This window comes from Roseomonas sp. BN140053 (genome assembly GCF_047690175.1).
In the GTDB taxonomy this organism is placed as follows: Bacteria; Pseudomonadota; Alphaproteobacteria; order Acetobacterales; family Acetobacteraceae; genus Roseomonas.
Window position 1 is genome coordinate 1 of record NZ_JBLLEB010000018.1, and the last position, 94,117, is coordinate 94,117.

General features: G+C 71.3%; 90 protein-coding genes, 1 tRNA gene, 1 rRNA gene, 1 other RNA gene and 2 pseudogenes. 38 read left to right on the forward strand and 57 right to left on the reverse strand.

Annotation, left to right across the window (positions count from 1 at the left end; genetic code table 11):
• Positions 1–247: 247 nt before the first annotated feature.
• Positions 248–628 (forward strand): annotated as a pseudogene (locus ACLIBK_RS16005) (YkvA family protein); the annotation flags it as partial.
• Positions 629–871: 243 nt separating this feature from the next.
• Here the strand turns inward: ACLIBK_RS16005 and ACLIBK_RS16010 are convergent.
• From ACLIBK_RS16010 to ACLIBK_RS16050, 9 genes are all read right to left on the reverse strand, one after another.
• Positions 872–1,450, reverse strand: coding sequence for a YqaA family protein (locus tag ACLIBK_RS16010; RefSeq protein ID WP_415388284.1), 579 nt, complete (start codon positions 1,448–1,450; stop codon positions 872–874).
• Between the two features lie 410 nt (positions 1,451–1,860).
• A complete protein-coding gene (locus ACLIBK_RS16015) occupies positions 1,861–2,307 on the reverse strand; it encodes a hypothetical protein (RefSeq protein ID WP_415388285.1) in 447 nt (148 codons plus the stop codon).
• Position 2,308: 1 nt separating this feature from the next.
• Positions 2,309–3,571: a site-specific DNA-methyltransferase gene (locus tag ACLIBK_RS16020; RefSeq protein WP_415388286.1), complete on the reverse strand. Its 1,263-nt coding sequence runs from the start codon at positions 3,569–3,571 to the stop codon at positions 2,309–2,311.
• Positions 3,568–3,981, reverse strand: a complete 414-nt coding sequence (locus ACLIBK_RS16025; RefSeq protein ID WP_415388287.1) for a hypothetical protein — start codon at positions 3,979–3,981, stop codon at positions 3,568–3,570. Before ACLIBK_RS16025 ends, ACLIBK_RS16020 begins: the two co-directional genes overlap by 4 nt.
• A 513-nt stretch (positions 3,982–4,494) precedes the next feature.
• On the reverse strand, positions 4,495–5,640 hold the full coding sequence (locus ACLIBK_RS16030) for an AAA family ATPase (RefSeq protein WP_415388288.1): 1,146 nt from the start codon (positions 5,638–5,640) through the stop codon (positions 4,495–4,497).
• Positions 5,640–6,578, reverse strand: coding sequence for a toprim domain-containing protein (locus tag ACLIBK_RS16035; protein WP_415388289.1), 939 nt, complete (start codon positions 6,576–6,578; stop codon positions 5,640–5,642). Before ACLIBK_RS16035 ends, ACLIBK_RS16030 begins: the two co-directional genes overlap by 1 nt.
• Before the next feature lie 78 nt (positions 6,579–6,656).
• A complete protein-coding gene (locus ACLIBK_RS16040) occupies positions 6,657–6,896 on the reverse strand; it encodes a helix-turn-helix transcriptional regulator (protein WP_415388290.1) in 240 nt (79 codons plus the stop codon).
• Positions 6,897–6,999: 103 nt separating this feature from the next.
• Entirely contained in the window at positions 7,000–7,929 is a 930-nt protein-coding gene (locus tag ACLIBK_RS16045) for a hypothetical protein (protein ID WP_415388291.1), read from the reverse strand.
• 1 nt (position 7,930) lies between these two features.
• Complete coding sequence (locus ACLIBK_RS16050) at positions 7,931–8,947, reverse strand: hypothetical protein (protein WP_415388292.1); 1,017 nt, start codon at positions 8,945–8,947, stop codon at positions 7,931–7,933.
• Positions 8,948–9,465: 518 nt separating this feature from the next.
• Here ACLIBK_RS16050 and ACLIBK_RS16055 point away from each other — a divergent pair.
• The 6 genes from ACLIBK_RS16055 to ACLIBK_RS16080 all read left to right on the forward strand — a co-directional run bounded on the left by ACLIBK_RS16055 (position 9,466) and on the right by ACLIBK_RS16080 (position 14,995).
• Positions 9,466–9,984 (forward strand): DUF2924 domain-containing protein, encoded by a 519-nt coding sequence (locus ACLIBK_RS16055; protein ID WP_415388293.1) that lies wholly within the window; start codon positions 9,466–9,468, stop codon positions 9,982–9,984.
• Positions 9,981–11,360 carry a recombinase family protein gene (locus ACLIBK_RS16060; protein ID WP_415388294.1) on the forward strand — a complete coding sequence of 460 codons (1,380 nt, stop codon included), beginning with the start codon at positions 9,981–9,983 and terminating at the stop codon, positions 11,358–11,360. The genes ACLIBK_RS16055 and ACLIBK_RS16060 overlap by 4 nt, the downstream gene beginning before the upstream one ends.
• Positions 11,357–11,824, forward strand: a complete 468-nt coding sequence (locus tag ACLIBK_RS16065; protein WP_415388295.1) for a hypothetical protein — start codon at positions 11,357–11,359, stop codon at positions 11,822–11,824. The genes ACLIBK_RS16060 and ACLIBK_RS16065 overlap by 4 nt, the downstream gene beginning before the upstream one ends.
• The gene (locus ACLIBK_RS16070; protein ID WP_415388296.1) at positions 11,821–12,048 is read left to right on the forward strand and encodes a hypothetical protein; all 228 of its coding nucleotides are present in this window, start codon (positions 11,821–11,823) and stop codon (positions 12,046–12,048) included. Before ACLIBK_RS16065 ends, ACLIBK_RS16070 begins: the two co-directional genes overlap by 4 nt.
• A 494-nt stretch (positions 12,049–12,542) precedes the next feature.
• On the forward strand, positions 12,543–13,718 hold the full coding sequence (locus tag ACLIBK_RS16075; protein ID WP_415388297.1) for a hypothetical protein: 1,176 nt from the start codon (positions 12,543–12,545) through the stop codon (positions 13,716–13,718).
• Positions 13,719–14,071: 353 nt separating this feature from the next.
• Positions 14,072–14,995, forward strand: a complete 924-nt coding sequence (locus ACLIBK_RS16080) for a winged helix-turn-helix domain-containing protein (RefSeq protein ID WP_415388298.1) — start codon at positions 14,072–14,074, stop codon at positions 14,993–14,995.
• Here ACLIBK_RS16080 and ACLIBK_RS16085 read toward each other — a convergent pair whose 3' ends face one another.
• From ACLIBK_RS16085 to ACLIBK_RS16095, 3 genes are all read right to left on the reverse strand, one after another.
• Positions 14,996–16,681 carry a hypothetical protein gene (locus ACLIBK_RS16085; protein WP_415388299.1) on the reverse strand — a complete coding sequence of 562 codons (1,686 nt, stop codon included), beginning with the start codon at positions 16,679–16,681 and terminating at the stop codon, positions 14,996–14,998.
• Between the two features lie 187 nt (positions 16,682–16,868).
• On the reverse strand, positions 16,869–17,204 hold the full coding sequence (locus ACLIBK_RS16090; RefSeq protein ID WP_415388300.1) for a hypothetical protein: 336 nt from the start codon (positions 17,202–17,204) through the stop codon (positions 16,869–16,871).
• A gap of 164 nt (positions 17,205–17,368) precedes the next feature.
• Complete coding sequence (locus ACLIBK_RS16095; RefSeq protein WP_415388301.1) at positions 17,369–18,166, reverse strand: HD domain-containing protein; 798 nt, start codon at positions 18,164–18,166, stop codon at positions 17,369–17,371.
• Positions 18,167–18,416: 250 nt separating this feature from the next.
• Between ACLIBK_RS16095 and ACLIBK_RS16100 the strand changes: the two genes are divergently transcribed.
• Positions 18,417–18,584 (forward strand): NYN domain-containing protein, encoded by a 168-nt coding sequence (locus tag ACLIBK_RS16100; protein WP_415388302.1) that lies wholly within the window; start codon positions 18,417–18,419, stop codon positions 18,582–18,584.
• Between the two features lie 379 nt (positions 18,585–18,963).
• Here the strand turns inward: ACLIBK_RS16100 and ACLIBK_RS16105 are convergent.
• The 6 genes from ACLIBK_RS16105 to ACLIBK_RS16130 all read right to left on the reverse strand — a co-directional run bounded on the left by ACLIBK_RS16105 (position 18,964) and on the right by ACLIBK_RS16130 (position 23,939).
• Positions 18,964–19,038 (reverse strand) — tRNA-Gly (locus ACLIBK_RS16105).
• A gap of 163 nt (positions 19,039–19,201) precedes the next feature.
• Positions 19,202–20,359 (reverse strand): LLM class flavin-dependent oxidoreductase, encoded by a 1,158-nt coding sequence (locus ACLIBK_RS16110; protein WP_415388303.1) that lies wholly within the window; start codon positions 20,357–20,359, stop codon positions 19,202–19,204.
• A gap of 20 nt (positions 20,360–20,379) precedes the next feature.
• Positions 20,380–21,276 carry an ABC transporter substrate-binding protein gene (locus ACLIBK_RS16115; RefSeq protein WP_415388304.1) on the reverse strand — a complete coding sequence of 299 codons (897 nt, stop codon included), beginning with the start codon at positions 21,274–21,276 and terminating at the stop codon, positions 20,380–20,382.
• Positions 21,277–21,317: 41 nt separating this feature from the next.
• Entirely contained in the window at positions 21,318–22,124 is an 807-nt protein-coding gene (locus ACLIBK_RS16120) for an ABC transporter ATP-binding protein (protein WP_415388305.1), read from the reverse strand.
• The gene (locus tag ACLIBK_RS16125) at positions 22,124–22,942 is read right to left on the reverse strand and encodes an ABC transporter permease (protein WP_415388306.1); all 819 of its coding nucleotides are present in this window, start codon (positions 22,940–22,942) and stop codon (positions 22,124–22,126) included. Before ACLIBK_RS16125 ends, ACLIBK_RS16120 begins: the two co-directional genes overlap by 1 nt.
• Before the next feature lie 34 nt (positions 22,943–22,976).
• Complete coding sequence (locus ACLIBK_RS16130) at positions 22,977–23,939, reverse strand: ABC transporter substrate-binding protein (RefSeq protein WP_415388307.1); 963 nt, start codon at positions 23,937–23,939, stop codon at positions 22,977–22,979.
• 171 nt (positions 23,940–24,110) lie between these two features.
• On the opposite strand from ACLIBK_RS16130, the gene ACLIBK_RS16135 reads away from it, so the two are divergent.
• A complete protein-coding gene (locus tag ACLIBK_RS16135; RefSeq protein WP_415388308.1) occupies positions 24,111–25,568 on the forward strand; it encodes an amidase in 1,458 nt (485 codons plus the stop codon).
• Positions 25,569–25,695: 127 nt separating this feature from the next.
• Here the strand turns inward: ACLIBK_RS16135 and ACLIBK_RS16140 are convergent, their stop codons facing one another.
• Complete coding sequence (locus ACLIBK_RS16140; RefSeq protein ID WP_415388309.1) at positions 25,696–26,691, reverse strand: DUF2891 domain-containing protein; 996 nt, start codon at positions 26,689–26,691, stop codon at positions 25,696–25,698.
• 338 nt (positions 26,692–27,029) lie between these two features.
• Between ACLIBK_RS16140 and ACLIBK_RS16145 the strand changes: the two genes are divergently transcribed.
• Positions 27,030–28,214, forward strand: coding sequence for an FAD-dependent monooxygenase (locus ACLIBK_RS16145; protein WP_415388310.1), 1,185 nt, complete (start codon positions 27,030–27,032; stop codon positions 28,212–28,214).
• Between the two features lie 48 nt (positions 28,215–28,262).
• Entirely contained in the window at positions 28,263–29,345 is a 1,083-nt protein-coding gene (locus ACLIBK_RS16150; RefSeq protein ID WP_415388311.1) for an enoyl-CoA hydratase/isomerase family protein, read from the forward strand.
• A 189-nt stretch (positions 29,346–29,534) separates the two neighbouring features.
• Here ACLIBK_RS16150 and ACLIBK_RS16155 read toward each other — a convergent pair whose 3' ends face one another.
• A complete protein-coding gene (locus tag ACLIBK_RS16155) occupies positions 29,535–30,392 on the reverse strand; it encodes a LysR substrate-binding domain-containing protein (protein WP_415388312.1) in 858 nt (285 codons plus the stop codon).
• Positions 30,393–30,499: 107 nt separating this feature from the next.
• Between ACLIBK_RS16155 and ACLIBK_RS16160 the strand changes: the two genes are divergently transcribed.
• On the forward strand, positions 30,500–31,546 hold the full coding sequence (locus ACLIBK_RS16160; protein ID WP_415388313.1) for a bile acid:sodium symporter family protein: 1,047 nt from the start codon (positions 30,500–30,502) through the stop codon (positions 31,544–31,546).
• Positions 31,547–31,841: 295 nt separating this feature from the next.
• On the opposite strand, the gene recR is transcribed toward ACLIBK_RS16160, so the two are convergent.
• The 4 genes from recR to ffs all read right to left on the reverse strand — a co-directional run bounded on the left by recR (position 31,842) and on the right by ffs (position 35,290).
• Positions 31,842–32,444 carry a recombination mediator RecR gene (recR, locus tag ACLIBK_RS16165; protein WP_415388314.1) on the reverse strand — a complete coding sequence of 201 codons (603 nt, stop codon included), beginning with the start codon at positions 32,442–32,444 and terminating at the stop codon, positions 31,842–31,844.
• A 194-nt stretch (positions 32,445–32,638) separates the two neighbouring features.
• Complete coding sequence (locus tag ACLIBK_RS16170; RefSeq protein WP_415388315.1) at positions 32,639–32,983, reverse strand: YbaB/EbfC family nucleoid-associated protein; 345 nt, start codon at positions 32,981–32,983, stop codon at positions 32,639–32,641.
• Between the two features lie 205 nt (positions 32,984–33,188).
• Positions 33,189–35,147, reverse strand: a complete 1,959-nt coding sequence (locus tag ACLIBK_RS16175; protein ID WP_415388316.1) for a DNA polymerase III subunit gamma/tau — start codon at positions 35,145–35,147, stop codon at positions 33,189–33,191.
• Between the two features lie 46 nt (positions 35,148–35,193).
• Positions 35,194–35,290, reverse strand: an RNA gene (gene ffs, locus ACLIBK_RS16180) — signal recognition particle sRNA small type.
• A gap of 258 nt (positions 35,291–35,548) precedes the next feature.
• Here ffs and nudC point away from each other — a divergent pair.
• Positions 35,549–36,478, forward strand: coding sequence for an NAD(+) diphosphatase (gene nudC / locus ACLIBK_RS16185; RefSeq protein WP_415388372.1), 930 nt, complete (start codon positions 35,549–35,551; stop codon positions 36,476–36,478).
• Positions 36,478–36,822: a phosphoribosylamine--glycine ligase gene (locus ACLIBK_RS16190; RefSeq protein WP_415388317.1), complete on the forward strand. Its 345-nt coding sequence runs from the start codon at positions 36,478–36,480 to the stop codon at positions 36,820–36,822. The genes nudC and ACLIBK_RS16190 overlap by 1 nt, the downstream gene beginning before the upstream one ends.
• A gap of 147 nt (positions 36,823–36,969) precedes the next feature.
• Here ACLIBK_RS16190 and ACLIBK_RS16195 read toward each other — a convergent pair whose 3' ends face one another.
• The 4 genes from ACLIBK_RS16195 to ACLIBK_RS16210 all read right to left on the reverse strand — a co-directional run bounded on the left by ACLIBK_RS16195 (position 36,970) and on the right by ACLIBK_RS16210 (position 40,194).
• Complete coding sequence (locus tag ACLIBK_RS16195; RefSeq protein ID WP_415388318.1) at positions 36,970–37,773, reverse strand: EcsC family protein; 804 nt, start codon at positions 37,771–37,773, stop codon at positions 36,970–36,972.
• A 123-nt stretch (positions 37,774–37,896) separates the two neighbouring features.
• Entirely contained in the window at positions 37,897–39,240 is a 1,344-nt protein-coding gene (gene hslU, locus ACLIBK_RS16200; protein ID WP_415388319.1) for an ATP-dependent protease ATPase subunit HslU, read from the reverse strand.
• The gene (gene hslV / locus ACLIBK_RS16205) at positions 39,240–39,800 is read right to left on the reverse strand and encodes an ATP-dependent protease subunit HslV (protein WP_415388320.1); all 561 of its coding nucleotides are present in this window, start codon (positions 39,798–39,800) and stop codon (positions 39,240–39,242) included. The genes hslU and hslV overlap by 1 nt, the downstream gene beginning before the upstream one ends.
• Before the next feature lie 199 nt (positions 39,801–39,999).
• The gene (locus ACLIBK_RS16210) at positions 40,000–40,194 is read right to left on the reverse strand and encodes a DUF2283 domain-containing protein (RefSeq protein WP_415388321.1); all 195 of its coding nucleotides are present in this window, start codon (positions 40,192–40,194) and stop codon (positions 40,000–40,002) included.
• 454 nt (positions 40,195–40,648) lie between these two features.
• Here ACLIBK_RS16210 and hisB point away from each other — a divergent pair, with 454 nt between their 5' ends.
• Genes hisB through hisA form a run of 5 tightly spaced genes read left to right on the forward strand, consistent with a single transcriptional unit; the run spans position 40,649 to position 43,758 of the window.
• Entirely contained in the window at positions 40,649–41,263 is a 615-nt protein-coding gene (hisB, locus tag ACLIBK_RS16215) for an imidazoleglycerol-phosphate dehydratase HisB (RefSeq protein ID WP_415388322.1), read from the forward strand.
• Positions 41,263–41,826: a DUF2628 domain-containing protein gene (locus ACLIBK_RS16220; protein ID WP_415388323.1), complete on the forward strand. Its 564-nt coding sequence runs from the start codon at positions 41,263–41,265 to the stop codon at positions 41,824–41,826. The genes hisB and ACLIBK_RS16220 overlap by 1 nt, the downstream gene beginning before the upstream one ends.
• Complete coding sequence (gene hisH / locus ACLIBK_RS16225) at positions 41,823–42,476, forward strand: imidazole glycerol phosphate synthase subunit HisH (RefSeq protein WP_415388324.1); 654 nt, start codon at positions 41,823–41,825, stop codon at positions 42,474–42,476. The genes ACLIBK_RS16220 and hisH overlap by 4 nt, the downstream gene beginning before the upstream one ends.
• Positions 42,473–43,039, forward strand: a complete 567-nt coding sequence (locus ACLIBK_RS16230) for a GNAT family N-acetyltransferase (protein WP_415388325.1) — start codon at positions 42,473–42,475, stop codon at positions 43,037–43,039. Before hisH ends, ACLIBK_RS16230 begins: the two co-directional genes overlap by 4 nt.
• The gene (hisA, locus tag ACLIBK_RS16235) at positions 43,036–43,758 is read left to right on the forward strand and encodes a 1-(5-phosphoribosyl)-5-[(5-phosphoribosylamino)methylideneamino]imidazole-4-carboxamide isomerase (protein ID WP_415388326.1); all 723 of its coding nucleotides are present in this window, start codon (positions 43,036–43,038) and stop codon (positions 43,756–43,758) included. Before ACLIBK_RS16230 ends, hisA begins: the two co-directional genes overlap by 4 nt.
• Before the next feature lie 13 nt (positions 43,759–43,771).
• On the opposite strand, the gene ACLIBK_RS16240 is transcribed toward hisA, so the two are convergent.
• Positions 43,772–44,470, reverse strand: coding sequence for a DJ-1/PfpI family protein (locus ACLIBK_RS16240; RefSeq protein WP_415388327.1), 699 nt, complete (start codon positions 44,468–44,470; stop codon positions 43,772–43,774).
• A gap of 144 nt (positions 44,471–44,614) precedes the next feature.
• Between ACLIBK_RS16240 and ACLIBK_RS16245 the strand changes: the two genes are divergently transcribed.
• The gene (locus tag ACLIBK_RS16245; protein ID WP_415388328.1) at positions 44,615–45,265 is read left to right on the forward strand and encodes a YjbF family lipoprotein; all 651 of its coding nucleotides are present in this window, start codon (positions 44,615–44,617) and stop codon (positions 45,263–45,265) included.
• Here the strand turns inward: ACLIBK_RS16245 and ACLIBK_RS16250 are convergent.
• The 7 genes from ACLIBK_RS16250 to ACLIBK_RS16280 form a co-directional block, all read right to left on the reverse strand.
• The gene (locus ACLIBK_RS16250) at positions 45,243–46,304 is read right to left on the reverse strand and encodes a glycosyltransferase family 4 protein (protein ID WP_415388329.1); all 1,062 of its coding nucleotides are present in this window, start codon (positions 46,302–46,304) and stop codon (positions 45,243–45,245) included. The genes ACLIBK_RS16245 and ACLIBK_RS16250 overlap by 23 nt on opposite strands.
• A 103-nt stretch (positions 46,305–46,407) precedes the next feature.
• On the reverse strand, positions 46,408–47,274 hold the full coding sequence (locus ACLIBK_RS16255; RefSeq protein ID WP_415388330.1) for an FkbM family methyltransferase: 867 nt from the start codon (positions 47,272–47,274) through the stop codon (positions 46,408–46,410).
• Positions 47,271–48,197, reverse strand: coding sequence for a VOC family protein (locus ACLIBK_RS16260; RefSeq protein ID WP_415388331.1), 927 nt, complete (start codon positions 48,195–48,197; stop codon positions 47,271–47,273). Before ACLIBK_RS16260 ends, ACLIBK_RS16255 begins: the two co-directional genes overlap by 4 nt.
• Positions 48,194–48,847 (reverse strand): glutathione S-transferase family protein, encoded by a 654-nt coding sequence (locus ACLIBK_RS16265; RefSeq protein WP_415388332.1) that lies wholly within the window; start codon positions 48,845–48,847, stop codon positions 48,194–48,196. The genes ACLIBK_RS16260 and ACLIBK_RS16265 overlap by 4 nt, the downstream gene beginning before the upstream one ends.
• 135 nt (positions 48,848–48,982) lie before the next feature.
• Positions 48,983–49,999: an NAD(P)/FAD-dependent oxidoreductase gene (locus ACLIBK_RS16270; protein WP_415388333.1), complete on the reverse strand. Its 1,017-nt coding sequence runs from the start codon at positions 49,997–49,999 to the stop codon at positions 48,983–48,985.
• A gap of 184 nt (positions 50,000–50,183) precedes the next feature.
• The gene (locus ACLIBK_RS16275; RefSeq protein WP_415388334.1) at positions 50,184–51,440 is read right to left on the reverse strand and encodes a PHB depolymerase family esterase; all 1,257 of its coding nucleotides are present in this window, start codon (positions 51,438–51,440) and stop codon (positions 50,184–50,186) included.
• A 310-nt stretch (positions 51,441–51,750) separates the two neighbouring features.
• Positions 51,751–52,368, reverse strand: coding sequence for a TetR/AcrR family transcriptional regulator (locus tag ACLIBK_RS16280; RefSeq protein ID WP_415388335.1), 618 nt, complete (start codon positions 52,366–52,368; stop codon positions 51,751–51,753).
• Positions 52,369–52,528: 160 nt separating this feature from the next.
• Between ACLIBK_RS16280 and ACLIBK_RS16285 the strand changes: the two genes are divergently transcribed.
• Positions 52,529–53,290 (forward strand): SDR family NAD(P)-dependent oxidoreductase, encoded by a 762-nt coding sequence (locus tag ACLIBK_RS16285; RefSeq protein ID WP_415388336.1) that lies wholly within the window; start codon positions 52,529–52,531, stop codon positions 53,288–53,290.
• Between the two features lie 96 nt (positions 53,291–53,386).
• Here ACLIBK_RS16285 and ACLIBK_RS16290 read toward each other — a convergent pair whose 3' ends face one another.
• The 5 genes from ACLIBK_RS16290 to ACLIBK_RS16310 form a co-directional block, all read right to left on the reverse strand.
• The gene (locus ACLIBK_RS16290; RefSeq protein ID WP_415388337.1) at positions 53,387–53,536 is read right to left on the reverse strand and encodes a hypothetical protein; all 150 of its coding nucleotides are present in this window, start codon (positions 53,534–53,536) and stop codon (positions 53,387–53,389) included.
• A 282-nt stretch (positions 53,537–53,818) separates the two neighbouring features.
• Positions 53,819–54,025 carry a cold-shock protein gene (locus tag ACLIBK_RS16295; protein WP_415388338.1) on the reverse strand — a complete coding sequence of 69 codons (207 nt, stop codon included), beginning with the start codon at positions 54,023–54,025 and terminating at the stop codon, positions 53,819–53,821.
• A 209-nt stretch (positions 54,026–54,234) separates the two neighbouring features.
• Positions 54,235–54,849, reverse strand: a complete 615-nt coding sequence (locus tag ACLIBK_RS16300) for a 2-hydroxychromene-2-carboxylate isomerase (protein ID WP_415388339.1) — start codon at positions 54,847–54,849, stop codon at positions 54,235–54,237.
• Positions 54,846–56,717, reverse strand: coding sequence for an AMP-binding protein (locus ACLIBK_RS16305; protein WP_415388340.1), 1,872 nt, complete (start codon positions 56,715–56,717; stop codon positions 54,846–54,848). Before ACLIBK_RS16305 ends, ACLIBK_RS16300 begins: the two co-directional genes overlap by 4 nt.
• Positions 56,718–56,720: 3 nt before the next feature.
• The gene (locus tag ACLIBK_RS16310; protein WP_415388341.1) at positions 56,721–57,719 is read right to left on the reverse strand and encodes a Bug family tripartite tricarboxylate transporter substrate binding protein; all 999 of its coding nucleotides are present in this window, start codon (positions 57,717–57,719) and stop codon (positions 56,721–56,723) included.
• Positions 57,720–57,866: 147 nt separating this feature from the next.
• Here ACLIBK_RS16310 and tsaE point away from each other — a divergent pair, with 147 nt between their 5' ends.
• From tsaE to ACLIBK_RS16325, 3 genes are all read left to right on the forward strand, one after another.
• Positions 57,867–58,343: a tRNA (adenosine(37)-N6)-threonylcarbamoyltransferase complex ATPase subunit type 1 TsaE gene (gene tsaE, locus ACLIBK_RS16315; RefSeq protein WP_415388342.1), complete on the forward strand. Its 477-nt coding sequence runs from the start codon at positions 57,867–57,869 to the stop codon at positions 58,341–58,343.
• An 84-nt stretch (positions 58,344–58,427) separates the two neighbouring features.
• On the forward strand, positions 58,428–59,492 hold the full coding sequence (locus tag ACLIBK_RS16320) for an aminoglycoside phosphotransferase family protein (RefSeq protein ID WP_415388343.1): 1,065 nt from the start codon (positions 58,428–58,430) through the stop codon (positions 59,490–59,492).
• Positions 59,489–60,214 (forward strand): nucleotidyltransferase family protein, encoded by a 726-nt coding sequence (locus ACLIBK_RS16325; protein ID WP_415388344.1) that lies wholly within the window; start codon positions 59,489–59,491, stop codon positions 60,212–60,214. The genes ACLIBK_RS16320 and ACLIBK_RS16325 overlap by 4 nt, the downstream gene beginning before the upstream one ends.
• 100 nt (positions 60,215–60,314) lie before the next feature.
• Here ACLIBK_RS16325 and ACLIBK_RS16330 read toward each other — a convergent pair whose 3' ends face one another.
• Positions 60,315–61,394 carry an acyltransferase family protein gene (locus ACLIBK_RS16330; protein ID WP_415388345.1) on the reverse strand — a complete coding sequence of 360 codons (1,080 nt, stop codon included), beginning with the start codon at positions 61,392–61,394 and terminating at the stop codon, positions 60,315–60,317.
• Between the two features lie 320 nt (positions 61,395–61,714).
• Here ACLIBK_RS16330 and addB point away from each other — a divergent pair, with 320 nt between their 5' ends.
• Both addB and addA read left to right on the forward strand, forming a co-directional pair.
• Positions 61,715–64,768, forward strand: a complete 3,054-nt coding sequence (gene addB, locus ACLIBK_RS16335; protein WP_415388346.1) for a double-strand break repair protein AddB — start codon at positions 61,715–61,717, stop codon at positions 64,766–64,768.
• On the forward strand, positions 64,765–68,211 hold the full coding sequence (gene addA, locus ACLIBK_RS16340; protein WP_415388347.1) for a double-strand break repair helicase AddA: 3,447 nt from the start codon (positions 64,765–64,767) through the stop codon (positions 68,209–68,211). The genes addB and addA overlap by 4 nt, the downstream gene beginning before the upstream one ends.
• A 471-nt stretch (positions 68,212–68,682) precedes the next feature.
• Here the strand turns inward: addA and ACLIBK_RS16345 are convergent, their stop codons facing one another.
• From ACLIBK_RS16345 to ACLIBK_RS16355, 3 genes are all read right to left on the reverse strand, one after another.
• Positions 68,683–69,390 carry a class I SAM-dependent methyltransferase gene (locus ACLIBK_RS16345; protein WP_415388348.1) on the reverse strand — a complete coding sequence of 236 codons (708 nt, stop codon included), beginning with the start codon at positions 69,388–69,390 and terminating at the stop codon, positions 68,683–68,685.
• Positions 69,391–69,611: 221 nt separating this feature from the next.
• Complete coding sequence (locus ACLIBK_RS16350; RefSeq protein ID WP_415388349.1) at positions 69,612–70,487, reverse strand: DMT family transporter; 876 nt, start codon at positions 70,485–70,487, stop codon at positions 69,612–69,614.
• 97 nt (positions 70,488–70,584) lie between these two features.
• Positions 70,585–70,878 carry a hypothetical protein gene (locus ACLIBK_RS16355; RefSeq protein ID WP_415388350.1) on the reverse strand — a complete coding sequence of 98 codons (294 nt, stop codon included), beginning with the start codon at positions 70,876–70,878 and terminating at the stop codon, positions 70,585–70,587.
• A 396-nt stretch (positions 70,879–71,274) separates the two neighbouring features.
• On the opposite strand from ACLIBK_RS16355, the gene ACLIBK_RS16360 reads away from it, so the two are divergent.
• From ACLIBK_RS16360 to ACLIBK_RS16375, 4 genes are all read left to right on the forward strand, one after another.
• Positions 71,275–71,907, forward strand: coding sequence for a NeuD/PglB/VioB family sugar acetyltransferase (locus ACLIBK_RS16360; RefSeq protein ID WP_415388351.1), 633 nt, complete (start codon positions 71,275–71,277; stop codon positions 71,905–71,907).
• Between the two features lie 88 nt (positions 71,908–71,995).
• Positions 71,996–72,787: a DUF3750 domain-containing protein gene (locus ACLIBK_RS16365; RefSeq protein ID WP_415388352.1), complete on the forward strand. Its 792-nt coding sequence runs from the start codon at positions 71,996–71,998 to the stop codon at positions 72,785–72,787.
• A 115-nt stretch (positions 72,788–72,902) separates the two neighbouring features.
• Entirely contained in the window at positions 72,903–73,256 is a 354-nt protein-coding gene (locus ACLIBK_RS16370) for a hypothetical protein (protein WP_415388353.1), read from the forward strand.
• A 192-nt stretch (positions 73,257–73,448) separates the two neighbouring features.
• Positions 73,449–73,772, forward strand: a complete 324-nt coding sequence (locus tag ACLIBK_RS16375; protein ID WP_415388354.1) for a hypothetical protein — start codon at positions 73,449–73,451, stop codon at positions 73,770–73,772.
• Positions 73,773–73,791: 19 nt separating this feature from the next.
• On the opposite strand, the gene ACLIBK_RS16380 is transcribed toward ACLIBK_RS16375, so the two are convergent.
• From ACLIBK_RS16380 to ACLIBK_RS16390, 3 genes are all read right to left on the reverse strand, one after another.
• Positions 73,792–74,082, reverse strand: a complete 291-nt coding sequence (locus tag ACLIBK_RS16380; protein ID WP_415388355.1) for a hypothetical protein — start codon at positions 74,080–74,082, stop codon at positions 73,792–73,794.
• Between the two features lie 148 nt (positions 74,083–74,230).
• Positions 74,231–75,148, reverse strand: a complete 918-nt coding sequence (locus ACLIBK_RS16385; RefSeq protein WP_415388356.1) for a bifunctional riboflavin kinase/FAD synthetase — start codon at positions 75,146–75,148, stop codon at positions 74,231–74,233.
• A gap of 149 nt (positions 75,149–75,297) precedes the next feature.
• Positions 75,298–75,888 (reverse strand): TIGR00730 family Rossman fold protein, encoded by a 591-nt coding sequence (locus ACLIBK_RS16390; protein ID WP_415388357.1) that lies wholly within the window; start codon positions 75,886–75,888, stop codon positions 75,298–75,300.
• Between the two features lie 230 nt (positions 75,889–76,118).
• Between ACLIBK_RS16390 and ACLIBK_RS16395 the strand changes: the two genes are divergently transcribed.
• From ACLIBK_RS16395 to ACLIBK_RS16410, 4 genes and pseudogenes are all read left to right on the forward strand, one after another.
• On the forward strand, positions 76,119–77,240 hold the full coding sequence (locus ACLIBK_RS16395; RefSeq protein WP_415388358.1) for a M20 family metallopeptidase: 1,122 nt from the start codon (positions 76,119–76,121) through the stop codon (positions 77,238–77,240).
• A 252-nt stretch (positions 77,241–77,492) separates the two neighbouring features.
• Positions 77,493–77,711: pseudogene (locus ACLIBK_RS16400) on the forward strand (diguanylate cyclase); the annotation flags it as partial.
• A 45-nt stretch (positions 77,712–77,756) separates the two neighbouring features.
• On the forward strand, positions 77,757–78,653 hold the full coding sequence (locus ACLIBK_RS16405; RefSeq protein ID WP_415388359.1) for a hypothetical protein: 897 nt from the start codon (positions 77,757–77,759) through the stop codon (positions 78,651–78,653).
• A gap of 181 nt (positions 78,654–78,834) precedes the next feature.
• Positions 78,835–80,262: a M20 family metallopeptidase gene (locus tag ACLIBK_RS16410; protein ID WP_415388360.1), complete on the forward strand. Its 1,428-nt coding sequence runs from the start codon at positions 78,835–78,837 to the stop codon at positions 80,260–80,262.
• A gap of 210 nt (positions 80,263–80,472) precedes the next feature.
• On the opposite strand, the gene ACLIBK_RS16415 is transcribed toward ACLIBK_RS16410, so the two are convergent.
• The gene (locus ACLIBK_RS16415; RefSeq protein ID WP_415388361.1) at positions 80,473–80,922 is read right to left on the reverse strand and encodes a DMT family transporter; all 450 of its coding nucleotides are present in this window, start codon (positions 80,920–80,922) and stop codon (positions 80,473–80,475) included.
• 269 nt (positions 80,923–81,191) lie between these two features.
• Between ACLIBK_RS16415 and ACLIBK_RS16420 the strand changes: the two genes are divergently transcribed.
• Together ACLIBK_RS16420 and ACLIBK_RS16425 are read left to right on the forward strand one after the other, a co-directional pair.
• Entirely contained in the window at positions 81,192–82,328 is a 1,137-nt protein-coding gene (locus tag ACLIBK_RS16420; protein WP_415388362.1) for a threonine synthase, read from the forward strand.
• Positions 82,329–82,484: 156 nt separating this feature from the next.
• Positions 82,485–83,819 (forward strand): dicarboxylate/amino acid:cation symporter, encoded by a 1,335-nt coding sequence (locus ACLIBK_RS16425; RefSeq protein WP_415388363.1) that lies wholly within the window; start codon positions 82,485–82,487, stop codon positions 83,817–83,819.
• Between the two features lie 152 nt (positions 83,820–83,971).
• Here the strand turns inward: ACLIBK_RS16425 and ACLIBK_RS16430 are convergent, their stop codons facing one another.
• From ACLIBK_RS16430 to ACLIBK_RS16460, 7 genes are all read right to left on the reverse strand, one after another.
• On the reverse strand, positions 83,972–84,313 hold the full coding sequence (locus tag ACLIBK_RS16430) for a DUF6883 domain-containing protein (RefSeq protein WP_415388364.1): 342 nt from the start codon (positions 84,311–84,313) through the stop codon (positions 83,972–83,974).
• Between the two features lie 7 nt (positions 84,314–84,320).
• Positions 84,321–84,557 (reverse strand): hypothetical protein, encoded by a 237-nt coding sequence (locus tag ACLIBK_RS16435; RefSeq protein ID WP_415388365.1) that lies wholly within the window; start codon positions 84,555–84,557, stop codon positions 84,321–84,323.
• 163 nt (positions 84,558–84,720) lie between these two features.
• Entirely contained in the window at positions 84,721–86,007 is a 1,287-nt protein-coding gene (locus tag ACLIBK_RS16440) for an MFS transporter (RefSeq protein ID WP_415388366.1), read from the reverse strand.
• A 284-nt stretch (positions 86,008–86,291) separates the two neighbouring features.
• Positions 86,292–87,104 carry a DUF2076 domain-containing protein gene (locus tag ACLIBK_RS16445; protein ID WP_415388367.1) on the reverse strand — a complete coding sequence of 271 codons (813 nt, stop codon included), beginning with the start codon at positions 87,102–87,104 and terminating at the stop codon, positions 86,292–86,294.
• 144 nt (positions 87,105–87,248) lie between these two features.
• Positions 87,249–88,037 (reverse strand): TIGR04282 family arsenosugar biosynthesis glycosyltransferase, encoded by a 789-nt coding sequence (locus tag ACLIBK_RS16450; RefSeq protein WP_415388368.1) that lies wholly within the window; start codon positions 88,035–88,037, stop codon positions 87,249–87,251.
• Between the two features lie 447 nt (positions 88,038–88,484).
• On the reverse strand, positions 88,485–89,594 hold the full coding sequence (locus ACLIBK_RS16455) for a glycosyltransferase (RefSeq protein WP_415388369.1): 1,110 nt from the start codon (positions 89,592–89,594) through the stop codon (positions 88,485–88,487).
• A gap of 79 nt (positions 89,595–89,673) precedes the next feature.
• On the reverse strand, positions 89,674–90,126 hold the full coding sequence (locus tag ACLIBK_RS16460; RefSeq protein ID WP_415388373.1) for a CoA-binding protein: 453 nt from the start codon (positions 90,124–90,126) through the stop codon (positions 89,674–89,676).
• A gap of 52 nt (positions 90,127–90,178) precedes the next feature.
• Between ACLIBK_RS16460 and ACLIBK_RS16465 the strand changes: the two genes are divergently transcribed.
• Positions 90,179–91,837, forward strand: coding sequence for a glycoside hydrolase (locus tag ACLIBK_RS16465; protein WP_415388370.1), 1,659 nt, complete (start codon positions 90,179–90,181; stop codon positions 91,835–91,837).
• Here ACLIBK_RS16465 and ACLIBK_RS16470 read toward each other — a convergent pair.
• Complete coding sequence (locus tag ACLIBK_RS16470; RefSeq protein WP_415388371.1) at positions 91,834–93,318, reverse strand: mannitol dehydrogenase family protein; 1,485 nt, start codon at positions 93,316–93,318, stop codon at positions 91,834–91,836. The genes ACLIBK_RS16465 and ACLIBK_RS16470 overlap by 4 nt on opposite strands.
• A gap of 679 nt (positions 93,319–93,997) precedes the next feature.
• On the opposite strand from ACLIBK_RS16470, the gene ACLIBK_RS16475 reads away from it, so the two are divergent.
• Positions 93,998–94,117, forward strand: a 16S ribosomal RNA gene (locus tag ACLIBK_RS16475); the annotation flags it as partial.

Sequence of the window (94,117 nt, forward strand, 5' to 3'; positions counted from 1 at the left end):
AATGTCCAGCTCCGAGAGAAGTCCTCGTGCGGCCTAAAGATCGATCAAAGTATAGCCGGCGTAACCCCCGCGGGCTATCTCCTGCTCCGCCTCGCAGGGGTGTTCACGACCGATCAACGGTCGATGCTGGGTGGTGAACATGGACTGCAGGCTGAAGCATGGCTGCAAGAAAGGGCCGCTTCGGATGGGAGCGGACACGCCATGGAAGCCCGTCTTATGATAGGGCGGTCAGCGATGAGCGAAGTTGGTGTTGAAGCGGCTGAAGGATTGGGCACGGGCTCTCAAGCTTGACGTTCACGCGCTCTACCTCGCAGCCCGTGACCCCCGAACGCCGTGGTATGCTAAAGCGTTCGCGCTGGCGGTTGCTGCCTACGCTCTCTCGCCCATCGATCTCATCCCGGACTTCATCCCGGTGCTCGGCTACCTCGACGAGGTAATCCTCTTGCCACTGGCTGTCGCGCTAGCCATTCGGCTGGTGCCGCCTGATGTTATGGCCGAGCACCGCGCGGCAGCGATCAAGGCTGAAGGGCGGCCTGTTAGCCGTGTGAGTGCCGCCCTCATTGTAGCGGTGTGGGTGTTGGCGGCGCTGGCGCTGCTCTGGTGGCTGTGGCCGGATGTCTTGCATTAGCCCTGCTGACGGTCTGCGTGCGCCGGGAGGATTAAGGAACGTGCTGTTGGTACGCTCGACTGTTCCTGTGAGGCGCCATCTTCGGTTGGTCGCTGTAACCTGGAGCGTGCTCGATCGCACCTCGCGGGCACGCAGCCTCGGCCTGCTCCTTGGACGTCCCCAGCCCTACGAGCGTGGCCAGCGCTGATGAGGTCGCCCGCGGAGAACCTGGCCTAATTGGAGCTCATCCTTAGGCAGGGCGGCTCAGACCAGGCGCAGCGCGAGGAAGCCCAGCACGATCCCGGCCGCGGTCAGCCCGGCGATCAGGTTCAGCCGTCCCTCGATGAAGCTGCGGGCGGCAGGGCCGTAGCGGCGCAGCAGCCAGGCGAGCAGGAAGAACCGCGCCCCGCGCGTCAGCACGGAGCAGACGAAGAACACCGGCAGGGAGAAATGCGCCGCCCCCGCCGCGATGGTGACGATCTTGTAGGGGATGGGCGTCAGGCCCTTGATCAGGATCACCGCGGCGCCCCAGCGCTCGAACCAGTCGGAGAAGGTTTGCAGCGCGTCGGCATGGCCGTAGGCGGCGAGCACGGGCAGCGCCACCGCCTCGAACAGGAAGGCACCGATCGCGTAGCCCAGCAGCCCGCCCAGCACGGAGGCCACGGTGCACCACAGCGCGTAGTGGTAGGCGCGCTCCGGCCGCGCCAGGCACATCGGGATCAGCAGTGCGTCGGGGGGGATGGGAAAGACGCTGCTTTCCGCGAAGGAGACCGCGGCCAGCGCCGCCCCCGCACGGGGATGGCCGGACAAAGCGAGGGTACGGTCGTACAGGGCGCGCAGCATCGCCGCGGCGCTTCCCATGCTTGGCGGCGCGGCACAAGCCTGAACTGTTCCGGCTCGGCAGGCGGCATAGCGTGAGGCTACAGGTGGCGCTATGGACGGCGATGCGGCGGCAGAGGGGGACCTGTATGCATCCCAATGCGATCATCCACGGGACGCGCGTCTTTGTTGCGCTCCGGAAGGCAGGTCGTGTCCAGCACGACCGCCCACCCGTCTACCACGCTGTCACGCCGTTCTGCCGCATGTCGCTGTGTGCTGACGAACCCGGGGCAGGGTCACACTGGGCCGAACCTCCCGCCGAGGCAGTGACCTGCCCAGCCTGCCTTCGTCGCCTCACGCGATTAGGAGCTGGTTCCCCCGGTTCTTGAAAGCTTGCTGGCTACGTTATCGCAGTAGTGGCCAGTAGCTGATGCTCAGCTCGCGTGCGGGTCGTGCTCAATGGCACCCCGCTGCCGTGCAGCCTCGACCTGCTCCTCGGCCGCGGCCTCCTCCTGCTCAGCGATGGCGTCACGCGTGTGCTGGATGATGGCCAGCAGCTCGGCGTCCGACATCTCCTCGATGCTCTGCCGCGGCGTGACTTCGACTACCTGCTTCTCCCGCCAGCCCGCCCGCGCTTTCATCCAGAAGATCGCTGCCGCCACCGACCCGCCCTCGGTGGCCATGCGGAAGAGTGACTGCCCCACCTTGGCGGTCGCCTCGATCGAGCCGCGGTCCAATTCGCGCCGGAAGTGCCGACGCAAGGTCTTCGGGTCGATCTCCAACAGGGTGGCGATGTCGTCCTGCGGCACGCCGTATCCGGACATGGCGCGGACCGTCTTGCGCTGCTCCTCGGTGGGCTGAAACGCCGCGCCCTGGACCATCTCAGGCCTCCCCCGCGCGCTGGGTGGACACGGTGGCGAAGGTGGCCCCGCTGCCTTCCAGCACCGCCTCCTGGCCGGTGAAGGCCTGCCAGCGTAGCACGGCTACGTCGACGTAGGCCGGCGAGAGCTCGACCGCGTGGCAGGCGCGCCCGCTCATCTCCGCCGCGATCAGCGTGGTGCCGGAGCCGGAGAACGGCTCGTAGACCGCCTGCCCAGCCGAGGAGTTGTTCTCCATCGGCCGGCGCATGCATTCCACCGGCTTCTGCGTGCCGTGGACGGTGTCGGTGTCCTGAGCGCGGCTCGGGATGGACCAGAGGGTGGTCTGCTTGCGATTGCCGGACCAGTGACCCTTGCCGCTGTCGCGCACCGCGTACCAGCAGGGCTCGTGCTGCCAGTGATAGTGCCCGCGTCCCAGCACCAGGCGCTCCTTGGCCCAGATGATCTGGGCGCGGATGCCGAAGCCTGTGGCGGTCAGGCTGTCTGCGACCGTGCCGGCGTGGAGCGCGCCGTGCCAGACGTAGGCGACCTCGCCCGGGAAAAGGGCCCAGGCTTCGCGCCAGTCTGCCCGGTGGTCGTTGAGCACCTTGCCGGTACGGGCCGTCTTGCTGCCCTCCAGCGCCTCGTTACGCCAGGCCGGGTGGTAATCGACCCCGTAGGGTGGGTCGGTGACCATCAGGTGCGGCCTGACACCTCCCAGGGCTGCCTCAACGACGGCCGGGTCCGTGCTATCGCCACAGACCAGGCGGTGGCGCCCCAGGAGCCACGTATCACCCACGGCTGATACGGGCTGCTCCGGCGGGGCAGGGACCTCGTCGGGGTCGGTCAGCCCGGCGCTGGGCTCGGCCAGGAAGCCCGCGATCTCCAGCGGCTCGAAGCCGGTCAGCGCCAGGTCGAAGCTCTCGGCCGAGAGCTCGCCCAGCTCGACCCGGAGCAGTTCCTCATCCCACCCGGCCGAGAGCGCCAGGCGGTTGTCGGCCAGCACGTAGGCCCGGCGCTGGGCAGGCGTGAGGTGGGCCAGCTCCAGCGTGGGCACCTCGGTCATGCCCAGCTGGCGGGCGGCGAGCAGGCGGCCGTGGCCGGCGATCACCCCGCGCTGGCCATCGATGAGGATAGGGTTGGTGAAGCCGAACTCGCGGATGGAGGCGGCGATCTGCGCCACCTGCGCCGGCGAGTGAGTGCGGGCATTGCGGGCGTAGGGCACCAGCTCGGCCACGGGTGCCAGGTTGTAGGGGGGAAACAAGGGGGACGCGGTCAGGGTGCTCATGCGCGCTGTCCCTCGATCAGCCGGGGCCCGGGCTTGCCCTCCACCGGGTCGTTGTCCTCAGCCCCGCCGAACTCGCGGATGACCACCACGACTTTCTGCGGCTCGGGGGGCGCGCCGTTGGGGCCGGACACCTCGACCAGTTGCTTCTCGCGCCAGCCGGCACGCGCCTTGAGCCAGAAGATCGTGGCCGCGATGTTCCCCGGCGTGGTGGCCTGCTGGAACAGGCACTGCGCGACGCGGGCGTTGGCTTCGGTCACCGCGGTGTCGAGCTCGAAGCGGTAGGCCCGGCGCAGGGTGGGCTCGGAGCAGCGGACCACGCGGGCGATGGCGTCCTGCGGGATGCCGTAGGCGGCCATGGTGCGCACGGTGCGGCGCTGTTCTTCGGTCGGCGTGTAGCGCGGCGGGGCCATCAGACGCGGTGCCGCTTGTAGGGCGGGAACGACGAGGCGGCAGTCTCGGGCATCACGGGCGTCCTGCGCAGCGTGTGCCTAGGATACCGGAGGGACGACGTGCAGCGCGATGCGACAGGTTTTCGCGGTGCTTCCTTTGTTTGCTTGTGCAGGGCGGACTTCAGCGATCCGTGCGCCACTCAGCCGCACGGAACTTGGTGCTCGGACGCGGTGATCAGTGCTCCCGCGCGGGGTGAGTGAGCAAGCTCTGCAGGAGCGCCTGCCTCACCAGCGTGACGCCTAGCGGCTGCGGCTCGGCTCCCGCTTCAACGCACACGCGGCGCCCCGTAAGGGCGCGCGAAGGGCGTAGGGGGTATGGGGGATACACCTTCGCCGAACCTTCGCCAGACATTCTGTGTGAGTTCAGCGCATTAGCGGCTACCTTCGCCAACCTTCGCCGGATACTCTCGCCGAACCTTCGCCAAACAAAAACAATGACTTGCAAGTGAACCTTCGCCACCGTGCGGCACGTCGTTAGCCGGTCTGATCCGCCGCCGGCGGCGCTTCCGCCCCGTTCGGCCCGAGCCAGCGCAGCACGCGCAGGCCGCGAGCGTGGGTCTTCGCGTCCGCCAGATCGACGGACAGATAGCGGTTGATGATCCAGTCCTCGGCCAGCTGCGCGGCCTGCTTTTCGGGCACCTGGTGCAGCTTGCGCGCGATGGTGGGGAAGTAGCGGCCGCTGCTCCGCGTCTGCTTCACCAGCGACATCGGCTTGCCGGCATTCCAGGCCTCATCGATCGCGCGGAAGAGGGCACGGATCGTATCCCAGGACGCGCCATCCTCGCGCGCCTCCGACCCCTCCGATCGCAGCACGCCCTCGTGCCACCGCAGCCGTACCTCACCGCCGCGGGCGGCGTAGTTGGCTTTCATGCGCCGCAGCAGGCGGGCGTCCTGGTCCTCGGCATCCGGGCGGTCCAGGTACAGGCGGGAGCGGACCGTGTTGTTCCAAGCGGTGCTGCCGCCGGTACCCTGGCCCGTGGCCAGCCCGGACTGCGACGGATGCGCCAGCAGCAGGACGCCGCAGCGGTGCTGCAGGGCGAGCTTGGCCAGCGACCCGATGAACCACCGGACCTTGCTGCGGTCGTTCTCATTGTCGGGGTACAGGTCGGCTGCCGTGTCCAGCGCCAGGAGGGCCGGCCGGAAGTCCTCGCAAGCGGCCGAGACCTGTTCCGCGAACTCGGTCAGGCTCCGCTGTTCCTTGTCGAAGGACACCATGGCGTTGTCCTCACCCAGCCTGGAGAGCAAGCGCAGATCGGCCAGGTCCGCCATCCGCACCCCGAGCTGGTTGTTGATGGCCTCCTGCCGCCGTTGCAGCTCCTCCTCGGAGTCCTCGCAGAAGATCCCCAGCGCCCGGCCGCCGGACACGTCGATGCCGCACCACGGCAGGTGCAGTGCCATGGAGGTGAGGAGCTGCTGCGCCAGCAGGCTTTTGCCGATCCCGCCATCGCCGTAGAGCGCGGTGACGGCGTTGGCGGGCAGCCAGTCCTGCACCACCCAGCGCCGCGGCGGCGCGAAGCCCTTCCAGTTGCGCGGGTCGATCAGTACGAGCTGCGGTACAGGGCCCTTCTGGGTCCGCGCGCCGTGATCGCGCAGACGCTCCTCTGGGGAGGCGGCGCGCATCACCCTGCCTGCTCCAGCAGATCGGCAAAGTCGTGCTCCGGCGGCGCCGCGACGATGCGGGCGTCGAAGCCGGCGGCGCTCCAGCGCCGGACGCAGGCGGTGGCAGCCTTCAGGCCCACACCGCCATCGTCAGCATCAGCGAAGACGGTGAGGGCGTCGAGGCCGCGCAGCACCGGAAAGGCGGCGATGGCTCCGGCGCTGGTGGCCGCCCAGACAGGGCGCCAGTCGAAGCCCTGCATCACCGCGAGACTGGTCTCGATGCCCTCGGCGATGCCGAGCCCCAGTTCGACCTGCTCATCCGGCACGAGGCGGATCACCCCGGCCCGACCCAGCATCATCTTGGCTTGGCCCGGCGCCTTACCGGTGCCGTCGGCGGCCAGGAAGGTCCGGTGCACGCCGCAGGGAGCGCCCGTCTCTGCCTGGGTCATCAAGGCTACCATGGCGGGCAGCCGCTCCGCACCGCGCGGGCAGGCCGGATGGAAGCGAATGGGCGCACCGGGCGGGATGCTCAGACCCCGTCCCGCGAGGTAGCGCTGCACGGGCGTGTCCAGCGCGTCCTGAGCCTCACTCCACACCCGCCAAGCCAGTGCGCCACTGTCCCGCTCAGGCCGCAGCACAGGTGCCTTCGTGGGTATCAGCGGAGCGGCCTCGGTTGGAACCGTCTCCGACACCACCGGCTGGTGCAGGCGCGCGATGCCGAGCCAGTTGAGAGCCCAGCTGTAGGCGTCGCGCATCGAGGTGCGGCGGAGGTGCGCCACGAGCGCCAGCGCATCTCCATACTCGCCCGCCTCGTGGTCTTTCCACTTTCCGCGCTTCTCGCCGGACACCCAGACCTGCAGGCTGCCGCGAGAGCGGAAGCGCCAAACCAGATCGGAGCGGTGGCTCGGCTCCTCGCCCACCAGCGCGTCCGTCAAATCACGGATGCGGTCCGCCAGCATGGCGGCGAGCGCAGTAGCGCTGGGCAGGGGCGGCCTATCCATCGGTGCGCTCCGCAGCGATACAGCCATCGGCGCGGCTCACTTCGGGAGCCCGCGGGCGAAGCGCTCGGCCGGGCTCAGTGCCTGCTCAGCCTGGGCCTGGGTGGTGCGACGCTGCTCCGCCTCGTAGGACTCGACGTCCTCCAACCGGTAGGCGACGCTGCCGCCGAGCTTAAGGTAGGCGGGACCCTGGTTCAGCCACCGCCAGCGTTCGAGCGTGCGCGGGCTGATGCACCAGCGGCGGGCCAGATCGGTCTGGTTCAAGTGCTTGATGGTCATCGCGTTTCTCCTCGCGTCCTGTCGCAGGACCGCGGCGAAGATCGCGGCGAGGGCTCCAGAAATGCGCCCCGCAAACCGCCAGAAAAACCGACAGAAATTCGGCTTAGGGCTCGAAGCCCCAGCCTCCATCGCGGGTCTTGAGGTAGGGCGACAACTCCTTCCAACGCTTCGCGCCGAACAGCCGGTCGAGGCCGCGAAGGTCCGTCAGGTCGCTCGCCCGTAGCCGGCGGCCCGCGTGGTAGGCCGCGACCAGCTTACCGATGGCCGCGATGTGCTGCGGCGAGCGAAAGACCATCGGCTCGCCACCGTTGATCACCAGGACGCGCCCGTCGGGCGAGAGGTCGACGGGGCTGATGCTGGTCGGTGTCGTCACACCTCCCAGTCGCGCTTCCAGAATGCCGGGGGAGATGGCGAGCGCGTCGGAGTTGGCGAGCACGTCGCGCACCGAGACGATCTGTGTGCCAGGAAAGGCGACCTCCTCCAGTCCCTCACGTCTGGTGCTGGTCAGGAGGATACACAGGTGCGGATGGGGCCGAGCGGCGATGGCTGTCTCAACTCGCCGGCGCACCTCGCGGCCGCCGAGCCGCCGCACGAACCAGATCGGCTGCTTGTGCGCTCGTCGGCCGAGGCGAGCCTCACCCAGCTCCCACGCGAGCCCCTCGACCTGCACGGTCGGTTGCCAGCGCGCGGGGAGGTCGAGTTCGGCAGCGATCGCGGCGAGGGCGACGGCCACGTCGACGCGGCGGCGCAGCAGCCTCTCCGGTGGCACCAACACCGGCCCTGACGTCGGGCTGAAGCTAGCGAGGCCGCCCAGCGTGTCCGACCAGAACAGCGACACGGGAACGTCGTCATCGTCGCCCGGCACCGCCGCGACATCCTCGTGGCCGTCCGGCACCAGCAACCCCGCGCTGACCAGCAGCGGCACCTCGTCCGGGTGCATCTCGGCTGCGGCACCCGAGATGAAGAGCTCGCGCTGCTCCAGGAGCGTGAGCAGGAGTGCGACCGCGCCCGATGTCAGGGTGGCCGCTGGCATCTCAGAGGTCCCGCAGCAATCCCCAGCGACGTAGGTACTTCTCGCCCACCAGCCGTTCCCGCTCGGTCCGGTCCTTGAGGTCGCAACCCTTCGGCATGGAAATCCGCACCGGCAGCGTCCGCCGGCCACGCCGCCCCGGTGTGCCGCGGAAGGTGATGGTGAACTGCGCCTGAACGAGCAGGTAGTTCTCGAACCGCTGCCCCTGGTCGCGCAGTCGCTCCTCGGCCATCTGCCAGATGCTGCGGTCCGAACCGCGGCGGCACTCCAGCGTGATGCGCTCGCCCTGGCTGCCGTAGGGCATCAGGCGTAGCTGGCCGACCCGCACCGCCTCGATGCCGTCCTCGGGGTCGCTAGGAAAGGCGAAGGGCTCGCGTAGCCGCTCCAGGCTGTACTGCCGCACCCGCAACCGGTCGCCGACGAAGAGGCTGCCGAGCAGGTGAGTGGCAAACAGCCGCACCAGCTCCTCCCGCGTCTCCGCGACGGGCGCTACCACCTCGACGGTGCCGTTCTCCGGCTCGTAGGTGAGTGCCGCCTCGATCACCGGTCGCCAGGGCCGCCGATCGAGCCTGCCGTCCACGAACTCGCGGATGTCGCCGGCCCGGCCCTCGCGGTAGATGGCGACCTGCACCAGTGCGGTGTCGTCACCGCCGAGGACCGGGCGGGCCCGGTCGCAGATCTCGACGTGGACGTTGCGGCTGTCGAAGCGCGCGGCGATGGCCTGCTGGAAGGCCTGCAGTGCCGCTCCCTCGCGCGCCACGCTGCAGTCGCGCTGCAGCACGAAGCCCTCCCACAGCCGCCCGAACCGCTTGTCGTCGGCGTAGCGGACCTCCTCGGCATGGCTGAAACCTGCCGGGTCGTACTGGAACATCCAGAGGGCGCGGGCATGGGCGTTCTCGAGGTCGTCCAGGACGGCACCCGCGGTAGTCACCGAATACAGCGCGGCCTCGCCGGCCTCATCCGCCATCACTCCGACCCGGTCGGCGTCGGTGAGGAGCTTGTTCCTGACATCGTCATCCAACGCGTCCACGGCCTGCAGGAGCGGCGTGACGACGGCGTTAGCCGGCCCATCCCACGGCAGCTCGGGGAAAGGCGTCCCGAGCGAAGCGAAGTAGCTGCGGAGCGCGGCGGGCGGGGTACTACGCAGGAACTGGGCAACAGTCGGCATGGCGCTGGGGGCTCCGACACGGGGTGGCGAATCGGGCCCGGGGGGAAGGCCCACACCATCTGAGCGGATCGGGGTTCACGTTTCTACTTTGTTCTACTCTCCCTTTCGCTAGATGATTGTTTTTGCTATTATCGCTTCTCAGTGAGCCCGATCATGCCTGCGAACATGACGAGCTTGACCCCCAACCCCCACCTCGCCCCGCACCTGCGCGAGGTCAGCGCCATCCTGGCCACCGGGCTCCTGCGGCTCCGTGCCCACACTGCCGAGGAACTCGCCCGCGACGCGGCCCAGGCCCGGGAGCGGGGAGAGAGTTCGCTACACATCTCCGCCGAACAGAGCGGTGGTGCAGCTGTCCAAACCCGGAGAGCCGCATGACCCGACGCCGTTCCACCCCAGCCCCGGAGGTGGTTCCCGTGCCGCCCCAGCCGGTGCTGCCCACCATCCCGCCGGCGGACGTGCTGGGCCGCCTGGCAGCGCTGCGGACCGCCTCCACGCCGGCCCTGAAGCAGCAGTGGCGCGAGCTGTTCGGCGAGGCACCGCCCCGGTTCCACCCGCGCACCTACCTGCAGAGCCGGCTGGCCTACCGCATCCAGGAGCTCGCCTACGGTGGCCTGAAGCAGGAAACCATCGACCGCCTGGTTGCGCTCGGCGAGCAGCTGGACGGCGGCAACGTGGTGCTGCGGCGCATCCGGGCCGACCATCGCCCGCTACCCGGCACTCGGCTGCTGCGGGAGTGGGCTGGCGTGGAGCACGCAGTCACGGTGCTGGCCGACGGCTTCGAGTGGGAGGGCAGGCCCTACCAGTCGCTCTCGGCCATCGCGCGGGCCATCACGGGGACGCGCTGGAACGGCTGGACCTTCTTCGGGCTGAAGGGGAGGGCAGGGGCATGAGCCGGCGAGCTAAGGGTGGCGCTGCCCTCACCACCGCCTCCGCGGCGCCCGCCCCGGTGCGCCGGCTGCGCTGCGCCGTCTACACTCGCAAGAGCACCGAGGAGGGGCTGGAGCAGGCCTTTAACAGCCTCGATGCCCAGCGCGACAGCTGCGAGGCCTATGTCGCCAGCCAGCGTGCCGAGGGCTGGACGCTGGTGCCGGACCGCTACGACGACGGCGGTGTCTCCGGTGCCACCCTGGAGCGCCCGGCCCTGCGGCGCCTGCTGGCCGACATCGAGCGCGGCTTGGTGGACGTGGTGGTGGTGTACAAGATCGACCGCCTCAGCCGGGCGCTGATGGACTTCGCCAGGCTGGTGGAGCTGTTCGACGCCCACCGGGTCACCTTCGTGTCCGTCACCCAGAGCTTCAACACCACGACCTCCATGGGGCGGCTGACGCTCAACATCCTGCTCTCGTTCGCGCAGTTCGAGCGCGAGGTGATCGGGGAGCGGATCCGGGACAAGTTCGCCGCCTCGCGCGCCCGGGGCATCTGGATGGGTGGCAAGGTGCCGCTGGGCTACGACGTGCGCGAGCGCAAGCTGGTGGTGAACGAGGTCGAGGCGGCCACGGTCCGGCGGGTGTTCGAGGGTTTCGCGGAGGTGCAGTCCGCGACCACCCTGGCCCGGCAGCTGCGGGCAGAGGGGCTGACCAGCAAGTCGGGTCGGCTGCTGGACAAGGGCGACATCTACAAGCTGCTGCAGAACCGGACCTACCTGGGTGAGGCGACGCACAAGGGGCAGAGCTTCCCGGGCGAGCACCGGGGCATCATCCCGCGCGAGCTGTGGGACCGGGTGCATGCGGTGCTGGCGACTAGCCCACGGGCACGGGGCAACAGCAACCGCCACCAGAGCCCCGCCCTCCTCAAGGGCCTGATCTACGGGGCGGATGGGCGTGCGATGTCGCCCACGCACACGTGGCGGCGCGGGCGGCTGTACCGCTACTACGTCAGCCAAGGCGCGCTGAAGGGCACGCAGGCCGGCCAGGGACCCGACGCTACCCTGGTGCGGCGCATCTCGGCCGCGGAGATCGAGGCGGCGGTGGTCACCCAGGTGCGGGCGCTGCTGTGCCAGCCGGAGGTGATCGTGGGCACCTGGGCGGCGGCGCGGGCGAGCGACCCCGGGCTGACCGAGGGTGAGGTGCGGGGTGCACTGGGCAGCCTGGAGCCGCTGTGGGGCGAGCTGTTCCCGGCGGAGCAGGCGCGGATCATCGGGCTGCTGGTGGAGCGGGTGACGGTGTCAGCGAGCGGGGCGGACATCCGGCTACGGGTGGCGGGACTGGCCAGCCTGGTGCGGGACCTGAGGGCGGGTAGGGTGGCGGTGCTGGAGGAGGCGGCATGAGCGGCGCCGAGCACGGCAGCGCCGCCAGCCCCACCCCGGGCAGCATCACGGTGCAGGTGCCGCTGGCGGTGCGGCGCCGGCCGGGGCGCAAGACGATCGTCACGCCGGCGGGCGTCAGCACCTCCGCAGCCGGCGCCACGCCCACTGTCGTCCGCACTCAGGCAGACCCGGCGCTGGTGAAGGCGCTGGCGCGTGCGCACCGCTGGAAGCGGCTACTGGATGAGGGGCGGTACGCCTCACTCACCGAGCTTGCCGCGGCGGAGAAGCTGGAGCGCGGGTTCCTGGGGCGGCTGCTGCAGCTGACGCTGCTCGCGCCGGATGTCGTGGAGGCGATCCTGGACGGGCGGCAGGCGGCTGGTGTGGGACTGCCCAGGCTGATGGAGCCGTTCCCGACCAACTGGGCCGAGCAGCACTACGCGCTCGGCCTCAGCACACCACCAGCAACGGAAGGACACCAAGGATGAACCGGATCACCTTCACCGTCGACGAGAATGGCCATTTTGTGCGTATCTGTGCCGATGAAGAGGTCGATGCCTTCATCGTGGACCCGAACGTACCACGGGATCGCGTGTACCAGTGGAGCTCTCTGAGGGTGCGACGAGATGCTGTGGAGCAGGAGATCGGTGGCTGGCCGATCAGCGACAGGTACAGTCAGCCATTCAGTCATGAGAAAGCGAAAGTTGGTTGAGTGGCTCCGGGCTCCGTGGACAGAACGGTAACCCTCAGCACTGAATGCCCTCAGGCCGACTGCCGGCCCGGCACTGGTGAAGGCGCCGGCGAGAGCGCACCACTGGAAGCGGCTGCTGGAGGAGGTGCGGTACGCGTCACTGATGGAGCTGGTTAAGGCGGAGAGGCTGGAACGCAGCTTCCTCGGGCGGCTGCCGCAGCTGACGCTGATCGCGCCGGACGTCGTGGACGGCATTCTCGATGGCTGTCAGACGCCGGGAATAGGGCTGCCACGGGTCATGGACCCACTTCCGACTAGTTGGACCGAGCAGCACGAAGCGCTTGGCCTCAGCACACCATCGGCAACGGAGTACATTGGGAATGAACCGGATCACCCGCACCATCTAGGAGAACGCGAGTCCCGTGCGAACCTGCGCTCGCTGAGAGTAGGATTTCTGCTATGGCCTCGATAGGCGTGCGAGAGCGGGCGTACTTGTCGCATTGGAGAGTGGCTGCGTGATTCAACATGTGCACGCTGATTATGCTCCTCCTCGATCTTGGGAACAATTTGAGGAGCTGTGTGCCGACATTTTTCAAGCGGCATGGTGTGATCCGGCGCTGGTACGTCATGGTCGTGCGGGTCAACGCCAGAGTGGGGTGGATATAGTTGGCCGTAATGGCGCGCTCTATCCAATTGGCCTGCAATGCAAGCGGCGCTCAGTATGGCCGGTGAGTAAAATAACTACCAAGCAGATTGACAAAGAAGTCGAAGACGCTCTGAGCTTCGATCCCTCTCTCAAAGCATTTTATATCCTGACAACTGCGCCCGACGACGCAAGCTTGCTCAAACATGTCCGGACGATCAATCGGCGGCACGCTCAGAGTGGGCTGTTCGAGGTGGTATTGCTCGGCTGGAATGAAATTGTTCGTCGAGCGACACTCGATCGGAATGTAGCGGAGAAGCACTTCGGCCTTGCAGGGGGTGACACACCCCGCTCGCCTTTGATCGCGACTTGGATGATGTCAAACGGGACGCTGGAGAAGACTGGTGATGAGCTTGCGCTTAGCGTTCGCGAATTGGTTCAGGACCTACATGATTGGCCTACTGGCCGCATTGTTATTCGACAACGGGAAAGCGACAGTCTTCTTCAAAAAATACGGGCCTTTGATGGTAGATTGCTCTCAACCCATGATCGAAAAAGACGGGTCACCCTTCGGGAACAACTTCGGGCGCTGACCGACGCTGAAGAGATGGCTGCACGAGCCGTGAAATTGATGCTTGCGGATCCTGATGTGTCAGTTTGGCTGCTAAAAGTTTGGAAGGACGATGCGACAACCGCGATCGAGTCCTTTATCAATAACCACCTCGGGCAATCGGTTCGTAAAACGCCTGCCGACACCGTTTACCTTCGAATGTCACCGCCCAACGCTCCTGATCGACGCTGTGCAGATATTTTGTCCGCGCAAGACGTGTCGTCTCTGCAGGAAATCATGGAACGTCGGACAACTATGTTCGGTAAGCCGCTTACCGAAACGGTCGACGAATTGCCGCCTGAGACACGAGCTCGGGTCGCAATACCCAGAATAGTCCGTGGAATCTTCGAATTCATGAACGAGGATCGTCTCAGTTGGGAGCAGATCCGATTGATGGGAGCCTTAGATCTCGGGCGATGGAGTATAACGATTGCTTAGTGATCAGCGCTAAGCGCACCGGTCGTTACAGCTGTTCGGGCAGTGTACATGTTCGCAGCTGCCCTGGAGCTGGGAACATGGCATAAGATGCGCTGAGAGCGGTGAGGCCTTGGTCAGGCAAGCAGTGCCAGGGGTCGGGCGCCGCTCACGGCGCACCAGGGGACCGCCTCGGAAGCACGTCTGAACAGACCGTGTTGTCACACCAACCACCATCCCGTGTGATAGCTACGCGAGCAACACCTGAACTGCTGACGAGGGAAGTTTGCATCCTCCTCTCGTATCGCTTGCTGGACGGGGAACGCGGGAACCCCTACGCTCTCTCCAGATTAGGAGCGAGTTGGGCAGCTTGCTGCATGGATAGTTACCTGGAAATTGCTAGAAAGGTTCTCCACTCAGCTCGTCAACCTTTGAGTGCGCGCCAGATCCTAAAGTCTGCCTACCAACTCCAAATCGTTCCACGTGACCTCTACGGGCGAACCCAGCACAAGACGCTTCAAGCGCGGCTTTCATCGGACATACTTGAGTTGCGGTTTAAGAGCGAGTTCTGTCGCACTGGACCAGGGCGTTTCTTTCTTCGCGAACTTCTTGCGAATTATGCTGCCCCAACGGGTTCGCAACGAGAGTACATTGCGCCTCTGCGTGCTGCACAGTTGGGCCGTTTTGACGTGCTCGCTTTTCCGCGCACCGACATAGCCAGCTTAGTTTTACGTGATGCGGCCCGATTCTCTGTCGCCGCCCTGATGACAGTACCTCGGCACTACACCCGCATGGAAGCTGTTCGTCGCAAGGGACAGCTTCTTCCCTTCCGCTTTCTCATTGTCCTTGTAAATGATGGCCGCGTGGCGCTGAACCAGAAGTCATCGGCGGCAGATGGCGATCTTCGAAAAGAGGGGGTGCTCGGCGTCGAGGGAGTAGTGCGACGCGATGATCATTCTTTGTTTTCTGTTGACGAGATAGGACTGTCAGATGCGGCAGTGCGCACGTTAATTCAGTATTTGGGCCTACCACGGACCCTGCTCGCGGAGCTTGAAAAAGCTTCCCGCTGGTCGACTCCGATCGTGCTCTACGAAACTAACGAAGCACAGGCGTCCGACGATCTTATTACTCTTCTCTGCTTTCGCTGCTCGGGGATTCCTGAGATCATTGCGGCAATCGACGAACTGGCGAGTTCCGAATGGTTGGATCTTCCTGTTAGAGCGAATGATCTAAGCCGGTTTGGCCGATGGTCAGCGCGATTGATCAGCGACGCTTCGCTCCAACTTGCTGTGTGCACTTGATTATACGAGTTCAAGAACTTCCCTGAATGGCAATCGTTCGAGAAGGCTAGCAAGCGTTCTCATGCCAAGTGGACGCCAGTTGTCATCTGCCTTAGAGGGGTCAGCCTTGTCTGAGATGGCGCGTAGCATGGAAATCGGAATACGCAGCCGCTCAGCAGCAGCGCAAACGCCTCCAGCTTCCATTTCCACGCCGAGCAGTTTCCGATCACCTCCCTGACCCTCGATCATAAGATTCCGCCATTCCTTACTGGAAACGACCTCATCAGAGCTTGCCATCGGCCCTGAGTGAACTGATGGCCTTCGATCTTTAGGCCATCCCAGCTGTACCGCCTCATTCGACCAAGCATCAATGTCGAAAAGATGTGAATGCATAACCCGCGTAAGCCCGTCGTGCATCCGAGTGTCCTCCCGCCGGAAATTCGGCGAGGCGCCCTCTTTTTCATCCACAACTTTTCGGAGTGCTAAGTCTACGACCTTAGTGGCACACACAATATGTCCTACAGTACTGCCGTTTTCCTCAAAGCCCCCAGCTATGCCCACAATAAGAATAAGCTTCGGGGGGCTATTACGTTTTGATAGGTAAACAGACATCGCGACTGCCGCCGCGACGCGCCCCATGTTTCGAGGGCACACTACGTCGACTGCAACATCCCCTAAAATTCCACTCGCCTCTGGTGTTGAGGGCCTTTTAGTTAGCTTCAGATGACGCGCTAGGACATCTAACTCTTCCTCGAGAGCAACAAACAAAACGAGCTTGGGTTCGTCTGTCATGACAGGATTGACCTTTTTCATCCTTGCGCGTTGTGGAGAGATTTGGCCTCTTACCGATAGACCATGCTCGCGATTGAGCTTATCAGCTGCCTCGTCAAGCACACTCGCAAGTTCGTTAATCTCAATCGGAATCGCATCGAACAGACTAAGCCGCCGTGAAGGAAGCGAACTCCAATCGTACCGGATGGCGCCACGTGCACGTCCAGCGTGGAATTTAAGGTTGCTTTCGGTTGTGCTTGTGGCTGCAACCCCCGTATACGCGTCCATGAATGCAATGAAGCCGGGCTGCTTCCGTAGCGCCACTATCAGCTCAGCAGGAGCATCGAGAATAATATCACGGAGCTCAAATGCATCAAGAAATGCGCTCAGTCGACGGTAGCTATAAATATTTTCGTCGCGTGGTAGAAGAAAGTCACGCGCGATGTGTGGAATTTCTGTAAGAGCAATTAGCTTGAACTCCGAACAGTACTGCTGAAAGTAGATATGTTGGAGCACGTCGCGGAGTTCTGTCGATGCTGCTCTCACTTCATTTGGCAATTGCGGCGCAATAGCCGACCAAGTCAGAGCAGTTCCTTGTTCATTGATATCGGCTGGAATCCTTGCAATTAATTCGATGTGGGCCGGCAGAAGAACTCGCTTGGCGGGCTTCCAAACTTTATGGCCGCTCTCCGCGCCACCTCTCCACTCCTCGAGAATACTCTCGGTAATGCGGGTGCGGCGCCCGATAATGCCTGTTGCGTTCTCGCCAAGAAATCCTATCCGAGTATCGCTGAACAGACCAGAGTAACGATTTCGCATCATTTCATAGCCGACGCGTTTCTTTTCCGCGAATTCAGCAAGGCTGCTTTCGCGCATTGGGAATTGGATAAGCGCTTCAGTTAGATAGGCACGCTGATTCTCGACCAGCTCGAACACGATTTGATCTTCAACTATGAAGCCGGGGGGGGCAATGCAGCGATCCTCGCATAGTACTATCGCTGCATTCAACGCTCGGCGAAGCAGCGCTCGATGCCGTTCGCTCGTCAACGTCGTATAGACGCCGAAGATTTCGCGAGTGTCTCTGTTCAGGAAGTGGAGAAAAATGTTGCGGCGCAAGGCGTACCTAGACCACAAGCCCAGTCAGAAGGGTCGGAAGCTGAGATATCTCTCCATCATTACGGATTTCATAATCCACTTCTGCGTCGTCTAACTCCACTTCGGATCTATGATAGCCATCGGTCTCGATATTGAACACCTGACCACGGGCTTTCAGGCGGCGCAGCCGCGTTTCGTCCGCTGCAACAATCCGGATGACCCTGCATCCTAGATCACGTGCAATGGATAGGTCGTCCCGAAACCGGAGAGCGTCGATGACGAAACCATCATTTGAGGGGATACCGCGCAGAGCTGCGCGAAGAAAGATGCTGGGGTCGATAGGCGTGAGTGCGTCGTCGAGCAACTGAGTTGAACGCTTATCTTCATTACCAAATAGCAGGTAAGCGATCTGACGGCAGATCGCACCGGTCTTGATAAGGCGTACACCCCACCTTCCACTGAGGATACGGCCAGCTTCCGACTTGCCTGATCCACTTTTGCCGACCAGAGCAAATCTGTGCCGGCAAGTCATGCGTGAGCAGCGGCTACGAGAGCACGGAGCGGGACCGAAAGCTCGGCTGAAATCTGTTCGGGACTTACTCCCCTATGTGCCGCAGTAGTTTCCAGAAGGCGATCTACGAGAACGCCGAAGTGAACTGCGAGATCGGGAAAGTGCTCAACTACTTTCGCACTGTAGCGCAGACTGAAGACGAGATGCTCGTTGGTCATCGTACCGTGCTTCTTGGCAAGTACGAAAGTGAGCGCCTGCAGCTTGTCGACGGCTTTAACGAGTCTTGCCTCCGGCGAGGCGCCCTGAATTATCTCGAGTATGAGGCTACGCTGCCACTCGCGGATTGGCTCGCGTAAGTTGGATAGATAGCACTCAAGCGCCACAAGCTCTGCACTTACCTTGCCTGCTTGTGCTGTCGGATCGAATGCATGAGACCCGGTACCTTGCCCGTCGGGGCCTACCGGGTCGTAGTCTCCCGTAATTAGTTCAAGCTTATCGTGTAGGATAGCCAGTTCCAGTGCGTGCGGAATATCCACGGAAGGAAAATGCGAGGCGAGCAGCATGATAGCGTCAGCGACGTGCCAACTATGCGCGGCGACGTTTTCTAACTTCAAGCCCGGCTCAAGTTTGTCTGCCGCTCGCGCGAGCTCAGATTCTCTTGCCCAATGCTTCTGGTCCATGTAACGTCGAATGCCCTGTAGCCCCAGAGCCGCGACCATAGCGTCTATGTCTTTCACGGCGTCATGGCGGTGTGGCAGTTGATTTTGAGGTGCATGATCGGGGAGCATCATAACAAGGGTCGGCTCTTTAATCATTTGTAGCCTCGATCTGATTGACGACCCATCGTCTAGGCTTCAGGGCGAGCGGCATGGGTACCCTGGCTGTGTTCTACAGCGAACATTGGGCTCCGAATCGAGCATTTTCAGCTCCATGCTGGCGCTCTCCCCTGATGTCTTGCAGCCGAGCTGCTCGCTTGCAAGCTCTCGATCGTGCGGCCTCGAAACGGGGTAGGTAAACAATAGCTGTTCCTGCCTTGCGGCTAAAATTTCACAGTGGTGTTTTCTGATGAGGGTCGCAGGCGATGGCGACTACGAGCCCACCGTGCGGCAGCTGGTTGCGGACGGGTTCGCGGTGACCGTCTTGTACTGGTCCCACGCCAGCCGGGAGCTGTGCGAGGCGGCGACGGCCTTCCACGCCCCCGACACATACATCGGCTACCTTGCCCTGAGCTGAGGGCCTGAAGGTCACCCAGCGGCGTGCAACTGGCACTGAAGGAGCATGGCCCTGGCAGCCGGCCTCTCCGACGTGACTATGATGTGCGGCAGGTTGGGCCTGACGAGCACCTTTTGCGCTTGCGACAAAACCGCCCAGGAGGAGGAAACCCCAACTTCCGGCCCGGACGCCAACCCTGATCAGCAGTGATTACAAAGCACTAAAGGTTGTTAGCCAGATCGCCCAACTCCCAACCCACGGAGACAAAGCACGCTACAGAGAGAGAATTCAGCGCTCGTCCCGAAGTCGCACCATCAACCCCGTAAGCAAAAAACCCAGGCCACACCTGCGCTTCTGCGCGGCCTGTACTTGCTGGGAGAGAGTTGGTCTGGGGTCCGACTGGAGCGGGCGAAGGGATTCGAACCCTCGACCCCAACCTTGGCAAGGTTGTGCTCTACCCCTGAGCTACGCCCGCACTCCGTCGGTGACGCGGGCTATCGCATGCATCGCCACCGCTGACAAGATTCCCCCCGCAAGAATTTTCGGGAACGTCCTGGCGCGGCCACGACCCATGCCGCCCAGGCACCACCCAACACCTGCCCCATGTCCACTGGCCGAACCGAACCCCCGACCCAGCCCTATTCCGCCGCGCGCGGCACGGCAGCCTCGCCGAGCCGCTGGCGAACCCGCGGCAGCACTTCCTCACCGATGCGCAGCGCTTCTTCCAGATGCGGATTGGCCGCCAGGATGAAGTTGCCGAAGCCGGCCTCGACGTAATCCATCAGCCGGTCCGCCACCTGCTGATAGGACCCAAAAATACCCACCGTCGGCCCGGCCCGCACCGCGCCCAGCCCGGCCCAGAGATTGGGCCCGATCACGTAATCGTCGAAGGTGCTGGCTGCCGCCCGCAACGCCGCTTGCCGCTGGGCGCCCACGGAATCCGCCCCGCCCGCGCTGGTCATCGGGTTGGGCTTGCGCGGCGCATCCGGGTCCACCGTGTCCCACAACCGGCGCGCCTCGGCCCAGGCGGCCTCCTCCGTCTCGCGCGCGAACAGGTCGATGCGCAGCCCGTAGCGCATGGTCCGCCCGTGAACCGCCGCCATGCCGTTCAGCCGTTCCATGGAGGCGCGCATGTCGGCCAGCGGCTCGGCCCACATCATGTAGTAGTCGGCCTGCCGCGCCGCGACTTCCAGCGCCGCCTCCGACGCGCCGGAGAAATAGACACCGGGCTTGCGGGTCGCGTTCAGCGGCCGCGTCAGCCCACCGCCCTCCACCTGGTACAGCTTGCCGGAATGGCTGAACGGCGCCCCGGCCCAGAGCCCCGCGATCACCTCCAGCCACTCGCCCGTCCGGGCATAGCGCTCGTCATGCGGCAGCGTGTCGCCATAGGCGCGCTGCGCCGGGGCGCTGCCGCCGGTGATGATGTTCCAGTCCAGCCGGTTGCCGCTGATGCGCTGGATCGTGGCGCTCATCTTGGCGGCATAGGCAGGGCTCAGGAATCCCGGCTGGAAGGCCGTCATCATGCGCAGCCGGCGCGTTTCCCGCGCCAGGGCCGCCGCCATGGCCAGCGGCTCGTCGCCGGTCAGGTCGGTGGGGATCAGCGCCCCGTCGAAGCCCGCCAGCTCCACCGCCCGCGCCACCTGCGCGGCGTAGTCGAAATAGGTGAAGCCGTCGGCGCCGCCATGGGCAATGCTGTTGGGCTTCTCGGGCTTCCAGTCGCCCCGGTTCCACTGCGCCGAGAACACCGTGCGCCCATCCCCGTGCATGGGGATGCGCCAGAAGAATTCCGCCTGCATGCTGCGTACTCCTTCCGCGCTCAGGCCGCCGCGCGGTCGCGCGAGCGCAGCGGGAAGGGCAGCACGGCCTCCCGCAGGTCGATCGCGCGCGGCAGCATGCCGTGCTTGAACATCAGATCGCCCTCCGCCTGCTGCTCGGCGAAAAGATCGGCGTCGGGCAGCTCGATGCCCCAGTCACGCCCGGCCACGGACTTGGCCCATTCTTCCGGCGTCAAACCGTTCTGGATGCTCTCGGCAAACAGCTTGCCGGACCGCGCGGGATCGGCGCGGATCCAGTCATCCGTCGCGGCGATGGTGTCGTGGACGGTCTGCACCACGGCCTGCCCCGCGGCCACCACCTCCTCCAGCACCCAGAAGATCGAGCGGTTGGAGATCACCCCGTCATTGCCCAGCAGCTTGCGCAACCCGCCGCCCGCCACCGCGGCGCCGAGATAGGGGTCCATCGCCACCCAGGCATCGATCTCGCCGGCCCGCAGCGCTTCCAGCGACTTGGTGGGCGCCACGTCGGTATGGCCCACGTCGTCGTAGGAGAGCCCGACGCGGTCCAGCGCCGCCAGCAGGAAATAGGTTTGGAAGGACCCCTCGATCAGCCCGATGCGGCGCCCCTTCAGGTCGGCCGTGCTGCGGATGGGGGAGTCCTCGCGCACCAGGATGGCGGACCAGGACCGCCGCGGGCGGGAGGCGCCGATATAGGCGATCTTGAGCCCCTGCGCCTGCGCCACCACGCCACGGGTGGTGCCGGTGCCGATCACGTTGACCTCGCCGCTCTCGGCCAGGTTCTGCATCAACGAACCCTTGGGGTACCAGCGGAACACCGGGTCCAGCCCGGCGTCGCGCAGCGGCTGCTGCAGCGGCGGATGGAAGGTCAGCGCCGTGAGGGTCAGGTTGGACGGGTGGGCCCCGACTCGGATTTGCATGCTGTGCTGCTCCTGCTGGGGAAACGCCGAAACCGGGCGCTTCAGTCGACGATGGCGAGATCGGACCAGATCCGCCGGGTGATGGCCCCGAAACGCGGGTCGCCGCGCAGCTCGCGCGGGTCGCGGGGGCGGGGAAGGTCGATGCGGTGCTCCGCCACGATCGTGCCGGGACGCGGGCTCATCACCACCACGCGGTCGGCCAGGGCCACGGCCTCCTCGATGTCATGGGTGACGAAGACGATGGCGCGGCGCTGGGTTTCCCAGATGCGCAGCAACTCGCGGCCCATGACGATCTTGGTCTGGTAGTCCAGCGCGCCGAAAGGCTCGTCCATCAGGTAGATGGCGGGCTGATAGGCCAGCAGCCGGGCCAGCGACACGCGCTGCCGCATGCCGCCCGACAGGGCGCCGGGATGGTGGTTCTCGAAGCCCTTCAGCCGTACCAGCTCCACCAGCTCCGCCACCCGGGCGGGGCGCTCGGCCCGCGACAGCCCGGCCAGCTCGGCGCCGATCGCGATGTTCTCCGCCACCGTGGCCCAGGGCAGCAGCGTGTCGCGCTGGAACATGAAGCCGACGCCGGCGGGCGGCCCGTCCACCAGCTGTCCGTTCACCCGCACGCTGCCCGACGCCGCCGGCACCAGCCCGGACACCACCTTGAGCAGCGTGGACTTGCCGCAGCCGGAGGGGCCGACGATGGCCACGAACTCGCCCGCGGCCACGTCCAGCGACAGGTGCTCGATCGCGGGCACGCTGCCCGCGGCGCCCTCGAACACCACGGACAGGTCCCGCACCCGCAGCGGCGGCTCGGCCGCCGTCGCGGCGGGGGAGGGCGGGCTGAGCACGGCCGACATCAGGAGCGCCACCCCGACAGCCGGCGCGACAGGATCGCCACGGCCTGGTTGGCCAGCATGGCCAGCACGATCAGCGTGATGATCCCGGCAAACACCCCCGTCGTGTCCAGCTGCCCGGCCGAGCGCTCGATATACCAGCCCAGCCCCTGGGAGGAGCCGATCAGCTCGCCCACCACCGCGCCGATCAGCGACAGGCCGACGCCCAGCCGGAAGGCCGCGAAGATCCAGGGCAGCACCGCCGGCAGCAGCACCTTGCGCGCGATGAAGAAGGGCGTCGCCCGCATGGTCCGCATCAGGTCGATGGGATCCCGGTCCAGCGAGCGCACGCCTTCGAGCACGTTCAGCACGAACACGAACACCACCATGGAGAAGGACATCATGACCTTGCTCAGCAGGCCGATGCCGAACCACAGCACGAAGAGCGGCGCCAGCGCGACGCGCGGCAGGCTGTAGAGCCCCATGAACAGGGGCTCCGCCACCTGCGAGGCACGGGTGAAGCGGGCCATCAGCAGCCCCAGGATCACGCCCACCACCGCACCCATCCCCAGGCCGATCCCGGCCTCCGACACGGTGGCGATCACGTGCCGGTGCAGGTCCCCCATCGAGGCCAGCATCCACAGCCGCTCGGCGATCCAGCTCGGGCGGGAACACCAGAAGGGGTCCACCAGCCAGGCGCCGGCCGCTTCCCACAACAGCAGCAGCACCACCACCAGCAGGCACTGCTGCACGAACAAGGGCAGGGCGGGAGCAGCGCGCCGCGCCCGGCGCACCGCCTCTCCCCGCACCGGTCCTACCCGGCCCACCGCTACGTCCGACATGGCGTGATCCCCTGGGTTCGTGCCGCGCCCGCGCTCAGGGCTGCGGCGGCAGGTAGTTGAGGGCCATCACCGTCTCGTAGGGGACGGCGCGGATGGTGGGGTCGCTGACCCGCAGCATGCGAATCATCAACTCGTAGCCTTCGCGGCTCATGCGCCCGTCGGCCGAACCCAGCCGCGGCGCTTCCTCCGCCAGCACGGCCCGCAGCTCCGGCGTCAGGGCGGGAAACATCTCGGCCAGCGCGCGGTCCACGGCGGCACGGTCGCTGCGCACCAGCTGCGCCCCGCGCAGCACGGCGCGCGCCACGGCGCGGGCGGTGTCGGGGTTGGCGCTCGCCCAGCGCTCCATCACCACCAGGTCCAGCGCCGGGTACTGCAGCGAGCGGAAATCCTGCACCAGCTTGAAGCGCGGGTCGCTCAGCGCGGCCTGCACGTCGGGCGTGGTCAGCATCCCCGCCGCCACGGCGCCGCTCTCGATGGCGGCGCGCATCGGCCCGCCGGTGCCGACGCCGATCAGCTGGAAATCGCGGTCCGGGTTCATCCCGGCCTCGGCCATGTAGTAGCGCAGCGTGTTGTCGGTCAGGCTGCCGGCCGAGGTGATCCCCACCCGCTGCCCGCGCAGCGAGGCGAGGTCGGTGGCGGGCGAGCTCCGCAGCGCCACCAGCCCGTAGCCGTGGATTTCCGTCAGCGCCACCAGCACCAGCCCGGCCTGGTTGCGCGCGCGCAGCCGCACCGCGTGGTCGGCGGCGCAGATGCAGGCTTCCACGCTGCCCGAGGCCAGGGCCTGCACCGCCGGCGCCCCGCCGCGGAAGTCGATCACCTCCAGGTTGATCTTCTCGGCGGTGAAGAAGCCCTGCTGCCGCGCGATCACGATGGGCAGGGAGCCCAGCGAGTTCTGCGCCGAGGCGAAGCGCACCGCCGTTTGCGCGGAGGCCGTCCCGCCGCCCAGGGCGAGCACCGCCGCGAGCAGGGCAATTCCACGCAGGATGATCGCTTTCATCGGCAGCTCCAATCGAGATCCCACGTGGTCCGGGCGGGGTTCATCTAGGGGCAATCACCGTTGCGGTGAAGTGCTGAATGCGGCTATTCGACAGACAACGGATCATCGTAGGTTACGGCCACTCACGACGGCGCCGTGCGGTGGCCAGGGGTTTATACAGGGGCAATAACGATGCCACCGCTGCCGCTGCACTACCGCCCGGCCCTGGACTTGGCTGCCGCCCTGCGCCGCGGGGAGTGCACGGCCTCGCAACTCGTCGCGACCAGCCTGTCGCGGATCGCGCGGTTCAACCCCGCGATCAACGCCGTGGTCGTGCTGCAGGCAGAGGCTGCCACCGAACGCGCCGCCGCGGCGGACCAGGCCACCGCGCGCGGCGAGAACTGGGGCCCGCTGCACGGCGTGCCCATCACGGTGAAGGATTCCTTCGACGTCGCCGGCCTGCCCTCCACCTTCGGGTTGGCGGCGCTGCGGGACAACCGCGCGGCCCGGCATTCCCTGGCGGTGCAGCGGCTGCTGGACGCCGGGGCGATCCTGCTGGGCAAGACCAACGTGCCGCCCTCACTGGCGGACTGGCAGAGCAACAATCCGATCTACGGCGAAACCCGCAATCCCTGGAACACCGGGCGCACGCCGGGCGGCTCCTCCGGCGGCTCGGCCGCGGCGCTGACGGCGGGCTTCTCGGCCCTGGAGATCGGCAGCGACATCGGCGGCTCGATCCGCATGCCCGCGCATTTCTGCGGCGTCTTCGGCCACAAGCCGAGCTTCGGGCTGGTGCCGGGGCGCGGGCACGCGCAGCCCGGGCGCACCGCGCCCTCCGACATCACCGTCTACGGCCCCCTGGCGCGCAGCGCCGGCGACCTGCGCCTCGCCCTGGACCTGCTGGCCCTGCCCGACCCGGAAGCCGGGGTCAGCTGGCGGCTGGACCGGCCGCGGGAGGCCCGCCGGACCGCCGCGGGCTTCCGCATCGCGATCGTGCCCAACGACGCGGAATTCCCCGTGGATGCCGGCGTCGAGGCCGCGCTCCGCGACGCCGCCGCCAGCCTGCGCCGGGCCGGCGCCACGGTGGAGGAAGCCCGCCCCGACTTCGGCAGCCGCCACGCCTATGAAACGTACTTAACCCTGCTGCGCGGGGCGACCAGCAGCCGCCAGAGCGACGCCGAATTTGCCGCCAGCCTAGCCGAGGCCGCGGCGCTGGACCCGGCGGACCGCAGCTACCGGGCCCTGCTGGCGCGCGGCAACACCCTGTTCCACCGCGACTGGCTGCGCGCCCAGCAGCACCGCCACGACCTGATCGCGCGGTGGGACCGCTTCTTCGAAAGCTACGACGCGCTGCTCTGCCCCGTGGCCTCCACGGCCGCCTTTCCGCTGGTGCGCGACGTGCCCAAGCACGCCCGCACGGTTACCGTCAGCGGGCGGCAGGAACCCTCGGCCAACGATTATTTCTGGCTCGGCCTGCCCTCCGTCTCCTATCTCCCTGCCACCACTGTGCCGCTCGCCCTGTCCGACGAGGGCCTGCCGATCGGGGCGCAGATCATCGCACCCTTCGGCCACGACGACCGCTGCATTGCCTTGGCAGAGATCCTGGAGGCCGTGCACCACGGCTTCGTGCCGCCGCCGGACGTGGTGTGAAGGAAGCCGGGGGGAAGTATCCCCCCGGACCCCCTTCTATTTTCGGGAGTTGGGGTGCCTTTCAGGGCACCCCCAAACTCCTGAAAGAAGGAGGGGGTCCGGGGGAGTTCACTCCCCCGGCCTTGCTTCACCCGTCCAGCGCCAGGGTGGCGAAGCTGGCCAGCCAGTGCTCGCCCATGTAGTCGCCGGCGACGTGCGGCAGCCCGGCCGCGAGGTGCCGCTCCGCCGCCTCCAGCATGCGCCCGCGCCGCGGGTCCGCCGCGGGCAGGGCAGCGGCGAGGGCCCGCCAGCACCAGGCCCGGCTGAGGTTCAGCCCGTCCAGATGCGCGATCTTGCCGTCGCTGCGGTCCGACACCGCCGCAGGCCGGAACAGCGTGGCGGGACGCCCCTCGGCCAGGCCGGGCAGGAAACGGTCGAACCAGGGCAGGAAGCGCTCTGCCGGCAACAGGCGCCGCAGGCATTCCGCCTCGATGAGGGCGGAAGACAGGAAATCGTCGCCGCTCGGCTCGCCCCAGGCCGGGCAATCCCGGTCCTCCCCGTACCAGCGCTCCGCCGTGCCGCGCAGCAGCTCCAGCAGCGCCGCATCCTCCACAGCCTCGGCGAAGTCGGCGGCCAGCCGCAGGCCGAAGGCCGTGTTGGGATGGGTGCCGACCCGCACGGGATAGGTGGCGCGCGGCAGGAAGTCGCGGAACCGCTCGACGAACACCGCCGCCAGGGGCTGGAGGTCGCGGAACCAGGGCTGCGCGGGGTGGTGCCGCAGCTCCGCCGCCAGCTTCAGCAGCCAACCCCAGCCATAAGGCCGCTCGAAGCCGCGGGCGGTGGGGGTGGCGAGGTAGGCGCATTCCCCCGCCACCTTGTCCGGCACCAGCTGCCGGTCGAACAGCGCGCGGATCGCCGGGGCGGGTGCCATCGCCGGGAAGCGGCGCAGCAGCCGGGCCAGCATCCAGTATCCGTGCACGCAGGAATGCCAGTCCAGGCTGCCATGGAAGATCGGGTGCAACGCCGCCGGGGTGCGGGCATCCCCGGGGCCAGCCAGCACATGGCCGGGCTTGTTGGGGTATTCGCGCTCCACATGGCCGAGCGCGATCGTGGCGAAGCGGGCGGCCAGTTCCTCGGTCAGCATGCGGTTTTCCTTCCCGAACTCCCCGGCCATCGGCGGCGCGGCCGGGCATCCGCGGCCCGCGGCGGTGCAGGGGCCGGCACTGTTTTCCCCGGCCAGGGGAAACACTGGCCCGGCCCGAACCGCCGATCCACCCCCGGCGGCGACAGCTCCCCGGGGGAGGAGCCATCGCCGCGGGGCCATGTTTCGCTCCCCCGAGACTACTTCCCGCTCTTCCCGGAGCCGGCCAGTAAAAAATAGTTAGGTACCCTATTGTTTATGATCCCCCTCGCATTATCCTGGGAGCCAGAGCTTCGACACGGGTACGACGCGGCTTTGGAGCGGAACCGGGAACCATTCTGATGAGCAAGAAGTCCATCCTGATCGCCGGCGCCGGCCTGGGCGGCCTCGCCGCCGCCGCCTGCCTCCTGAAGAAGGGGCACGACGTGCAGGTCTTCGAGCAGGCGCCCGTGCTCAGCGAGGTCGGCGCCGGCATCCAGATCAGCGTCAATGCCGGTCGCGTCTTCGAATATATCGGCATCGAGGACGCCATCGCCCGCGCCGGCGCCCTGCCGGCGGAATACCGTTTCCGCACCTTCGACACCGGCGAGGTGCTGCAGCGCATCACCTTCGGGGATGCCTACACGGCCAAGCACGGTATCCCCTACATCAGCATCCACCGCGCCGACCTGCACGCGATCCTGGTGGACGCCGTGCGCGCCCTGAAGCCCGACGCCATCCACATCGGCCAGCGCGCCACCCATTACGAGGAGGATGCCGACGGCGCGACGCTGTTCTTCGCCGAGCACCCGCCGGTGCGCGGCGACGTCGTGATCGGCGCCGACGGCATCAAATCCGTGATCCGCAACCAGATCCTCGGCCCGGCCGAGGCCGACTACACCGGCGATTCCGTGTGGCGCATCATGGTGCCGGCGGAAAAGCTGCCGCCCGAATACCGCACCGATTCCGTGGAGATCTTCGTGGGCCCCGGCCGGCACGCGGTGATCTACCCGCTGCGCCAGGGCAAGCTGATCAACCTCGTGGGCGCGGTGGAGCAGGCCAGCTGGGACCAGGAATCCTGGACCGCGGCGCGCCCCTGGACCGAGATGCGCGACGATTTCCAGGGCTGGAACGCCATGGTCACCGCCATCATCGAGGCGGCGCCGCGCGACGAGTGCTACCGCTGGGTGCTGAAGAACCGCAAGCCGGTGTCGAACTGGAGCGCCGGGCGCGCCACGCTGATGGGCGACGCCGCGCACCCGACCCTGCCCTACATGGCGCAGGGCGCCGCCATGGCGATCGAGGACGGCGCCGTGCTGGCCCGCGCCCTCGACGAGAGGGACGATGTCCCCGCCGCGCTGCAGCTCTACCAGCGCAACCGCATCGAGCGCACCAGCCGCGTGGTGGAAGAGTCCAACCGCAACCGCGAACTGTTCCACATGCCCAGCATGGAAGCGCTGCGCGAGAACTTCGCCAAGCGCGACTTCAATGCCGAGCGGACCGGCTGGGTCTTTTCCTACGACGCCACCAAGGTGGAACTGGTGTGACGCCGCGCCCCGGCGCGACGCAGCGCTGACCGGGCCGCGCGTCCCGTGGTGACGCCCGCGACCCCCGGCGCGACCGGCGCCATCCCCGGCGCGCCGCCCGGCCCGGCCCCCGCCGTACCCGCGGCGCCGGCCTCGGGCATATCCGCCCGGATCGAGGGCGCGGCCGGCTGCATCCTGCTGGACCGGCCGCGGGCGCTGAACGCGCTCGACGCCGCCATGATCGACGGCGTGGCGGCTGCCCTGCGCGCTTTCCGCGACGACCCCGCGGTGCAGCTGGTGCTGCTGGAAGGGGCAGGGGGCCGCGCCTTCTGCGCCGGCGGCGACGTGCGGATGGTGCGCAACGCCGCCCTGGCCGGCGATGCCGACGCCATCGAGGGCTTCTTCGCCGCCGAATACGCGCTGAACCGTGCCATCGCCGAATTCCCCAAGCCCTGGATCAGCCTGATCGACGGCATCTGCATGGGCGGCGGCATCGGCCTGTCCGTGCACGGCAGCCACCGCGTGGTGACCGAACACGCCGTGCTGGCCATGCCGGAAACCGCCATCGCGCTGTTTCCCGATGTCGGCACCTCCTTCGTGCTGCCGCGCCTGCCGGGTTCGCTGGGCCACTGGCTGGCCCTGACCGGCGCCCGGCTGCACGGGGCGGAAGCCGTGGAAGCCGGGCTGGCCACCCACTTCACCCCGCGCGAGGACCTGCCCGCCCTGCGAGCCGCCCTGCTGGCGGGCGATGCCGCCGCCGTCGAAGCCCATGCCCGCCCCGTGCCTCCGGGAACGGTGGCGGCAAAGGCGGCCGCGGTGGACCGCTGCTTCGCCGGCAACAGTCTGCCGGCGATCCTGGCTGCCCTCGGCGCGGAGAACACCGACTGGGCGCGGGAACAGCTGGCGATCCTGCGCCGCATGTCCCCCACCAGCCTCTGCGTGACGCGCGAGCTGCTGCGCCGCGGCGGCGCCCTGGACCTCGCGGGCTGCCTGCACACCGAACTGGCCCTGACCCGCACCGTGACCCGCCACCCCGATTTCACCGAAGGCGTGCGCGCGGTGCTGGTGGACAAGGACAACGCCCCGCGCTGGACCCCGCCGACGATCGAGGCCGTGGACCCCGCCGCCATCCGCGCCCTGTTCGGCGACTGATACGGACGAGCTCTTGGTCCGAACCTGCTGGCACGGGCAAGCCGGGGGGAAGTATCCCCCCGGACCCCCTTCTATTTTCGGGAGTTTTCGGCTGCGCCCGTGGCCGATGGTGCTCTTCTACTCCCGAAAAGAGGAGGGGGCTCGGGGGAGTTCACTCCCCCGGCCTTCCCTGTCTCCTGGCTCGGCCGCTCAGGCGGCATCCGCCTGTTGCAGCCGCTCGCCATTGGCCAGGATCACCGCGGCCAGCGCTGCCCCCGGCCCGTGCAGCCGGGCGCTGCGGCCCACCACCACGAATTCCACCTCGTCCAGCGCCGGCAGGCCCGGCAGCTCGGCCAGACCTCGGCGCAGCAGCAGGCGCGACTGCGCGGTGACGCCCAGCCCGGCCAGGGCGGCGGCGGTCAGCCCGCTCAGGCTGTCGCTGCTGCAGCTGACCCGCCAGCGCCGCCGCTCCCGTTCCAGCGCCTCGATGGCCAGCGCCCGGGTGATGCTGCGCGACGGGTACAGCACAAGCGGCACCGGCTGCACCGGATCGGGCGCGGTTTCCGGGCTGCCGATCCAGGCCAGCTTTTCCCGCCACACCAGCTGGCCGCGCTCCTCGCCCGGCCGGCGCTTGGCGAACACCAGGTCCAGCTCTCCCGCATCCAGCCGGTCGTAGAGCGTGCTGCTCAGCCCCACCGTCAGGTCCAGGTCCAGCCGCGGGTTCGCCCGCACGAAGGCGCGCAGGATTTCCGGCAGCCGCGACAGCACCAGGTCCTCCGAGGCGCCGAAGCGCAGCCGCCCCCGCAACTCCGACCCCGCGAAGAAGGAGGCGGCGCGCTCGCTGGCATCCAGGATGGCGTGCGCGAAGCCCAGCATGGCCTCGCCATCCACGGTCAGGGACACGGAATGCGTGTCGCGCAGCAGCAGCGGCCGGCCCACGGCAGCTTCCAGCTTGCGGATGTGCTGGCTGACCGTGGACTGTCCCAGCCCCAGCTGCTGCCCGGCGGCGGTGAACTGCCGGGCCTGCGCCACGGCCACGAAGGAGCGCAGCAACACCGGGTCGAACATCCGGCCTCCATCACGGGACGCGATCACTGTAAGTGCTGTCATCCTGCCTTGGAATGATGGAAGAGGGCGCCGTTTCCAGCCAGCCCGTCCACGGAGTGTTGTCCCCCATGGCCAAGCCGTCCCTGCTGTCCCGCCTGCGCGTGGACCCCTACATCGTGCTGCTGGTCACCATGGTGGTGCTGGCCAGCATCCTGCCGGCGCGCGGCGAGGGTGCCGTGGTGATGGGCTACGTCACCGACTTCGCCATCGCCCTGCTGTTCTTCCTGTACGGGGCGCGGCTGTCGCGGGAAGCGGTGGTGGCGGGCATGACCAACTGGCGCCTGCAGATCATCGTCTTCCTGTTCACCTACGCGGTGTTCCCGCTGCTGGGCCTGGGGCTGAGCGCCCTGGCGCGCCCCTGGCTGGGCCCGGCCATGGCGGCGGGGCTGGTGTTCCTGGCGGTGCTGCCCTCCACCGTGCAGTCCTCCATCGCCTTCACTTCCATCGCGCGCGGCAACGTGGCGGCGGCGCTGTGCTGCGCCTCCGTGTCCAACCTCGTGGGCATCGTGCTGACGCCGCTGCTGGTGGGGCTGCTGATGACCACCCAGGGCGTCGGCTTCTCCACCGACTCGCTGCGCGACATCGCGCTGCAGCTCTTCCTGCCCTTCTTTGCCGGACAGGTGCTGCGCCGCTGGGTCAACCCGATCATCAACCGGCACAAGACGCTGACCGGCTACGTCGACCGCTCCTCCATCCTGCTGGTGGTCTACACCGCCTTCAGCGAAGGCGTGGTCAACGGCCTGTGGAGCCAGGTGGACGCCCAGAGCCTGATCGCCCTGCTGGTGGTGAACGCCGTGCTGCTGGCCATCGTGCTGACCGCCACCACCGTGCTGGCCCGCCGCCTCGGCTTCTCGCGCGAGGACGAGATCGTCATCGTGTTCTGCGGCTCCAAGAAGAGCCTCGCCAGCGGCATCCCCATGGCCGGCATCCTGTTCGCCGGCCAGGCGATCGGCTTGACCGTGCTGCCGCTGATGCTGTTTCACCAGATCCAGCTAATGGTCTGCGCTTGGCTGGCCCAGCGCTACGGCCGCCAGGCCGCGGCGCTGGAGGCCGCCCAGGCCGTGCTGGCGGCAGCACCGCCCGCCGCCGTCGCGCCGGCGACGCAGCGGGTCTGACCGCGCGGTTCCGGTGGGGTGGGTTGAGCCTGGGGATTCAGGCGTCGGCCAGGGGCGCTGCCCCTGGACCCCGCCGGGGAGCTTAGGCTCCCCGGACCCCACGTTGAGTGCCTCCGGGCGGGGGCGGGATGGCTTGCGTCGTCCACCCGGATGACGCTGTCCGAACCCGCCCCCGCCGGAGGCACTCATGAGGTCGAGGTGCCCCGGGCTCCTCGCGGGGTGTCCAGAGGGGCAGAGCCTCTCTGGCCCAGGCCCGAACCTTCAAGCCCCACCCACGCCACCTGAAATCCCTGGTTCAGCCCACCGGCCGGCGGGAGCGCAGGGCGGCGGCCAGGGTGCCGTCATCCAGCACGTCCAGGGCGCCGCCCATCGGCACGCCCTGGGCCAAGCGCGTCACCTGCACCGGCAGGTCGCCCAGCCGGTCGGTCAGGTAGTGGCCGGTGCTGGCGCCTTCCACGGTGGCGGGCAGGGCCAGGATGACCTCGCGGATCTCGCCCTCGGCCACGCGCTTCACCAGCGCCTGGATGCTCAAATCCTCCGGACCCACCCCGCCCAGGGCGGACAGCACGCCGCCCAGCACGTGGTACAGCCCGCGATGCGCCTGGGTGCGTTCCAGCGCCCACAGGTCGGCCACCCCCTCCACCACGCAGACCAGGGACCGGTCGCGGTGCGGGTCGCGGCACACGTTGCAGGGCGAGCGGACGTCGAGGTTGCCGCAAACCTCGCAGGGCCGCACCGCATCGGCGGCGATGCGCAATCCGTCCGCCAGCGGCAGCATCAGCCGCTGCGGGTCCTGCAGCATCTTCAGCACCGCCCGCCGCGCGGAACGGCGCCCCAGCCCGGGCAGCCGGGACAGGAGGCCGATCAGCTGCTCGACGGGATCGTTGGCGTGGCTCATCTCTCGGACTTCAACGCGGCCGCGCCGCGTGCGGTGGGCAGGTGCAGCCCTGTTCGACGCCCGAACCGCGCGGCCTCCCGGCCCCCGGGCTCATCCCGGCCCGGGCAGGCCGGGTCGCGGTGGGATGCCGCGCCGGATGCCAGGGCGCGCGCGAGACGGCGCCCCGCCCGCACCCCCGGCGGCGCAACGCGCCCTCAGAACGGCAGCTTGAACCCGCCGGGCAGGCCGCCGCCCATGCCCGGGATGTTCAGCCCGGCGGTGGCCTTCTGCATCTCCTCGGCCATCATGGCTTCCACCTTGGCCTTGGCATCGGCATGGGCGGCCACCAGCAGGTCTTCCAGCACCTCGCGCTCCTCGGCCGCCATCAGGGACGGGTCGATGCCGACGCTCTTGAGGTCGCCCTTGCCGGTCAGCGTGACCTTGACCATGCCGGCCCCGGCCTGGCCCTCGACCAGCTGCGCTTCCAGCCGGGCCTGCATCTCCTGCATCTTGGCCTGCATGCCCTGGGCCTGCTTCAGCATCTGGGAAAGGTTCTTCATGGCGCCTGTCCTGGTCTGTCCCGGTGATCCGGGGGGAATGTGGGGTCGCTACGGCCCGCACCCTAGGGCCGATCCGCCCGTACCGGACACCCGGCGGGCCGCGATCCGGACTCCCGGGCGGGCGCCCGGGCCGAACAGGCGGCGGGCAACGAGCCCGGCATCCGCGCCTGCCGCCGCCTGACCCGAGGCGGACCGGGCCGCAGCGCTAAAGGTCGTCGAGCCCGGCCGCTTCGGCGTCGGGCGGGGCGAAGCCCGGGCCTTCCGCATCGTCCTCGGGCACCTCGCTCAGGCCGGGGTCCTCCCCCAGGTCGGGCGGCAGGCCGTAGGCGTCCAGGCTGTTGTCGCGCACCCCGCCCTCGATCTTGGCACCCGGAAAGGCCGCCAGGATGGCCTGCACCAGCGGATGGCTGGTGGCCAGTTCCAGGCTCTCGGCCGCCACGGCGCGGCCCTGCTCGGCCAGGGTGGGCTCGCCGGGGGCGTTGGACATCACCACCGTCCAGCGCTGCTCGGTGGTTTCCGCCAGCAGCACCGTCAGCTGCGCCGCCAAGTCGCGCGGCGCCTGCGGCCGCGGCCGCAGCTCGATACGCCCCTTGCCGAAGCTGACGAGGTGGACGCTGTGCACGAGATGCGCGTGCAGCATCGGCTTGCGGCCGGAGGCCAGCGCCACGACCTCGCGGAAATGGCTGGGCTGCGGCAGCGGCGCGGGCTGCGCCATCGCCACCGGCGCGCCGTTCGCCACGGCCCGCGTCCCGCCATCCCCGGCGGCCACGCCGCCGCCCTCGCCCGCGTAGCCCCCCTGGGCCAGGGCACCGGACCCGCCACCGCCGGAAGGGACGCCGGCCCCGCCGCCCGGCGACGTGGCCCCGGCCGGGCCGCCATTGGACAGCCGGCGCAGGATCTCGCCCGGGGTCGGCATCTCCGACAGGTGGGCCAGGCGGATCAGCACCATCTCCGCCGCGGCGCGCCGGTCGGGCGACAGCGCCACCTCCTCCAGCCCCTTGAGCAGCATCTGCCAGGCCCGCCCCAGCACCGGCACCGACAGGGTGGCGGCCAGGGCGCTGCCGCGCGTCCGCAGCTCTTCCGGCAGCGAGGCATCCTCGCGCAGCGCCGGCACCGTGCGCAGCCGCGTCAGCTGGTGCGTCAGCTCCGCCAGGTCGGACAGCACCACGCCCGCATCCGCGCCGGCCTCGTGCGCGCGGTCCATGTGGCCCAGCACGGCGGCGATGTCGCCGCGCATCGCGGCCTCCATCACGTCCAGCACCAGCGTGCGGTCCGCCAACCCGAGCATGTCGCGCACGGATTGCGCCGTCACCGCGCTGCCCGCCTCGGTCAGCGCGATCGCCTGGTCCAGCAGGGACAAGCCGTCGCGGGCGGAACCGTCGGCGGCGCGGGCGATGATGGCCAGCGCTTCCGGCTCCAGCGTCGCGCCCTCCAGCCCGGCGATGCGGCCGAACAGCCCCATCAGTTCCGCCTGCGACATGCGGCGCAGATGGAAGGTCTGGCAGCGCGACAGGATGGTGGCCGGCACCTTGCGCAGCTCGGTGGTGGCGAAGATGAAGCGCACCGCCGGCGGCGGCTCCTCCAACGTCTTGAGCAGCGCGTTGAAGGCCGGCCCGGACAGCATGTGCACCTCGTCCAGGATGAAGACCTTGTTGCGGCCCTGGACGGGACGGAAGCGCACCTGCTCGCGCAGCTCGCGCACGTTGTCGACGCCGTTGTTGGAGGCGGCGTCCAGTTCCAGCACGTCCGGATGGCGGTCGAGCAGGATGGCGCGGCAATTCGCACACACGCCGCACGGGTCCACGGTGGGGCCGCCGGTGCCGTCCGGCCCGGTGCAGTTCAGCGCGCGCGCGATGATGCGGGCGGTGGTGGTCTTGCCCACCCCCCGGATGCCCGTGAGCATGAAGGCATGCGCCACCCGGTCCTGGGCGAAGGCGTTGCGCAGGGTCCGCACCATGGCGTCCTGCCCGACCAGGTCGGCGAAGGTGGTGGGGCGGTACTTGCGCGCCAGCACGCGATAGGGCTGGGCCGGCGCGGCGGCCTCGGCCACCGGGGCGGGCGCCGGCACGGGATCATCGCCGAAGAGGCCGGGGCCCTCGGGCGGCGGCTCGGGAATGGCGTCCGGGTCGGTCTGACCCAGGTCGGAGAAGCTGTCGCTGGGCATCCGGTCCCGGAGCGGGAAGGGGGGCGGCTGGGGAACTGGCCGAGGGGTGGAAGACCGACCCTCGACCCGGGCGGAAACTCGTTGCGGCTGCTTCCTTCCGGACCTGACCGGGTTGGCGAGGCGCCCGTCCGCGGCCGGCCTTCCGCGGGGGAATATGGCGCCGAACCTCCGCCGGGGCAACCGCACCGGGCCGCCCCAGCCTCCCGGGGTGGCCACCCCGTCCGGGCGGCCACCGGCCCGCACCCGCCCGCCCCGCCGTGGGCATCGCGGTATCCACCCGCCCTGCTGCAGGCATCGCGTCACCTACCCGGCCCGGCTGCAGGCGCTGCGACACCGGCCGTGCCGCACCCAGCGGCGGAGGTCGCTTGCCCCTCCCGGAGGGCCGTGGCACCACCGCCGGGATGCTTTCCATCCCCGCGAGCCGCCCCAACGCCTACACCGGCAGCCCGCTCGACCGGGTGTCGAACCTGCGCGACGACGCCGAAGCGCTGGCCGGCTTCCTGCGCTCCCCCGACGCGCTCTTCGCCCCCGTCTGGCACGGCCGCAACCTGCTGCGCGGCGCCGCCGAGAACCGCCCGGAAGCCGTGTTCCTGTCCCCCGACGCGGCCCAGGCCGTGCGCATGGCCGGCGGCCCCTGGGCGCTGCTGGGCCTGTGGGACGGCCGCCCGGTCTTCGCCGTGGACTGTTCCGCCGCCGAGGACCCGCTGCCGCTGCTGCCCGAGGGCATGGGCAGCCTGCTCGACCTGCGCGGCCTGGCCGGCCTCCTCCCGGCCGGCGAAGCGTCCATCCTGGCGCACGCCCGCGGGCTGATGCACTGGCGCACCCGGCACCGCTTCTGCGGCGTCTGCGGCCACGGCTGCGAGCCTCGCTCGGCCGGCAACGCCATGGCCTGCCCGAACTGCGGCGCGCAGCACTTCCCGCGCACCGACCCGGCGGTGATCATGCTGGTGACGGACGGCGCCCGCTGCCTGCTGGGCCATTCCGCGCGCTTCCCGGCCGCCACCATGTACTCGACCCTGGCGGGCTTCGTGGAACCCGGCGAGAGCCTGGAGGAAGCCGTGCGCCGTGAGGTGCTGGAGGAGAGCGCCATCCGGGTCGGCGAGGTGCGCTACCATTCCTCGCAGCCCTGGCCGTTTCCCGCTTCCATCATGCTGGGTTTCCACGCCGAGGCGCTGTCCGAGGCCATCACCGTGGACCCGAACGAGCTGCGCGACGCGCGCTGGTTCACCCGCGACGAGGTCCGCGACCCCGAAGCCGCCGGGTTCAGCCTGCCCCGCGTCGATTCCATCGCGCGCCGCCTGATCGAGGACTGGCTGGAGAACACCCCCTGATGCCCATGCCCCCGCGCCTGCCGGCCGCGCCGCTGCTCCTGCTGCTCCTGGCCTCCTGCGGCCAGCCCTTCCGCCAGCCGCCCCCGCCCGGCCCGCCCGCCTCGCCGCAGGAAGCCGCCTGCCGCGCCCAGGCTAACAGCAGCCCGGCCGTCAAGGACGTGATGCGCCGGCAGCCCCCGGCGGAACGGGTAACAGCCTTCGAAGGCTGGGAGCTGGACGTGCGCGCTGCCCGCCAGCGCGCCGTCCGCGACTGCCTGGTGGGCAGCGGCGCGTCCCTGCCCGGCGGGGTGGAAGCCGTGCGCCCGCCCGGCAGCAACCAGGGCCTCGGCCGCCTGATGCCCTGACGCCGGGTCGGAAGGCCGGGGGAGTGAACTCCCCCGGTCCCCCTCCTTCTTTCGGGAGTTAGGAGAGCACCGTGGTCACGCGCGCGCCCGAAAACTCCCCAAAATAGAAGGGGGTCCGGGGGGATACCTCCCCCCGGCTCGCTGACGTCACGCCGCCATGCGGGCGTCGCGCAGCACGTCGTAGGCGGCGCGCACCGCCTCGTTGCCGTAGGTGGCTTCCAGCCGGCGCACGGTGAAATGCGCCTTCGCCACGCTGCGGAAGTGTTCCAGGAAGGCGATGTTGATGGCCGCGCCCGCCGCGGCGCCCAGCACCGGCACCGCCTGCGCCGACAGCTTCAGCCCCACCGCCCCGGTGAAGCGGCCGGCAATCGCCGCCAGGAACCCCGGCAGCACCGCGGAGGAGATATTGGCCGCCGCGTTGGGCAGCATCTGCGTCAGCGCCAGCCGGGCGGCGAAGTAGCCGGTCTCGGTGTTGTCGTCCTCCGGCGAGTCGCCGCCGAGGGCGAAGACCTTCAGGCATTCCGCCTTCACCTCGGGGGTGGACGGGTCCTCGCCCTGGTCCGCGGCTTCCGAGGCAATCTGGCGCAGCAGGATCGTGGTGGAGATCGGCAGTTCCGCCAGCGTCCCCGGCAGGCCGAAGGCCCCGCCCACCGCGCCGGAGGTGAAGGCCATGCCGCGATGGAACCAGTCCGGCGCCAGCCCGCGCGGCGACCGGCCGGGGTGGGACCGCACGGCGGCACCCCAGGCAGCCTCGATCGCGCGGCGCACCGCCCCGTCCGCCCCCTTCTGCAGGAATTCCGGCAAGCGCTTCTTCAGCGCTTCCACCGGCGTGCCCGCCATGGCTGCCAGGCGCGCGGCCAGGGACGGGTTTTCCAGGGTGCGGACGGCGTCGGCCAGCTCGGCGCGCGCCTCCGCGGTCAGCTGCAGGGGGGAGGGGAGGTTTTCGCTCATGGCGCAGAGCAAATGGCCCTGGCGCCACGCAGTTGCAGCGGGCGGAGGCAAGTTCCGCGCCGTGCGTCGGAAAAACCCGCCGGCGGCACCCCCCGGAAGGGGCCCGCGCCGGCGGGGAAGCGCCTACAGGATGAAGCGGCTGAGGTCGGTGGACGCCGCCAGCGGCCCGACCTTCTCGCGCACGTAGCTCGCATCCACCCGCACCGTGTCGCCGTTGCGGTCGGACGCCGAGAAGCTCAGCTCCTCCAGCAGCTTCTCCAGCACCGTAGCCAGGCGGCGGGCACCGATATTCTCGACCCGGGCGTTGATGTCCGCGGCGAGGTCGGCGATCGCGTCCATCGCGTCGTCGGCGAAGTCCAGCGACACGCCCTCCGTGCCCAGCAGCGCGACGTACTGCTTGGCCAAGCTGTGCTCCGGCTCGGTCAGGATGCGGCGGAAGTCGTCCCGCGTCAGCGCGCTCAGCTCCACCCGGATCGGCAGGCGGCCCTGCAGCTCCGGCAGCAGGTCGGAGGGCTTGGCGATGTGAAAGGCCCCGGAGGCGATGAACAGGATGTGGTCGGTCTTCACCGGCCCGTACTTGGTGTTCACCGTGGTGCCCTCGATCAGCGGCAGCAGGTCGCGCTGCACGCCCTCGCGGGACACGTCGCCGCCGCGGAAGCCGTTCTCCGTGCGCGCGCAGACCTTGTCGATCTCGTCGATGAAGACGATGCCGTGGTTCTCCGCGTGGTGCACGGCGTCCTTGTTCAGCTGCTCGGCATCCAGCAGCTTGTCGGCCTCGTCGCGCACCAGCGCCGCGCGCGCGTCGCGCACGTGCATCTTGCGCGGCTTGGCGCGGCCGCCGAACATCTTGCCCAGCATCTCCTGCATGTTGCCCATCTGCGCGCTGGGCGGCATGCCGGGGATCTCCATCATGCCGATCGGCGTGCCGGTCTCGGCCACCTGCACCTCGACCTCCTTGTCCTCCAGCGTGCCCTCGCGGAGCATGCGGCGGAACTTCATGCGCGTTTCGCCCGAGGCACCCTCGCCCACCAGGGCGGTGACCAGCCGCTCCTCGGCGTTCAGCTCGGCCTTGGCCTGCACCTCGCGCCGCGCGGTGTCGCGCATCTGCACGATGGCGGCCTCCACCAGGTCGCGCACGATCTGCTCCACGTCGCGGCCGACGTAGCCGACCTCGGTGAACTTGGTGGCCTCGACCTTCAGGAAGGGCGCGTTGGCCAGCCGCGCCAGGCGGCGGGCGATCTCGGTCTTGCCGACGCCGGTGGGGCCGATCATCAGGATGTTCTTGGGCACCACCTCCTCGCGCATGCCCTCGGGCAGCTGCTGGCGGCGCCAACGGTTGCGCAAGGCGATGGCCACGGCGCGCTTGGCGTCGTGCTGGCCGACGATGAAGCGGTCCAGCTCGGACACGATCTCGCGCGGCGACAGGTTCACGGGGTCGGCGGCCCGGGCCGCGGTGTCGAGGGGCATCACAGGGTTTCCATCACGATGCGGCCGTTGGTGTAGACGCAGATGTCGGCGGCGATGGCCATGGAGCGCCGGGCGATCTCCTCGGCCGACAGCCCCTCCACCGTGTTCAGCGCGCGCGCCGCGGCCAGCGCGAAGTTGCCGCCCGAGCCGATGCCGATGATCTGGTCCTCCGGCTCCAGCACGTCGCCCTGGCCGGTGATCAGCAGGGAGCGGTCCTTGTCGGCCACCGCCAGCAGCGCTTCCAGCCGGCGCAGGTAGCGGTCGGTGCGCCAGTCCTTGGCCAGCTCCACCGCCGCGCGCTCCAGCTGGTCGGGGAAGCGCTCCAGCTTGGATTCCAGGCGTTCGAGCAGGGTGAAGGCATCCGCCGTGGCGCCGGCGAACCCGGTCAGCACGCGGCCGTCGGCGATGCGGCGGACCTTGCGGGCGTTGTTCTTCATCACCGTCTGGCCCATCGACACCTGGCCGTCGCCGGCCATGGCCACCTGGCCGTTCTTGCGGACGCAGAGGATCGTGGTGCCGTGCCAGCCGGCGTAGTCGGGAGTAGCATTCGCGTGTTGCATGATGGCCGCGGATGTGGCGATCCGGGGCCGGCGCTGCAATCCGGGCGCCCGGAGCGGGCGGCATGGCTGGGCGGAGCCGCCTCCCCCCGGACTTCGCCCGTGAGGCATCACCATAGGGCGGGCGGGCGTGCGCGAGGCTTCCGGCCGCCTGGGCAACCTGTTCCGGCGCGCGAAAGCTGGCCGTCGGGCGTTGTGGGGATCAGGCCGCCTCGGCCACGGGCGCTCCGTTGCGGGCACGCACGCCCAGGATCTCGATGCCGACCAACCGCCCTTCCGCATCGAGGTCATGCATCACCCCGGGCGCCACTTCCCGCGTTTCGGCCACAACCGTGCCTCGCGGCATCAGGGTGATGTAGAGGGCATCCGCCTCGGGATCATAGGTGGTGGTGATCACGGCTTGGCCCTCCTGTCGAAGTGGGCGGTGATGACGAGAACATCGTCACCGTCCGGCCCGTGCACAACCCGCAGCACGCGCCCCTCCGCCTCCGGGATCGCCCGGAAGGAACGGGTCAGGCCTGGGCTGGCATCGGGAAGCCTGAGGTCCGGGACCGCGAGGGTGGTTCCACCCAGGCGCGGGCAATGCCGCGGATCGCGATCATCTCCTCCGCATGGGCCGTGTAGCGCGTCATGGCCGCTCCCATGCCGGTGCCATGGGCCCGGAATGCCCGCGCTGGGCCGCTGCACCGGCGCCGGATCTCCATGCCCCATCCCGCGCGCCGCCGTCATCCTGCCGCCGAAGGCCGAAGGGCCCCCGGACGGAGTTCCCGCCGAGCAGACCCCCGCCGTGCAGCCCGAGACGGCGCGGCTCCCTGCTGGCCCCGGCCGCGACGCGGCGCTAAAGGGGCGCCATGGACGCCGCCCCCTCCGCCGCCCGCACCGCCAGCATCACGCGCGAAACGGGTGAGACCGCCATTACCCTGCGCCTGAACCTGGACGGCACCGGCCGGGCGGAGATCTCCACCGGCATCGGCTTCCTGGACCACATGCTGACCGCCCTGGCCCGCCACGCGCTGTTCGACCTGAGCGTCGAGGCCAAGGGTGACCTGCACGTCGACTTCCACCACACCACCGAGGATGTGGGCATCGTCCTCGGCCAGGCGCTGCGCCAGGCCCTGGGCGACAAGCGCGGCATCCGCCGCTTCGGCCAAGCCGCCGTGCCGATGGACGAGGCGCTGTGCGAAGCCGCCATCGACCTGTCCGGCCGCGCCTTCCTGGTCTGGAAAGTGGCTTTCGAGCGCCCCAAGATCGGGGAGATGGACACCGAGCTCTTCGAGGAGTTCTTCCGCGCCCTGTCGGCCAATGGCCTTTTCGCGCTGCACGTCATGCAGCGCCACGGCCACAACGCCCATCACGTCGCGGAAAGCTGCTTCAAGGCCGTCGCCCGCGCCCTGCGCGAAGCGGTGGAGCCGGACCCGCGCGCGGCCGGCGCCGTGCCCTCCACCAAGGGAACGCTGGAAGGGTGATGCGCGTCTTCACCGTTCACGCCGCCGCGCCGCCGGCCGGCCCCCCGCCGCCCGTGGGTTCCGCCGGCGCCGCTTGGCCGGCAGCGGCTCCCGTGGCCGCGGCCGGCTCTGCTGCCCTGGCCAACTCCTGGCCGGCAGCCGGCCCGGTTCCCGCATCCCGCCCCTGGCCGGCGGCCGGCGCCGTGCCCGCGACCGGCGCGGCGCCACTCCCCGCGCCCGGCGACGACCCGGTGCCGGAACCGCGGCTGGTGCGCGAAGGCTTCGCCTGGTGGGCCTTCCTGCTCGGCCCGCTCTGGCTGCTGTTCAAGGGGCTCTGGCTGCCGCTGCTGGCGTTCCTGCTGCTGAGCGCCGCGATCGCCTTCGCCCTGCCGCCCGCCCTGTTGCCCCCGGCCGGGCTGGCCCTGGGCCTGCTGCTGGGCTTTCACGGCCGCGACCTGGAACGCTGGCGCCTCGCCCGCCGCGGCCTGCCGGAACGCGGCGTGGTGCTGGCCCGGAACGAGGAGGAAGCGATGCTGCGCCTCGGCAGCCTCGACGCCGCCGCGATGGGAAAGGGCTGGGCATGAAGGTCGCCATCATCGATCCCGGTTCCGGCAACCTCGCCTCCGTGCACCGCGCCTTCGGGCGCGCCGCGGCGGAAAGCGGGGTCGACGCCACCTTCACCGTCACCACCCGCGCCGAGGAGGTGGCCGCCGCCGACCGCGTGGTGCTGCCCGGCCAGGGCGCCTTCGCCGCCTGCCGCCGCGGCCTGGACGCGCTGGACGGCATGGAGGACGCGCTGCGCGAGGCGGTGGAACGCCGCGCGCTGCCCTTCCTGGGCATCTGCGTCGGCATGCAGCTGATGGCCGAGCGCGGGCTGGAACACGGCACCACCCCCGGCCTGGGCTGGATCCGCGGCGAGATCGCGCCGATGGACCCGCGCGACGCCGACGCCGCCATGCTGCCCCTGCCGCAGATGGGCTGGAACGGCCTGGACCTTTCGGCCCCCGCGCATCCCGTGCTGTCCGGCGTGGCGCCGGGCGACCACGCCTATTTCGTGCACTCCTACGCGCTGCGCGACGGCGACCCGGCGGAAACCCTGGCCAGCGCCGATTACGGCGGCCCGGTCTGCGCCGTGGTGGGGCGCGACAACCTCGCCGGCACGCAGTTCCACGTGGAGAAGAGCGGCCCGCTCGGCCTGCGCATGCTGGGCAACTTCCTGCGCTGGTCGCCGTGACCGACACGATCGCGCACGAACTCTCGGTGGAACTCGTCGAGGCGATCGACGAGGCCGACCTGCAGGAACTCTGCGAGGCCACCGACGCCGCAATCATCGAGGGCGGCGGCTTCGGCTGGGTGGAGCCGCAGGGCCGCGAGGTGCTGGCCCGCCATTTCCGCGGCGTGCTGCTGGTGCCCGAGCGCGAGCTGTTCATCGCCCGCCTGGACGGCCACCCCGTGGGCAGTGCCCAGCTGCTGCGCCCGCCGCGCAACAACGAGGCCCAGGCCTGGTCGGCGCAGCTCAGCCACGCCTACGTCGCCCCCTATGCCCGCGGCCACGGCCTGGCGCGGCTGCTGGTGCGGCGGGTGGAGGAGCGCGCCGCCGGCCTCGGCCATCGCGTGCTGAACCTGGACGTGCGGGAAACCCAGAGCACCGCCATCGCGCTGTTCGAGGCCCAGGGCTACCAGCGCTGGGGCACCCACCCCGCCTACGCCCATGTGGGCGGCGCCCCGGTGGCGGGGCACTACTACTACAAGCTGCTGGAACCTTCCCGCGGCCGACGCGGCAAGGGAGCGCCATGAGCCTGACCCTGTATCCCGCCATCGACCTCAAGGGCGGCCGCGTGGTGCGGCTGCGCCGGGGCGAGATGGACCAGGCCACCATCTACGGCGAGGACCCCGGCGCCCAGGCCGCCAGCTTCGAGGCCGCGGGCTTCCGCTGGCTGCACGTGGTGGACCTGGACGGCGCCTTCGCCGGCAAGCCCGCCAACGCCGACGCGGTGCGCGCCATCCTGCGCTCCGTCTCGATCCCCGTGCAGCTCGGCGGCGGCGTGCGCGACATGGAAACGCTGGAAGGCTGGCTCTGCGCCGGCGTGGCGCGGGTCATCCTGGGCTCCGCCGCCGCCAAGAACCCCGACTTCGCCCGCGACGCCTGCCGCCGCCACCCCGGCTGCGTCGCCATCGGCATCGACGCCCGCGACGGCCGCGTCGCCACGGAAGGCTGGGCCGAAACCAGCCAGATGACCGCCCTCGAACTGGCCCGCCGCTTCGAGGATGCCGGCGCCGCCGCCATCATCCACACCGACATCGACCGCGACGGCATGCTGGGCGGCGCCAACGTGGAAGCCACCTCGGCGCTGGCCGCCCACCTGACCACCCCGGTGATCGCCAGCGGCGGCGTGGCCGACCTGGCGGACATCCAGGCGGTGCGCGCCGCCGGCAACGTCGCCGGCGTGATCATCGGCCGCGCGCTGTACGACGGCCGCCTCGGCGCCGCGGAAGCGCTGGCCGCGGCGGGCTAGCCGGCCCCGCGGCTCAGGCGAGGGTCCGCAGCCGTTCCGCCGCGCGCTCGGTGGCGGCACGGCGCCGGGCGAGAAAGGGCGCCATCGTTTCGCGCGCGGCGGCCACCAGGGCGGCGGGGGCCGAGCGGGGCGACCCGGCCCGGAATGGCGGCTCGGGGTCGTATTCCAGCTGCAGCTGTATCGTCTGCGCCACCTCGTCGCCGGCGAGTTCCGCGACGACGGCCAGCGCGAAGTCGATGCCCGACGTCACCCCCGCGCCCGTGATGCGGTTCCGGTCGCGCACCACCCGTTCCGCCACGGGCTGCGCCCCCAGCAGGCCGAGCTGGTCGATCGACGACCAGTGCGAGGTCGCGCGGTAGCCCGTGAGCAGGCCCGCCGCCCCCAGCACCAGGGACCCGGTGCAGACCGAGGTGACCAGGCGGCACTCCGGCGCGACGCGGCGGAGGAACCCCAGGGTCTCCTCATCCTCCATCAGGGCGATCTGCCCGGGACCGCCGGGGACGCAGAGCACGTCCAGCCGCCCGCAATCCTCGAACCGGGCCGTCGGCAGGATGCGCATCCCCCGATCCGAGGCGACGGGGTCGAGCGTTTTCCACAACAGCGCGACCTCGGCGCCCGGCAGCCGTCCGAAAACTTCGGCCGGCCCGGTCAGGTCGAGTTGCGTGACGTCGGGAAACAACAGCAGTCCGATGCGGATGGTCACGGGGTCCATGGGGCGCGCTCCAACGCAGGCCGAGGATCCGCCACCGTAGCAGATCGCCCCGCCACCGCCCGAACGGGCCGCCACCCGCGACGGCCATGGGATATTCGCGGCGAATCGCTGTTCGCGGCGGCGCCGGCCCCGCATGCTCCGCCGATGCCCCGCGCGCTCCTCCTGCTGCCCCTGCTCCTCGCCGCCTGCGGCGACACCACGGCGGGCGACATCCTGCGCGCCAGCCTGCTGCTGCCGCCCCGCGCACCCTCGGAGGCCGAGGCGCTGCAACCGCCCCCCGAGGGGCTGCCCCCCACCGCCGAGAGCATGCCCGAACGCCCCGCCCTGTCCGTGGCCGTGGGCAGCCGCCGCACCACCGCCACCCTGCTGCAGCAGAACGGCGAGCAGCGGCTGTGGCGCAGCGGCAGCGGCCTGGTGGTGGGCACGGACGGCGCGCGGGTGGTGGCCACCGCCGGGCTGCCGACCTGGGTGGCGGCGACCCGGCTGGACGGGCCGGACCCGCTGGACGACCCGCTGGCGCTGGTGGAGCGGCCGGCGACGCTGCGCCGCTCGGTGGACCTGATGCGCTCGGACCGCTCGCCGGAACACATGCGCTTCGGCCTGTCGCTGGAATGCCGCCTGCGCGCCGTCCCCACCGCCGAGGCGCTGATCGTCGAGGAGCGCTGCGGCGGCGGCGCGTCCTTCACCAACCGCTACTGGGCGGTGCCCGACACCGGCTCCATCTGGCGCTCGGAACAATGGGTGGGCGGCACCGAGCCCATGGTGGTGGAGGTCATCGTCCCGCCCGCCAGCTGAGCCCGGCGCGGCGCACCATCCGCACCACCGCCAGCAGCCAGCCCAGCTGCACGGCCAGCGCCGGCACCACCACCAGCGGCTTGGCCCAGGGGGCGAGAAACAGGAACAGCAGCGCCAGCCCGCCCTGGAAGGCGGTGAAGCCCGCGTGCAGCGCCGCCACCTGCCGCGTCCGCATCCCGGCGCGCTGCGCCATCTGGTACAGGTGGGTGCGGTGCGGCGTGCTGATCCGCTCGCCCAGGGCGGCGCGGCGCAGCAGCGTGAAGCCGCTGTCGAACAGCAGCGCGAAGAGCAGCAGCGGCACGATCAGGAAGGACACCTGGCTGACGTCGAAGCGCGCCGCCGCCACCGCCAGCACCGCCAGCACGAAGCCCAGGAACTGCGAGCCCACGTCGCCCATGAAGACCCGCGCCGGCGACCAGTTGAAGGGCAGGAAGCCCAGCAGCCCCGCCGCCAGGAACAGGGACGCGGCGTAGACGAACCAGCCCCCCGCCAGGGCGGCAATGGCGCAGAGTACGGCGCAGGCGATCAGCAGCGACCCGCCCACCAGCCCGTCCAGCCCGTCCATGAAGTTCACCGCGTTGGTGCAGGCCAGGATCCAGAACAGCGTCAGCGCCGGCCCCAGCAGCCCCAGATCCACCACCCCCAGCCAGGGCACCGCCAGCCGCTGCACCACCAGCCCGCTGGCCATCGCCACCAGCGCCGCGCCGCACTGCGCCGCCAGCTTCACCACGAAGCGGAAGTTCACCACGTCGTCGGCCAGCGACACCGCCGCGATGGCCACCGCCGCCAGGATCACGCCCACGAACTGCGGCTCGGCGATGCGGGCGTAGTTGGCGGCGTGGTACAGCACCAGCATCCCCGCCACGAAGGCCCCCACCACCCCCACCCCGCCGCCGCGCGGCGTGGGCGTGCTGTGCGCCGAACGCGCATTGGGCCGGTCCAGGATGGGAAAGGCGATCATCAGCCGCACCAGCCCGGCCGACACGGCGGCCAGCAGCAGCGCGAAGCCCAGATGCTCCAGCACGGCGTCGAAGCGCATCAGCCCTCGCTCCGATAGGTGGAGGGGCGGGGAAGCGGGGGGCGGCGCCCCCCGTCACGGCCCGGGCACCCGGCACCCGCGCCCCGCACCGCGACCACCCCCCTCACGGCGCCACCCGAGCCGGGTCGAGGCTGGCATACACGTCGCCGCTGTTGGCGCGGGGCGGCAGGGCGGCGATCCAGGCGGCCATGGCGGGGGCGTCGCAGGGGGCGGGCAGCAGGAAGCGCGGCGCCTCGCCCAGGCAGGCGTTGAAGCGGTACGGCCCGAGGGCGGCCAGCCGTTCCAGGCAGGCCTGCGCCACGTCGCGCTGATGGGTGGTGAACTCGAAACTCAGGGCGGGCAGGGGGCGGGACAGGCCGGCCAGCACGGCGGCCTCGAAGCCTTCCACGTCGATCTTGGCGAAGTCCGGCACCCCGTGGGCGGCGATCAGCGCGTCCAGCGTGGTGACGGGGCGGCGCAGCGCCGCGTCCCAGCGCTGCCCTTCCCAGCCCGGCGCGCCCTCGGCCGCGGCCACGAAGGCGTCCGAGGCCGTGGCCACGGTGGGATTGGCCGAGTTCAGCCGCAGCACCGCCTCGCCCGGCGCCGCGCCCACCAGGGCGGACACCACGGCGACGCCGGGATCGTGCCGGAACAGCAGCCGCAGCAGCCGCGCCAGCCGGGGCTGCGGCTCCACCGCCACGGCCCGGGCGCCGAGACGGCGGAAGCACGCCGTGCGGTCGCCCACATGCGCCCCGATGTCGAAGCCCAGCCCCCCCGCCGGCAGGAAGCGGCGCAGGTGCGCGTCCAGCCCGGCGGCGTGGCCGGGGGCGTAGTAGGTCCGCAGCGACCGCCCGATCGCCGCCGCCTGGCTGCCGGCCGCCACACCCGGACCATCGGCCTCGCCGCGCCCGGCCGCCGCACCCGGGCCGCCGGCGTCGCCGCGCGCGACCGCAGCGACCCGGCCGCGCCCCTTGCCGCCCGCCGCCGTCACGGCGCGAACACCAGCGCCACGCCGCCGGCCCGCTCGGGCGGCACGCACAGGCCCAGCGGCCCTTCCGCCGCGATCCCGGCCAGCCAGCGGCGCGCCGCGGCGTTGCCGTCCGCGGTGCGGAGCACCAGCCCGGCATGGAAGGGTAGGGCGGGCGGCACGACGCCCGGCAACACCTCCCCCAGCACCTCCGGCGGCAGGATGCGCAGCCGGGTGCCGTCGGGCAGCGGCAGGGCGAAGCCGCCCACCGGGTCGGGCTCCAGCGCCTGCCCGGCCAGGCGCGACAACCGCACCGCGCTTTCCGCCGGCTGCGCCGAGACCAGGATGCTGCCGCACAGCGTCGCGGCGCCGTTGGGGTGGTGCAGCCAGCGCTCCTGCCACAGCAGTTCCGGCGTTTCGTGCCGGATCAGCTGCACCCGGCCTTCCGGCGCGTCGGGCAGCGGCAGCCGGGAAAACCGGGCGCGCGGCCCGGCCGGGTCGTCCACCGGCCGTTCCAGGTGCGCCACCCCCGGGATCGCCAGCCCGCCGCGGCGCAGCCGGGCGAGGTTGCCCGCCACGTCGCCCATCGTCAGCGCCAGGATGTGCATCCCGGGATAACGGTCCACCAGCGCGCCCAGGCCGTTGTCGAAGCGCGCGGGGTCCAGGATCGCCAGCAGCTCGACGTAGCCCTGCCGCAGCATGGCGCAGCGGTTGCCGGTGGCCAGCTCCTCGATCGGCCCGTCGGGCGTGCGGCGGCCGGATTGTCGCGCCACCGGCGTCAGCGCGAAGCCCAGCGCCTCGAAGGCGGCCCAGAGCGCCGGGCCGTCGCGGGTGCAGATGCCGGCATGGTCCAGCCCGCTGGCGCTGGCGCTGGCACTGGCACTGGCACTGGCACTGGCGCTGGCGCTGGCGCCGACACCGGGGCCGGGCTCCCCGGGATGGCTCAAGCCGGGTTCTCGTAGCCGGCCTGCAGCCAAGCGGCGGGCTCCGCCGCGGCCTCGGCGTACCAGCGCGCCACCAGCGGATGCGCGCGCACCGCGGCGGCATAGGCGGCCGGGGCGGCTTCCAGCGCCACGCCGTAGGTCAGGAAGCGCGTCACCACCGGCGCGAACATCGCGTCCGCCGCGCCGAACACCTCCCCGAACAGGAAGGGCCCGCCGCTCGCCGCCAGGCATTCCGTCCAGATCGCCTGCACCCGCGCGATGTCGGCCAAGGCGTCCGGCGTGCGGCCGCGGCCGGCGAAGTCGCGGCCCAGGTTCATCGGCATCGCCATCCGCAGGCCGCGGAACCCCGCATGCATCTCGGACGACACGGCGCGCGCCCAGGCCCGCGCGACGCGGTCGGCCGGCCACAGGGCGGGCCGGTGCTCGGCGCAGTATTCGCAGATGGCCAGGGTTTCCCAGATCCGGGCGCCCTCGTGCTCCAGGTAGGGCACCAGCCCGGCCGGGGTGGCTTCCCGGATGGCGGGGGTGTTGCCCCCGGCCAGCGGGATCAGCACCTCCTCGACCTGCAGCCCGGCCAGGTGCACGGCCAGCCAGCCGCGCAACGACCAGGAGGAATAGCGCTTGGTGCCGATGAACAGGCGGTTTGCGGCCATGGGAACCCTCCCTCGGTTCTGCTCCCCGTGCCGGGCGGTTCCGCGCCGCCCCGGGACGGGCCCGGAATCTCTACCCCGCGGGCGCGGTCCGGCCCCGCCCCGGGGGCGGGAACCGCCGGCCCGGCAGCGGCCCGTTCAGGCCGCGACCACGCCCTTGCTGGTGGAATACTCGAAATGCAGCGCCTCGCCCGGGAAGACGCGGGGGTGGATGGCGTGCGCCGCCATCGCGCCCTCGGAGAAGCCCTGCAGGATCAGCTTGAGCTTGCCGGGATAGGTCGCGATGTCGCCGATCGCGTGCACGCCGGGGATGTTGGTCTCGCAGGTCGCGGGGTTCACCGCGACGTGGTGCTTGTCGATCCCCAGGCCCCATTCCGCGATCGGGCCCAGCTCCATCGATAGGCCGAAGAAGGCCAGCAGGTGGTCGGCCTCCACGTCGCGCGTCTCGCCCTTCAGCGTGGCCAGCGTCACGTGCGTCAGCGTTTCGCCGTCGCCGCGCAAACCGTGCAGCTGGTACGGGATCGCCATCTCCACCTCGCCGCGCGCCGCCGCGTCCTCCAGCTGCGCCGCGGTTTCCGGCGCGGCGCGGAACTTCGGCCGGCGGTGCACCACGATCACCTTGGCCGCCACCTGCTTGAGGCTCAGCGCCCAGTCCACCGCGGAATCGCCGCCGCCCGCGATCACCACCCGCTTGCCGCGGAAATCCTCTCGCCGCGACACGAGGTAGCGCACCGCCCCGGAAGCCTCGTAGCTCGGCAGCCCGTCCAGCGGCGGGCGGTTGGGGCCGAAGGCGCCGGCGCCGGCGGCCAGGATCACCGCCCTGGCCACCACCGTGTCGCCCTTGTCGGTGTGCAGCTCGAAGCTCTCGCCCACGCGCTCCAGCCGCTCGACCCGGCGGCCCAGCAGGTAGTCGGGGGTAAAGGGGCGCGCTTGGTGTTCCAGCTGCGCCACCAGCTCGCCCGCGGGGATGCGCGGATGGGCGGGAATGTCGAAGATCGGCTTTTCCGGATACAGCGCCGTGCATTGCCCGCCGATGGCTTCCAGCGTGTCGATCACCGCGCAGCGCATCTTCAGCATGCCGCATTCGAACACGGCGAAGAGCCCCGCCGGCCCGGCGCCGATCACGGCCACGTCGGTTTCAATGCGCGTCGCCATGGCTCCCGCCCCTTCTTCCGGCCGGCGGTGATACAGGCATCCCGCCGAGGCTGATAGCCGGGGGGGAAACGCTGCCGTCCCGCGGCCCGCGGATGCCGCGGGCGCCGGTCCGGCACGGCGTGCCGCCCCCCGGGACCAGGCCGGCCCGGCGCCTACGCGGCGGCCGGGCGCTTCCGCCGCGCCTTCAGGGGCGCAGCAGCCCCGCGGCCTGCAACGCCTTGCGGATCACCGCCCCCGGGTCGAGCGGCCCCGGCGCGCGGCGGTCCGTCCCGGCCCCGGTCCCGGCCCCTGCCGCTGGGCGGTGCGGTGCCTCGGCCTGCGCCGGGCGCGGCGGGTCGACGCGGACCTCGCCGTCGGGACCGACCTCGATCACCCGCGGCCCGCCGGCGCTGCTCCGGCCCGGCGCGGGCCGCGCCGCGGCCGGATGCGGGGCGGCCGCCTCGCCATCGCGCAGCAGGCCCCAGGATTCCGCGATCATGTGCGTCGAGGACACGCCGACATCGAGGATAAAGGGACCGGCCGCGCCGCCGCGGCCCGGACCCTCGCCGGGGTAGACCGGCACGCCGTGGCCCATGCCGGCAATGGCGTGGCTTTCCAGCACCGCCCGGCCGTCGCGGCCGCGCCACACCCGGCGGAGATGGCTGCCGACCTGCTCGGAAGCGTCGGGCTGCTCGGGCAGGCCCAGCACGTCCCGCCACTGCTTCAGGCTTTCCTCGGCGTTCACCGGCTTCACCGTGGCATCGGCGTCGCCGTGCCAAACGGACACCGCCGGCCAGGGGCCGCGATGCGGCGAGGCGCCGCGCACCAGGTCGCCCCAGGAACGCGCCGGCTGGGTGCGGCCCTGGAACATCGCCTCGAAGGCCTGCGGCACGCTGGTCGCCGCGCCGAAGGGCAGGCCCGCGATGATCGCGCCGCCGGCGAAGAGCTCCGGATAGGTGGCCAGCATCACCGCCGTCATGGCGCCGCCGGCCGACAGGCCGGAGATAAAGACCCGGCGCGGGTCCAGCTTATGGGTGTCCAGCAGGTGCCCGATCATCTGGCGGATCGACAGCGCCTCGCCGGCGCCGCGCGCGGCGTCGCCGGGCTCGAACCAGTTGAAGCAGGTCTTCGGATTGTTCTCGCGCCGCTGTTCCGGCAGCAGCAGGGCGAAGCCGTGCCGTTCCGCCAGCGCCGACCAGCCGCAGCCGGCGTCGTAGCCCGCGGCCGTCTGGGTGCAGCCGTGCAGCGCCACCACCAGCGGCGCCCCCGCCGGCAGGTCCGCGGGCAGGTACACGCGCATCCGCAGGTTGCCGGGGTCGCTGCCGAAGCCGGACACGTCCGACAGGCGGTCCGGCTGCGCCGCGGCAGTCGCGGCGGCGGCAGTGCCGTGGCGCCGGGCCCAGCGGGCACCGTGCCGGACGAGTTCATCGAGCGAAGGACGCGAACCGTTCTGGCCGAACATGCGGTGTGGATTCCTCATCCGACGCCGGCAGCGGGACGAACCCGCCGACGGCTGCGCCCGCCTACCGCCGGGGAGGGCAGCAGGGAGCAATGGGGGCCGGGGAAACAACCTCGCGGCGGGCGAGGTGATTCCGGCGGCATGGCCTTCTCGGGACGTTGGCGGCGGCGCCTCGAACGGGTGCCAGCCGCAACAAGATGGGGATTTGCTGCGGTGCAGCAAAGGGGTTTCCGCGGGGGAGGGCGCAAATGCCCCGCGGCCCGGCGCCCGGCCCGCCGCACCGGCCGGTCGCCGTGCCGCGGAAGGCGGCCGTTCAGGACCCGGGCGCGGCGGCCCGGTCCGGGCGGGGGTCCGCCGGCCAGCCGGCCAGCGCCTGTTCGGCCACCGCCTCCAGCGCCTCGCGCGGGAAACCCGCCTTGGCCTGCACGGCGATGCCGTGGCTCACCGCCATCACGAAGGCGGCCAGGGTGGCGGCGTCGGTGCCCTCCGGAAGCTCTCCCTCCGCCTTGGCCCGCTCGAACCGCTCGCGCAGCAGCACCTCCCCCGCGGCGCGGTAGTCGATCAGCGCCTGGCGGATCGGTTCGGCCTCGTCCGACCCAGCCAGCACGCCGTTGACGGCGAGGCAGCCACGGTGGTCGGGAAAGCGCGTGTTGAGCGCCACCGCACCCCGCAGGAAGTGCTCGGCGACCTGACGCGCCGTGGGCTGCTGCAGGGCTTCCGGTAGGTAGCCCAGGTAGCGTTCGTGGTAGCGGGCCAGCGCCCGGCGAAACAGCGCCTCCTTGTTGCCGAAGGCGGAATACAGCGCCGGACGTTCGACGCCCGTGGCCTCCGTCAGGTCGGCATAGGAGGCGCCCTCGTAGCCCTTGCGCCAGAACACGCACAGCGCCGCATCCAGCGCCGCATCGACGCAGAATTCGCGATGGCGCCCCATCAGGTCGAGCCGGGAATCAGCATGGCGGCAGCACTAAGCCGCCCGACAGCCCTTGTCCAGATTTCATACCGAGCATTATAGTAATGGTCGTTATGTTAACCCGGCCGGACAGTCGGCTGCCCGCGGGCGGCACCCCGGCCATTGCAGCGAAAGGGCTCCCATGCCGAACACCTTGCAGGGCAAGACCGTCCTGATCACCGGCGGCTCGCGCGGCCTCGGCGCCGCCACGGCGGCGGCCTTCGCCGCGCACGGGGCGGACGTGGCGATCAGCTACGCCGCCTCCGCCGACAAGGCCGAGGCGGTGGTGGCGACGCTGCGGGCCGCCGGCGCCCGCGCCATCGCGGTGCGCAGCGACCAGGCCGACCTGTCCTCCGCCAAGCCCCTGGTGGACGCGGTACTCGCCGAGTTCGGCAGGCTGGACATCCTGGTGAACAATGCCGGCATCGCGATCCAGGGGCAGACCGTGGACGACCCCGCGCTCGACGGCGAACGCTATAACCGCCAGTGGCAGGTCAACGTCCTCGGCACCATCGCCAACACGCGCGCCGCCGCGCCGCGGCTGAGCGACGGCGGGCGGATCATCTTCATCGGCTCGCTGCTCGGCTCCGCCGTGCCCTTCGCGGGGGTGGCCGACTACGCCGGCACCAAATGGGCGCTGGCCGGCTACGCCAAGGGCATCGCGCGCGACCTCGGCCCGCGCAACATCACGGTGAACGTGGTGCAGCCCGGCATCATGCCCACGGACATGGCCGCCGACGTGGCCGGCGAGCTGCCGAACCGCGACGCCATCCTGGACATGCACCCGATCCGCCGCATTGCGACGCTGGAGGAAGTGGCGGAAACCATCTGCTTCCTGGCCGGCCCGCATGCGGGCTACATCAGCGGCGAAACGGTCAACGTCGCCGGTGGCCTGGCGATCTGATCGCCGGAAAAACCGGGCAGAACCGCTGCGGTGGCAAGAGCCACCGGCAGCGGCAACCCGTGGGGAAGGGAGGGGGCCGCCGGCCCGTCCCCGGCCTCAGCCGAGGAGGTCGTGGACGATGCGGCGGATCTCGTCGTTCGTCAGCTTGGACGGCTCGGGATCGCGCGGCACGACGGCGGTGTTGGAGGACGGCGCGGCGATCCGCGCGCGGGTGGCCGGATGGCCGGTGTGGATACTGTCTCGCATGGTGTTGTCCTTGCGCCGCGGCGTTCCCGGGGAACGCCGGCCGGCAACCTTCAACCTGATGTTGAAGCGATGTTGGGGTGAAAAAGCGGCCGCGCGAAGGCGCGTGAAAGCCGCGAGGCCGAATGTCCCGAAAGGGTCATGGAAGCGCCGCGTGGCGCATCGTTCCGGCCAACCCGCCCGGGGCGGGATGGAAAGCGCGGCATCGCGACGCGCCGGAGCCTTCGCCCCGGCACGTCGCGATGCCGAAAAACAGGGACGCCCCGAAGGCGCGCCCCGAATTCCTTACGCGCGACGCAGGTTGCTGGCCGAAACCTTGCCCTGCTGGCCCTTCTGGAGCTCGAACTCCAGCTTGTCGCCTTCCTGCAGGTCACCGATGCCGGAACGCTGGACGTCGGAGATGTGGACGAACACGTCCTTGCTCCCGTCCTCGGGCTGGATGAAGCCGAAGCCCTTGGTTGCGTTGAACCACTTAACAGTGCCGGTAGACATGATAGCCGCTCCGCTCCTAAGCGAAGAGAGGCCGCCACGCAGATATCACGGGGCGGATCAAGCTTCGGGGGAAAACGGACGCAGGCTCGGCGCTCACGAGGAGCTCAGAGAACAGGCCGAACCGACGAGTTGACCTGACCGATATGGGCGCAGCCTGCCCGCGATGCAACCATAATCGCCTGCCCGACGCGAAATGGCACGGATCGGCGCTACCAGCCGCCGCTGTCCAGCCATTCCGCCAGCAGCTCCATCTTCTCCAAACCGAAGAAGGGCTCGCCATCCACCAGGAAGAAGGGCGAGCCGAAGACGCCCTTGTTCAACGACGCGTCCACCGCCGCGCGCAGCAGCCGGTCGCCCTCGCCGCTGCCAATCGCGTCCAGCACCGCCGCGGCCTCGGCCCCCGCATCGCCGGCCACCGCCGCCACGATGGCGGGATCGCCGATGTCGCGGTCCTCGATCCAGTAGGCCTGCAGCAGCGCGCGCGCGACGCGCCTGGCCAGTTCCGGCGAGCGCGCGTCCAGCGCGTGAAAGGCACGCCCGGCGGGGATCGGGTTGGCGGGCGGCCGGTCCAGGTCGCGCCCGAGATACAGGCCGTGGCGACGCAGGTAGCGCCCGAGGTCGCGCCGGAGATACGGCCCCTTCAGCGGCGTCTTCGGCAAGGGCTGCATGCCCATCACCTTCAGCACGCTGACGCCCAGCAGCATGGACTGCCAGCGCGCCTCGCGGCCATGCGCCGCCGCCAGCGCGTCCACCCGCAGGCTGGCCAGGAAGCCGAAGGGCGAGATGAAGTCGAAGAAGAACTCGACCGGCGCGCGTTCGGTCATGCCGCCACCAGCTCGAAGGGCAGCCGAAACGCCGCGAGGCGCGCGCGCACCGTTTCAACCAGCGCCGCGTCGCCGCCCGACAGCGTGGCGCGGATCGCGGTGCTGCCGCCGTCGCGCGCCAGACCTTCCACCCGCAGCGTCACGCCCTCCGGCAACAGCGGCTGCAGCGCGTCGCGCAGCGTGTGCTCCGCGGCCAGGCGGCGCAGTTCCGGCTTCTGGATCTTGCCGGTGGCGGTCATGTCGAAACGGTCCACCAGCCAGACGCGCTTGGGCACGGCGGGACGTTCCGGCACGTGTTCCGCCGCCACCGCCAGCAGCGCCTCCGCCGAGCATTCCGCCCCCGGCCGCAGCTTGGCGAACACCACCGGCAGCTCGCCGGCATAAGGGTCGGGCTGCGCCACCGCGGCGCAAAGCTCCACCGCCGGGTGGCGCAGGATCGCCTCCTCGATCGCGGCGGGGTCGATGTTGTGGCCGCTGCGGATGATGACGTCCTTCGCCCGGCCGGTGATGAACACCCGCCCGTCGGGGCCGAGGTGCCCCATGTCGCCCGTCACCAGCCAGCCGCCGGGCAGGTAATCCTCGGCGGTGCGGCGCGGGTCGGTGTAGCCGGGGCTGACCTGCGGCCCGCGGATCGCCAGCACGCCGGTTTCGCCGGCGGGCAGGGGGCGCGACGGGTCGGGCTTGCCGCCGGGCAGGGCGGCCAGCACCTGCACCGCGCTGAAGGGCAGGGGCCAGCCGCAGGAATTCGGCACGCGCGGCGCGGCCAGCGGTTCCAGCGCCACCACGCCGCAAGCCTCGGTCATGCCCAGCAGCGCGCGCACCGGCACGCCGAAGCGCCGCTCGAAAGCCTCGGCCAGCTCCGCCGGCAGCGGCGAGCCGCCGGTGATCAGCACGCGGGCGGAGGAAATGTCCTCGCCCGCCAGCGCGCCGTTCAGCAGCGTGGTCAGGAAGGTCGGCCCGCCTGTCAGGATGGAGACGCGGTGCTTCTCCACCACGCGCCAATGGTTCCGCACGAAATCCTGGTTGCGCATCCCCAGCCGCGACGGGATCAGCACGCAGGCCCCCGCCGCGAGTTCCGCCAGGCCGTGGCAAAAGGCGCCGGCGACGTGGAACAGCGGGAAGCCGTTCAGCACCACGTCCTCCGGCGCGAAACCGTGCGCCATGCCCAGCAGCCAGCTCGCCTGCACCTCGTTGCCGTGGGTGTGCTGCACCAGCTTGGGCGCGCCGGTGGTGCCGCCGGTGTGGAAGAAGGCCGCGATATCATCCGCCGCGACCTCGCGCGCGAAGCGCGGCGTGTCCGGCTGCGCGGCCAGCAGCGCGTCGAAATCCAGCGCGCCCGGCTGCGTGTCGCCGCCCAGCTGCACCACGCGCAGTTCCGGCAACTCGGCTTGGATCGCTGCCACTTTGTCCCAGATCGGCAGCGCCGGGTCCGGCCCCAGCGCCACCAGCACCTTGGCCCCCACCGCGCGCAGCAGCGTCGCGATATGCGCCGCGCCCAGCAGCGGATTGATCGGGCAGACCCGGCCCGCCAGCTGCGCGCCCAGCAGCGTCACGAAGGTGTCGGGCAGGGTGGGTAGCAGGAAGCCGACGCTGTCCGCCTCGCCCACGCCGAGTTCGCGCAACGCATTGGCGCAGCGCTGCACCCGCGCCAGCAACTCGCGATAAGGCAGCCGCTGCGGCACGTCGTCGGGACGGCCATTCGGCAGCAGCACGATCGCGTCGCGCTCCGGCCACAGCGCGGCGGAACGGCGCAGCAGAGCGATCGTGCTGCGCACCGGCACGACGGCGTCCTGGCCGAGCCGTTCCAGCGCGGCGATCCCCTCCGGCCCGTCGAAGCGCGGCCGCGCGGCGGCGTCGGCGTTCGGCACGCCTCAGTTCACCTCCGCGCCGGAAGCCCGCACGATCGGCCCCCAGCGCTCCACCTCCGCCGCGACGTAGCCGCGCAGCGCGTCATAGGGTCGCGGGTCCGGGAACAGGAACAGCGCCTCGATCCGCTTGCGCCCTTCTTCCGAGCGCACGACTTCCACCGTTTCGCGCGACAGCCGCTCGGCGACCGGCTCCGGCAATCCGGCCGGCGCCACCAGCCCGAGCCAGGCCGCATCCTCCATGCCGGGAAAGCCCAGTTCCTTGAAGGTCGGCACATCCGGGATGGCCGGCAGCCGCGTGGCCGGCGTCACCGCCAGCGCCCGCAGGTCGCCGTTCTGCAGGAAGCCCAGCGCCGCCGCGAGGTGGCAGAAGGTCGCCTGGATGCGCCCGGCCAGCAGGTCGGTCAGCGCCGGCGTCACGCCGCGATACGGCACGTGCACCGCCTCGATCCCCTGCGCCTGGGTGAGAATGGAGAACAGCAGGTGGTGCGGCGTGCCCGCCCCCGCCGAGCCGTAGACCAGCGAGCCCGGCTTCGCCTTGGCCCCCGCCACGAAGGCGGCGAGGTCCTGCGGCCCGTCCTTGCGCACCAGCAGCGCGAAGGGCGAGGTGGACACGGTGCAGACCAGGGTGAAGTCCTTCACCGGGTCGTAGGCCAGCCGCGGATACAGCGCCGGCGCCACCGCCAGGCTGGTGGAACCGCCGAACATCAGCGTGTAGCCGTCGGGGGCCGCGCGCTTCAGCGTTTGCGCCGCCAGCGTGGTGCCGGCGCCGGGCTGGTTCTCGATCACCATCGGCTGCCGCAGCCGCGGCTGCAGCATCTCGCCCAGCGAGCGCGCGATCACGTCCGGCCCGTCGCCCGGCGGATAGGGCACCAGCAGCCGGATCGGCCGGTCGGGAAAGCCCTGCGCCCGCGCCAGCCGCGGCGCGGCGAGACCGGCGGCCAAGGCCACCCCGCCGGACAACAGGGCGCGGCGGGACGCAGAGGGGGCAGGGGGAGACGGCATGGTTTCCTCGCTGGCTTCGTGTGTTCTGTTTGGTCGGCATGACGCGGCGTATCAGGGAGCCTGTCAAGCAGTTCCGCGCCGCCCGGCCATGCGTCCGGGCGCGCTTGTGCCGTCCCCGCCGCCGCTGGCAGATTGCGCCCCGGAACCATGCCGCCCGAAACCCTCGACCTCCTGCTGCCCGAGCTGGCGGCCACGGAACGGCTGGCCGCGCGCGTCGCCGCCCTGGCGCGGCCGGGCGACGCGATCCTGCTGCGCGGGCCGCTGGGCGCCGGCAAGTCCGCCTTTGCCCGCGCCTTTCTGCGCGCGGCGGCGGCGGACCCGGCGCTGGAAGTGCCCTCGCCGACCTTTACCCTGGTGCAGTCCTACCCGCTGCCCGGCGGCGTGGTGGCGCACCACTTCGACCTGTACCGGCTGAGCGGCCCGTCCGACCTCGACGAGTTGGGCTGGGACGAGGCGCGGGACGGGGTGGTGCTGGTGGAATGGCCGGAACGGCTGGGCGCCCTGGCCCCGCCGGACGCCCTGGAACTGGAGTTGCAGCCGCTGGACGAGCACCGCCGCGCCGCCCGGATGTCCGGCTGGCCGAACCGCCTCGCCGCCCTGGCCACCGGGGCCCCGGTGGCATGACGGGCACCGACGCCAACCTTGCCACCAGGCCACAGGCAGCATGACCGGCACCGACATCACCCTGGCCGCCGGAGCGCAGGCGCCATGACCGGCGCCGACGCCTTCCTGGCCGCCCACGGCTTCGCCGCCGCGGCGCGCGACCCGCTGCCGGGCGATGCCGGGCATCGCCGCTACACCCGGCTGCGCGGCGGCCCGGTGCCGGCGCTGCTGATGGACTGTTCCGCCGAGCCGGAGGTGGACCTGCACCCCTTCCTGTTCATCGCCCCGCACCTCGCCGCCGGCGGGCTGTCCGTGCCGGCGGTGCTGGCGCGCGACATGGCCGCCGGGCTGCTGTTGGTGGAGGACCTGGGCGAGCAGACCCATGCCGGGCTGCTGGATACCGGCGCCGACCCGGTGCCGCTCTACGCCGCGGCGGGGCAGGCCCTGGCCGCCCTGCACGCCGTTCCCCCGCCGCCCGGCCTGCCACACTGGAACGGCGCCGCCATGGCCCGCGCCGCAGCCGGCACCTTTCTGGACTGGTGGTGGCCCGCCGCCCTGGGCACCACCCCCGACGCCCGCGTCCGGGCAGCGTTCGAGGCCGCGGTGCGCGACACGGTGGCACCCCTGGAGGCCTCGCCCGGCCTGGTGCACCGTGACTTCTTCCCCGCCAACCTGACGCCCCTGCCGGATCGCCCCGGTGCCCGCGGCGTGGGCATCCTGGACTTCCAGGATGCGGCGCTCGGCCATCCCGCCTACGACCTCGTCAGCCTAGTGGAGGATGCCCGGCGCGACGTGTCGCCCGCCGCCCGCGCTGCCGCCCTGGCCGCCTATCGTGCCGCGGGGGGCGCCGCTGCGTCGGGCCGGCAGCCCGCCAGGACATCGGATGGGCATGCCGCCGGCGTGTCGGCCGAGCAGCCCGCGGCTGATCCGGGACTGGACGCCGCCATGGCCGCGCTCGGCGCCGTGCGTCACCTGCGGGTGGCGGCGCTCTGGGTGCGGCTGCACCGGCGCGACGGCAAGCCGCGCTACCTCGCGCACGGGCCGCGCTGCTGGGCGCTGCTGGAACGCGCCTTGCAACATCCGGCCGCGGCGCCGCTGGCCGCCTTTCTCGACCAGCACATCCCCGCCGCCGTGCGGGGCAATCCGCCCGCGGAGGGGCTCGCCGCTTGATCGCGCTGCACACCGCCATGGTGCTGGCCGCCGGCCTGGGCACCCGCATGCGGCCCCTGACCGAGACCACCCCCAAGCCGCTGCTGCGCCTGAGCGGCCGCACGCTGCTGGACCACGCGCTGGACCGGCTGTCCGAGGCCGGGGTGTCGCGCGCCGTGGTCAACGCGCACCACCTGGCGTCGCAGGTGGTGGCCGCCTGCGCCGCCCGGGAACACCCGCGCTGCGAGCCCAGCCTGGAGGACGCGCTGCTGGAAACCGGCGGCGGCGTGCTGCACGCCCTGCCGCTGCTGGGCGACGCCCCCTTCGCCGTGGTCAACGGCGATGCCTTCTGGCTGAACGGCCCGACCCCGGCGCTGCGCCGCCTCGCCGCCGCCTTCGACGCCGAGGCCATGGACGGGCTGCTGCTGCTGGCCCGCACCGCCACGGTGGAGGGTGAGGTCGGCCGCGGCGACTTCCTGCTCGACCCGCTGGGCCGGATGCGCCGCCCGCGCGAGCGCGAGGTCGCGCCCTACACCTTCACCGGCGTGCAGATCCTGCACCCCCGTTTGTTCCAGGGCGCCCCCGCCGGCCCACATTCCCTCAACCGCGAATACGACCGCGCGATCGAGGCGGAGCGGCTCTTCGGCCTGGTGCATGACGGCGCCTGGTTCCACCTGTCCGTGCCCGGCGACCTGCAGCACACCGAGCGTCGGTTGGAAGAAGGGCTGGCGCGGCTGTTCTGAACACGACGGGAAAGGGCGCACAAAAAACGCCCTTCTCCTTTCAGAAATATCCAGGGAATTCGGGCAGGCACACCGGACGCATCGACCTGAACAAGGGAGCCTAGGAGGCGCCTTGCTCCAGGCTCTCGTCGCGTAGCGGCGAGCGGCCGGGAATGGCGCTGGAGGGCTTGGCCCGTCCCTTCAACATCAGGGCGGGCTTCTCGATAACAAACCAGGACACCATCGCGAGGCAGAGAGCGACTGCCGTGGCCAGTGCCGTCAATGTCAGGACGGATATCTCCTTGCCCAGGACATGCACGATGAGCTGCTGAACCGGAAAAGAATAGAGGTAGAGCCCGTAGGAGAAATCGTACTCGTTCAGCCACGCCATTCGCGTCATTGAAAAGGCGAGTGCCACGACGAAGGCCGGCCAGGACACTAGGTAAATCAAGGAAAAGGCGGACCGCTCCCACTGTCCCACGAAGAACGCGCCGATGACGCACAGGGCGGCAAAGGCGACCACTTTCGCCCACGGAAGTGCAAACCGTCGGTGAAGGCAGGCCAGCAGCGAACCGCTCAGGAACAAACAGCCGAAACGGTTGAAATTGTACAGCTCCACGCCGAGCAGGTACTGATACCTTGGAAATGCGTCGTTGAAATACACCGTTAGCGAAATGGCCAGAAGGACCAATATCCCGCGCCAGTTGAGTGCCCCGCACCATGCAATCAGAAGCAATAACACGTAGCAGGATGCTTCATGCGCCAATGTCCACAACGAACCATTCACGACTGACACTGGATTGTCCGTGAATGCGCCTGGGAGATAAGGCCACCACGAATACATAGTTGCATTCAGCAGATAGCTGTAAGTGCCGGACGCTTTCCAGTATTCCTGCGAGGTCGTCACCGCTGGTCCGAGGGCAAAAACGGTCAGGGCGACCACCACCGCCAGCGCCGGAAGAATGCGCAAGGCACGGTTGCGCAGAAACACCATGGCCGTTGGCTGCCGCAGGAGCGAAACGGCGATCAGGAATCCGCTCAGGCCGAAAAACGCATCGACGCCCAAGCCACTGAAGGGGATCAGGCCTGTCAACTTCACGAACGGTTCTGCCGGGCTCCCCAGCAATACGTAGCTATGGGTGAGCAAGACCAGGAAAGCCGCGGCCAGACGGAGGACGGTGAACCCGTTATCGCGATGCATTACCACTCATCCGTAGGCGGCGAGCGGCAACCATAATGGTGCCTGCGGCTAATCCTCAAGGCCGGCAGGCCGGCCTCCGTCAGCCATGCTGATGGGCGGGCGTCGCTCCTGAGAGTTTGCGAAACGGGTCCCGCGCAGGCCCCCGCCCGTTTCTACCAACCTCGCCGGCACCGTCATCGGCCTCCGTCAGGTCAGGCGATCTCCCCGGAGCTCCCAGCCCCTCGCGGGGTATCCGGAGGGCAGCGCCCTTCGGCCCAGGCCTGATCACCCAAGACCCCGTGCTTCGCCGCGCGAGCCGTGTCATACAAGCGCAACCCGCCATGAACCTCTTCGAGATTCCCGCGCACCTGCCGTTCCTGGACGCGCTGGCCCAGGGCGTCGTGCGCCGTGCCGCGACGCTGGAAGACCCGGCCGCGCTGGCGCGCACCACCATCCTGCTGCCCACGCGACGCGCCGCGCGCTCGCTGCGCGAAAGCTTCCTGCGCGCCTCGGGGCAGGGGGCGCTGCTGCTGCCGCGCCTCCGCCCGCTCGCTGGCCTGTCCGTGGAGGATGCGGAGGAGCTGTCGCTGCCGGCGCTGATGGACCTGCCGCCCGCGGTGGACCCGGCCCGGCGGCTCGCGGTGCTGACGGCCATGGTGCTGCGCCTGCCGCCGCATTTCGGCGGCCCGTCGCATCCCGACCAGGCCTGGCGCCTGGCGGTGGAACTGGCGACCCTGCTGGACGAGATGGCGCTGGAGGGCTGCGACCCCACCGATCTGCCCGGCCTGGTGCCGGAAGGCCTCGCCCAGCACTGGGAAGTCACGCACCGCTTCCTGGCCGGCGTGGTGGAAGCCTGGAACGGCTGGCTGGACGAGCAGGGGCTGATGGATATCGGCCCGCGCCGCATCGCCGCGATCCGCGCCCAGACCGAAGCCTGGGCGAAGACCCCGCCGGCCGATCTCGTGGTCGCGGCCGGCATCGGCGTCGGCGGCACCATTCCCGCCGCGGCCGAGCTGCTGCGCGTGCTGGCCGGCTGCCGCAACGGCGCCGTGGTGCTGCACGGCGCCGGTGAGGCGCTGCCCAACGACCTGTGGGAAGCCCTGCACGGCAGCCACACCCACCCGATGGGCGGGCAGATCCGCCTGCTGCAGCTGATGCGCGCCACCGCCGCCGACCTGCAGCCCTGGCCCTGCGACCGGCCCGCCGACCCCGCGGGCGAGGCACGCGGCGCCCTGCTGGCCCGTGCCCTGCGCCCGGCCGAGGGCATCGACTGCTGGCAGGACAAGGAACCCGCCCGCTGGGCCCCGGCGCTGGAAGGGCTGTCCGTCCTCAACGCCCCGGACGAGACGGCCGAGGCCGCCGCCGTGGCCCTGCTGCTGCGCGAAGCCCTGGAAACCCCCGGGGCGCGGGCCGCGCTGGTGACGCCCGACCGCGACCTCGCCCGCCGGGTCTGCGTGGAACTAGCCCGGCACGGCGTGCTGGCCGACGACTCCGCCGGCCAGCCGCTGGGCCAGACCCCGGCCGGCTCCTTCCTGCGCCTGCTCGCCCGCATGGTGGCGGAAGACTTCGCCCCCGTGCCGACCCTGGCCTGCCTGAAGCACCCGCTCTGCGCCGCCGGCCGCAACCGCGCTGACTGGATGCGCGCCGTGCGCGAGCTGGAAAAATATGTCCTGCGCGGCCCGCGCCCGGCCGGCGGCCTGCCCGGCCTCCGCGCCGCCGCGGCCGCCGCCTTTGCCGAGCCGATCGACCAGCCCGAGGCCGAGCCGGAACACCGCCGCACCACCCGGCTGGAGCGCCGCCGCCGCGCCGCCACGCTGCTGGAAGCCCTGCAAGGCGCGCTGGGCCGCTTCGACGCGCTGCCCGACCAGCCCCGCCCGCCCGCCGACATGCTGGCCGACCACCTCGCCGCCGCCGAAGCGCTGGCCGGCACCGACGCGGAGAATGGCGGCTTGCGCCTGTATTCCGGCGAGGAAGGCGAACCCTTGGCCGTCCACCTCGCCTCGCTCGGCCCGGCGATGGACTGCCTGACGCCCGTGTCCGCCGCCGCCTGGCCGGCGCTGTTCGACGCGCTGCTGGAAGGCCCGCTGGCGCCGGGCGTGCGCAACATGCGCGGCCGGGTCGGCGGCTCGCACCCGCGGGTGCAGGTGCTGGGTCTACTGGAAGCGCGGCTGCAATCCTTTGACCGCGTGGTGCTGGGCGCGCTGGAGGAAAGCGTCTGGCCGATCGCCACCGATCCCGGCGCCTGGATGAGCCGCCCGATGCGCCGCCAGTTCGGCCTGCCCGAGCCGGAAGCCCGCATCGGCCGCGTCGCCGCCGACTTCGTGCTCAGCGCGCTCAGCGCCCCGCAGGCCATCCTCAGCCGCGCCCGCAAGCGCGGCGGCAGCCCCACCGTGGCGGCGCGCTGGCTGACGCGCATCGAAACCTTCCTGTCCGGCCAGGCCGAGGGCATGACGGTGGCCGCTTCCCCCGCCATCGGCTGGGCGGCGGCGCTGGATGCCCCGGCGCGCGTGGTGCCCTGCGACCGCCCGCGCCCGGCGCCGCCCGTGCACCTGCGGCCACGGCGCCTGACCGTCACCGACGTTTGGGACCTCAAGGCCGACCCCTACGCCTGGTACGGCAAGCGCATGCTGAACCTGCGCGCGCTGGAGGAACTCGACGCCGAAGCCAGCGGCGCCGATTACGGCTCCATCGTGCACGACGCCGTGGCGGCCTGGACCCGCCGCGCCGCGGCCGAACCGGGCGGCTTCAGCTCCGCCAAGGCCGCCGAATGGTTCGCCGCCGCGGCCGAGGACGCGCTGCGCCGCCACGCCCCGCGCCCGGGGCTGGTGGCCTTCTGGCGCCCGCGCCTCGCCCGCATCGGCGAGTTCCTGCTGGAAACCGAACGCGGGCGCACCCACGTCGCGGCCCGCCACCCCGAACTCTCCGGCGCGGTGGAACTACGCTGCGGCGTCAGGCTGGAAGGACGGGCGGACCGGGTGGACGTGTTGCGCGACGGCAGCCTGGCGATCCTGGACTTCAAGACCGGCGAGCCGCCCTCCAACAAGGCGATGCAGAACGGCTCGGCGCCGCAAATGCCGCTGGAAGCCGCCATCGCCCGCCGCGGCGGCTTTCCCGGCATCACCGCGGACGAGGTGTCGGCGCTGGAACACTGGCGCCTCGCCGGCGGCTACGAGTCCGGCAAGGTGCACGCCTTCCGTCCCGACAAGGACGCCGATATCGGCTGGGTGGCCGACGACGCGCTGCGCAGCGTGGACGCCCTGGCCGAGAGCTTCCTGCTGTCCTCGCGCCCCTTCCTGGCCCGCCCGCATCCCGGCCGCGCCCCGCGCGGCTCCGACTACGACCACCTGTCGCGGCTGCGCGAATGGGGCGGCGCCGAGGAAGGGGTGGACGGTTGAACGTCCCCACCAGCGCGCGGCAGCGCGCCGAGTACGCCCAGCGCCTCGCCTCCGACCCCGGCCTGTCGGCCTGGGTGGGCGCCTCGGCCGGGTCGGGCAAGACCAAGGTCCTCACCGACCGCGTCCTCCGCCTGCTGCTGCGCGAGGGCGCCGAGCCAGGCCGCATCCTCTGCCTGACCTTCACCAAGGCCGCGTCGGCCGAGATGGCGACGCGCCTGGCACGACGCCTCGGCGAATGGGCGGTGGCGGAGGAGCGCATCCTGCGCGAGCGCATCGAGGCGCTGACCGGCAACCCGCCCACCACCCGCGAAGTGGCCGACGCGCGGAAACTGTTCTGCCGCGTGCTGGAACAGCCCGGCGGCATGCGCATCGCCACCATCCACGCCTTCTGCCAGTCGCTGCTGCGAAGCTTCCCGCTGGAAGCCGGCCTGCCGCCGCAGTTCGCCCTGCTGGAAGAAGCGGATTCCCTGTCCCTGCTCAGCGAAGCGCGCGAAGCCGCGCTGTCGGGCGGCCGCGTGCCGCCGGAAAGCCTCGCCACCCTGGCGCGCCTCGTATCCGCCGACAGCATCGCCGGCGCCCTGCGCGAGATGGCCAAGCAGCGCGAACGGCTGAACCCACTGCTGGAAGCCCCCGGCGGCACGATCGCCATGGCCGACGCGCTGCGCGACGCGCTGGGTCTGCCCGACGGCGAGCGCGCGGAGGACCTGCCCGCGCTGCTGTGCCAGCCCGGCGACGCCGTGCTGGACGCGGCGCGGTCGCTGCTGGAACACAAGAACAAGACCCAGCGCGACCTCGGCACGCGCATGCTGGACTTCCTCGGCCGCGACGCCGCCGAACGCCTCGCGCGCGCGGAAGAATGGTGGGGCTGCCTGCACACCGAGAAGGGCGAGCTGCGCAAGGCGCTGGAAGCCGTGGACGCCCTCGCCGCGGAGTCCGCGCGGCTGGCCAAGCTGCGCGAGCGCGAGAACGCGCACCGCCTGCTCGGCGCCACGCACGCGCTGCTCACCGCCACCAAGCCGGTGCTGGCCGACTACGCCGCGCGCAAGCGCCGCCAGGGCGCGCTGGACTTCGACGACCTGATCCACCGCGCCCAGGCGCTGCTGAAGGACCCCGGCTCCGCCTGGGTGCTGTTCAAGCTCGACGGCGGCCTCGACCACATCCTGCTGGACGAGGCGCAGGACACCAACCCGGCGCAGTGGGGCATCGCCGAAGCCCTGGCGGAAGAATTCTTCGCCGGCTCCGGCACGCGCGAGGCCGGGCAGCGCTCGCTCTTCGTGGTGGGCGACGAGAAGCAGTCGATCTACGGCTTCCAGGGCGCCGATGCCCGCGGCTTCGCCAAGTGGGAGAACAAGTTCCGCGCCCAGGTCGAACGCGGCGGCGCCGAGTTCCGCCCCGTGGCGCTGGACGTGTCCTTCCGCTCCTGCGCCCCCGTTCTGCAGCTGGTGGACGCGGTGTTCGCCGAGGGACCGGCCAAGGCGGGCGTGGTGCGCCCCGACGCGGAAGCGCTTAGGCACCTCGCTGATCGCGGCGGCCAAGCCGGCATGGTGGAAGTCTGGCCGCTGCTGGCCCGCGGCACCACGCCGGACCCGGAAGCCTGGGTGGTGCCGGAACAGCCGGTGCCCGCCCAGGACGCCGACGCGCAGCTGGCGGAAGCCCTGGCCGCCCGCATCGCCCACATGATCAAGCACGAAACCCTGCCGGCGCGCGGCGACCGCGCGATCCGCCCGGGCGACGTGCTGGTGCTGGTGCGCCGCCGCACGCGCCTGAGCGAGCTGCTGGTGCGCCACCTCAAGCGCCGCCGCGTGCCGGTGGGCGGCGTGGACCGCATCGCGCTGGTGGAACAGATCGTGGTGCAGGACGTGCTCGCGCTCTGCGACGTGCTGCTGCTGCCCGAGGACGACCTGCAACTCGCGGCGCTGCTGAAGTCGCCGCTGGTCGGGCTGGACGAGGAGCAACTCTTCGCCCTCTGCCACGAGCGCGAGGGCGCGCTGTGGCACGCGCTGATCAAGCACCGCGGCGGCGACTCCGCCTTCGGCCGCGCCGCCGACTGGGTGGCGTCGCTCGCCGACCGCGCCGACATCGTCACCCCGCACGCCCTGCTCAGCGAAGTTCTCGGCGAGGGCGGCGGCCGCGCCCGGCTGCTGGCCCGCCTGGGCGCCGAGGCCACCGACGCCATCGACGAGCTGCTCTCCGCCGCGCTGCGCCACGAGAACCGCCACCCGCCCTCCCTGCAGGGCTTCCTGCACTGGCTGCGCCGCGGCGGCGCCGAGGTGAAGCGCGAAGCGGAGAACGCCGGCGACGCCGTGCGCATCATGACCGCGCACGGCGCCAAGGGGCTGCAGGCCCCCGTCGTGATCCTGCCCGACGTCGGCAAGGGCGGCATGCGCTCCGCCCTGCTGTGGGAAGCCGCCCCCGCGGCGGCGCAGCCCAACCGCCCCGCCGTCCCTCTCTGGGCCCCGCGCAAGGAATTCCACGCCCCCGCCTGGAAGGAAGCCGAGCGCCGCCGCGCCGAGGCCGAGGCGGAGGAGGAGAACCGCCTCCTCTACGTCGCGCTCACCCGCGCCGAGGACCGGCTGCTGGTTTGCGGCCTGGAGCCCAAGGCCCGCGCCGCCAAGGACACCACCTGGCACGCGCTGGTGCGCCAGGGCATCGCCCGCTGCCCCGAGGCGGTGGAGGAGGAGTTCGACCCCACCAGCTTCGGTGCCGGCGAGGGCGTCAGCTTTCTGGGCTCCCTCCTGCGCCTGCGCTCCGCCCAGACCGCCGAGCCCCGGCGCGACCCGCCAGCCGCCGCGCGCGGCGAAACCGCTGACCTGCCGGACTGGGCCACCCGCCCGGCGCCCCCCGAGGTATCGGAGGACCCGGTGGCGCCCTCCCGCCTCGCGGGCGAGGAAGCGCTGCCCTCCGCCGCCGCACCGCACGGGCAGGCCGACCCCTCCGGCCGCCGCTTCCGCCGCGGGCTGCTGATCCACGCCCTGCTGCAATACCTGCCCGACCACCCCGAGGAGAACTGGGACGCGGTGGGCCGCCGCCACCTCGCCCGCCCCGGCCACAACCTGACCGCCGCCGAGCAGGAAGCTACCCTGGCCGAGGTGCTGGGCGTCCTGCGCCACCCCGCCCTGGCCGACGCCTTCCGCCCCGGCAGCCTGGCCGAGGCACCGCTGGCCGCGAAGCTGGACGGCGTCACCGTGGCCGGGCAGGTGGACCGTCTCTGGGTCGGTCCGAACCGCGTGACGGTGGTGGACTACAAGACCAACCGACCGCCGCCCGACCGGGTGGAGGACGTGCCCCCCGTCTACCTGCGCCAGATGGCCGCGTATCGCCGCGTGCTGCACGCCGCCTGGCCGGGGCGCGAAGTTTGCTGCGCCCTGGTCTGGACCTGGTCCGGCCGGGTGATGGAACTGCCGCCCGCGCTGCTGGACGCGCATCCGCTGCGAGGCGGGTGAGGGGAAAAGGAAGGCCGGGGGAGTGAACTCCCCCGGACCCCCCTCCTTTTTTCGGGAGTCTGGGGCGCGCCCGGCCCCACCGGAACACCCGAAAACTCCCGAAAATAGAAGGGGGTCCGGGGGGATACTTCCCCCCGGCTTTCGGAGCTTCACTGGCCATGTGCCAGCTACCGCACCCCCCGACCACAGCCCGGCACTGCTTCGGGACAATGCGCGGCGTCCCGGCCGACAGGGCGGCTCACCCACCCGAAACAGGGCAGAAAACACCGAAAGTGGCAGGAATCGCCCAAAGTGGCAGAAAGCGCGGAATCGGACACATGCGCGTTCGGACTTGACCGGCAGCCCCCTGGAATTGTAGGATTATTTTCCAGAAACGGGCCGATCGGGGCAGCCTGCGGTAAGGAAGTAAGATGGTAAGGAAGTAAGGCGAACCGCCACCCCGAAAACCGGGGCGCGGGTCGTCGCCGCGCGTCAGGCCGCCAGCGCCGCCGCGGCCGCGCCGTTGCGAATCTGCACCAGGGTGAACAGCCCGGCGGGCGGGCAGGGCTGGATGGCCTCGACCTCGACCGTGCCGCGGTCCAGCAGGGCGTCCAGGGCGAAGTCGGGGTGCCAGCCCAGCACGCGGCTCAGCGGCGCCATGGCGCGCTCCACCCACCAGCGCGGCCCGGCCTCGGCGGCGAAGTGGTTCACGAACAGCAGGCGGCCGCCCGGGCGCACCACGCGGCTCATCTCGGCGAACAGGCGCTTGGCGTCCGGCACCACGGATGCGGTGAACATCGCCACCGCCAGGTCGAAGGAGTCGTCGCGAAAGGCCATGGACTCGGCGTCCATCTCCAGCAGCCCGTCCACATGCGCCAGGGATTCGCCGCGCACGCGCTCGGCCGCCTTGGCCAGCATCTCGCGCGACAGGTCGATGCCGGTGACGCGCAGGTCCCGCCGGTACAGCGGCAGGGCGAGGCCGGTGCCCACGCCCACCTCCAGCACCCGGGTCCCGGGCAGCCGGTTCACCGCCGCCACCGCCCGCTTGCGGCCGAAGGCGGACACGCCGCCGAACACGGTGTCGTAGACCCCGGCCCAGCGCCGATACGCATCCCGCACCGCCGAGGCATCCAGCGCCGCGCGCCGATGGTCCCCCAGGACATGACCCCCGGCGTTGTTCGCGCCCCGATCCCGTTCCAACGCCGACGACATCCTGGCCCCAACACCCGCTTCGAACGCCCTGCGCTAGACCACCGGAGGGCGGGGCGCAAGCGGCGCGCACCCGGCCGGGGGAGGGCGAGCGCGCCTCGGCCGGCCGGTGTGGGTTTCCGGCACGCGGCGCCGCGACCCGCGCGGGACCCCCGGAACGCGCCGGTTGCGGCCCCTCCGGGCGCCGTGGCCGGCGGTGCGGCGCGGTCCGCTCAGCCCGGTTCCGCCCGCCGCCGCGACGGCACGGCGACGATCAGCCCGCCCGCCACGATCACCGCCGCCCCCAGTAGGGTCCAGCGGTCCGGCTGGTCCCCGAACACCACCGCCGAGGCGAACACCGCCCCGATCAGCTGCCCGTAGGAGATCGGCGCCAGCAGGCTGGCCGGCGCCCGGGCATAGGCCTGCACCAGCAGCGCGTGCCCCGCACCCCCCAGCACCCCCGCCATCACCAGCACCACCCAGGTCCCGGGGGAGGGCGCGGTCCACACGAAAGGTTGCGCGAGCGCAGTCACCGCCGCAGCCGCCAAACCGGTGTGCAGGGCGGTGGTCAGCGGGTCGTCCACCGTGGCCAGCTTGCGCGTCAGCACCTGGTAGGTGCCGAACAGCACGGCCATCCCGAGCGGCAGGATCATCGCCCAGTGCGGCGGCTCGGCCCCCGTCAGGAAAGGCGGGCGCAGGGCGATCATCACCCCCGCGAAGCCCACCCCCACCCCGATCCAGCGCCGCGGCCCGACCTTTTCCCGCAGCCACAGGGCCGCCAGCACCACCACGAAGAGCGGCGAGGCGAAGCCCACGGCGGTGGCATCAGCCAGCGAGACGTAGATCAGCGCGGTGGTGAACAGCAGGCTGCCCGAGGCCAGCAGCAGGCTGCGCACCGCCTGCAGCCCCGGCGCGCGGCTGCGCCAGGGGATACGCCCGGTGGCCACGCGCAGCGCCAGCGCCACCACGATCGAGTGGATCAGGAAGCGCATGAACATCAGCTGCGGCACGGCGTGATACTGCGCGAGCCACTTGGTGCAGGCATCGAGGCCGACGAAGAGCGTGAGTGCCCCGAGCTGGAACAGCACGCCGGCGAGAAGCGGGGGCATGCGGCCCAGCATGCCCCAGACCGGCCGTCCCGTCAGGCCGCCGCCTTCGGGACCCCCGGCAAACGCCGCACCGGCCCAGCCCGGCGCCCCCGGAAACTCAGTTGCGCGGCGCGGGGCCGTCCGGGGCCGGTGGGGCGGTGTTCTCCGTCCGCGGCAGCGGGATGTTGGCCGTGGTGTCCGGCGCCGTGTTGGTGCGATTGCCCCCGGTGTCGACGCGCGGCAGGCCGCTGGTCAGGTCGGCCGGGTTCACCGCCGGCGGCTGCGCCTGCGTGGTCGGCGGATGCGGCTCGGGCCGGCCCTGGGCCGGGCCGCTGCCCTGGGCCCGCGCGGTGGCGGGAATGCCGAGCAGCGAGCACACCAGTGCCAGCCGGATAGGATGCATGGGGTTCACGGTCGGGCCAACGCCGTCCTTCCCGCGAGGTTTCTCCCCGCCCGCGGACCTCTCGCGCCGTCCGCCCCCACCCGCGGCCCGCGGCCGGTTCCCGCCCGGCCCGGACCGCTTGCCTGGCCCGGCCGCCGCCATCCTCCGGCCGCGCGTCCCGCCGGGTGCCCGGCCGCGCCGCGGGTTGACGGTTCCGGGTTCCGCCGGAACCCTGGCCCGCCACCCCCGGGAGCGTTCCGCCCTGCGCCGCACCGTTTCGCCGCTGGCCCTGCCTTCCGCCCTTTCGCGACCGCTGCCGGCCCCGCCTTGCGGTCCCCCGCGACCGGCCCGGTTTCCCGGCCTGCCGCGGCCCCGGAAACCCCGGCCGGCCCCGCTTCCCGTCCCGCAGCCCCCGCGGCCGTCCCGGTGACCCGCACCGTGCTGGTGGGCGCCGGCGGCCACGCCGCCGCGCTGATCGAGACCATCCGCGCCGCCGGACTGCTGGAACTCGCCGGTTGCCTCGACCACAGCGCGCGGGCTCCCGTGCTGGGCGTCCCCGTGCTGGGCGGGGAGGACCGGCTGGACACCCTGCGCGCCGAGGGCATCGAGGCCGTGGTGGTGGCGATCGGCGACAACGCCGCCCGGCTGCGCTGGCTGGAACGGGCGGCGGCGCTGGGCTTCGGCCGGCCGGCCGTGGCGCATCCCTCCGCGGTGCTGTCGCCTTCCGCGGTGCTCGGCCCCGGCAGCGTGGTGCTGCCCCGCGTGGTGCTGGGCGCCCGCACCCGGGTGGGGGAAGGCGTCATCCTCAACACCGGCTGCATCGTGGAGCACGACGCGGCCGTGGGACGCGGCGCCCACATCGCCTGCGCCGCGGTGCTGGGGGGCGGCGCCCAGGTGGGGGAGGCGGCGCTGGTCGGCCTGGGCGCGGTGCTGCGGCCGCTGGTGCGGGTGGGACGCTGGGCCGTGGTGGCGGCCGGCGCCGCCGTGGTGTCGGAGGTGCCGGACGGCGCGGTAGCGGCCGGCGTCCCCGCCCGGGTGCGGCCGGCCGGCATCGCCTGAACCCCAGGCCCGGGCCGCGCACCCGGGCAGGGCTGCTGCGCGGCGCGGGTCCTTGTTCCCTGCCGCATCGCAGCAAATCTAGGGGGCGATGTTCCTGCTCCGCACCCTCGCCCTGCTGTTCGTGCTGTTCTTCCTGCTGCCCCTGGCCGTTTCGGCCGTGCTGTACCGGATCTCCGGCCGCGGCGCGGGCTGGCAAACGGCGGACCGTTCCTCGGTGGGCGTCCTGCCGCCGGCCGGCCTGGAGCCGCGGGCGGTGGTACGGATCTTCGCCGCCCCCACCGTGCGCTGGCGCGGCGTCTTCGCCACCCATTGCTGGATCGTGTTCAAGCCGGCCGGCGCCCGCGCCTACACGCGCTACGACTACACCGCCTGGGGCGACCCGATCCGCCTGAACGGCTTCGAGCCGGATGGCCGCTGGTTCGGCCAGGCGCCGCAGATCGTCTTCGCCGCCGACGGCGAGGACGCGGCACCCCTGGTGCCCAAGATGCAGGCCGCCATCAACAACTACGCTTGGCGCAACCAGGGCGACTACCGTGCCTGGCCCGGCCCCAACTCCAACACCTTCGTCGCGGCGGTGATGGACGCGGTGCCGGAAATCCGCACCGCCCTGCCGCCCACCGCCATCGGCAAGGACTACCCCTATGACGGCCGTTGGCTGCGCCCGACCCCTTCCGGCACCGGGCTGCGGCTGTCGCTGGGCGGCTATGCCGGCCTGACCCTGGGCTGGGTGGAGGGGGTGGAGGTCAACATCCTCGGCGCCGTGGCCGGGCTGGACCTGCGCCGTCCCGCGATCAAGCTGCCCGGGCTGGGCCGCCTCGGCTTCGCGGGGCCCGACGGCCCCGCCGCCCCGGGACCGGCCGGCTCCGCCACCCCGGCCTGACGCCGGGCTGGCGCCCCGGCCCAGGATGGCGTCCGCCGGCCGTTTGCGATTGATTGCCGCGCGACGAGCCAGGCCGGCCCGGATTCCGGTGCGGCCGGTTCGGGGGAGAACCAGCATGAGCGACCCGGCGGACCTGGAACGCATCATCGAGGCGCAGGCCGATACGCTGAAGGCCATGCGGCGCGCGATGCAGAACTTGGCCGAGCTGACCAACGACGTGATGATCCTGCGCGCCGCGCTGGTTTCCGCCCTGAGCGTGTCGCCCGAAGCGCGCGACGCCGTGCTGGCCCGGCTGAGCGGCGGCCCGGAAACCCTGTTCCAGCCCGGCGAAGCGCTCGACCGCCGCTACGGCGCCATGCTGCAGGGCCGGATGGCGGAGCTGGCCGATAGCATCCGGCACGGCGCCGATGGCGCGCCGACCGCCGCACCGTCGCCGGTCGCCCCCATCCCGGACGTGCCCGACGCCTGAACCCGCCGCCCTCCGGGCCCGGTGGCCAGCCGCCGCGCAGCCGGCCTGAGGCCCCGGCCGCGGCAGGGCCTGCCATGCCCGGCCGTTGCGATCCCCGCCATCCCCGCGCTGACATCCTGGGGAGCGCGGTGCCAGGAGGGCCCGCGCTGCGTTCGTCCCAGGACGAGCAACGACATGGGAGGAAACCGCGGCATGACCGATGCCCCGAGGCCGCCGCGTCCGCCGGCCGAGTTCATCGACGACCCGCACGCCCCCAAGCTCTACGCCACGGGGGTGTCGGGCCTTTGGCTGCATGCCGGCACCGTCCACCTGACGCTGGAAGTCGGCCGCGTGGCGCATGACGCGACCCCCGGCCGGCGGCAGCGGGTGGTGGTGGGCACGGTGGTGATGCCGGTGGCGGCGGCGCAGACCCTGGCGGTGGGGCTGTTCGACTTCCTGCGCAGCCACGGCGTCACGGCGGCGCTGCCCCCCGCGGCGGGGCCGGCGGCGCCGCCCACCAGCGATCGGATGCAGTAGCGGCGGTGGCCGAGCCCCGTCAGCGCGGCGCTTCGGTTCCCGCCCCGTCCGGTGCCGTGGCGCGGCTGTCCAGGCCCTTGTCCCCGCGGGTTTTGCGGGACAGCGCCTGCTGTTCCTCCATCGCCTGCAGGCTGCGCTTGCTGGCCAGGATTTCCTGGCGCGTGCGCTGCACCACCCGCGACCAGGACGGTTCGCAGGGATTCTCGTCCTGCCGCAACTCCTCCAGGATCATCAACTGCCGCTGGAGCCGCCGTTCCAGTTCGGCAAGGTGATGCTGCGCCCGCGTCAGGGCGGTTCCGCCGTCGATCATGATCGAGAAACCGGGAGAGCGCGGCGAAGTCGCAGCACCCGAAGAAGTATTTCTGCCTCGCGCCACGCGTGTTTTCACAAACGAAACAAATCGGGCGGAACGACATCCGTCAAGCCTTCCGGATCGTCCCGCCGCTGCCGGCCTGCGCTCAGCCCAGCAGCGCCCGGGCCTGCTCGGCATCGGCGGCAATGGCGGCCTTGAGCTCCTCCAGCCCGGCAAAGGTGGCATCCGGGCGTTGGAAGTGTTCCAGCCGGACGCCGACCTCCTGGCCGTAGAGGTCGCCGGACCAGTCGAACAGGTGGACCTCCAGCCGGGTCTGCGGGTCGCCCCCCAGGGTCGGGCGGCGGCCGATATTGGCCACGCCCCGGGCCACTGCGCCGTCGGGCAGGGCCACCGTGGCGGCGTAGACGCCGCGCGCCGGTTCCAGGTGGCGGCCCAGCCACAGGTTGGCGGTGGGCCAGCCCAGCACGCGGCCGAGCTTGTCGCCATGCACCACCTCGCCGCGGATTTCCCAGGGCCGGCCGAGGTCGCGCGCGGCGCGCTCGGGGTAGCCATCCTGCAGGGCGCGGCGGATGCGGGTGGAGGACAGCACGCCCTCGGTATCCGTCACCAGCGGCACCACGCTGACGCCGATGCCGCGCCGCGCGGCTTCCCGCGCCAGCAAGGCCGTGTCGCCGCCGCGGCGGTGGCCGAAGGCGAAGTCGGCGCCGCAGGCCAGGTGCCGGGCGCCCAGGCCGCGATGCAGGACCTCCTCCACGAAGCGCTCCGCGGTCATCGCCGCCAGTTCCGCGTCGAAGGGGAGGGCGAACACGGCGTCGCAGCCGGCCTGCGCCAGCAGCGCCCGCTTGCTCGGCAGCAGCGTCAGGCGGAAGGGCGGGTCGTCGGGGCGGAAGTATTCCCGCGGATGCGGCTCGAAGGTCAGCGCCGCCAGCGGCAGGTCGGGGCGCGCCGCGCGGGCGGCGGCCAGCACGGCGTGGTGACCGCGATGCACCCCGTCCAGGTTGCCCAGCGCCACCGTGGCGCCGCGCAGCGCTGCCGGCACCTCGCGCCAGCCCTGCGCCAGCACGCCCGCGCCGGGCGGCCGCAGGCCTGCCCCGGGCGGCCCCAGGTCTGCCCCGGGCGGCCCCAGGTCTGCCGCGGACGGCTGCGAGCCTGCCTCGGGCAGCTGCGGGCCTGCCCCGGCCGGGCGGGACCGGTCTGGCGCTTCCCCGGCGGTCACGCCTGGGCCGGCGTTTCGATCCACTTCGCCACCGGCGGCGGGCGGAAGCTGGCCAGCATGTCCAGCGCCTGGTCGGCGGTTTCCGCCCGCATCGCCAGCAGCCGGTGCTCGGGCTTCAGGAAGGCGGCGTCCTGCATGGCGTCCAGCGTGGACAGCATGCCGCCCCAGTAGCCTTCCACGTCCAGGAACACGGTGCCCTTGTTGTGCAGCCCCAGCTGCGACCAGGTCAGCACCTCGAAGGCTTCCTCCAGCGTGCCGAAGCCGCCGGGCAGCACCACGAAGCCGTCCGACAGCTCCGCCATCATCGCCTTGCGCTCGTGCATGGAACGGACGACGTGCAGCCGCGTCACCGAGCCGTGGCCCAGCTCGCGCTCCATCAGCGCATCGGGGATCACCCCGTCCACCTCCGAGCCGGCACCCAGGGCGGCATCGGCCACCACGCCCATCAGCCCCACCTTGCCGCCGCCATACACCAAGCCCAGGCCGCGGGCAGCGATGGCCGTGCCCAGCGCGCGGGCGGCTTCGGCGAAGACGGGACGGGCGCCAGGGTTGGCGCCGCAGAAAACGCAGACTCGTTGCATGGGCATCAGTCCGATGTCGTGTGGCGGGCAGGACCGCGAAAGGGGAACAGGGCGACCTTCTCCATCGCGCGCCCGCGGCGCCGGGGCAACCCGTCCCCGCCCGGCGCAGGGCGTCCCGCGCCGGGGTGTGAGCACGCTGGGAGCGGGAACGGGCCGCGCCCGCCGTGGACAAGCGGCACGGGCCGCGCCACACCCGCGGGCCTCATTCCCGGCGAAGCGAGGAGCCCCCATTGGCCGTGACCGAGATCGGCAGCAGCGAGCGCCTGCTGGAGGAGCTGCGCTCCTGGGTGGAGGAGGAAACCCCCACCACCGACGCCGCCGCGGTGAACCGGCTGGTCGGCCGCGCCGAGAACGGGCTGCGCGAGGCCGGCGCCACCCCCGAGCGCATCCCCGGCCGCGACGGCTACGGCGACAACCTGATCGTCCGCACCCCTGGGGAGGGCGCCCCGATCCTGGTGTCCGTGCACCTCGACACGGTGTGGGATCACGGCACCCTGGCCGGGCCGATGCCGTACCGCGTCGAGGGCGACAAGGCCTTCGGCCCCGGCATCTACGACATGAAGGCGGGCTCCTTCCTGGCATTCCACGCGGTGCGCGAGATCCTGCGGCAGAAGGTCCCGACCCGCCGCCCGATCACCCTGCTGCTGACCCCGGACGAGGAGGTCGGCTCCCCCACCTCCCGCGCGGTGATTGAGCGCGAGGCGCGCGGCGCCGCGGCGGTGCTGATCCCCGAGCCCGCCGGCGGCGCGCAGGGCGCCTGCGTCACCGCGCGCAAGGGCGTCGGCCGCTTCGACGTGAAGATCCAGGGCGTTTCGGCCCATTCGGGCGGCAACTGGAGCGAGGGCCGCTCCGCCGTGGTGGCGCTGGCGCGGCTGATCGAGCGGGTGCACGGCATGGTGGACCTCGTGCGCGGCGTGACCACCAACGTCGCCCCGGTCTGGGGCGGCACCCGTCCCAACGTGATCCCGCCCGAAGCCGGCTGCGAGATCGACCTGCGCGTGGACAGCATCCCCGACGGCGAAGCCATGGAGCGCGAGATCCTGGCCCTGGCCGGCGAGGCGGACGGCATCCGCATCAGCGTTTCCGGCGGCATGAACCGCCCGCCCATGGTGGAGTCCCCCGAGAACCTCCGCCTCTACGAGGCGGCGCGCGAGCTGGCGCGGGCGGAAGGCTACGAGCTGCCCAAGCAGCACCGCGGCGGGGGCTCGGACGGCAACTTCACCGCGGCGCTGGGCATCCCCACGCTGGACGGGCTGGGCTGCACCGGCGCCGGCGCGCATGCTCCCCACGAGCACATCCTGTGGCGCGACCTGGCGCCGCGCGGGCGCGTGCTGGCGGGGCTGCTGGAAACCCTCTGAAGACACCCCCCTGGCCGACGCTGTTCGGCGGCTGGGCCGCCAAGATGGGCGCGGCGGTGTTCTGCAGCCTCGCCCTGGGCGGTTACCTGCATTTCCTGGAATGAGCGCCGCGGGCGGCACGGACGCACCCGATCGCGGACCTGTTCGGTAAGCTGACCTGCCGCCACCGCTACGAGGACCTGTTGCGGCACTCCGGCATCGACGAGCTGACCGGCGCAATGAACCGCGGCCGCTTCCAAACGTTGGGCGAGGAGATTCACTCAGGCGCGGGCCACCGGGCGGGAGTTCAGTCTCGTCATGATCGACGTGGACCACTTCAAGGGCATCAACGACCGCTACGGCCACCTCACCGGCGACGACGTGCTGCGCAGCGTGTCCCAGGCCCTGCTGCGTTCGGTGCCTGCCGATGCCCACCTGTACCAGGCCAAGCGGCTGGGGCGGAACCGGGCGGTCGGCCATGCCCATGCCTGAGCGCCGCCACGTCCCGGGATCGCCACCGCAACGGGCCAGCGGATCATGAACCGCCGCGGCCTGCTGCTCGCCGGCCCGGCGCTGCTGGCCGCCCCCCTTCGTGCCGAGACCGCGCTGCCGCCCGGCCGCCCGCCCGACTACGTCGAGCGCACCCTGTCCGAGGTCCCGAATGCCGCGGCCATCGGCCGGCGCTACTGGGCGCCCGCGCTGAACGCCGGCTACGTCCCGCAGGGCCTCTGCGTGCTGGGCGGGCAGGTGCTGGTGGCAGCCTATCGCAGCCGGCTGCGCGAGCGAAACACCGGCCCGTCGCGCGTGTTCCGCCTCGACCGCGAGGGCGGCGCGGTGCTGGGCAGCTTTCCCCTGCCGCCCGAGTTCGGCCATCCCGGCGGCCTCGACACCGATGGCCGCATGCTGTTCGTCGCCGACAGCGGCCGGCTGCTGGCGCTAGACGCCACCCGGCTGGAAGAATGGCGCAGCCCGCCGATCCTGGCGCATCGCCGCGTCGACCCGGCCCTGGGCCCCAGCTTCCTGGGCTGCGACGGGGCTTCCCTGTGGTTCGGTGCCCATCGGCGGGATGGCGCGCCGCGCTTGGTATCGGTGCCGGTGTCGCGGATCATGGACGGGCGGGACGATACGATCGGCGCGGCGGATGCGCGGTACGACCTGCCCTTGCCGCTGCACGCCCAGGGCGCCGCGGTGGACCGCGAGGGGCGGCTCTGGGTCAGCGCCAGCAGCGGCAACCAGATGGGCCGGCTGTTCCGCCTCGACCCGCGCAGCGGCGCGATCCTGGGCGACCACGCCATGCCCGGGGGCATCGAGGATATCGGCGGCGCGCCGGACGGCATGCTCTGGGCGGTCAGCGAGGCCGGCTCGGAGCGCTGGAGCAGCTGGAACACCTTCTTTCCCCTGGTGTTCGAGATCGACCCGGCTAAGCTGCGCTGAACGCCGCACCGCAGGACCCGCCGTGGCCCGGTCCGCCGGGCACGCAGGCGCGCGGGGCGGCGACGTGCCTGCACGGACCGCACCGGCAGCGAGGCCGGAACATTCGGCGGTCGGCCCTGGCCCGCCCACCCCCGCCGGGAGTAACCTGTTCCCCATCAAGCATCACCCGGAGCCCGTTTCCATGCAGAACACCGAGGAAGTCTGGCGCCTCGTGGACAGCAAGAAGGACGAGTTCGTCGAACTCTCCGACCGCGTCTGGGGCATGCCCGAGCTGGCCTATGGCGAGCACCGTTCCGCCGCCGAGCACCTGGCCATGCTGGAAAAGGAGGGCTTTCGCGTCACCCGCGAGGTCGCCGGCATCCCCACCGCCGTGATGGGCGAGGCGGGCGAGGACGGCCCGGTGATCGCCATCCTGGGCGAGTACGACGCGCTGCCCGGTCTTTCGCAGGAAGCCGGCGTGGCCGAGCCGCGCCCGCTGCCCGGCGACGGCGTGGGCCACGGCTGCGGCCACAACCTGCTCGGCTCCGCCGCCATGCTGGCCGCCACCGCGGTCAAGGACTGGATGGCCGCCAACGGGGTGAAGGGCCGCGTGCGCTACTACGGCTGCCCGGCCGAGGAAGGCGGCGCCGCCAAGGGCTTCATGGTGCGCGAGGGCGCCTTCAAGGACGTCGACATCGCCATCTCCTGGCACCCGGCCTCGCTGGCCGGCGTGAACGAGGCGGTGAGCCTGGCCAATACCCGCATCGACTTCACCTTCGTGGGCCGCGCGTCGCATGCTGCGGCCGCCCCCGACCTCGGCCGTTCCGCGCTGGACGCGGTGGAGCTGATGAATGTCGGCGTGAACTATATGCGCGAGCACATGCCCGACGGCGCCCGCGTCCACTACGCCTACCTCGACGCCGGCGGCATCGCGCCCAACGTCGTGCAGGCCCGGGCCAAGGTGCGCTACCTGATCCGCGCCGCCGACCTGGCGGGTCTGAACGCGCTGGTGGCGCGCGTGCGCAAGATCGCCGACGGCGCCGCGCTGATGACGGAAACCAGCGTGTCCACCCAGGTCATCAGCGCCGTGTCCAACCTGATGCCCAACGCGCCGCTGGAACGCGTGATGCACGACAACTTCGAGCGCCTCGGCCCGCCGGAATTCGACGACGCTGACCGCCAGTTCGCCGAGGCCATCCGCGCCACCCTGTCGGAGGAGGACATCGCCGCCGCCTTCAAGCGCGCCGGCGTGCCCGTGAAGAAGGACATCCCGCTGGCCGACTTCATCGTGCCGCTGGAAGCCAAGGGCGATGGCGGCAACGGTTCCACCGATGTGGGCGACGTGTCCTGGGTGGTGCCGACGGTGCAGGCGCGCGGCGCCACCTGCGCCGTGGGCACGCCCTTCCACACCTGGCAGCTGACGGCGCAGGGCAAGAGCCCGCTGGCGCACAAGGGCATGGTGCACGTGGCCAAGGTGATGGCCGGCACCGCCGTGGACGCGCTGCGCGACCCCGCGGTGATCGACCGCGCCAAGGCGGACCTCGCCGCCCGCACGGCGGAGACGCCCTATCGCTCCCCGCTGCCGGCCGACATCCAGCCGCCGATCGCGGCGATGAGCCGAGGCGTCTGACCACCGGGGCCGCCTAAGGTCGGGTTTCTGTTCCGGCTCGACGGAGGCAGCAGGCCGGGGGGAAGTATCCCCCCGGACCCCCTTCTATTTTCGTGAGTCTTTCCGGTGCGCCCGTGGCCGCAGTGCCCCTTTTACTCCCGAAAGAAGGAGGGGGTCCGGGGGAGTTCACTCCCCCGGCCTTTCCCGGGCCACCACATCGCCGCGCCGGCATCAGTTCCGGGCGATCAGCACCACGCCGCCGATCATCAGCACCGCGCCCGCCACGCGCCACAGGTTGGCGGGATGCACTTCGAACCCCACCAGCCCGAAATGGTCCATGGCCAGGGAGGCCAGCACCGCCGCGGTCAGCGTCACGGCGGTGAAGGGCCCCGCCCCCATGCGGCCGGCCAGGGTCAGCGTGGCCAGCACGTAGACCGCCCCGATCACCCCGCCCGTCCAGGCCCACCACGGCGCCTGCGCCGCCTTGCCGCCCAGCCCGGCAAAGGACAGGCCCAGGAAGGGGCTCATCAGCAGCAGCCCCAGGATGCCGCCGCCATACACCGCCATCCCGGCGAGCACCGGCTGTTCCAGCGCCTTGTTGAGCGTGGTGTTGGTGCCGGACTGCACGGTGTTGAGCACCCCGGCCAGGAAGGCGAAGGGCCACAGGAGCCAAGCGGACATCGGTTCTCATCCTCGGGGGCGAAACAGGCCGGGACATGGCCCGGCAATGGGACCTGGATGCCGGAACGGCAGGGCAGGGGGCAGGGCGCCCCGCCAGCAGCTTGGCCGCGGCGAGAGTGGCGCAAGCCACCCGCCGATCACGCCTGGAGCAGCCATCCCGATGTCCCCCCGCGCCCGTGCGGAATGCCCGCCCCATCCCCGCTCCCGGCCGCAGGCCCGGCGGGACCCGCCTTGCCGTTCTCCCGCCCGCGGGTCAGGCTCCGCCGCGCATGACCGCCCCCGCCTATCTCGATCCCCGTTCCGGCCAGACCTGGCCCCTCGACCAGCCGCGCTGGTCTGGCGACGCCGGCCAGCCGCTGTTGCTGACCGACCTGCCCGGCCTGTCGCGCGACGAGATCGCCACCGGCGAGCGCTCCATCTGGCGCTACGCCGCAGCCCTGCCCTTTCGCCCCACCTCGCCGATCACCCTGGGCGAGGGCCGCACGCCGCTGCTGGAACGCGCCATCCCCGGCGGCACCGCCCTGCTGAAATGCGAGTGGTTCATGCCCACCGCGTCCTTCAAGGACCGCGGCGCCTCCGTGATGCTGTCGCTGCTGCGGCATGGCGGGGTGCAGCGGGTGCTGGAAGACTCCTCCGGCAATGGCGGCGCAGCCATCGCCACCTATGCCGCGGCCGGCGGGATGCGGGCCAAGATCCTGGTGCCCGCCGCGACCTCCCCGGCCAAGACGGTGCAGGCGCGCGCCACGGGGGCGGAGATCGAACTGGTGCCCGGCACCCGCCAGGACTGCGCCGATGAAGCCCTGCGCCAGGGGCGGGAAGCCGCGGAGGGCCTGTTCTACGCCAGCCACAACTGGCACCCCTTCTTCCTGCACGGCACCAAGACCCTGGCCTTTGAGCTGTGGGAGGATCTGGGCTTTCGCGCCCCCGACAACGTGGTGATCCCCTGCGGTGCCGGCTCCAACGTGCTGGGCTGCTGGATCGGCTTTTCCGAACTGCTGCGCGCCGGACAGATCGCGCGCCTGCCGCGCCTCTTCGCCGCCCAGCCCGCCCATTGCGGCCCCATCGCCCGCGCCGCCCTGGGCGCCCCCGCCGCCGAGCCGCGCCCCACCATCGCCGAGGGCACCGCCATCGCCCAGCCGATCCGCCAGCCCGAGGTCCTGCAGGCCCTGCGCGCCACCGGCGGCGGCGCCGTGCTGCTGGAAGAGGCGGAGATCGCCGCGGCCACCCGCGACCTCGCCGCCCGCGGCTTCTACGTGGAACCCACCTGCGCCCAGGCGGCGGCGGCCTTCGGCCAGCTGCGCGCGGCCGGCACGGTCGGCGCCGCCGAGAGTACGGTGGTGCTGCTCACCGGCACCGGGCTCAAGGCCACGCCGGCCATCGCCGAGCTGTGTGGCGTGGCGCTGTAGCGGGCCCACCCGGGCGCGGCACCCGCGAGGGTCCCGTCCGCGCGTGCAACGGGTGACGCTGACGTAACCATTCCTCCATCTCGACTCAGCCTGCGCTCCCGTATCGCGCCCCCGGCGCAGGCCGCTCCGGTCCTGCCGGAGGAGAACCGCGTCATCATGGCGAAGCGTTGGCTGTCGCTGCTCTACGTCCAGGTGCTGATCGCCATCGTGCTCGGCGTCATCCTGGGCGCCTTCTGGCCCGAAACGGGCGCGGCGATGCGGCCGCTCGGCGACGGCTTCGTGAAGCTCATCAAGGTGGTGATCGCGCCGGTGGTGTTCTTCACCGTGGTGCACGGCATCGCCTCGGTCAGCGACGCCCGCAGCGTCGGCCGCGTCGGCGTCAAGGCGCTGGTGTATTTCGAGGTGGTTTCCACCTTCGCCCTGGTGATCGGGCTGCTGGTGGCCAAGGTGCTCGGCACCGGGCGCGGCTTCAACATCGACGCTTCCACGCTGGACGCCAGCGCCATCCAGGGCTTCACCCAGCGCGCCGCGCAGGACAGCGTTTCCGCCCACCTGCAGAACATCATCCCCGACACCTTCGTGGGCGCCTTCAGCAATGGCGACCTGCTGCAGGTGCTGTTCCTGGCCGTCATCACCGGCTTCGCAATCAACGCCCTGCCGGAACGGGCGCGGGAAGCAGCCTCGGGCGCGGTCGACGCGCTGGGGCGGATCTTCTTCGGCATCGTCGCCATCGTGGTGAAGGCGGCGCCCGTGGGGGCCTTCGGCGCCATGGCCTTCACCATCGGCGCCTACGGCGTGCGCTCCCTGCTGCAGCTCGGTGAGCTGGTGGCGACCTTCTACCTGACCTCGGCGCTGTTCGTGCTGGTAGTGCTGGGGGCCATCGCCTGGTTCTGCGGCTTCTCCATCCTGCGCTTCGTGGCCTATATCCGCGAGGAACTGCTGATCGTGCTGGGCACCTCGTCGAGCGAGAGCGTGCTGCCGCAGATCATGCGCAAGATGGAAGGCCTGGGCTGCTCGCCCAAGGTGGTCGGCATCACCGTGCCGCTGGGCTATTCCTTCAACCTGGACGGCACCAACATCTACATGACGCTGTCCACCATGTTCCTGGCCTATGCCACCAACACGCCCCTGACGCTGGGCCAGGAGCTGACCATCCTGCTGGTGGCGATGCTGACCTCCAAGGGCGCCTCCGGTGTCACCGGAGCGGGCTTCATCACCCTGGCCGCCACTCTGTCGGTGATCCCCGATATCCCCATCACCGCCCTGGCGGTGCTGATCGGCATCGACAAGTTCATGAGCGAGGTGCGCGCCCTCACCAACCTCGTCGGCAACGGCGTCGCCTGCGTCGCGGTCAGTCGCTGGGAAGGCGAACTCGACCCGGCCCGCCTGCATGCCGCTCTGCACGGCCTGCCGGTGGCCGGCGTCGGCGCCAGCGGCCCGGTGGCCGCGCTGCCGGACGAGGCCGCGGCACGGGCCCGTCCGGCGGAGTAGCGTCCCGCGGGTCGCGGGAACGCGATGGACCTGAGAAAGGCACCGTCCGGGCCATCATCGTTGCCCGGACCCGGCCTGGTCGGGAGGTCGCCACGGGCCGGTGGCCCCATGTCGGCGCTCCATGCCAGATACTGGCCTTCCCGGAGGGTGGCCTAAGTGTCTGCCGGGTAAGCCGTGATGAACTTCGGGCGGGGATCGTCGGCGTCTATCTGCCAGATCGTCCGAATGCAGCGATTTTTCCCGTTCGGCGTCCTGAGGCTGCACCGCACCTCGTATCGACGCCCCCACTTGTCGCGCCGTGGCTCACCGGTGACCAGGTGGTCCATCGGGTGTTGCATGATCGCGTCCCGGAGCAGCTGCCATTCGGCCAGCGAGAATCCCTGCCCGGCGAAGTACGAGCACTTGCTGCGCCCGTCCTTGCTGTTCGGGTCGAGCAGGTAGTGGGTTATCTTCCTGTCGGCAATCTGGTGCGCTGAGCAGTTCGGAAGCTGCACCACCCGCTCAGGCCCGGGTCAGCTTCGAAGCCTCGATGTTTTCCAGGGCCGGGAAGGGTTCCGTGAATTCCACGGTGTAGGCTGCGCCGCGTTGCAACACCGACAGCACCGTACCGCTGGCACCAATCGGCATGATCTGGCTGTTCTCGGTCCTGATCGCGGCCGTCAGTTTGACCCGCGTGAGCTCGTCATACCGCCTGGCGGGGGTTCCGTCCTGCGCGGCATGACTTCCGGCACCGGCCATCTGCGGCCTCCCTCGCTGCCGGCGAAACGATAGGGTGCACGCCGCGAGCCTTCAAGCGAAGCCCAGGAATCCCACCACGGTTCGGCTCCAGGGACCGGCATCCTTGCTCTTGTCCGGAGCGGAAAGGCCGGAAGCTCCTCGCAGCTTCCGAACAGCCCAACTCCTACTCCGCCGCCACCGGCCCCGGCGCCGACCGCGCTTCGCTGCGGCCCGCACCGGCGCAGAGCAGCGACAGGCCGAGCAGCACCACCACCAGCGGCAGGGCCAGGAAGGCGTAGCCGGCGTCCAGCAGCCAGCCGAAGGGCACGGGCACCAGCGCCTGCCCCAGCGGCAGGGCCGAGGACACGAAGCCGAACACTTTGCCGATCTGCCCCGGCGGCGCGGCGTCCTTGACCATCACGTCGCGCGGGGTACGGGCGGCGCCCAGGGCCACGCCGCCCAGCAGCGCCACGGCGGGCACCAGCAGGTCCGGCAGCCGCACCAGCCCGAGCAGCAGGAACAGCACCATCCCCGCCCCGGTCAGCCCGAACACGAAGGCCATGTGCTGCTTGTAGCGGTCGGCATACCAGCCGCCGATCAGCACCCCCAGCGTCATGCCCACCATGTAGCCGGTCAGGGCGAAGGACCCGATCTGCACCGGCACGCCCCACTGCTTGTCCAGCAGCGGGATCAGGAAGGCCTGCAAGCCGGAAGTCGCCATGGTGGTCAGCAGAAAGAAGGCGAAGAACAGCAGCATCGGGCGCGACAGCAGCATCGGCCCCGCCGTGCCCTTCGCCTCGCGCGGCTTGGCCTGGTCCACCAGGAAGCGCGACTGCCACAGGATGGCGGCCACCACGGGCAGGCCCAGCAGCCCCACCGCCAGCAGCGCCCCGCGCCAGCCCACCGACAGCGCCAGCACCGCCACCAGCGGCGGCGCCACCGCGAAGCCGAGATTGCCGGTCAGCGTGTGCATGGCGAAGGCACGGCCCATGCGCGCCTTGTTCACGCTGCCGGCCAGGATGGAATAATCCGCCGGGTGGTAGACGCTGTTGCCCACGCCCGACAGCGCCGCCAGCGCCAGGATCACCCAGTAGCTCGGCGCCGCGGCCATGGCCGCGATCGACAGCATCATCAGCAGCGACCCGCCCACCAGGAAGGACCGCGCGCCGTAGCGGTCCACCAGGAAGCCCGCCGGCGTTTGCAGCACCGCCGTCACGCCGCTCATCAGTGCCAACGACAGACCCAGCGCCGCGAAGGACACGCCGAATTCCGCGTGCCAGGCCGGAAACAGCGGCACCAGGCACAGCATGTAGAAATGCGAGAAGAAATGCGCCGTGCCGATCAGCCCGATCGTGCGCCAGTCGCGCGAGGGCGCTTCCTCCGGCGCCGCCGGCCCACCCGGAGGGCCGGCAAGCGACGGGCCGACGAGGGGTGAGGCAACGGGGGAAGCAGCGGGCGCGAAGCTGGACATGGCGCCGGCAAGCTGCGCCCGGTGCCCTGCAGGGTCAACGCGTTACAGCCATGCGGCTCACACCGGCATCAGCCTCGCGTCGCGTCAGGAAAGCGGTGCCGCGGCGAGGGCGAGGAGGCCAGCCCAAGCGACCCTGCAACGGGGAGGGCTGGCCGGCAACAATGCCTGGAAAGCGCCGAAGGGCGCCCTGGCCCCGACACCCGATGCGCGCCCGCATGGGCCGGCGCGCCCATTGGCGCCGTCATGCCGCACCGGGCCGCATGCAGCCCGGTGCAGCTCAGCGGTCAGACCTCGTCGTCGAAGCCGCCGTCGTCGAAGCCCGCCGCGTCATCCCCGTTGTCGTAGCCGGCCGCCTGGGCATCGTCCTGGCCCCAGCCGGCATCCTGCGCCGCGGAACTGTCCGCCACCGGCACCGCGTCCTGCCCGCCCGCACCGGTCGGGTCGGTCCAGGGGGAGGAGGCCGGCGTCGCCACCTGCTCCTGCCCGAAGGCGCCGGCACCGGTCGCGGCATCCGCCACCGGGCTGGCCGCCGCCGCGGCAGCCGCGCCGCCGCCCGAGAACATGCCCATCAGCGCGTTGCCCAGCACCATGCCGCCGGCGACACCCGCCGCCGTGGTCAGCGCCGTACCCAGGAAGCCCGACCCGCCGCGACCCTGCGCGAACTGCTGCTGCGCCATGCCGCCCGGCGGCTGCATCGGCTCCGGCCGCGGGGTGAGGGGGACGTTGTTGGGCCGCGACCCGCCGCCGAACATGCCGCCGAACAAACCGCCGCGCTGCGGCGCCTGGTTGGCCTCCGCCTGGCGCTGGGTGTTTTTCAGCTGCCATTCCAGTTCCTGGATGCGGTTCTGCGCCTGCACCATCGCCGCTTCCTGCACGAAGGCGGTCTGCGTCAGGCGGTAGCGCGCCTCGGGGTAGCGGGTGAACAGCTCGCCGATCAGCCGATCCGCTTCCGGGTCCACCGGCGGCAGGGCAGGCGCGGCCTGGGTGTTGGGAACGCTGCCGCCCCAGGGGCTGGATGAACGCGCCGGCGGGGCGGCCTGCGCCCCGGACACCCGCGTCACGAAGTCCGTGATGATGCGGCGTTCTTCCTCGGTCATCGTGCTCGATCTCTCCGCCTGCCGCCGCGACGCGAAGGCGCGCGAATGCTAGGGATGGCGGAGTTGGCCCAGTTCTCCGCCGCTTTCAATGCGATTCTAACAACCTGTTAATCTTTGTAGCGGGAAGCCGCGGCCGTGACGGGGCTAGGCCACTGCCGGCACCGGTACGGCGGGGCGCAGGCGCTCGGCCAGCGCGATCTCCCGCAGGCAGGCCGTCGTGGCCGGCGCGGCGAAGGGCGGGGCGGTCAGCCCGACCGGCCTCCCCGGCGCGGTTTCCGCCACCAGCCGCTGCAGGGCGGCGCGGTCGTCCACGTCGTACCAGGGCGGCAGCTCCGCCAGTTCCAGCCCCAGTTCCGCGACCCGCTCCCGGGTTTCCTCCGCCACGCGTTCGGTGCTCCAGGACACGCGCTCGAACAAGGTCGGGTGCGGCGCCGTCATGCCGAGGAGGTAGTAGCCGCCATCCTCCGCCGCCCCCAGCACCGCCCGCCCTTCCGCCCTGGGCAGCAGCAGCAGCTCGGCGGCCCGGCGCAGATGCGCGGTGGGCAGGGTGGGGCTGTCGGCGTTGAGCAGGCACACCGCGCTGTAGCCCTGCGCGAACAGGGCGCGCGCGGCATGCAGAAGGCAGCGGCCGAAGCCCTGCACGCCGGGCGGCATCTCGCCGGTGCCGTCGGCCAGCACCAGCCGCGTGCCCTCGGCCAGCAAGCCGTCGAACAGGCTTTCCAGCCCCAGCGGCGCATAGGCGACGAAGCCGTGCAGCGGCGCCGCTTCCGCCGCCAGCCGCAGGTTGCCGGTGATGTCGCGCAGAAAGGCGGCGCTCATCGCCATGGCCTCTTCCGGCAGCAGGGGCGGGCACATCCGCGTCTTCACCTTGCCCGCCCGCGGCGCCTTGGCCATCACCGCCACGGCGCAGAGCCCGTTGCCGCCGCGGCTCATGGCACCTCACCCCCGGCAGGAGGCGGCGTGGCAGGCAGGCAGTGTCTGGTCACAGGCATCGCCCATCCCCGGGGGTCCGCTTCCAATCTGCGGCGCGGGCAGGGGCAGGAGCCAGCAGAAAGCGGCACAAGGACGCGTGAGCGGAGTGACATCTTCGCCATCGTGCCGGTCCGGCAGCATCGGCATCGCCCCGAACTCGCCCGAGGGAGGAAGTTCTTTCGCCGGCGCTCGGGCCTACAAGGCGCCGCAAGCTGCCCGGCAGCCCGGGCAAGACAGCGGGCCGATACTGCCCTGCTGCGTGGCAGGCAGCTTCCCGGTCCGGGGAAGGCCCCGTCCCAGCGGCGCGGGCGCAGCCCGGCTTCCGTCAGCTCCAGCGAGAGGGCCCATCGCCCCTGTCCCAGGCGGCCAGAACCCGCCAGCAGAGCAGCGCCCGGCGGAGCCGGTGCGTCAAACCGCCTCCCCGCGGGCGGCACGCCTGGCCCGGTGCTCCGCCGCCACCCGCAGCACCAGCTGCGCCGCGGCCTCCGCCCCGCCGCCCACCGTGACCGCCGCCCGCGCCCGCGCCGCCATCGCCGCCGCCTCGGTCCGGTCGTCCAGCACGGCGGCAAAGGCGCGGGCCAGGGCTTCCGGCGTGGTGTCGTCGGGCTCCACGCTGTGTGCCCCGCGGTGCCGGGCCAGGGCGCGCGCCAGGTTCAGGGTTTCCGCGATCGGCCCGGGGATCAGCACCATCGGCGTGCCGAGGGAGGCGCCCTCGTGCATGGTGCTGCTGCCCTCGGCCAGCAGGATGTCGGCGGCGCGCATCCGCGCCAGCGCCTCGGCCTGGGGCGCCAAACCGTGCACCACCACCCAATCCGGCAGCGTATCGGGGACGCCGGCGATGCCGCGCAACTCGCCGGGGTTCTTCACCGCCATCAGGTGCAGCTGCAGCTCGGGATGCGCGCCGCGGCGCAGCGCCGCCACGCCCTCGATCGCCGCATGGAGGGCGCGGTGGCCGAAGATCAGCCCGAAGGGAAAGCCGCGCGGGGCATAGGCGACGAAGGGGGCGGTGATGCCCAGGGCGGCGCGCGCCGCCTCGCGCTCCGGCACCTCGCCCATGTCCAGGAAGGGGCCGGTCACGGCCAACTTGTCGGCCACCAGGTCCAACTCCGCCGGCCGTTCCACCAGCGGGGCATAGGCCCAGATCACCGCGTCGGTCTGTTCCAGGCAGGGCCAGTCGTCGAACAGCTCGTCGCCCACCGGGTACATCGGCACCGACACCCAGGCGGCGCGCGGCAGGCAGGCGCGCAGCGGCACCAGGTAGCGCATGGAATCGTCCACGATCACGTCGGCATCGTCCAGGCATGCCTGGGCCACGGCGTCGCGGTTGTCGCGGGTGCGGGCAGGCAGCAGCCGCGGCCGGTAGCCCATCTGCATCACCGCGGCGATGTTGAAGGGCCGCAGCCGGCCGGCATCCAGCACGTATTCCACGGACACCCCTGGATCGAGCCGCCGCAGCGCCCGCGCCAGCACCCCCGTGCGCGAGATATGCCCGACGCCCCCCGAAACGGAGGGGATCATGATGACCTTCACCGCGCACCCCGCCCGACCGCCGCGGCCGCCCCGTCCACCGGTTCCCGCCGGGTTCCCGCGCCGCGCCTCACGCCGCCCCCGCGCCGTCGCCGATCCGGGCCGGCAGGCCCAGCCGGCCCCACTCGATGGCGGGGCAGCGGTCCATCACGCAGGTGATCCCCGCCGCCCGGGCGCGTTCCGCCGCCGCGGCATCCACCACGCCCAGCTGCAGCCACACCGCCCCGGCGCCCAGCGCCACCGCCTCGTCCACCACGGCGCCCGCGTCCTCGGACCGGCGGAACACGTCCACCAGGTCCAGCGGCGCCGCCTGGTCCAGCCCGGCCAGAGAGGCGACCCCGTGCACCGCCCGCCCGCCCAGGGCGGGGTTCACCGGCACGGCGTCGTAGCCGCGGTCCAGCAGGAAGCGGAACACCCCGAAGCTCGGCCGCCCCGGCTTGTCCGAGGCCCCCACCACCGCGATCCGCCGCGTGCGCAGCAGCAGCTCCCGCACCATCGCATCCGAGAGACCATCCACCGCCATCATTCCCACCCCTTCTAGCCACGGCGCCCGGCGCCTGTATGAACACAGGAACATGCGACACGCGACCCGGTTGTTTCCCCGCCTCGCCCCGGCGGCCGCCCTGCTCGGCGGCACGCTGCTCACGCTGCTGGTGTGGTGGTGGCCCAACCGCGCCCAGCTGGCCGGCCTGCCCATGCCGGCGGACCGGCTGAACAGCGTTTCCTTCGCCCCCTTCCGGGCCGGGCAGAGCCCGCTGCGCAACATCTTCCCCTCCGCCGCCGAGGTCGAGGAGGATCTCCGCCTCATCGCCCCTGGGGTGCGCGGCATCCGCACCTATGCCAGCATCGAGGGCGACTACGAGGTCGCCGCCCTGGCGCAGCGCCACGGCCTGCGGGTGTGGAAGGGCGCCTGGCTGGGCCGCGACCTCCGGCAGAACGACCGCGAGCTGGAAAAGCTGGTCGAAACCGCCAACCGCTTCCCCGACACGATCGAGCGGGTGGTGGTGGGCAACGAGGTGCTGCTGCGCCGCGACCTGCCCCCCGCGGCGCTGGCCGCCTACCTCGACCGCGTGAAGGCGCAGGTGCGCCAGCCCGTGACCTACGCCGATGTCTGGGAATTCTGGGTGCAGTTCCCGGAGATGGCCGACCACGTGGACATCGTCACCATCCATATCCTGCCCTACTGGGAAGACGAGCCCCTGGCCGTCGGCCCGGCCATCGACCACGTGCGCGACATCTTCCGCCGCATGCGGGCGCTGTTTCCCAACAAGCCGATCGCCATCGGCGAGGTCGGCTGGCCCTCGCATGGCCGCTGGCGGGAAGCGGCGGTGCCCTCCGTGGTCGATCAGGCGCGCTTCCTGCGGGAGTTCGCCGCGCTGAGCGTGGCGGAAGGCTTCGACTACAACGTGATCGAGGCCTTCGACCAGGTTTGGAAGTACAAGAACGAGGGCACGGTGGGCGCCGCCTGGGGGCTGTGGACCGCCGACCGCACCCCGAAATTCGCCCTCAGCGGCCCGGTGCGGGAGAATGCCGACTGGGGCTGGTACGCCGGCGCCGCGGCGATCCTGGGCGCGGCCCTCTTCGCCGCGACGGCCCGCGTCTTTCCCGCAGCCGCCGGCTGGCCCCTGGCGATCCTGGCGATGGCGCTGGGCAATGCCCTGGCCTTCGCCTGGTGCGGCGGCGTGCCCTATGCCTTCGACGAGCACCTGCTGGTGTCGGTGGCGGTCAACCTGCTGGGGCAGGCGGCGCTGGCCGCGCTGCTGCTGCGCCGCGCCGGCCGCCGCCTGTCCGGCCTGCCCGCCGAACCCGACCGCAACGGCGCCCAGGCCACCGCCACGGTGCGCGCCGCGCTGCGCTTGCGGCTGCACTGGCGGGACTGGCGCGGCTTCGCGCTGGACGACCTGGGCTTCCTGTTCCTGTGGACCGCGGCGGTGCTGCAACTGCTGCTGCTGTTCGACCCGCGCTACCGCGACTTCCCCTTCGCCACCTTTGCCGTGCCCCTGGTGGCGGTGCTGGCCCGCGCCGCCCTGCGCGACCTGCCGCGGCGCGGCGGCGGCTGGGCCGAGCTCTGGGCCGGCGGCACCCTGTTCCTGGCCGCGGTGGTCAGCGCGGTGCTGGAAGGCGCGCACAACTGGCAGGCCCTGGGCTGGACGGCCTGCGCCCTGGGCCTCGCCGCGCCCGCCCTGCTGCGCCTGCGGCGCGTCGGCACCGCGCGGGCCGGGGCGGTCCGCTAGGGCGCAGCGGCGCCCTCCGCTTCCTCCAGCAGCGCGGCCAGGGTGGCCAGCGTTCCGGCCGCGGCGATGCCGCGGCGGAACCGCAGGAACTCCGCCTCGAAGCGGGGAAAGCGATCCAGCCGCCAGTCCGCGAAGGCCGAAAGGCGCAGCGGCGCGGCCGGGTCGGGGTCGCGCAGCAGGGCGCGGTCGGCCTCCGTCAGCCGCGGCTCCTCCGGCACGAAGCGGCCGCCGCGGTCGTCCACGCCGCCGAGGTGCCGGGCGAAACACGCCAGCAGGAAGGCGAGGCGCCGGATGTCCCGGCCACCCTCCAGGCCGGCGCGCAGCGTGTCACCCAGGAAGAGCGGGAGCTTGGACAGGCCGTCGAAGGCGATGCGCGACAGCTGGTCGCCGATGGCCGGGTTGGAGAAGCGCCGCAGCACCTGCTGCCCGTAGCGGCGGGGATCGAGCCCGGGCGGCAGCGCCAGGGTCGGCAGGACGTCGCGTTCCAGGAAGGCGTCCAGCAGCGCCCGGATCCGCGGCTCGCCCACCGCGGCGTCCACCGTGGCCAGGCCGGCGAGCCGCCCGGGATAGGCCAGCATGCTATGCGCGGCGTTGAGCAGGCGCAGCTTCATCACCTCGTGCGCGGACACGTCGGCGGTGAATTCCACCCCCACGGCGTCCAGCGGCGGGCGGCCGGCGCGGAAGTCGTCCTCCAGCACCCATTGCAGGAAATCCTCGCAGAACACCGGCAGCGCGTCGACCACGCCGCTCTGCCGGTTCAACTCTGCCGCCCGGTCCGGCGGCACGGCCGGGGTGACGCGGTCCACCATGCTGTTGGGGAAGCCGACCTCCGCCGCGATCCAGGCCGCCAGTTCCGGATCGCGCGCGCGGGCAAGGCGCAGCACCGCCGCCCGCGCCGCCTGGCCGTTGCTTCGGAGGTTGTCGCAGGACAGCACGGTGAAGGGCGCGATCCCCGCCTGCCGCCGCCGCGCCAGGGCTTCCACGAGGAAGCCGAAAGCCCCGCGCGGCCGATCCGGATGGGGCATTTCCAGCGCGCCGCGGCTGCCGGTCGCGGCCTCCGACGCGTAGCCGCCCTCGGTGATCGTCATGGACACCACGCGGATCGCCGGATCGGCCAGCCGGCGCAGCGCGGCCCGCGGATCGTCCGGCGCGAAAACGTAGTCCACCACCGAGCCGATCACCCGCCGGGAGGGGCTCCCCGCCGGCGGGCATTCCGTCAGGGTATAGAGACCGTCCTGTTCGGCCAGCGCGGCCGCCTTGCGGCGCTCCGCCGCGTCGTCGACCACCCCGATGCCGCAGATGCCCCAGCCCGCCTGACCCGGCAGGTGCAGCACCCGGTCCAGGAACACGGCCTGATGCGCGCGGTGGAAGTTGCCGAAGCTGAGATGCGCGATGCCGGCCGTGACGGCCACCCGGTCGTAGCGGGGCGCCGCGACGGCGGCGGGCAGGTCGCCGAGGCTGCGGGCGTTCAGCGGGATCATGGCGTGCCCTTTCTCTCTGCGGTCGGGCCGGCAGCATAGGGCCGCTCGCCGCGACGGGCAGGGAGGGACCCGGGCCGCGCAAGGCGGATGCTGGCGGGCAAGCAGCCCCACGCCCCGGATGCCCGCCGCCCCGCGCAGACCTGCCGGCGGAGGAGATCGGGACGAAGCCGCAAGGACGGCTTGAAGCCGGGGCGGGGCTGCTCTATCTCCCGCCCCTCCGCCGCCAGGCGGGTGAGACTTTCAGCGAAGTTCGCGAAGGGGTCTTGATGTCGGCGAAGCGGTATGCCAAATACCTCCTCGTCGCAGCGAAGAACTCCTTCTCCGAATGCGGTGCCGAACCAAGTAGAGCTCGGTGGCCGTACTTTGAAGCGAGAAGAAATCGAGCTGAGGCCTCTTGATCTTTGTGCCTCCGGGCACTATCTGGTGGGCTCCGCAGTGATGCGGGGCCAGTTCCCGTCGGTCCGGCGCCCAGCGCCGGGTTGGTGGGATCAGATCTCTGACAATCGCATCTGTCTTTTGGAAGCAAGTAAGCGGTTTCCGCTTCGCTGGCTCCCGCTGCCCGGAATGGGCGCGCGTGAGTGGCGGGGTTCTTCGGAAACACGCATTGCATCGAGAATGGTGAGCGGAGCTGGTTCGAACGGCATCCGTGCAGCGAAGCTTCGGCTTCGGCGCGCGCGATGAACTTGAGAGTTTGATCCTGGCTCAGAGCGAACGCTGGCGGCATGCTTAACACATGCAAGTCGCACGGGCGGTTTTCGGATCGTCAGTGGCGGACGGGTGAGTAACGCGTAGGAACATG

Bases quoted from the DNA above. Each gene is read 5' to 3' on its own strand.
- ACLIBK_RS16435 (WP_415388365.1), bottom strand. From the start codon at position 84,557: ATGGCCGGTGCCGGAAGTCATGCCGCGCAGGACGGAACCCCCGCCAGG.
- ACLIBK_RS16285 (WP_415388336.1), top strand. From the start codon at position 52,529: ATGCCGAACACCTTGCAGGGCAAGACCGTCCTGATCACCGGCGGCTCG.
- ACLIBK_RS16290 (WP_415388337.1), bottom strand. From the start codon at position 53,536: ATGCGAGACAGTATCCACACCGGCCATCCGGCCACCCGCGCGCGGATC.
- hisH (WP_415388324.1), top strand. From the start codon at position 41,823: ATGAAGGTCGCCATCATCGATCCCGGTTCCGGCAACCTCGCCTCCGTG.
- nudC (WP_415388372.1), top strand. From the start codon at position 35,549: ATGCTTTCCATCCCCGCGAGCCGCCCCAACGCCTACACCGGCAGCCCG.
- ACLIBK_RS16045 (WP_415388291.1), bottom strand. From the start codon at position 7,929: ATGCCAGCGGCCACCCTGACATCGGGCGCGGTCGCACTCCTGCTCACG.
- ACLIBK_RS16440 (WP_415388366.1), bottom strand. From the start codon at position 86,007: ATGTCCAGCTTCGCGCCCGCTGCTTCCCCCGTTGCCTCACCCCTCGTC.
- hslU (WP_415388319.1), bottom strand. From the start codon at position 39,240: ATGCCCCTCGACACCGCGGCCCGGGCCGCCGACCCCGTGAACCTGTCG.
- hisB (WP_415388322.1), top strand. From the start codon at position 40,649: ATGGACGCCGCCCCCTCCGCCGCCCGCACCGCCAGCATCACGCGCGAA.
- ACLIBK_RS16170 (WP_415388315.1), bottom strand. From the start codon at position 32,983: ATGAAGAACCTTTCCCAGATGCTGAAGCAGGCCCAGGGCATGCAGGCC.
- ACLIBK_RS16190 (WP_415388317.1), top strand. From the start codon at position 36,478: ATGCCCATGCCCCCGCGCCTGCCGGCCGCGCCGCTGCTCCTGCTGCTC.
- ACLIBK_RS16310 (WP_415388341.1), bottom strand. From the start codon at position 57,719: ATGCCGTCTCCCCCTGCCCCCTCTGCGTCCCGCCGCGCCCTGTTGTCC.
- ACLIBK_RS16025 (WP_415388287.1), bottom strand. From the start codon at position 3,981: ATGGCCCCGCCGCGCTACACGCCGACCGAAGAACAGCGCCGCACCGTG.
- ACLIBK_RS16110 (WP_415388303.1), bottom strand. From the start codon at position 20,359: ATGCAGGCGGAATTCTTCTGGCGCATCCCCATGCACGGGGATGGGCGC.
- ACLIBK_RS16415 (WP_415388361.1), bottom strand. From the start codon at position 80,922: ATGTCCGCTTGGCTCCTGTGGCCCTTCGCCTTCCTGGCCGGGGTGCTC.
- ACLIBK_RS16425 (WP_415388363.1), top strand. From the start codon at position 82,485: ATGGCGAAGCGTTGGCTGTCGCTGCTCTACGTCCAGGTGCTGATCGCC.
- hisA (WP_415388326.1), top strand. From the start codon at position 43,036: ATGAGCCTGACCCTGTATCCCGCCATCGACCTCAAGGGCGGCCGCGTG.
- ACLIBK_RS16350 (WP_415388349.1), bottom strand. From the start codon at position 70,487: ATGCCCCCGCTTCTCGCCGGCGTGCTGTTCCAGCTCGGGGCACTCACG.
- ACLIBK_RS16330 (WP_415388345.1), bottom strand. From the start codon at position 61,394: ATGCATCGCGATAACGGGTTCACCGTCCTCCGTCTGGCCGCGGCTTTC.
- ACLIBK_RS16380 (WP_415388355.1), bottom strand. From the start codon at position 74,082: ATGATCGACGGCGGAACCGCCCTGACGCGGGCGCAGCATCACCTTGCC.
- ACLIBK_RS16265 (WP_415388332.1), bottom strand. From the start codon at position 48,847: ATGGCCGCAAACCGCCTGTTCATCGGCACCAAGCGCTATTCCTCCTGG.
- ACLIBK_RS16155 (WP_415388312.1), bottom strand. From the start codon at position 30,392: ATGTTCGACCCGGTGTTGCTGCGCTCCTTCGTGGCCGTGGCGCAGGCC.
- ACLIBK_RS16070 (WP_415388296.1), top strand. From the start codon at position 11,821: ATGAACCGGATCACCTTCACCGTCGACGAGAATGGCCATTTTGTGCGT.
- ACLIBK_RS16065 (WP_415388295.1), top strand. From the start codon at position 11,357: ATGAGCGGCGCCGAGCACGGCAGCGCCGCCAGCCCCACCCCGGGCAGC.
- ACLIBK_RS16410 (WP_415388360.1), top strand. From the start codon at position 78,835: ATGCAGAACACCGAGGAAGTCTGGCGCCTCGTGGACAGCAAGAAGGAC.
- ACLIBK_RS16250 (WP_415388329.1), bottom strand. From the start codon at position 46,304: ATGCGCTTCGACGCCGTGCTGGAGCATCTGGGCTTCGCGCTGCTGCTG.
- ACLIBK_RS16095 (WP_415388301.1), bottom strand. From the start codon at position 18,166: ATGATTAAAGAGCCGACCCTTGTTATGATGCTCCCCGATCATGCACCT.
- ACLIBK_RS16125 (WP_415388306.1), bottom strand. From the start codon at position 22,942: ATGTCGGACGTAGCGGTGGGCCGGGTAGGACCGGTGCGGGGAGAGGCG.
- ACLIBK_RS16130 (WP_415388307.1), bottom strand. From the start codon at position 23,939: ATGAAAGCGATCATCCTGCGTGGAATTGCCCTGCTCGCGGCGGTGCTC.
- ACLIBK_RS16450 (WP_415388368.1), bottom strand. From the start codon at position 88,037: ATGAGCCGCGGCGGCAACGGGCTCTGCGCCGTGGCGGTGATGGCCAAG.
- addB (WP_415388346.1), top strand. From the start codon at position 61,715: ATGAACCTCTTCGAGATTCCCGCGCACCTGCCGTTCCTGGACGCGCTG.
- ACLIBK_RS16245 (WP_415388328.1), top strand. From the start codon at position 44,615: ATGCCCCGCGCGCTCCTCCTGCTGCCCCTGCTCCTCGCCGCCTGCGGC.
- tsaE (WP_415388342.1), top strand. From the start codon at position 57,867: ATGCCGCCCGAAACCCTCGACCTCCTGCTGCCCGAGCTGGCGGCCACG.
- ACLIBK_RS16145 (WP_415388310.1), top strand. From the start codon at position 27,030: ATGAGCAAGAAGTCCATCCTGATCGCCGGCGCCGGCCTGGGCGGCCTC.
- ACLIBK_RS16365 (WP_415388352.1), top strand. From the start codon at position 71,996: ATGTTCCTGCTCCGCACCCTCGCCCTGCTGTTCGTGCTGTTCTTCCTG.
- ACLIBK_RS16280 (WP_415388335.1), bottom strand. From the start codon at position 52,368: ATGGGGCGCCATCGCGAATTCTGCGTCGATGCGGCGCTGGATGCGGCG.
- ACLIBK_RS16135 (WP_415388308.1), top strand. From the start codon at position 24,111: ATGCCACCGCTGCCGCTGCACTACCGCCCGGCCCTGGACTTGGCTGCC.
- ACLIBK_RS16460 (WP_415388373.1), bottom strand. From the start codon at position 90,126: ATGGCGGTGGATGGTCTCTCGGATGCGATGGTGCGGGAGCTGCTGCTG.
- ACLIBK_RS16120 (WP_415388305.1), bottom strand. From the start codon at position 22,124: ATGTCGGCCGTGCTCAGCCCGCCCTCCCCCGCCGCGACGGCGGCCGAG.
- hslV (WP_415388320.1), bottom strand. From the start codon at position 39,800: ATGCAACACGCGAATGCTACTCCCGACTACGCCGGCTGGCACGGCACC.
- ACLIBK_RS16275 (WP_415388334.1), bottom strand. From the start codon at position 51,440: ATGTTCGGCCAGAACGGTTCGCGTCCTTCGCTCGATGAACTCGTCCGG.
- recR (WP_415388314.1), bottom strand. From the start codon at position 32,444: ATGAGCCACGCCAACGATCCCGTCGAGCAGCTGATCGGCCTCCTGTCC.
- ACLIBK_RS16060 (WP_415388294.1), top strand. From the start codon at position 9,981: ATGAGCCGGCGAGCTAAGGGTGGCGCTGCCCTCACCACCGCCTCCGCG.
- ACLIBK_RS16375 (WP_415388354.1), top strand. From the start codon at position 73,449: ATGACCGATGCCCCGAGGCCGCCGCGTCCGCCGGCCGAGTTCATCGAC.
- ACLIBK_RS16320 (WP_415388343.1), top strand. From the start codon at position 58,428: ATGACCGGCGCCGACGCCTTCCTGGCCGCCCACGGCTTCGCCGCCGCG.
- ACLIBK_RS16080 (WP_415388298.1), top strand. From the start codon at position 14,072: ATGGATAGTTACCTGGAAATTGCTAGAAAGGTTCTCCACTCAGCTCGT.
- ACLIBK_RS16420 (WP_415388362.1), top strand. From the start codon at position 81,192: ATGACCGCCCCCGCCTATCTCGATCCCCGTTCCGGCCAGACCTGGCCC.
- ACLIBK_RS16445 (WP_415388367.1), bottom strand. From the start codon at position 87,104: ATGACCGAGGAAGAACGCCGCATCATCACGGACTTCGTGACGCGGGTG.
- ACLIBK_RS16405 (WP_415388359.1), top strand. From the start codon at position 77,757: ATGAACCGCCGCGGCCTGCTGCTCGCCGGCCCGGCGCTGCTGGCCGCC.
- ACLIBK_RS16030 (WP_415388288.1), bottom strand. From the start codon at position 5,640: ATGCGCGCCGCCTCCCCAGAGGAGCGTCTGCGCGATCACGGCGCGCGG.
- ACLIBK_RS16020 (WP_415388286.1), bottom strand. From the start codon at position 3,571: ATGAGCACCCTGACCGCGTCCCCCTTGTTTCCCCCCTACAACCTGGCA.
- ACLIBK_RS16455 (WP_415388369.1), bottom strand. From the start codon at position 89,594: ATGATCCCCTCCGTTTCGGGGGGCGTCGGGCATATCTCGCGCACGGGG.
- ACLIBK_RS16035 (WP_415388289.1), bottom strand. From the start codon at position 6,578: ATGCTGGCGGACCGCATCCGTGATTTGACGGACGCGCTGGTGGGCGAG.
- ACLIBK_RS16300 (WP_415388339.1), bottom strand. From the start codon at position 54,849: ATGACCGAACGCGCGCCGGTCGAGTTCTTCTTCGACTTCATCTCGCCC.
- ACLIBK_RS16465 (WP_415388370.1), top strand. From the start codon at position 90,179: ATGCGACACGCGACCCGGTTGTTTCCCCGCCTCGCCCCGGCGGCCGCC.
- ACLIBK_RS16015 (WP_415388285.1), bottom strand. From the start codon at position 2,307: ATGGTCCAGGGCGCGGCGTTTCAGCCCACCGAGGAGCAGCGCAAGACG.
- ACLIBK_RS16240 (WP_415388327.1), bottom strand. From the start codon at position 44,470: ATGGACCCCGTGACCATCCGCATCGGACTGCTGTTGTTTCCCGACGTC.
- ACLIBK_RS16390 (WP_415388357.1), bottom strand. From the start codon at position 75,888: ATGCCCATGCAACGAGTCTGCGTTTTCTGCGGCGCCAACCCTGGCGCC.
- ACLIBK_RS16295 (WP_415388338.1), bottom strand. From the start codon at position 54,025: ATGTCTACCGGCACTGTTAAGTGGTTCAACGCAACCAAGGGCTTCGGC.
- ACLIBK_RS16175 (WP_415388316.1), bottom strand. From the start codon at position 35,147: ATGCCCAGCGACAGCTTCTCCGACCTGGGTCAGACCGACCCGGACGCC.
- ACLIBK_RS16195 (WP_415388318.1), bottom strand. From the start codon at position 37,773: ATGAGCGAAAACCTCCCCTCCCCCCTGCAGCTGACCGCGGAGGCGCGC.
- ACLIBK_RS16270 (WP_415388333.1), bottom strand. From the start codon at position 49,999: ATGGCGACGCGCATTGAAACCGACGTGGCCGTGATCGGCGCCGGGCCG.
- ACLIBK_RS16115 (WP_415388304.1), bottom strand. From the start codon at position 21,276: ATGCAAATCCGAGTCGGGGCCCACCCGTCCAACCTGACCCTCACGGCG.
- ACLIBK_RS16055 (WP_415388293.1), top strand. From the start codon at position 9,466: ATGACCCGACGCCGTTCCACCCCAGCCCCGGAGGTGGTTCCCGTGCCG.
- ACLIBK_RS16100 (WP_415388302.1), top strand. From the start codon at position 18,417: ATGAGGGTCGCAGGCGATGGCGACTACGAGCCCACCGTGCGGCAGCTG.
- ACLIBK_RS16470 (WP_415388371.1), bottom strand. From the start codon at position 93,318: ATGATCCCGCTGAACGCCCGCAGCCTCGGCGACCTGCCCGCCGCCGTC.
- ACLIBK_RS16040 (WP_415388290.1), bottom strand. From the start codon at position 6,896: ATGACCATCAAGCACTTGAACCAGACCGATCTGGCCCGCCGCTGGTGC.
- ACLIBK_RS16140 (WP_415388309.1), bottom strand. From the start codon at position 26,691: ATGCTGACCGAGGAACTGGCCGCCCGCTTCGCCACGATCGCGCTCGGC.
- ACLIBK_RS16220 (WP_415388323.1), top strand. From the start codon at position 41,263: ATGCGCGTCTTCACCGTTCACGCCGCCGCGCCGCCGGCCGGCCCCCCG.
- ACLIBK_RS16370 (WP_415388353.1), top strand. From the start codon at position 72,903: ATGAGCGACCCGGCGGACCTGGAACGCATCATCGAGGCGCAGGCCGAT.
- ACLIBK_RS16160 (WP_415388313.1), top strand. From the start codon at position 30,500: ATGGCCAAGCCGTCCCTGCTGTCCCGCCTGCGCGTGGACCCCTACATC.
- ACLIBK_RS16010 (WP_415388284.1), bottom strand. From the start codon at position 1,450: ATGCTGCGCGCCCTGTACGACCGTACCCTCGCTTTGTCCGGCCATCCC.